Genomic DNA, 115,343 nt, shown 5'->3' on the forward strand with positions numbered 1-115,343 from the left:
TATGATAAGGAAGTCTTCACCGTTAAGCAGGTCAGCGACCTAACGACCGTTCCCTTTGAGACACTATCCGTTCAAGTTCCGCAAGACTATGCGACAATTTTAACCACCATGTACGGGGATTATCAGGCCCTACCACCGAAAACGCAACGAACGGAAAAACATCTCGAGCGCCTAATTATGGATAATCAGGTGTTCACGGAGTAAGGGAGACCGTTGCTGAATTCGGAAGCGTTCGCACCATCAAAATTGTTTTTCAGAACAATTTCTCGTTTCAACACCATTACCTTAAATTTATCAAGAAAGTAGATGAGCATATGGCTGATAATTATTTTGGCGCCATTCTGGTCAACGTGACTAGCATGGAACTTTCAATTGTCAATCTCAAAACCGGTCAACAAGCCGAACACGTTCAATCGACCGTCGCCATCGGGGAAAATATTTACAACCATGTCGATATCGACTTACAGACCGTCGTAGACGCTGCTGAAGCGCTCCGCGGATTTCTCCAAATTTTTAAAGACTACGGCGTCACCCACTATAAGGCCTGGGGCTCCCAAGCCCTTTCCAGTGCCCCTAACGCTGACTTCATTCGGGACCAACTCTACGTGCGGACCGGCCTGCGGTTACACTGGCTATCGTTGAGCGAAGAATCCTTCGTCCGCAACGAAGCCGTCGCCATTCATTTCGCCGACTACCAACGGTTGACCGAGAAGCACGCAGCCATCATCGGCCTGAATTCCGGCAGTACCACCTTCTCGTTTTTCAATCACCACGAATTACAAGCCTCACCGAACATGAAACTGGGTCCCACGCGGGCCAAGGAAGTCTTGCAAAATCTGCGAACCACCGCACCGAATCCCGTAGCCGTATTAGACGACTATATCAACAGCAAGGTCGACGACTTCTACCGGTTTATTCCGGAAGACCTGCAGCAAGCCACCAATCAGGTGATCTTGATTGGCGCTACCCCGCTGAACGGGTTCTTCATTCCTAAGGGACAAAATAGCTACACCCTCTCACTCGAACGGTTCCAACAGTTCGCCCACGAAGTCACCGCCGCCTCAGACCAATACTTAATGGAACATTTACAGGTCAGCGAAGAAGCCATCGGGTTGGTCTTACCCGAAGTTCGTCTGATTCAAAAATTATTGGCCGTGGTCCACGCTGAGCAGGTCCACCTAGTGAACTTAAACGTCTTAGACGGACTGACCACCAACCGGGCCATCGCGGAAGGCTACTACCGCAAGCAGGACTTTAACAAGCAGATCCTGGGCGCGGCTTACGCGGTCGCCCAACGATACCGGGTCGAACCACACCACATGGCGTTGGTTGAAAAGTTTGCGTTACACCTCTTCGACCAATTGAAGCCCCTCCACCACTTAAAGGCGCGGGACCGGTTACTGCTACACATCGCGGCCATCGTCCACGACAGCGGCGGCTTCATCGATACCCATCAGCACTACCTGCATTCGGACTACGTGCTGCAACAGTCCGAAATTTTGGGGTTATCCGCCGAAGAAACCCAGATTATCGCCGCGGTCTCGCGTTACCATAGCGCCCGTACGCCCGGTGGTGAACTGGACCGGTTCCGGCAGCTCGGATCGTCCAAACGTCTGGCCATCGCCAAGCTAGCGGCCATTTTACGGTTAGCCGACGCCCTAGACGACGCCCACCAACAGACCGTCGAACGAATTTCCGTTTCCGTCCGGCCGACTCAGGTCATCATCACCGCCTTTAGCGATGACGACCTAGAACTGGTTCACTGGGCTTTCACGCGCAAGGCTGAATTTTTCACGGACGTCTTCGGGTTACAGCCCGTGTTTAAACAGAGGAGGGTGCACAAATGACATCAGAATTTCAGAAAACTAAATACTACACTAACCGAGAATTAAGTTGGTTAGACTTTAACGCGCGGGTGCTTGACGAGGCGCGCGACAAGACCAACCCTTTATTGGAACGGGTTCGATTTTTAGGCATCACCCAGAGCAACGTCGATGAATTCTTCATGGTCCGCGTCGCCTCACTGGCGAAACTCGCCGCCGTCAATTATCCCAAGGCCGACGCCTCGGGGATGACCGCCGAAGACCAACTCCTCGCGGTCAACGCGAAGGCCCACGACCAAGTCATCAAACAATACTCCACCCTGACGCGGATGCTCCTGCCACTACTGGCCAACCTGAACGTCCATCTCAAGACGCCCCAGGACCTGACCACCGACCAACAACGGTTTATCGAACACTACTTTAACAACGAAATTTCGCCCGCGTTGACCCCCATGGCGGTCGACAGTTCACGGCCGTTTCCGTTTATCGGCAATAACACGTTAAACATCGCCCTGCGTCTCCATAAGGCTGGCGACAAACACGACAAGCGTTTTGCCACAGTGCAAGTGCCCGATATCTTCCCCCGGACCGTCCGGTTACCGGGTGCTCAGAATGACTTCATCCTGTTGGAAGACATCATCAAAACCTTCATCGGCGACCTCTTCTTGGGTTACAAAGTTCAAGAAGCCGCTAATTACCGGGTCATCCGCGACATGGACCTCGACGTCGCCGAAGAAGACACCTCCGACCTATTGAAGGAAGTCAAACACCAACTCAAGCAACGGGAACACGGGAGCGCCGTGCGGTTAGAAGTCGAATCTGGCATCTCCCCGGCCCTTCAGAAACGCCTAGCTAGTTCCATCAAGGTGCCAGCTTACGCCATTTACAGCATCGGCGGCCCCATCGACCTGACCTTCTTAGGCAAATGGACCAAGCAGATGACGGACCTCGACCACGAACGGTACCCGAAGTTCACCGCAGCACAGACGGCGGGGATGGGTGCCGAAGACGACCTGTTCGCCACGATTCGCGACCACGACGTCTTCGTCCAACACCCCTATGATTCCTTTGACGCCGTGACGAACCTGATCAAGCAAGCCGCTAGCGACGACGAGGTCTTGGCTATTAAGATGACCCTCTACCGGGTCTCCGCCAACTCCCCGATCATCAAATCACTAGGGACCGCCGCCCAAAACGGCAAACAGGTCACCGTCTTGGTCGAAGTCAAGGCGCGGTTCGACGAAGAAAACAACGTCCATTGGGCCCAACAACTCGAAAAGATGGGCTGTCACGTCATCTACGGGTTAATCGGGCTAAAGACGCATTGTAAATTGGCCTTGATCGTTCGGCGTGAAGAGGACGGCATTCGCCGCTACATGCACATGGGAACCGGGAACTACAACGACGTCACCGCCCACTTCTACACCGATATGGGTCTGTTCACCACCAATACGGACATGGGAATCGACGCCTCCAACATTTTCAACATGTTGTCGGGCTACTCCGAACCACCGTATTTCCACCAACTCCACATGTCACCGGACGGCATCCGCGAATTTCTGGTCAGCCGCATCAACGAAGAAATCAACAACGCCCGGCTCGGCCAACCCGCCTGGATCAAGATGAAGATGAACTCGCTGTCCGACTCGGCCATGATTGCCAAGCTCTACGAAGCCTCGCACGCCGGCGTTCACGTTCAACTGATTGTTCGGGGCATTTGCTGCTTAAACGTCGGCATCCCCGACATCAGTGATCACATCGAAGTGCACTCGATTGTGGGTCGTTTCCTGGAACACAGTCGGATCTACGCCTTCGCTAACGGCGGCGACGAACAGGTTTACCTGTCCAGTGCCGACTTAATGACCCGAAACCTGAATCGGCGGGTCGAACTGCTCTTCCCGATTCTGCACGCCAACCTTCGCCACCGGATCTTTGATATTTTCCGGACCATGTGGGATGATAACGTTAAAACGCGGGTGTTGCAGGCCGACCGTGGGTTTACCAGAGTCGACCGGCGGGGGTTGGAGCCCCTGGACGCCCAAACTGCGTTTATGCAAGCGGCTGAAGCTAAGACTAAGCAACTCCCCCAAGATACGGATCAGCCCGTGGGCGCTCCCCGGCAATTCCGGCCCATGCTTAGCCCTAAGAATCAGACGAAATCCCCTATGGATCGGAGTCCTCAACAATGAAAAACCTCGTCGTCATCGACCTGGGATCCAACTCAGTACGCATGACCATCACCGAAGTCGACGGTCATGGCAATTATCAAACGGTCAACCAAATCAAACGTTACGTGCGTCTTTCGGCTAACATGGGGCCAGAGAAGGTTCTCCAGCCCGACGCCATCGAGCGGACCCTGGCCGCTCTCAGCGACTTCAAAGACGTTTACAGTCAATTGGAGCAGCCCGACATTCACGCCGTCGCCACGGCGGCCGTGCGTCAAGCGTCTAACCAAAAGGCATTCTTGAAACAGGTCAAAGAAAAACTCGGCCTGACGCTCAAGGTCATCTCCGGCGCCACGGAAGCCCGTTACGACTACCTGGGGGTCATCAACACCCTGCCGATGGTCAACGGCTTGATCGTCGATACCGGGGGTGGCTCGTCCGAGTTGATTCTAGTACAAAATCAACAACTTAAACACGTGGTGTCGATTCCGTTGGGGTCGGTGACCCTATCGCAAAGTTACCTTGAGGCCGACGTGGTCCAAGCCGCTTCGCTGTTTAAGGCCATGACCTTCGTCAACAACGTCTTCAACGACGTTTGGTGGTTACGTGAGGCGACCAGCCTACCGATCATCGGCCTAGGGGGCGCCAACCGGACGCTGGCCAAGATCAACCGGCGCAAGAAGAACTTCTTAAACGCCGAGGACGTCCACGGTTACAAGCTGACCGACGAAGACGTCTATGAGACCCTGACCCAACTACTGGGCTTAGACCTAGAAGGCCGCAAAAAGGTTCCCGGGCTTTCCAAGGAACGGGCCGACATCATTGTGGGGGGGCTGATTCCAGTCACCCTGTTGATGCGGTTATTGGATTCACAACAGATCACCTTCTCCAACGCCGGTTTACGGGACGGTATTTTATTCGAATACCTTAACGACTTAAAGGCTTAAACGCCACCAAGTCCACCGACCGGGTCTTGCGGACCGATTAAGGGATAATGAATCACGATTCTAATCGCGATATAAAATAAAGGAACTTCACGAGTTTTTCGCGGAGTTCCTTTATTTTAGGACCCTATTTTTCAGCTAACGGCCGAATCACCTTGGCCGGCACCCCGCCAATTAAGACGTTATCCGGGACATCGTGAGTCACCACCGCCCCCGAAGCAATCACCACGTTATTCCCGATGGTGACCCCAGGGTTAATCGTCACCTTGCCCCCAATCCAGACGTCGTGGCCAATGGTCACCGGCTGAGCCTTAGCCAAATACCCCCGTCGTCCAGGCACCGTCAACGGGTGATTGACCGTGTAGATATCGACGTTAGGTCCCACCATCACGTGAGCGCCGATATTGACCGGCGCAATGTCCAGGATGGTCAGGTTATAGTTACTCAAGAAGTCCTCGCCAACGTGAATATTCTTGCCATAATCACAATTAAACGTGGCCTGGACCGAGACGCGTTGCCCGGTAGACCCGAAAATCTCCCGGATCTTAGCCGTTTGCCGGTCCGGTTCCGTTGCCGGAATCGCGTTAAATTCCTGGCAAAGTTTCGCCGCTCGGGCCTTGCGTTGCGCTACTGCGGGGTCCCTAAAATCGTACCAATCGCCCGCCGCTAGCTTTTCTAGTTCCGTCATTGTCGCTCACCTCTACCACCAGCCTACAACTTAGAGTGGCCTCGAAGTCAAGACCTTAATCGGCCGGGGTCAACACCTTAGTCAGGTAGGCGCTTAGTTGATGTTTGGCGGCCTCGACGATGGCGGGCTTGTTGCTGTTAGCCAGGTCTAACCCCTGCGCACGAATCACTTCCATGGTCGTGATACCCATCAGATTCATGATGGTCCGCAAGTAATACGGCGCGATGTCGGCGGTCACGTACCGGAAATCGTGAGCGTAGTCGCTCCCGCTAGACTGAACGTAGACCACCTTGTGTTGGTTACTCAACAGCCCCACCGAACCATCGGCCGTGTACTTAAAGGTCTCACCGGCAATAAAAACGTTATCGAGATAGTCTTTGAGCTTGCTGACCACGTTAAAGTTATGCAGCGGCATCAAAATCACCGTTAAATCGGCGGCCTTCCATTGATCAATCAGGTGGCGTTGCGCCGACGACATCTCCGTTGCCGCCAACGTTTCGGCCGTGATGCGCGGAATCTGGGTAGCCGGATCGTACAAGGTCAACGTTTCAACCTCAGCATGAGGGGCCTGTTGGACGATGGTCGCTTGAGCCGTGGCGGTTAACTGGTTAATCGTTCGTTGGGGATTTTGGTAATCGGGATGAGCATTGATTAATAAGATTTTCATGGCTAAAAAGTCCTTTCTTTGCGCTAAACTAGATTTAATGACTTTTACAAGGAGGTCTGGGCATGTTAACTCTGAACCGACAGAGTCACGAACAGCTCTATCATCAACTCTACCGCCAGCTGCGCGCCGAGATTGAGACCGGCGTCCGGCAACCGGGGCAGGTTCTTGCCAGCACCCGGTTTCTGGCCCAGCAACTACGCGTCAGCCGCAACACGGTCGACCACGCCTACCAGGATCTGGTCGCGGAAGGTTACGTCATCAGTAAACCCGGGGCCGGCTACCACGTCACCCAGCAATTGCCCTACCTCACGGACATGAATGCCCTGGCCCAACCGGCGACCACCGAAAAGTTTCGTTACGACTTCACGGAAAGCTACGACCATCTCCGCCTATTTCCCAAGCAGGCTTGGCGCAACGCCGAACAGGCCATGATGTTTACCGGTCTGCCCCACATTCAACCGGCCAACGGGGACTTACAGTACCGCCGCCAATTGGTGGCCATGTTGGCCCGGGTCAAGGGCATTCACGCCACCCCGGAGCAGTTGGTGGTTACCAGCGGTTTCAACGAGGCGGCCGGCATCATCGCCAACTTGCTCCCAGAATTGACCACGGATTGCCTCGGGGTGGCCAATCCCACGGCGCCCAACGCTCGTCACGTTTGGCCACGCTTAGACGTTCCCACGGTCCCCTTCACCCCGGAAACGGCCCCCACGACCTGGCCCGCGGCGTTGGGATACCTCCTGACGCCCACGCACAACTTTCCTACCAGTTACGGTTTCACGATTGCCGAGCGCCAACGGTTGGCCGCCTGGGCCCGTGCGCAAGAACGCTACCTTATTGAACTCGATACCGACGGCACGTTGGACTACAGTGGCACCCCCGCACCGGCACTAGCTCACGACTATCCCGAGCGCACGTTTTATTACGGCAACTACGACGACACGCTGGGTTCGGCGCTGTGTCTGGGATTTCTGGTGATTCCCGCGAACTTGGTCCCAATCTATCAGGCTAAGTATAGTAAGCTGCCCAACCGTAATTCTCAATGGCAACAACAAATCGTCAGCCATTTGATCGCTAACGACGCGTTAGAGCGCTTTATGCGCCAGCTCACGCTAGTCTACGCTAACCGCCGTCAAATCCTCCTGGGTACCCTAAAAACGGCCTTTGGGGCCGCGTTAGTGCCGCTGGGCGCCCCCGCTGGAACGGTCGTGACCTTACGCCTGACCACCGGGGAACGGGCGAGTGACGTCATCGCCACGGCGGCTCAAGCCGGGGTCGGCCTGGTCGACCCCGACCGTTGCTGGGTCGACCGTCGCGAAGACTATCAGAGTCTCATCTTAAGCTTTCGTCAGGTCGACGACGCCCAGATCATCGCGGGCATTCACGCCTGGCAAAGCGTTTGGCAGCCCCGCGCTTAACAAGGTCTAGTCTACGAGCTTATCGGGACGGTCCCAAGAGCCAATCCCGAAAAAAACAGGGGACCAGTTAACGTGAAAGGGGACCGCGAAAAATTCGCAGTCCCCTTCTTTGGGTTTAACCGATATGGTTTTCGTGTAAAATCGCGTCGATTTCCTTTTGAATCTCGGCCGGTTTAGCCCATTCCTGAAACTCGGTAAAGTCCTCGGCGGGCATCTCGTAGTTCTCGTTAACGTAGTCTTCGTAGGCCTGCACGTGGGGCGTGTGGGCAATGTTCAGCTGCAGAATGCGGACCTGCTTGATCAACCCGCGTTCGGCCGCTAATTCCGCGCGCCCGTTTTGGACCATGTCACTAATTTCCATGTATTTCGACCCGTCTAGCCGGGTGATTTCTTCGATTAAGGTAAAGGTTTCATGACTTTTCATTAAAAAACTCCCTCCTCACAATACGTCCATTATACCGGGTTTTAGGCCAAACAAAAACCACTACCAGGGAATGGTAGTGGTCGGCATAAGAGAGAAAGAGAATTGATTAGAAGGTAATTATTAATACCTTACAGTTAATAATATACTTGTTTCTGTAAGCGCTGTCAACACTTTTCCAATAAAAAGTTAAGCGGTTTCTTCTTTTCGATTAAAAAAGCCGGAAAGACAAGCTTTCCGGCCACCATTTAGTCTGCACCAAATGAGAGATAAATCCTTGATCGGATTCATTGGGCAACCCGATTAAGGGGGTAAATAAATGGTAAGTTAAAGATACCACTAAAAATGATAGAAATCTATCTATTTTTTAATGTTTTTTTAATTATTTGACGGTATTTGTGGCGTTAGCGTCGTGAAGAACCGTTTCAGGGTGCACTAGATTCGACGGATGCTGGATCACGTCGCCCACGGTGTGACCCGACACGTTAACTAAGCAGACCAGGACGAACAAGATACCGACCGCCGTGGTCAGAATCCGGTTGCCCACGCTCATTTTTTCGCTGATGACGGACCCATAAAAGTCTTTCTTGACCTCGGCCGCCACGTTAGAGTTATCCGGTTCGGTCTTTTGACGTTCATCTGTCACTTCCTTCTGGTAGGCGTCAATATCGAAGGCCTTCTGGTTAGCCTTCATCTGGCGTTGGAAGTGCTTCTTTTCCTTTTTGGTCTGAGCCTTGAACCACTTAGTAAAGCCCCGGTAATCTTTGACCACGGAAGCCGTGTCGCCAATTTCCTTTAACGTGCCGTAGTGGATCCAGGCGACCCGGTCACACAGAATTTCAATTTGCTTCAAAGAGTGACTGACGAAGATAATCGTCTTGCCTTCATCCTTGAATTCCGCAATCTTGTCCACACACTTCTGGTAGAAGGTGTCATCCCCAACGGACAATGCCTCATCGATGATCAGAATGTCGGGATTAACGTGCACGGCGATGGAAAAGCCTAACCGTGACTTCATCCCGGAAGAGTAGCTCTTGACCGGTTGGTATAAGAAATCACCAATGTCGGCAAAGGACACGATGTCGTCCATCAACGCATCGATCTCGGGATTGGTCAGGCCTTGCATCAAGGCCTTCAAGCGAATATTTTCGAGTCCGGTCAAGTTCCCCCGCAAGCCGGCCCCGATGGCGATGATCGAGGTATCCCCCCGAACGTCAACGACCCCGGTGGTTTGCGGAATGATTCCAGAAATGATGTTGGACAAGGTGGACTTTCCAGACCCGTTGACCCCAATCAATCCCAGCGTTTCCCCCGGCTTAATCTCTAAGGAGATGCCCATTAATGACCAAAAATGTGGCACCTTGCTGTTCCGTAACGAGAAAAACGACCGTAATTTTTCGGACTGACTCTTGTACAAGTCGTATTCCTTGGTCACGTTTTGGACCTTAATTTTATATGCATTATCCATGAATTAAACTTCCTAACTCAATTATTAGCGTGTGCTGCGGTGACCCACTGGCCCGCCGCTTAATCTGTAGTATTATACCAGAAAACGTCCCCCAACGGGAAGCCTCCCCGTCGAGCTTAGACATTTCTTTAGCCGCGGTAACTTAACTCCCCCATTATACTAAAAACCCACGACAAAACAACTCGTCGTGGGTTAAACCTATTGGGTTACTTTAGGGCCCGGGCGTCCACCCAGTAGTTGGTCTGACTACCACTGAACTGGATACGATACCAGGTTGTTTTATAAGCCGGTTTGGTCCCAATCTGATTAAAGGTTACCTTAGTACCGGCCTTAGCCTGGCTGGGCCACTTTAATTCCTTTTGATTAAAATGAGTCTTCTTGACGTGATTATACGCGTGATACTTGGTATAGCTCTTGCTCAGCGTCTTGGTCCCACTGGCCTTAGTGTAGGTCACGTAATCGTATTGCAGGGTTGCCGCCGTATGGTCCGCAGCCACCCAATACTTCGCTTTGTCGACCCCAATCCGGTACCAGGTACTCTTAACCCCATCTTGGGTCTTCACCGCCTGTTGGTCGGCCGCATACGTCTTGGCCGTTAATTGGCCTAACGTCCCTTGTGCCTTCGCCAGGTACGGTGAGTTAAAGACGTGATTATAGTAGTCCCCACTGGTGGTACTCAGCTTAACGTTGGCCTTTCCCTTCGTATATTTTACGGTCGGTAAAGTTAACGCTGACCCGTAAACCCAGTACTTTTTCGCCGTCTTAGCTGGGGAAAAAGTGACCCGGTACCAAGTCGTCTTCTTGCCGGTTGTGGGATCCTTCTTAACGCCGCGCATATTCAAGTAAACCAACTGACCAGTCCCCACTTTAAGCTTACTCCAGGCGGTCTTAGTGACCTTCTCCCGGGTTCCCTTGATGTGGTTGTAGGCTCGATAGCCCGTGTACTTTTCGCTGAGCCGCGCAGTTTGTGTCCCGCTGGCGCCATAATACTTGGCCGTAGCGTAGGTCACAGTTGGTTCAACGGTAGCGGCACTACTACTGCTGCTAGCCGCGCTAGACGACGAACTGGTCGTCGTGCTGGCCTTCTTATCTAAGCTTTCCAGATCGTACTGCTGAATCAGGGAAATCAACGAGGCCCCGTACTGCGGGGAGGTGGCATAGGTTCCCGTTAGGGCATTCGCCGCAGCCGCATAGGTAGCCGCATTTTCCCGCCAAGTCCCACTGTAATAGGTCGGATTAGCACTCAACCCGTTACGCAAGAGCTTGGCGTTATCGGTCATTGACGCCTTAGCACTGGGATACTTCCGAAAATTAGCCGACGTGGTGTAAAGCTTCCCGTTAGCGTCATATTCGGACGTTTCCATACTGACCGACTGACCGTTATAACTTCCTTTGATTCCAAAGTAGTTGTTCGCTTGCAACGTCAGTTGGCTGGTTCCCCAACCACTTTCGAGCGCCGCTTGCGCCATCATAACGGACGGATAAAGTTTATATTGATTGGCCACCGTTTTCACGGGGCTTTTTAATGTTGAAATAAAGGTTTGCTGGGTCGTCGCCGCATGACTCAACCCAACTGCACTACTGAGGCCCACGCCGACGATTGCGACGGCGAGCAGCCACTGTTTGCTTCCTTTCATGATGTTTCCCCCTTAAAATCGCTTCCAGAACAAGAATACCATAATTCCTGAAACTGGCGACGAAAATTTATCGGAGAAACGACGGAAATTTGCGGTTTATTTTAACTGGCTGGCGGCAGCCTCGTCCAGAATCACGTGAACGTTCGGATGTGTCTGCAAAAAGCTGGCTGGCACGTCTGGGGTAACGGGACCTTGTAACATTGCCGCCACCGCAGCAGCCTTGGCTTCCCCGTAGGCCACAATCAGAATTTCCTTGGCCTGTAAGATAGAACCGATACCCATTGAGTAAGCGTAACGGGGAACCTCATCTTCGTTGTCAAAGAAGCGAGCGTTCGCGTCAATCGTGGATTGCGTTAAGGCAACTTTATGCGTCGTGGAGTGTTCGTCGGTTCCCGGTTCGTTGAACCCAACGTGACCGTTACGCCCTAAACCTAATAATTGTAGATCAATGGGATTAGCCGCAATCAGGTCATCGTAACGTTTAGTTTCGGCTGCCGCATCCGCATTCAACCCATCGGGGACGTAAGAATGGGCAAACGGCTTAGCGTTAAACAAGTATTGTTGCATGAAGTACCGGTAGCTTTGGGGATGATCCGGTCCTAAGCCCACGTATTCGTCCAAGTTCACCGAGGTCAGTTGACTGAAGTCGAGGTCACTAGCGACCAATTGCTGATAGATTGAAATGGGCGTACTCCCGGTAGCTAGGCCCAACACCTTAGCTCCCGCCGTTAAGGCTTGCTGGAAGATCTGGAAACCAGCCTTGCCGCCAGCAGCCTGGTCCTTCACGATTTGAACGTGCATATTCTGTAATTTCATCATCATAATGCATCCAACCTTTCTCTCTTAATGGTATAGCCCAATTATAATCGCTCTAGACCAGTTTTGCAAGTAAACCACTCAATATTCGTATTAGTCACGAAACCATTCAGCCGCTATAAGGCCGTAACACCAGCTAAATCAAAACAAATAAGACGGTGATCCGTGTGAGCGGATCCCGTCTTATTTCCGACGAACGCCTCGTCGGTTAGCATTTAATTCATTTTGCTGTTTCCGGAACTTTTCGAACGTGGCGTCCCGTTGTTTTTGGTTCTTGTGTGAATTTTCGCGTTTCGTATACTTCATGGTCGTCACCCTCTTCTCGCTTGTGTTATGAAAACACTATATAACGAAAAGTTAGGGAACGCAAGATTTTATGCTTAATTGACGGGGTTTCTTACCACCAACAAAGGAACCGTCCTCGAACACGAAGACGGTCCCTAGTTTTTAACGATTTATTGCTCGGTTTCCGTTAGTTACGCTGACGCCGCCATGCCGTTAAACCAAATACTCCCAGTAACAAGCCTAACAAAGATAATCCCGTTGCTGATTGATCGTTGGTTTGGGGTAACGTCGCGTGCTTTCCAGACAGACCTGGTAATACGACCTGTTGCTTGCTCGTTGCGTTATTAGCGGTCATGTTCAAGACGGTCTTACCATGGCCTTGACCGGTGTTCGCCGTCTGAATCACGTTAGCTTGACCAGTTGTATACCGCCCCTGCGCGACCTTAGCAATTTGGTTAGTCGCGTGCTGGCCTGCGACTCGTTTGGACCCACGGGCGCCCGCCGCACCAAGTTTCTTAGACTTTGGCGTGGTCTTAGGGGTCGACTTAGTCTGCTTAGTCCGTTGCCCCGTCTTTGGTGCGGTAACGGCTGGCTCAGTCGGCACCACAGTGGTGGGTTCAACTGGCGTTGTCGGGGTCGTCACCGTGACGTTCGAGGCCGTTGGAACGGTTGGCGTCACTGGCGTCACTGGTGTCACTGGTGTTACCGGTGTTACTGGCGTTACCGGCGTTGTCGTTCCACCCTGATCCCCCGTAGCTGGTTTAGCGGCATCTAGCAAGGCTTGTAAGGCCTTAGCCCGTTCAATCGGTACCTGTGCATCGGCCTGCGTTTGTGCCGCTTGCGCCGTCTTTAAGGCCGTTTGCGCTGCTAAAACCTTTTGGGTTGCCGCGGCTAATTCGGCAGCCGTCGTCGTCGCATTGGCTTTAGCCGCCGCTAATTCGGCTTCGGCGGCCTTCAGTGCCGCTAAAGCATCCTCGTAAGCCTTGGTCGCCGCGGCTAAAGTTTGCGTCTTAGCCGCTAAATCTTGAGCGTCCTGAGCCTGAATTTTTTGATCCGCCGCGAGCTTATCTTGGGCAGTCTTCAAGTCCCGATTAGTCTTGGTTAAAGCCTGTTGCGCTGCCGCAAGGGTCTGCGCGCTAGTCTGATAATCGGCTAACGTCGTCTTCAATTCGGCAAGTTTTGCTGTATCGGCCTTCGTCGTGGCCTGATCTTGGGCTAACTTAGCGGTTAACTGGTCCACCTGATCCGTTGCTGTAGCTAAGGCTTGCGTTGCCGTATCGGCGGCCTGCTGATCGGTGGTAACCTTTGCTTGAGCATCGGTGAGTGCTTGTTGAGCAGTGGCCGCAGCAGCCTGGTCAGTGGCTAAGGCGGTCTTCAAGGCATCAACTTTGGCCTGTTGCGTTGCGATATCATTGATGGCCTTCGTCTGTTGAGCTTGGTCGGTATCGAGTTGAGCTTGTTGGGTCTTCAACTGTGTTGCGAGTTGAGTTGCTTCGGCCGTCACTTGATCGACCTTTTCTTGGGCGCCAGCCAACTTCTGCTCTAACTCGGCCCCGTCATTGATCGTACCTTGGGCCGTGGCTAAGATCCGTTGGGTATTCGCTTCAGCCACACTTAACTTCCGATAATTAGGATCCTGATAATTCTCCGTAACTCCCGGCGTTGGGGTCCCATCTAAAGACATTACATCTTTATTGAACTTAGATGCTGGCAAAATGTACGCGGGTGTATCCGTCACAATTTCAAAGTGGTCCTGCCCCAATTTGTCAAAACTCGTTCCCAAGTAACTTGCCGCCGTTGGCGCGTACTGGCCCGCTAAGGCTAGGGCGTGGCCAAACGAGGAACTTTGATCTTGAAGCATCATATCCCGAATCGTGTTGTAAACAGCTTCCTTTAATTGATCCATGTTGCCGGCGATTTTCCCGGTACTATCCGGTGTAATGGTCAAGTAGCCGTTCCCCAGGCTTTCGTAGTAATTACCGGTTGCATTGAGCCCGTACTTATCCTCACCAGCAACCTTAGTAATCGCCGCAACATCGTGCGCCTTTTCCTTGTTTAGATCCCAATTGTCCTGGCTGTATTGCTTGGCAATATCGTTAGCAAAGTCTACCGCCCCTTGCGTCACGGCCGTTGCTGTATTTCCCAGAGCCGTCCGAATCTGGTTGACCATGTCCGCCGTGAACATCGATAGTTCATTACGTTGTTGGCCGGTTAACTTCGTCAGGTCAGAAAAAGTGAGCTTCTGGTCCACACTATTACCGTGGTAAGTATTTCCGGTAACTGTCTGGGTAAGTGCCGGCGTACCGGCCGTGATGGCTGCGGTGACCGCGGCTTGGTCTGCGGCCAGCTCGGTTGCCGAAACGGTACCCGCTTGATTAGCATTCTTGGCGTTATCTAAAGCGACCTTGTTCATCGCCGTCGCAATGTTGGCCAAGGCTTCCTTATATCCCGTAGGCAAGGTAATCGTGTTCGCCACCGGCGTATTTTTCAAACTATTATACCGGTCAATCTGTGCTTCGTTCACGTCGGCTGCAATTTGCGCAATTTGTTTATCGCTTAAGGCTTGGGTAACTGCCGCCGCCGCGGTCTTAGCTTGTTCCAAAGCCGTTTGCGCGGCAACTAGGTCGGCATTTTTCGTCTTAATCGCGTCTTGGGTGGTGTTAACCGCCGCACTATCCGCGTTCACTGCCTCTCCGGCCGTTTTTTCAGTCGTTTGGGCGTCCTTTAATGCCGCCTGTTGGGTCGTTAAGTTGGTGTTATCCTGAGTGACCTGTCCGTTAGCCTGGTCGACCTTATCTTGAGCCGATTTAACGGAATTCTGATCATCCTTGACCGTTTTGTCCGCAGTTGTTACGGCAGTTTGTGCGGCCGTTTGATTGGCCTTGGCCTGGTCAATCGCTGTTTGGTCGGTCGTTTCAGCTTGCTTATCTTGATCAACCTTAGTGGTGGTTTGGTCAATTTGGTCTTTAGTGGCTTGCACGTTTGCTGGCGTCGCATTCGTTGCCGCATTCGTTGCTTGATTATAAGCATCTTGAGCGGTTTGTTGAGTCTTCGTGGCCGCATCAACGGCAGCTTGATCAGTTGTCACCACACCGTCTTGAGTGACGGCCGTTTTTTCGGCTAGATCCTTAGCCGTTTGTGCCGCTTGTTGGGCTTGACTAGTTTGGGTGACCAGTTTTTGAGCCGCATCCACCTTAGCTTGAGTGGCCGCTTGGATCTGGGCTGCGGTTTGTTGTTGGGTCGTCGCCGTAGCCTGTTGAGTTTGCGCCACCGTTGCCGTTGATTGGGCGGTAGTGGTCGTTTGCCCGGCTTTAGCCGCATTATCCTTTGCCGCAACCACGTTAGGCGCTTTTTCGACCTGTTCAGCTAACGTATCCTGCGTTGCCTTTTCCCCGGTTGGCGTGGTGCTCGTTACGGTTGAAGTGGTATCAGCATGCGCTGCCTGTCCGCTCAATGCTAGCACCCCTGCGACTGTTGCAACCCCTGCTACAATCTGTTTCACTTTTGTCATCTGTTTTTCCTCCCGCATTCTGACACCGAAATTAACCCCACTGATGCTGATAAATGGCAAAGATAACTAACCAAAATAATTAATCTCGGTATGTACTTCATTACAATCATCATTATAGTATTAATTTAGTTACATTTATAGATATTTGTTACATATTTTTTAATATCAATATTTAACGACAATCATCCATTACGCCCTATCCCTAGTATTATCGGGATTTAGTGGGTCATTATATTAATTTTAAATTTATAAACGTTTTTTGGTATAAGGGAATTAAGATTTATAACCAGTACAAAAAGTGCTATATTGACCCATCATTTACCGCTAAGAGTTGGATTAAATTAATTACTGCAGAACTTATCATCAATTCAAACTATAAACAGCTATTCAGAAAAAACAGCCATAGAAAAAGGACCATGCCGCCTCGGCATGGTCCTTCGATACAATGTTTAGTTAGAGTTATTCTACCGTGACACTCTTAGCCAGGTTCCGTGGCTTATCGACATCCAGGCCCTTGTTCAGACTGGTGTAGTAGGCCAACAGTTGGGCTGGCACGACCGTCAACAATGGCATCAACATTTCGTCAACGTCTGGTAAGACCAGCGTATCGCCGTCAATCGCCAAACCTTCACGCACGATCGTCATCGTTTTAGCGCCCCGAGCCATGGTTTCTTGCAAGTTACTGCGCGTTAAGCCCGCCGTCTTCGCTTGCGTAATGAACCCAATCACCGGCGTGTCCTTTTCGATTAAGGCAATCGTTCCGTGCTTTAATTCACCGGAAGCAAATCCTTCAGCTTGCACGTAAGAGATTTCCTTTAACTTCAACGCCGCTTCCAACGAAACCGCGTGGTCGATTCCCCGGCCAATGTAGAAGGCCCGGTTAGACTTCATCAGGTAGTTGTTGGCCAGGTCTTCAATCTTGGCCTTTTCGTCGACGATGGCTTGCATCCCCGTTGCGACCAACCCTAACTGCTGACGAATGTTGAAGTTTTGGGCCACGATTTGCCCGTTCACTTCACCCAGTGCCTTAGCTAAGATGGCTTCCAACGCGATTTGGGCGGTGTAGGCCTTAGTTGACGCCACGGCGATTTCTGGACCGGCGTGCAACAACAAGGTGTAGCTGGCTTCACGGGATAACGTGGAGTTTTGCACGTTGGTGATGGTCAGACTCGGGTAACCCGCATCGTTAACGTTAACCAAGACTTCCCGACTATCGGCCGTTTCACCGGATTGCGTCAGGAAGATAAAGAACGGCTTGTCGGCTAACATCGGTTGTTCGTAAGCAAATTCGGAGGAAACGTGAACTTCCGTTGGGATGTGCGCTAAGCGTTCGAATAATCGCTTACCAACTAACCCAGCATGGTAGCTAGTTCCGGCCCCGATGATGTATAAGCGATCAGCAGCTTGCATGGCCTTAATCAGCTTGTCATCAATTTGGGGTTCGCCGTGTTCGGACAAGTAGGTTTGGGCTAACTTCCGCATCACGTTTGGTTGTTCGTCGACTTCCTTCAACATGTAGAACGGGTAAGTCCCCTTGTCGGTTTCGTCGGCGTTCATGTCCACGTGGTAGGTCTTCCGTTCCACGGGATTACCATCGGCGTCTTGAATCTTCACGTCGTTTGGCGTTACCGTGACCACTTCGCCATCCATGATTTCCAAGAAATCATGAGTTTCCCGTAACATCGCCATGGCATCGGAGCAGACCACGTTAAAGCCGTCCGCCACACCAACCAGCAGTGGGCTCTTGTTCTTAGCAACAAATAACGTGTCGGGTTGTTCGCGGTCCATCAATAAGAAGGCGTACGACCCCTTCAACAGGCTCAAGGCCTTCAAGAAGGCGGACTTCGCGTCCAAGTTGTCTTCTACGGCGAACTTGTCGATCAATTGAACAACTACTTCGGTATCCGTTTGGCTCCGGAAAGGCACGTCACTCAAGTATTGCGCCTTAATTTCCTGGAAGTTGTCAATCACACCGTTGTGGACCAGGTAGAACCGGTCGTCGTTAGAAAAGTGTGGGTGCGCGTTATCCACGCTGACAACCCCATGAGTGGCCCAACGCGTGTGCCCGATCCCGGTTGACCCGTGAACGTCCGGCGTGATTTTTTCCCGTAATTGGGAAATCCGGCCCTTGGTCTTAACCAGATAGTCGTTGCCCTTCTGGTCGTTAACGTAAATTCCGGCTGAATCGTACCCCCGGTATTCCAACTTTTGAAGTCCTTCAACTAGGATTTTAACGGCATTATCGTTGCCCGTGACACCAACAATTCCACACATAAATAATCTTCCTTTTCTTGAGAACGTGCTGAAAATCACGTCTCGATTAATTTTAATGTTGAAAATGAATGAGTTTTCTTGAAAATTGGTATAGACTGAAACATTTTGAAAACTATTCTTGAATGACTATACTTTACTGCCTTCCTGCAGGGTTGTCAATCTAAAAATCTCAAAATGGTCTATCGCTGTTTTAATATTTGATTAAGGTCGTACAGTTCCTTTACGATTTAGTCGCTCATTCGCTGATTTACCGGGGATTTCCCGTTGAACGACCTGTCATCGCTAGGTCAGGTCAGTAAAAAAAGCCGTTGCCAGAAACAACGACTTTTCTATTTACTTTCAATTATTCTTTAACGCCCACTTCGGCCCGGACCACGTCGGCAATCCGTTCCACGTAGGTGGCCACGATTTCCTTAGTTGGAGCTTCAGCCATGACCCGCAGCAGCGGTTCCGTCCCGGAAGGCCGAACCAGCACACGACCGTCGCCGTTCATTTCCTTTTCAACGGTGGCAATCATGGCTTTCACTTGGGGGTTCTCCATCGCGGCTTGCTTATCGGCAACCCGGATGTTCACCAGTTTTTGTGGATAAGTCGTGACGTCGGCAGCTAGTTCGGACAGCTTCTTACCACTGGCTTTCAAGATGTGCAACAGTTGTAAGCTGGTCAACAAGCCATCACCGGTGGTGTTGAAGTCCAAGAAGACGATGTGACCAGACTGTTCGCCTCCCAGGTTGTACCCGGACTTGAGCATTTCTTCGACCACGTACCGGTCACCGACCTTGGTTTTTACGGACTTTAAGCCGTGCGCTTCCATGGCCTTGTACATCCCCAGGTTACTCATGACCGTGGTCACGATGGTGTCCTTCTTCAGCCGACCGTGTTCGGCCATGTACTTCCCACAGATGTACATGATCTTGTCGCCGTCCACGATATCACCGTTTTCGTCGACCGCGATACACCGGTCACCGTCACCGTCAAAGGCCAACCCAATCTGGGCGCCCTTTTCAACGACAAACTTTTGCAGGTTTTCCGGATGGGTCGACCCAACTTGGTCGTTGATGTTGACCCCGTTAGGCTTCGTCGCAATCGTGTCAAAGTCTAAGTCGAAGTCGGCGTATAACCGTGAGACCAGACCACTAGTCGAGCCATTGGCGGCATCAACGGCGATGTGCAACCCGGCTAAATCGTCAGAAATGGTTTGTTCCAAAAATTGGATGTACTTCTGGCTACCTTCGGAGTAATCTTCAACCGTGCCTAACCCATCCGTTGACGGGCGGGGTTGGTCGTCGGTTGGGGAATCCAACAGGGCTTCAATCTCTTCTTCCATGTCGTCGGACAGCTTGTAGCCGTCGTTCCCAAAGTACTTGATCCCGTTGTATTCGGCGGGGTTATGCGAGGCCGTGATCATGACCCCGGCAGCGGCCCCCTGCGTCCGAACCAAGTAGGCCACGGCCGGCGTGGTGATGACGCCTAAACGTAAGACTTCGATGCCGACGGACAGCAGCCCAGCGACCAAGGCGTTCTCCAGCAATTGACCGGAAATTCGTGTATCCCGGGCCACGAGCACTTGGGGATGCTTGTTTTCGCTATCGGCGTGTTGGGTCAACACGTACCCACCATAACGCCCCACTTTAAACGCTAACTCTGGCGTTAACTCTTGATTCGCAACGCCTCGTACACCATCAGTTCCAAAGTATTTCATGACAGAATTCCTCATTTCTCAAATTTTTAAATGACAGATTAATTAGCAGTGGCTTTAACCGTGACCCGAATGGTTGCCGGATCAAAGGCGGTGACTTGATTGTCGTTGGTGTCTAACGTCACGGTCTTAGTCGCCGTATTCTTGACGTCACTCACGTCGACATCCACCTGCGCCGTGCTCAGCGCTTTTAATTGCGCCGCACTTCCGAAGGCCTTCACCTTAGTCGTCGAACTGCTTAGTTTATACGTCGTCCCGGACGAGCCGTTCTTGGCGTTCAGCTTGACGTTGACCGTCTTACTGGCCCCCTTAGTGATGGGCAGGTTGACCGTGGTGGTCGACGGCGTCAAGATCACGTTAACCGTCTTCCCCTGCTTATCCAGGGCTTCAATCACGGCCTGACTATTCACGGTCTTCTTGGTATTTTGCGGGACGGAAAGTTGGGCAATCACCTGACTAACCCGTGAGATTTCGTTAGCCGCCCCGGTCGCCTTCACGTTGGTCACGTCGGTCGTGGGTTTCCCCGCGGTGTAGCCCGACGCAATATTTTGCTGGTTATAGCGCACCTTCACGGGGAAAGAGACCGTGCGCCGGGGCTCAATATCCACGGTGATTTTCGCCGGGGATATTGACGACTCAATTTCGTGGTTGAGCCCCTCTTGGTGTAACGACACCTTGTGCTTCCCCGTTCCCAGATCACTTAACGAGGCGTAAACCTTGAAATTCTGGGTGTTGGCCGTGGTGGTTACCAGCGCCAACGGCCCACGCAAGGTCACCTTAACCTTTTCGGGGTAGCCCGTCACAAAGTATTTATTACTATTCACGTTTAATTGAAGGGGCACCGAAACCGTCATGGTCTTGGTGGCCGTCAACGACGTCTTGCCGGAATTGGTCGTCTGTTGATTACTCGAGGACTGGGTATTGTTCACGTAAAAGAACAGCAAAATCGCTAGGATCAACGCCAAAATCCGGTAGATCCACGCCGTGTAGTGTTGATTTTTCATTAGCGGCGCCCCCTATGCAGACGTTTGTCGACCCAATCCAACGCCGTTTCTAAAATATTGTGGTTCGCAGCAGCTTCTTCGTTGACCAATTCGTGCTTCAAGAACTTCAGATAGTCCTCCTGGGTCAGCCCGCGCAACAGTTCGTTGTTCTTGGTAATGGAAACTTCCCCGGTCTCTTCCGAAATCACGATGGTTAACGCATCGGTGACCTCAGAAATCCCAACGGCCGCCCGGTGCCGGGTCCCCAGTTCCTTAGGAATCAGGTTACTTTCCGACAACGGTAGGTAGGCCGCCGCCACCGCAATCCGATTATTACGAATGATCACGGCCCCATCGTGCAAGGGGGTGTTCGGGATAAAGATGTTGATTAACAATTCACCGGTCAACTCGGCATCCAGTTTGATACCCGTTTCGATATAGTCTTCCAGCCCCGTGTCCTGTTGAATCGTCATTAACGCCCCGATTCGACGCTTGGACATGTACTGAATGGCTTTATCCAAACCCGCAATCATCCGGTTAGCCGCTTCGTTTTCGTTCCGCATGCGTACAAATAACGAACCACGTCCCAGATGTTCCAACCCCCGGCGAATTTCGGGCTGGAAGATGATGATGACCGCAATCACTCCCCAGTTGATCACCTGATCCATTAACCACGAAACCGTGTTGAGGCCAAAGTAACTACTAATTACCTTGACCACCAGAATCAAGATGACGCCCCGGAAAAGTTGAATGGCCTTCGTTCCCCGTAACATGACGATCAGTTCGTAGATCACGAACCAGACCACCAGGATATCCAAAACGTTGACCAAATTACCTAACGTTAGGAGATTTCCCCAGTTCAGGTTCATTTGACTTTCCCTCCAAATTGAATTCAGATTTTATTATATCACGCCCCTTGACCTTCCGCCGCAATTCCCCTCAATGTCCCCCAAAACTCGGTCAAATTTTAGAAATTCCAAGTGATTTCGCTTTCAAAAGTGCTTGTTCGGCCAATAAGTTTACAAAATTTATTAAGGTCGACCGCAGTCTGTCAGTCCGCTCATAATTTTTGGTAAGATAGAAAGCATATTGTACTTCGACCGGCATAATTCGCTGTAAAATAGAGGTAAAGAATGAAAGGGTTGGGTGATGGCTTATGAATCGGCGTGCCAAGTGGGAAATTCGCGGCTTCTTTATTTTATGGCTGCTATTTCTTTTTTTCCGCGCTCACGACCCCTTCTCGTTTCTGGTGCTAAACACCTTTTTGGGGTACATCCCCATCGAGATCAGTTTTCATCTCGGGCGAAAGCGCTCGGCGTGGCTATTCTGGCCGATGGTAATTGTCTGGCTACTCTTCTATCCCAACGCGCCCTACCTACTGACCGACCTCTTTCACCTGTCACTGCTTCAGCCTTACGCGGTCAGTGGTCTATTGCGGGTGACGCCCCACATCTGGATCTACTTCACTTACCTGATCACCAGCGCCCTATTCTGTGCATTTCTGGGGTTCTGGAGCCTCAACTTCGTCAGTCAAAGTATCTCGGAACGACTGGCTCGAGGCAATAACATCGTCCGATTAATTGTCGTTTTAACGTTGACCTTCCTATCGTCGGTCGGGGTTTACATCGGGCGCTTCCTCCGGATCCATACCATCTATTTATTCTTAAATCCGGAGCAATTCATCAGGCCCTTAATGAACATGTGGACTAATGATTTATGGATATTTGTGATTTTGATGACGTTTATCCAGCTCTTCTGTTACTGGATTTTGCATCTGATTATGACGGCTCAAAAACCTAGTTATTAACCAATAAATACCAAGCGGCCGTCAGTGGAAAACTCCACTGGCGGCCGCTTTTGTGCTGCTATTTTTTATGCCCACACGTGTGGGGAATACCAGGATCTCGATGCGCAGACCGTGGAAAGGGAGGAATCACCCCCACACGTGTGGGGAATACTTTTAAAAAAAGAAGAATCCCGTTAAATCAACGGAATCACCCCCACACGTGTGGGGAATACCTTATCAGTAATTGTAATGATTGTGTCCCCTTGGAATCACCCCCACACGTGTGGGGAATACCTGTCTCCACCGTTCTCAATCTTGATGTTGTTAGAATCACCCCCACACGTGTGGGGAATACTGTTCAATTTAACGCCGGGGTGATTGACGGAGAGAATCACCCCCACACGTGTGGGGAATACTGTTGACAGTAGAACGATCCATCTATGATTTTAGAATCACCCCCACACGTGTGGGGAATACCCCGTAACAAACCCCTTAAAATCACCGTTGCCAGAATCACCCCCACACGTGTGGGGAATACTGTCACCAGTTCATCCCCATCAAGGCGAGCTAGGAATCACCCCCACACGTGTGGGGAATACCGGGTTGAAATCCAGGTCGTTAGTCTCATCAAGGAATCACCCCCACACGTGTGGGGAATACTCCGGGTCAACGTCGATGACGTCGTGCCCCGTAGAATCACCCCCACACGTGTGGGGAATACGAATTCAAGCGTGAGCTGAGCTACAAGGGTAAGGAATCACCCCCACACGTGTGGGGAATACTTAAGGCAGCGGCCTTGTCCGCTTCGCTCATGAGAATCACCCCCACACGTGTGGGGAATACTGGTTACACCACTTGGCAAGTTAACCGCTGTAAGAATCACCCCCACACGTGTGGGGAATACGATAACTCCTTTAACGCCCAGTACAACACCGAGGAATCACCCCCACACGTGTGGGGAATACCCGTGGTAATTTTACCGTGCTTGTCCTCCGTGAGAATCACCCCCACACGTGTGGGGAATACCCCGGTCAGTTAGCTGCTGGCTGGGTCTAGGCGGAATCACCCCCACACGTGTGGGGAATACTTTTCTGGCAACCGCAGCCGATTAATGTATCCAGAATCACCCCCACACGTGTGGGGAATACGCCTATAGAATGTGGGTTTTAAATTTCCTTCAGGAATCACCCCCACACGTGTGGGGAATACTACCAATTAATAGTTAACTTCCCACTATCGATAGAATCACCCCCACACGTGTGGGGAATACTCGCAATGCTTACCTTGATACCCTTTGATGACGGAATCACCCCCACACGTGTGGGGAATACTTACCCGTCGTCGAAAGGCTGGTCGTCACGTAAGAATCACCCCCACACGTGTGGGGAATACGTACCCAGAATTTGAATCCTTACCAATTTAAAGGAATCACCCCCACACGTGTGGGGAATACTGATATGAGTGAATGACGAAATCGAGCAAGGCAGAATCACCCCCACACGTGTGGGGAATACACTAAACAAATCCCGGTCTAGCAGCATTTAGAATTTCATAAATTTCGTTTTTACATGAACTTGACTTAAGTCAGAGGCACTAGTATTCCTTAGTCCCCGTCATCTTCACTGCTCAACGACATGACCAACACGTTTTCCGCGTAGTTCACGTATTGCCGCAGGCGCGATGCCATGGCCCAGGAAATGTTACCCGCTTCTAACAAGTTTTGAATCCCGGCCCGTTCGGCACTTAATGCCCGAACCCGTAACTTGTTAAATTGGTGTTGGTACTCTTCTTCGTGTGACGGTGCCGCGGCCGCCTTGGCGCGCTCAATCCGGTTGCGGTAATGCACAATCAGGTGGTAAATCGCCTGGTTATCGAACTGCGTTTCGTCCACGTCCGTTCGTGACAGATACTGCGACAACGTCTTGATGGCCGCCTTAGCCGTCTGACGCTCAATCAGATTGCTTTCGGCATGAAGCCGGTCCGTATCTTCGGAGTGCAGCCAGTACGCGGCGTTTCGCCATAAGTGCTTAAAGAACAACAACCAGTAATGTAAAACGCTCGGCATGGAACGCCCACTGGCCTGTGTGACCCGGCTTTCCAGCCGTTCGATCCGCCGCAAGGCCCCCACGTAACTAGTCTGGGTAATCTTCGCGCCCTGGCGTAACTCCTTAAGCTCCGCTCGTTCACCCGCTAAGGCAACTTCCCGTAGCTTCAATTCGTCATTCAAGACCTTTTGCATGGTATCGTCCGCCCGGTAACTCATTTCTAAACGCCGGATCACGAACTGATAATCCAGAATCAAATCATAAGCGGCTCGCTGGTTATTCGGTCGCCGTAACTCCTCAATCTTGGAGATGGCTAGCCGCATGATGTAGGCCCGGGCCTCGTCCTCACTAATCTGACGGACGGGCTCTTCGGGATACTCCTCCGCATCATCGTCGTCATCCAGGTCCAAATCGTTCGCGATATCATCGCTGACACTCGCCCGGGTCTTTAACGGCTGACCATCCGTCGAAATCAACGGTAACATGATGGTCGCCGCGACCAGACTAATGATGATCACGCCGGACGCCACGAACAGCATTAGCGCCCGGGTGGGGAACCCGGCCCCACTGGCTACCGTCAACGGCACGGAGAGCACCCCGGCCATGGTGACGGCCCCCCGAACCCCGGAAAGGCCCGATAAGACGGCCATCCGGAAGCTGGGGTGTTCGGTCGTCGTCTTGCGAATTCGCTGGAACAGGATGTACCCGTAAGTCCAGACGGTTCGCAAAACCACAATGATGACCCAGGTCCCCAACGCAAACAGCATGGCTTCGCCGGTATTAAACTGACCACCCTTGATGACCTGCGAGGTCGCCACGGGGAGTTCGATTCCTAAAATCACGAACACGATCCCGTTTAACGAATAGATAATGATGTCCCACACTTTTTCGGTCACTAGCTTGAGTTCTGGCGAATCCTCCACAATCTGACTCTCACGCGCGTGGTATAAGACGCCCGCCGTTACTACGGCAATGACGCCGGACGCGTGGGCCAGCTCTTCGGTCACCAGGTAGACCACGAACGGCGTGGCAATCTGCAACACCGTGTTAAAGACCACGTCGTCGATCCCTTGCCGCCGTAAGACGTCCATCAAGAGCTGCACGCCGGTCATGATGATTAGACCGGCCAGAAAACCGACAATACTGATGTAGATGAAATCACTGGTCGCTGTTTTCAGGGAAAAGGCCCCGGTCACGGTCGCCGCAATGGCGTATTTGAAGGCAATCAGCCCACTGGCATCGTTGATCAGACTTTCACCGCTGACCAGGTGCATCAGATTCTCGGGCAGCTTGACCTGCTTGGAGATCGACTGCACGGCCACCGGGTCGGTCGGTGATAGGATGGCGGCCAAGGCAAAGGCCACGGTCAACGGCATCTTGGGAATTAGCCAGTAAATCAGAAAACCACCCAGAATCGTGGTCAGAAAAACGAGCCAAATGGCGTTGGCAAAAATCGGTCCCCGCAACCGCCAAAGTTCGCGCCGCGGGAAACGCCGCCCATCGTTATACAGTAAGGGCGCAATGAACAGGAGTAAAAACCAATCCGTCTCCAGTTCAATCTGGAACTTCCAAATTAGGGCAACAACTAACCCCAACGCGATTTGAATTAAACTGACGGGGATAAAGGTTAGGTAATGACTAATAATATTTGAGAGTAACACTAACACAATAAGCAGAATTACTGCTTCAAGTATTGGCAAAGAGGGTCCCCCTTTCTAGGCGTGTGGTTCTTCGCCGATAATTCGAACTTCGGTCTCCAGGTGGACTTGGTCGCGTTCCCAGATGACCGTTTGAATATGGTGGATTAATTCCAGGTAGTCGGTCGCCGTCGCGTGATCGATATTGACGATAAATCCCGCGTGCTTGGTCGACACCTGTGCGCCGCCCCACTTGAGGCCTTGCAGGCCCGCCTCTTGGATCAGTTGGCCCGTATAATGACCTGCTGGTCGCTTAAAGACACTCCCACAGGATGGCAGGTCTAACGGTTGCTTGGCGGCCCGCTTAGCGTTCAAGTCATCCATTTGGGCCTGAATCGCGGTTCCGTCCCCCGGTTCAAGGGTAAAGGTCGCCGTTAATACAATGTCGTGGTAGTCCTGAATCGAACTATGCCGGTACCCAAAGTCGAGTTCTTTTTGCGTCAGCGTGCGAATCTCACCCGCCTGCGTCAAAATTTCCGCCGCCGTGGCGACCGCCGCAATTTCACCGCCATATGCCCCGGCGTTCATGAAGATGGCCCCGCCGACACTGCCGGGGATCCCCGCCGCAAACTCTAAGCCACTCAGACTGTGGGCTTGGGCGACCTGGGTGGTCTTGATCAACGCGGCGCCGGCAGCGGCCGTCACCGTGTGGGCGGCTTCATCGACCGTGATCTGAGCCATCTTAGTCAGAATCATGACCAGGCCCCGAATCCCCCCGTCGCGCACGATTAAATTACTGGCGTTCCCGACGACCGTAATGGGCAACCCCAACTGGTTCGCGTAAGCCAGTAACGACTTGGTCTCCTGAACGTTGGTTGGGAACGCCAAAAAATCGGCAGGCCCCCCCGTCTTGGTGTGCGTGTAGTGGGCGAGTGGTTCGTGACGTAAAATTTCTACGGCTGGAAAGGCCGTTGCAATATCTTCCATGATTAACGATTTCCCTTCATCTTGAAAAATTTCAGACCACCTTACCAGTCTTTTCGGTAGGGTGGCAACCGCGCTTAAACGTCATCACCACCTGATGATGGGCTCAGCAACCGGTAGTACGGGTTTCACTGATCGTCGTGAGGTGGACGAACTCCCCAGAAAAACCCATTAAAGCATAGGAATAGTTTAGCATGAATTTTCACAAAACAACACGCGAAACGCCTGAAAACGGGCGAAAACTCATTTTCTGGTATACTAGACATATTCGTTGGAGGTGTTTTTCGTGAAATTTATTTCGTGGAACGTCAATGGTCTGCGGGCCATTGTGAAAAAGGACTTTATGACAACGTTTCAAGACCTCGATGCCGACTTTTTCGGCATTCAAGAAACCAAACTACAAGCCGGGCAGATTGATCTCGACATCCCCGGGTACTACCAATATTGGAACTATGCCGAACGCAAGGGTTACTCCGGCACGGCCCTGTTTACCAAGCACAAACCCTTAGCCGTGCATTACGGGATCGATGCGCCGGACTTCGACCACGAAGGCCGGGCCATCACCCTGGAATACCCGGACTTTTACGTAATGACCTGTTACGTGCCGAACTCCGGGACCAAGCTGAAGCGCCTGGACTTTCGCATGGGTTGGGAGGATGCCTTTCTGACCTACATCAACCAACTCAACGCCAAAAAACCGGTCATCTATTGCGGCGACCTCAACGTGGCCCACGAAGAGATCGACCTGAAGAACCCCAAGAGTAACCACCACAACGCCGGCTTCTCCGATGAGGAACGGGGCAAGTTCTCCACCCTGTTAGCCGCCGGTTATCTAGACACGTTTAGGTACTTCTACCCGGACGCGACCGGTCGGTATTCCTGGTGGAGCTACCGGTTCCACGCCCGCGACAACAACGCCGGCTGGCGAATCGACTACTTTGTGACCAGCCAACGCTTGCAAAATCAACTCCAAGACGCTAAAATCTTAGACCAGGTCATGGGCTCCGACCATTGTCCGGTCGAGCTCGACGTGACCGACTTAACCGTTTAATTTTGAAAGGAAGATGCCGTCGTGAACTTTGTCGCTATGGACTTTGAAACGGCTAACGGCAAGCGGTATAGCGCCTGTTCGTTAGCGTTAACCATCGTCCGCAATAGCCAAGTCGTCGATGAATTTTACTCACTGATCAAACCCGATACCGACTTCTTTTGGCGCAACGTCCAGATTCATGGGATTCACGAAGCCGACGTGGCCAACGCCCCCACCTTTCCCGAAGTCTGGGAACACGTGGCGCCGTTCTTCCAACGTGATCGGCTCGTAATCGCCCACAACGCCCCGTTTGATAACGGGGTGCTGCGTAGCAGTCTGGAACATTACCGCCTACCCGCGGCGCGATACCTGACCTTAGATACCGTCAAAACCAGCCGGAAGTTCTTTCCGGAATTTCCCAACCACAAGTTAGATACGGTTTGCGAGCAGCTCAACATCGACTTGCACCATCACCACAACGCGTTGGACGACAGTTTGGCGTGCGCCAACATTCTGTTGTACGAAGCCAACCATTTCGGCACCCAGCCGCTTAAATCATTCATCAAAGTGACTGCTTAGACGTTAAAGGGATCCTCATACCCGTCACGGGTACGAAGATCCCTTTTTAAGTTATTCATCCTCGGCGAGACCTTGGTCGTTTAACGGGTAGACCATTTCCACGGCCGTCACCCGGTTGCCCGCATCGTCCGTGACCGTTTCCGGTGGCGTCTTGGTCCGAGTAAAGCCCAACTTGGTGTAGAGCTTCACGGCCGCCACGTTGCGGGTCTGCACGATAAGGCCCACCGCAGCTAGCGAACTGGCCGTCTCGGCCCAGTACAACGCCTCGTCGACCAACGCGGTCCCAATACCCTGGTGCCAATAGGCCCGTTCCACGGCCACGCCCAACTCGCCCACGTTGCCTTCGTGAGTCGGCGAGACCGATAGGACCCCGATCAACTGATCTTTGAGGCTGGCGACCAAGAGAAGGTGGGCTGGACTGCGCTTGATCTGTTCGATCTGGTCCCCCTCTTGGTCAACACTAATGGGGTCGTCGGCGTTAGCTAACGTAAACGTATCGCTTTCCTGCTGCAAACGTGCCAATAAGGTCAACAGTTGCGCCGCGTCCCCGGCTTCCGGTAAGCGGATTGCGACGTCCTCACTCATGGCGGGTCGCCTCTAATTGATCGACTAATTGGACAAAATGGTCGCCGTGAGGTTCGAAGGTCAACGTTCGTTGGGTTTCCCCCGCATCGTCATCGCGTTTAAACACGATGCGCAGGTAGTGTTCCGGTAGTTCATCGGCAATGAATTGCGACCACTCGATCACGTTCACCCCGTCACCATTAAAGTACTCTTCTAAGCCCAGTTCGTCCCCACTGCCGTCTTCCAACCGGTAAACGTCCATGTGGTACAGGGGCAACCGCCCGCCCTGATACTCGCGGATAATGGTAAACGTGGGACTCTTCACGTTACGTTTGATGCCTAACCCGGCGGCTAAGCCCTTGGTAAACGTGGTCTTGCCGGCACCTAAATCGCCGTCGAGCAAAATCACGTCTTGGGCCTTCAATCCGGGGGCCAACTGTTTCCCGAGGGCCATCGTCATTTCCGGACTTGTGACTGTCAATTCTAACATTGCATTTACTCCTTTATACCAACAATCGTTTAATTGTAGCTGTGACTGATGATTAACGTAGTTCTATGCCTAGTATTAATTCATTTACAAAATCAGCGGGCAACCAGCTTCAACCTAACTAAGATCTATCTTTAAAACTCAAGTACTGATTTAAATCGTCGAATTCATTACAAATAATACCCGGATTGCCATTAAAGCGCAATCCGGGTATCCGGTAACTTCGTGAATCGTTAATTACTAGTTTAATGCCTGAGCGGCCGTAATGATGGCCACCTTGTAGACGTCTTCTTCGTTGCAGCCACGAGATAAGTCGGAAACCGGCTTGTTCAACCCTTGCAGAATTGGGCCAATGGCTTCAAACCCACCAAACCGTTGGGCAATCTTGTAACCGATGTTCCCGGATTGGAGTTCGGGGAAGACAAAGACGTTAGCGTGACCCGCCACGTCCGACCCCGGTGCCTTTTGGGCGGCAACCGTTGGTACGAAGGCCGCGTCAAATTGAAGTTCTCCGTCGACGGCCAAATCTGGGGCCGTTTCGTGAGCAATCTTCGTGGCTTCTTGGACTTTGGTGACCATGTCGCCCTTAGCCGAGCCCTTAGTGGAGAAGCTTAACAGCGCCACCTTAGGGTCGATGTCGAAGACCTTAGCGGTGTGGGCACTTTCCACGGCCACTTCGGCCATCCCCGCTGCATCCAATTCAATATTGATTGCACAGTCCGCAAAGACGTAACGTTGGTCGCCCTTTTGCATGATGAAGGCCCCGCTAATGCGCCGAACGCCTTCCTTGGTTTTGATAATCTGCAAAGCTGGTCGAACGGTGTCGCCGGTGGCGTGAATCGCCCCGGAAACCATCCCGTCGGCTTGGTCCATGTAAACCATCATGGTCCCGATGTAGTTCGGATCCTTCAACATCTCAGCCGCCTGTTCCGGCGTGTTCTTACCGTGCCGGCGTTCAACCAAAGCGTCTAACATGGCCTTGTGTTGGTCAGCAGGAATGTTTTCAGGATCCAGTAACGTCAACTGGCTTAGGTCAATGTTGTTTTCCTTGGCCGTTGCATCGATTTCGGCTTGTTTGCCTAAAACGATGGCTTTGATCAACCCGTCGTGGGCTAACCGACTAGCGGCGCCTAAGACCCGCTTATCGGCCCCTTCTGGGAAGACGATGGTTTTATTTTGTCCGTTAATTTTTTGCTTAAGACTATCAAAAAGTTCCATAGGTGAAGACCTCCATAAAATGTCCTACGAATCAATTCTCTTTATGCTTACGCGTGGTTAGGTTGTGAAGCGTCGTCAGCACTGGCCGTTGCCGGTAGTTGCCAATCGATGGGCGTTTCACCTAATGATGTTAGTGCGATGTTGGTTTTTGAAAAGGGACGGGACCCGAAGAATCCGCGGTTAGCCGATAACGGACTCGGATGCGCCGACTTCAAGACGATGTTCGTCTTAGTGTCGATCAGCGCAATCTTGTCTTGAGCAGCGCGGCCCCACAGGATAAAGACCACCGGTTCGGCGCGTTCGGAAAGTTTCCGAATAGCCGCATCGGTCAGCCGTTCCCACCCGTGTCCCTTATGGGAAAAGGCGGCCCCGTCACGCACGGTCAGTACCGAGTTCAGGAGTAACACACCCTGATCGGCCCACTTTTTCAAGTAACCGTGGTTGACTGGGGTACAGCCAACGTCCGTCTGGAGTTCCTTATAAATATTCAGTAACGACGGTGGAATCTTGGTCCCCGGCATCACGGAAAAACTACACCCGTGGGCTTGGCCCGGATTGTGATACGGATCCTGACCCAAGATGACGACCTTGACCTTGCTAAACGGCGTCCAATCGAACGCCGTAAAAATGTGATACATGTCCGGATCAATCCGGTAGTGCTGGTACTCTTCAACCAGAAACTTGCGCAGTTCCTGATAATAATCCTGCTCAAACTCCGGTTCCAGTACCGGCCACCAATCATTATGAATAAACGGTTTCATTCCCAACACCTCAGCTTTTATTCTATCATATTGCCTAGCGAAATGATATTCCCGAACGCCAAGTCTAAAACATGTTAAAATAAAGAAAACATCCGTGACGTTTCACGCCATAAATTCGTTGTTGGAGGTGCCCCATGCGTCAACTGTATCTCAACCAAGCCGCCCTATCGGCCCGTGCGACCACGGTCATTCGCGATGCTGATAATCAATCACGCTACCTCCTGGTCGGTAAATGGGGGCTGCGGGCCGACGTTCTAACCGTCTACTTAATCGACGGGTCACTCGAAGCCGAAGTTAAACAAGAATCGTTGGGGCTGTTGCCCCGCTTTCGGTTGCTGTACCACCGCCAACCCGTAGGTCACGTTAGTAAAACCTTCGGCGTGATCCGAGAAGTGCTCTTCGTTCGCGGTCTCAACTGGGTCATCATGGGCAACCTGAACAGTGGGCGGTTCCGCATCTTTCACGGTCGGGAACTGATTGCCAACATCGCTCCGGTATCAGCGGACGGTCAAACCATCGCATTAGAGGTCGATCAACCCGATCACGAGGCCCTGGTGGTCTGTTTAGCCGCTATCTTGGACCGTTGGGCCAAGCACCAACAACGGGGCTTAAATCCCTTGAAAAATCGCGGGTGGGCCCCCGGCTTATCGTCGGAAGTCACGCCCTTCATCACGCAAGAAAAAAACCTCGATCGTCGTTACTGACGGTCGGGGCTTTTTAATGGTTAATAGTGTTTCATGACCCGGGCAATCTGCCGGTCCTGTTCACGCCGCTTCAGGGATTCACGCTTGTCGTACTCGCGTTTCCCGTGGGCGACCCCAATTAAGACCTTCGCAAATCCGTGCTTGAGATAGACCTTGAGTGGAATCAGGGTGACCCCTTTATCCTGCGTGGCTAAGCCCAAGCGCTTGATTTCCTTCTTGTGTAACAGCAGTTTACGATTCCGCAACGGATCATGGTTAAACTGGTTTCCCTGAGCGTACTCGCTAATGTGAACGTTCATTAACCAGGCTTCCCCGCTACGAATCTGGGCGAATCCATCCTGTAAGGTGATCCGTCGTTCCCGCATCGATTTGATTTCAGTCCCCGTCAACACCAAGCCCGCTTCAATCGTTTCGGTCACGGTATAATCATGCCGGGCCTTACGGTTTTGAGCGAGTTGGTTATCCGGGGTCTTTTTCGGTTTCCGTTTAGCCAAAGGTGTTCGCCTCGCTTAGTGCCGGTTCCCGTTTTGTGAGTTCCGGTTTTGGCCACCACTATGGTTCGTGTTGCGATGGTTATTGCCGGCGTTCCCACGGTGGTCCGAGGACCGGTGAGTATTGTTCGTGTTGTTCCGGTGACCAGCGCCACCGTTCCCCCCATTACGGTGGTTCCGGTTGCCGCCATTACTTCCGTTATGACCGCCGTTACCGTGTTGGTTGTTCCGGTTGTTCCCAAAACGACCGCCGCCACGAGAGCGGTGTTCCCGGTGTGGCAAGAGGTCACTGACCGGGGCGTCTTCAGGATTCAACAGTTCAAAGTCAATTTCACTTTGTTCTTTGTCCACGTGAATAACCTTGACCCGGATGGCTTGACCAATTCGGTAAGTCCGTCGCGTATTGCGACCAACTAGGGCCAGGTACTTTTCCACGTATTCGTAGTAGTCGTCTTGCATCCGGCTGATGTGAATCAACCCTTCGATGGTGTTCGGTAATTCCACGAACATCCCGAACTTCATCACGGAACTAACGACGGCGTCAAATTCTTCGCCGACGTGGTCCGCCATGTATTCGGCCATCTTCATGTCGTTCGTATCCCGTTCAGCATCGATTGCCCGCCGTTCCATTTCGGACGTGTGGACCCCGATTTCTTCCAGAACCGGTGCAAAGACTTGCTTCGACGCATCGTTGATCCCGTGGTCTTCGTAGTAGTGAATCATCCGGTGCACCATGGTATCTGGGTACCGCCGAATTGGTGAGGTAAAGTGGGTGTAGAATTCTGCCCCCAACCCGAAGTGTCCCAGGGATTGGTCACTGTACCGCGCTTGCTTTAGGCTCCGTAACATCATGACCGAGACCATGGCTTCTTCCGGCTTCCCCGCAACCTGCTTTAAAATGCCTTGCATCATCTTAGGCCGCAAGTGGTTCGGGTCACCCTTAACGTTGATTCCAAAGGCCGTCAAGAATTCGAAGAAACTCCGAACCCGGTCGCCATCTGGCGTTTCGTGGACCCGGTATAGGAATGGAACCTTGGCTCTGAAGTAATGTTCCGCCACGGTTTCGTTAGCGGCCAGCATGAAGGATTCAATCATCCGTTCAGCCAAGCCCCGCGTCCGTAACTTCACATCAATCGCGTGGCCCTTGTCGTCCACGATGATTTCAGCTTCGCGGTCATCAAAGTCAATGGCCCCCCGGTTCTTCCGGTGCTTCAGCAAAATCCGGTGTAAGTCCCCCATGTCTTCAAACATTGGGACTAATTCCTTGTAACGATCCATGGTCACCGCATCGTGGGCTTCCAGGATTTGGTTAACGGCCGTGTAAGTCATCCGCGCCTTCGAACGCATCACGGACGGGTGAATCCGGTGCTTAACCACGTTACCTTCCTGATCGATTTCCATGTCACAGCTCATGCATAACCGCAATTCGCCCTCGTTCAACGAGCAAATTCCGTTGGACAACCGCCGAGGCAACATTGGAATCACCCGGTCGGTCAGGTAAACGGACGTGCCCCGCTTGTAGGCTTCCTTGTCGATCAAAGAACCTGGCGTCACGTAATGGGAAACGTCGGCAATGTGCACGCCTAAATGATAGTTACCGTTCGGCAACTTCCAGGCGGTCACGGCATCATCCAAGTCTTTGGAAGACTCGCCATCGATGGTGACCAGATTCTGGTTAGTGACGTCTTCACGCCCCTGCATTTCTTCCGGCAAAACGTGATCGGGAATCTCATCGGCCGCTTGCATCACGTCTTCTGGAAATTCGGCCGGAATGTTGTGTTGGTAGACGATCTGTAAGATGTCGATGCCGGGATCGTCCACACTCCCGATGACCTGCTTAGCAATCCCCACCATGGCATCGGGATGTGCATCGTTCGGGTATTCCGTAATTTCGGCCGTCACGACTTCACCGGGTGTCGGCTTCAAGCCCACAGCGGTAATGTAGAACTTGTACTTGAGCAACTTCTTGTCCGTCAAGCGAACTTGGCCCACGTAACCGGCATCGTCATCGGTCTGCATAAATTCACCGACAACTTGTTCGTAATGCCGTTCGACAATTTCGGTAACCTTACCTTCGGGGCCCTTGCCCGTTCGGGGATCGCCGGCCCGGACAATTTCAATCTTGACCGTGTCGCCGTTTAAGGCCCGCATGGTGTTGTCCGGTGCGATGTAGGCATCCGGTTCGACCTTGTTTTCGTCGTACGCCACGAACCCGAAGCCCTTGTCGTTACCGTGGAAAATCCCGGTTAAGACCTTTTGGCTTGGGTCCAGTTGAAAATGCCCGCGGTCGGTGACTTGTACTAAGCCATCCCGTTCGAGCTGCGCGAGTTCCTGGACGATCAGCTTAAACGCCGCTGATCCGTGATAATGGAGGGCATCCGAAATGTCCTCAACGGTATAGGTTTGATCCGCGTGTGCGCGGAAAAACGCTGTTAAATCTGCTTTTAAATTATCTTGCACTATAAATTCCTCATTGTTTTTCAAAGATTGGGTGTAAAAACGCTAAAATATCCGCCTCAAGCGCGTGGTGGGCCGAGTTAACGGTCAAAACGTGCCCCGCGCCGGCGTAGTTGTGATAATCAATTTGATCGGCGGGATAAGCCGCCGCCAACCATTGGCCCGAGCGCGGGTCGATCATTTGATCGGCATCGCCCTGCGCAATAAACACTGGTTGGTGAATGTCCCGTAAATGGGTGGCCGTGGTATCCGCAAAAGCCTGAATCGCCGTTAACTGGGCGGTTAGGTGCGCTTGTAGCCACGCTACCTTGTGGTCCTGTTCCGCCCCAACGATGTGCTCGGCGCGGTAAGTGGCCCGGGCCATCTCAATGAACGCGGTGGGAACGCGCGTCTGGCCCCGAAAGATCACGGGGGACGCAATCGTTCCGCCCCCCACTAGTTGGGGGTCTTCCAGTAACGCCCGGGTGGCAAACAGGCCGCCCAGGGATAAGCCAAAGATGGCAATTTGTTGATACCCACGTTCTCGTAAAAAAGCAATCGCGTCACGGGTGTCTTGCCACCACTGCTGCGGTGAACCATCCCGTAAAATATCGGCGGGATCCCCGGTCGCGTGCCCCGTGAAAATTGGTGCGAGAACCGTATACTGCTTGCTTTGCAACTTTCGTGCTAGCAAGCGCATGTCGTTAGAGCTACCCGAATAAGCGTGCAATAAAATTACTGCGTGAGGGCCCTGCTCAAAGAAGAGCGGGACTGGTTTTCGAATCATGTCAAACCACCGCTTTCCGCTATCGAAGATAGTCTGTACTGCGATTCTGTCAGGGTCGTTTTCAGGCCACGACAGTTTTAACTAAAAAGCCCCCTGCTAATAAAACGGACAGGAGGCTGCATCTCTAATGTGAAGATAGATATACTAAAGCCATTGCCAGCGCAAAGAAGATGATCCCTAAGACGACGGTCACTTTTTGCATGAAGGCTTCAAACCCTCGCGGCTTTTGCTTTGCAAAGAGGTCATCGGCACCACCGGACAGTGCTGATAACGCATCGTTCGTCTTAGCAGGCTGCATCATAACCGCAATGATGATTAAAACACTGACAATTAAAATACAGGTCATTAAAAAATTATACACAAATTTGCCTCCTACCTACCGAATAGGTCTAACTATACTCCCCTTAATCTATCATAATCGACCGCTTTTTACCAGCCCTAGGCCCAAAAAGGCCGCTCAGGTGTCCAGTCGACGCATTTGTTGACGAACATAGGCTCGATTATGCTGATAGGTTAAAATAATCAAAATGTCTCCGGCCCGTAGCAGGGTATCCCCGTGGGGAATCACCTGGCGTTCTCCGCGCCGCACGCCGACCAACAAGGCGCCTTGGGGCCATTTGATATCACGGACTTGACGCTCGACCAACGTAGAATCTTCCCCAATGGGATACTCTACCCGATCAGATAAACCGTGGGCGTCGGGGTCAGCCGGCGTCACCAGCTTTTCCAATAAAGCTTCGTAGATAGGAGCGCCGCCCAAAACGTCGACGGTGATGTAGGCCACAATGGCTACGACGGCTAACGGCAAAAGATGTTGTAAGCTCCCCACCATTTCGGTAATCAGCAAGATGGCGGTAAACGGGGCCTTCGAAATTCCGGCAAAGTAGCCCGCCATGGCGTAAATCATAAAGTTAGCGATGAAGGCCGCGGGTAACCACCCCAAAAGAACGAAGCTGCGCGCTCCCACGGCCCCCAACAACGCGCCTAACGTCAGGATCGGTAAGAAAATCCCCCCGGGGAGTCCCGAACCATAACTGATCATGGAAAAGACCAACCGTAAGACGAAGTACCCAATTAACGGCACTAACAGCGGTGTATGCTGGGCAAACGCGACAATCATCTGATTGCCCCCACCCAACGTCTCCGGCCAGAACAGGCCAACCGGAATCACCAATAGAAACGGAATAATGCCGTTGAGGTGCGCCGGTAACCAGGTTAACTTAGCGTATAGCTTCCCGCCGTTCAGGGTGCCTAGTTGATACACGACCCCTAATAGGCCCAGTCCCACTCCCAAAATCAGGAGCAGCCCATAATACTTAAGTGGCAACGCGTGCTGGTAAGCAATGTGTAAGACCGGCGTTAACCCGAACACCTCACTGGAAATAAAATCGGCCACCACCGCACTGGTAAGTGAGGTGATCCAAACCAGCGTGGAGAAACTGTGATAGACCTCTTCTAGGATAAACAACGTTGAGGCAATCGGTGCGTTGAAGGCCGCGGACAATCCAGCCGCCGCCCCGCCGGCAATCAATAACCGCCGGCGCCGCCCGTCAAAGTTAAACCGTTCGGCCATCCCCTGCGCAACGGTCCCGCCTAGTTGAATCGACGGGCCTTCCCGTCCCAGAAACAGGCCGGCTCCGATGCCCAAAATACCGCTCACAAATTTCTTCCACAGCACGGGCCACCAGGGATAATCCAGCTCCCCGGCCAATTGCCCCTCAACTTGAGGAATCCCGGACCCTTTGATCATACCGGTCTGCTTGACCAAGTGACCAATAAAAATGGCAATTAAAACCAATAAAATGGCCCAGGGCAACAACCATACTGGGTGTCCCCCGAGCCAACCATAAATGGTTTGCATGAGTTTGAGGAGTTGTTCGATACTCAATCGAAACGCGCTGACCACGACACCGGCCCCAATCCCAACTAATCCGCCGAAGCCGATAGCCTGAACCCGGGTAAAGTCGTGACGCGTCGTTTGTCGTTGTTGTTGCATGTTTCGTGTTCCTCCCCGTTTTTCTGTCTACGTTTTAGTGTAGCACAGAATTTCGGAAAGCTTAGCGTAAACGTCGATAAACCCACGAGCTAGTTAGGGTCGTACCTAAAAGTAACCACCCTAGCCAGGACCACCGATCGGCCCGTTCCGTCGTTTGGGGCAACTGTTGCCCATCCTTAGCCGTTGCTAGCGACTTAACCGCTCGCGTTTTGGATTGGGTGTGGGAACGCAGGTGGCGATGAACCTTTTGCCGGTGCCGGGTTGGGGATTGATTAATCGAATCGTCCAGAGTCGCCACGTGATCGAGGTGTGCGGGGTGGGGATTTGTCGTCGAATCAGTCTGTGGGTCCGGTTGGTCTGGGACCGCCGCTAAAGCCTCTTGGAGCGCCGAATGCGGCTGGGTCATCGGACGTCCCAGTACCACGGGGACTGTTTGCGCAGAGGTCGTTGTCGTTAACGGCTCCGTGGGCCGTGGCCGGTGTGCATCGTGAGGTTGTGGAATTGAAGGCTTCGTTACTGCCGGCCCGATTGGCTTACCTTGTGGTTGAGAAACCGTCGACGACTGATGAGCGTGCTGGTTCGCTTGTGGTAACGTTGGTTGCGCCGTCCCCGGATGCTGTGGTTGATTAGGGTTAGGCGTTACTGGTTTAGCTGGCTTCCCCAGTGAGGTGTCCGGTCGCGAGTGCCCCGTTTGAGATTCCGCTGAATGATGACTTTCAGTTTGATTCTGGGGGTGCTGGGGAGTCATGCCTGCCGTTGATGGACCCGGTTGAGGCCGTTCTGGTTTAACCTTATCTGGGGCCGGTTTCTCCACTGGTCTTGCCGGCTGGCCGTCAGAACTCGGCTTTGTCACTGGTGGCTTCTCTGGTTGCGGCGTCTGGGGATTTTTTGACTGGGGTGCTTTGTCGTGAGAACCGTTTGGTGCTGGCCTTTTTGACGGCGTTCCCGTTGACGTTTCAGAATGAGACCCTACTGATTCCGAATGGTCCGACTGGGGCGCCGTCGAGTTCGGTTCTGTTGGTGCCGGTTTTCCCGTTGGTGCCGGCCCACCTGGCTGGTCTTCGGGACCTGGTTTTGCCCCCTGCGGCTCCTGTGGCTTAGGCCCCGCTACTTGACCATGCCCTGGCTTTTCCGTCGACGTATCTGGAGGGGTTACGGTAGTTGACTGATCTGGCAGCTGGGGGACTGGATGAACGGGTAACGTTTTATCAATCCGCTTAACCCTGATACGCCATGCCCGGCTGGAATTTATCAATAACCGATGGGCGTCCTCAGGATCTACTAACTGATACCCCTTCGGTAACGGTAAATTAGGCCACCCTCCCGTCCCCTTACTTACCGATAAGTAGATAATTTCCGGTCCCACTTTTTGATTATGATCATCAACATCTATAAATATGACCTTTTCATCAACCATCCGCTGACTGGTGTAGACGACGTCCGTTACCTCGCCTTGAATCTTCTGGTGCTGATCATAACTAAAATTACCAACCGTGGCAGTCAACTCCGGTAGCTGCGGCACAATCGAGTTTTCGGGTTGGTGCGTTAAAACCGTCTTATACAATCTAGTCTGATATCGACCGCTCCCAATATCGTTCGCCGTAATCCAGTAGTTAATAATCCGTGCGTTCTCTAAATTATTCAGCTTTACTGGTCCACTGGCGGCCTGAGCCACCTGTTGCCCCCAACTACTACCAGCCACAAGGACACCGGCCAAACACAATAATCGTTTCCACGTCATTTTACTAACGCCTCCTTTGCTCTAACTTCCGCAAAGCCCGGCATTTTTTACTAAAAAAATGGCGTTCCCTCATTACAAGGAAACGCCATTTTTAAGCTTTAATTAGATTAGATTACTTGTTGATGATGGCTTCACGCGCATCTTCGTCCAAGTTGTAGAAGGAGTGAATCCCCTTGTATTCGGACGTCTTACCCAAGTTATCTTCAATCCGCATTAATTGGTTGTACTTCGCGATCCGTTCGCCACGGCTCATCGAACCAGTCTTAATCTGACCAGCGTTCAAAGCAACAACTAAGTCAGCGATCGTCGTATCTTCAGTTTCACCAGAACGGTGAGAGATAACGGCCGTGTAACCAGCTTGCTTAGCCATTTCAACGGCTTCAACGGTTTCCGTCAAAGTCCCGATTTGGTTCAGCTTGATTAAGATGGAGTTGGCAACGCCCATCTTGATCCCCTTAGCCAGGTAGTCCGTGTTGGTAACAAACAAGTCATCACCGACGATTTGGACCTTCTTGCCAAGACGCTTGGTAGCCATTTGCCAGTCTTCCCATTCGTTTTCATCCAGTGGGTCTTCGATGGAAACAACTGGGTACTTGTCAACGATGCCTTCAAGTAAAGTAACGAATTCATCAGCGGTGTAGCTCTTGCCGTCACCCTTTAATTCGTACTTCTTAGTGTCAGCATTGTAGAATTCGGAAGAAGCACAGTCAAAGGCAATGGCAACATCCTTACCAGGAACGTAGCCGGCTTGCTTGATGGCCTTAACCAGAATTTCGAATGGTTCTTCGTTGTTCTTCAAGTCAGGGGCAAACCCACCTTCGTCACCGACGGCAGTAGAGTAGCCTTCATCGTTCAAGATCGACTTCAAGTTGTGGAAAGTTTCGGAACCCATCCGGATGGCTTCCTTAACACTCTTCGCACCAACAGGCATGATCATGAATTCTTGGAAGTCAACCTTGTTGTTGGCGTGCTTCCCACCGTTGATAACGTTCATCATAGGCGTTGGTAAGACGTGACCATTAAAACCGCCTAAGTAGTTGTACAGAGGCATTTCTAATTCGTCAGCAGCGGCCCGTGCAGCAGCTAAGGAGACACCTAAAATGGCGTTGGCACCTAACTTACCCTTGTTTGGCGTACCATCTAAGTCGATCATGGCTTGGTCGATACCACGTTGGTCCGTAACGTCATAGCCGACGATTTCCTTAGCAATCAGCTTGTTAACGTTGTCAACGGCCTTGGTAACACCCTTGCCCATGAAACGGCTCTTGTCACCATCACGAAGTTCAACGGCTTCGTGTTCACCAGTGGAGGCACCAGAAGGAACGATCCCCCGGCCCATAGCACCAGCTTCGGTGTAGAGTTCAACTTCAACAGTTGGGTTACCACGAGAGTCTAAGACTTCGCGTGCGTAAATATCAGTAATCAGTGACATTGTATTCTCTCCTTATGAAAGTTTGTCTTCACGGGAACAAAACGCCCATCCCACGTTACATTCTATAAGTTTAACATTGAACTTTCAATTATATTTTGTTAGTTTTCCAAATTTTGATAATTTGCGAGCTGAATAAACGAGTCCTCTGCCAGACTGGAGCCCCCGGCTAAAACGCCATCGACGTTGCCGCGAGCCATGAGCCCCGCGATGTTATCCGGTTTCACACTCCCACCGTACAACACCCGAACACCGTTTGCTAAGTCATCCGAATAAATATCGGCCAAAGTTTGGCGAATCAAGTAACACCCTTCTTCGGCTTGGTCGGAAGACGCGGACGTGCCGCTACCAATCGCCCAACTTGGCTCGTAAGCCACGACGATCCGGGCAGCATCTTCGGCACTGACACCCTTCAGTGCGGCGCTCACCTGGTTGACCACCCAGTGAATCTTTTCACCAGACTCCCGGCGGCCCATGGTTTCGTCACAGCAGACGATGGGGGTCATCCCGTTACGAAAGACCGCTTGGACCTTCCGGTTGATCACGTCGTCCGTTTCGTTAAAGTACCGGCGCCGTTCCGAATGGCCACAGATGACGTAGGGAATCGCCATCTGGTGCAACGCCTTCGGGCTGGTTTCCCCCGTATAAGCGCCCTCGTCTTCGTAGTAGCAAGTTTCCGCCGCGACGCGTAGCACCTGATCCACGTTGGCCTCGAGCATGGTCTCCAAGAATAACGCTGGCGCCGCAATCGCCGTTTCCACCTTATCGGGTGCCGGTAACTTTCCCTGCACCGCCGTGACAAACGCGCGCGCTTCCGCAACCGACTTGTTCATCTTCCAATTCCCTGCAATCAGTGGTATCCGCAACCTAATCCGCCCCTTTAACATAAAATTACTAACGCTTCATCATCTTACCGGACTTTTCGCCAATCTACCAGTAAAAGCCCTTTCAATCCAACCTAATCAAAAAGCCGTGATGTCGCCACCACGGCTTTTTAGAACTTTAGCTTACTTGTCAGAAATAGCCGCAATCCCTGGTAACGTCTTACCTTCGAGGTATTCGAGGGAAGCCCCACCACCAGTGGAAATGTGGGATAACTTGTCAGCCACACCGAGTTGTTGAACGGCAGCGGTCGAATCCCCACCACCAACGATGGTCTTGGCGTCACTTAACGTGCCCAAGAACTTACCGATTTCCAACGTTCCTTCGGCGTAGTTACTCATTTCAAAGACACCCATTGGGCCGTTCCAAACAACGGTCTTGGCCGTCTTCAAAACGTCTTCGAATTCTTTAATGGACTTTGGTCCGATATCTAAGGCCATGTAGCCATCAGGAATATCGCCATCGACCGTCTTGTGAGCGGCGTCGTTGTCGAACTTTTCGGCAACCACGGAGTCCACGGGCAGGACCAGCTTGTCACCGGCCTTGTCCAAGATTTCCTTGGCTAAGTCGATCTTGTCCTTTTCAACTAAGGAGTTCCCAATCTTCATGCCCTTAGCGGCGTAGAAGGTGTAGGTCATTCCCCCACCGATCAAGACCTTGTCAGCCTTGGACAGTAAGTTGTCGATTACGCCAATCTTATCAGAAACCTTCGCCCCACCTAAGATGGCTACGAATGGGTGTTCTGGATTGTCAACGGCGCCACCGATGAACTTGATTTCCTTTTCCATTAAGAAACCAGCAGCGGTTTGGGCCATGTTGGACGCAATGCCGACGTTAGACGCGTGGGAACGGTGAGCCGTTCCGAAAGCATCGTTGACGAAGACGTCACCCAGTGAAGCCCAGTACTTGCCCAATTCAGGGTCGTTACCGGATTCACGCTTAACGTATTCGCCGTTCTTAACGTCTTCGTAACGGGTGTTTTCCATGACTAAAACATCGCCATCGCTTAAGCCGTCAATGGCGTCTTCCAGTTGTTGACCTTCCGTGGTTGGGACGAAAGTGACTGGCTTGTTTAACAAGTTAGACAACCGTTCTGCGACTGGACGCATGGACAGACCTGGCTTGTCGTCTTCCTTCTTAACCCGACCCAAGTGGGACAGTAAGATGGCCTTACCACCGTGTTCGATGACGTACTTGATTGTTGGCAAAGCTGCCACGATCCGGTTATCGTTACCGATCACACCGTCTTTGATGGGAACGTTAAAGTCGACACGCATGAGGACTTTTTTGCCCTTTAAGTCTAAATCAGAAACCGTTAATTTCGCCAATTTAGAAAATCCTCCTTCAATTGATGACCAAAATGATTACTTTCACAATATACAGCACTTACCGGTGAATTTCAAAGGACTTCTCTTAAATTCACCGTGGCAACCAAAAACGCGTCGAGGAAGTCCCTCCCCCGCCGCGTTTTTGCGTAACTTTTTATGACGCGCTTAATCACGCGGCAACGCTTTGATTAAAGAGTTGCGAACCGTAATAAAGTACGAACCATGTTGCAAGTGAAGCCCCATTCGTTATCGTACCAAGCAACGGTCTTAACCAATTGGGTGTCACCGGCAGTGGTAACTTCCGTTTGAGTTGGGTCAAAGACGGAACCATGGGAATCGTCGATGATATCAGTCGAAACGATTTCGTCAGCGTTGTAGCCGAAGGCATCGTTGTTTTCAGTGTGCTTCTTGATAGCGTCGTTGATTTCGTCAGCAGTGACCTTCTTGTCAAGGACAGTAACTAATTCAGTCAAGGAACCATCAACGACACCAACCCGTTGTGCATGGCCTTGTAACTTGCCTTGCAATTCAGGGATAACCAAACCGATGGCCTTAGCGGCACCAGTTGAGTGAGGAATCGTGTTGATGGAAGCCGTCCGGTTGTTCCGCATCTTCTTGCCACGAGGGCCATCCAAAATCATTTGGGTAGAAGTGAAGGCGTGGATCGTGGTCATCGTTCCGGCCTTGATACCGAATTCTTCGTTTAAGAAGTAAGCCATTGGTGCCAAGCAGTTCGTGGTGCAAGAACCGGCAGAAACAATGACATCGTCCTTGGTCAAGACGTCCAAGTTAACACCAGGAACAACGGTCGTGATAGGACCAGCTGGTGCGGAGATCAGAACCCGCTTAACACCGGCGTCGATGTGGGCGTGAGCCTTTTCTTCGGAAGTGTAGAAACCGGTACATTCGAGAACGAAGTCAACCCCGTCGTTCTTAACCCAAGGAATGTCTTGAGCCTTTGGTTCAGCGTATACAGGGTATTCCTTACCGTCAACGACGATGCCCTTGTCCGTAGCTGAAACTTCGCCAGGGAAACGGCCATGAGTTGAGTCGTACTTCAGTAAGTAAGCTAACATGGAAGGCGTCGTTAAATCGTTAATAGCGACAACTTCGATGTCATCAGAGTGAAGTTCGTGAATCCGCTTGAAAGCCAAACGACCGATACGGCCGAAACCATTAATACCAATCTTTACAGTCATACTGTGATTTCCTCCTTCAGGAAGCAAAACAAAGATATTTTTTAAAAAGCAGTACAGGTAAATTGTATCACTTTTTTAAAACAAAGTCAGCAGCTCCTTGATCCGTAATCAACCAAGTTTGAGCTGGCGCTAAATGCATGTACGCCTGAATCGCGGTCCCCTTCTCGGATCCACCCGCAACGGCGATCACCAAGGGTTTGGTGGCCAAGTCAGCGATCCCCAGACCAATTCGGGGAAGTTCGTTAACCACCCGACCTTGCGCATCGAAGAAGACCCCGAAAGCCTCCCCCACCGCATGCGCGGCGTTCAAGTTAGCAATCACGTCCGGCGCGATATTTCGGCGCCGGGCCATGGTCAGGGCCTGACCAATACCGTGGACCACCACGGTACTTTGCGCAATCAGTTGGAGCACCGCGTGAATGGCGGGCTCTGCAAATAACGACTTGTAAGTTTGGACGTTGAGTTGCTCGGGGACGTACAACGACCGGAACTGACCGTTAGTTCGTTGTGCCATTTGCGCACTGACGGCATTCGCCTGAATTTCCGGTGCTTCGCCGATGCCGCCACGGGCGGGGACGAACAATAGCTGTCGTTGATTACTCAACGACGGGGTGAGACTGGCCGCCACGGTGGCCATGGTATGGCCCCCCATGACGGCGACCGTACTGGCTCCGGTAGGCAGTTGATCGGTGAGGACCCCCTTAGCAGCCTGAGCCAGACCACTGAGTGATCCATTAGGTTGCGAACTATCTCCCGGCACAATCGTACAGTGCGCAATGCCTAGCCGTTGAGCTAATTTCCGTTCCTGTTGTTGGCGGCCGGCTAACGTCGCCATCACGGGGGTCAACCCCGTCAGGAGTCTTTGCCCATCCGGCGTCATCTGCATCCCTCGAACCGTCATTTGAATGAAACCCAGGGTCGCTAACGCGTCGGTGGTGGTTCGGACGGTCCGCTCGGTGCAGGCGAGTTGCGTGGCCAGGGTTCGCCGACCAACCGGTTGAAGTTGAGCAATCCCCTGTAACACCCGAAAGCGCGTGGTCAGCTTATTGACCATCTGGGGAACAATTGCCTCGACCCATTGCCATTCGTCTTGCATCCAACTTACCTCCTAGTGGGACACTAGTCGACCAGGGTGGCAAAAATCCGCCCACCTTAGCCAAAAAAATATCGGTCAACTCTCGCTAACCTAACTTACTGTGCTATTATAAGCCCCGGCCCAGCGAAATAGCAAGCCTTTCCCCTCGAGAAGTTTAGCGTCCTCCCAACCTGTGGACCTGCTTAAGTAAGGAAGCCCAATAAAAAAGGTCGGAACCCCTGTCCCGACCACCGAATTGATGCTGTGATGCGCCCGGAGGGAATCGAACCCCCATTTCAAGAACCGGAATCTTACGTGCGATCCATTACACTACGGGCGCATAGTTGCTGTGTTCAACAACACTTAACTACTATAACCGATTTTGCATAAAAATACAAGGCACTTTTTAAATTATCAGTTTTGACCGTGAGGCGCGTTTCCCGGTTTGCCTCCCGGTTCTACCATAAAACATGCTATAATAACCACGCGCAGGGTTAATTGAAGCGGTCCCCAACTGGGAAAACCGGGGCGGTCCAACCGCGGTCTTTCAACTAACCCTACTCGTAGCAGCAAGCATCACCATTACTTTATGTTGGGAGTCTACAGGACCATGACGCACGAAAAAACGTTTCGCTTGGTAATCGATGCGCTCCTTATTGCTATCGTGTTACTACAGAATATTCTACCATTTTTAGGCTACATTCCCTTTGGTCCGTTCAGCATGACCTTAATTGGCTTGACCGTCATCGTGGCCGGGGTCGCCTTAGGTCCCGGCGACGGCGCCCTTATCGGTGGCGCTTGGGGCCTGATCACCTTTATTCGAGCCTTTGCGTGGCCGACCAGCCCAGTGGCGCCACTGGTATTCACAAATCCGCTGGTCTCAATTCTTCCCCGTCTACTCATGGGAATCGCCGCGGGTTACCTCTACCGGTGGGCCCGCCACAAGAAATACTGGTCCATGCGCCGTTCAATGCGGCTAGCCGCCGCTTGCGCCGCACTGGTCAACAGCTTACTGGTCCTTGGCCTAGTGTACTTTTTCTACCAAACACCAGCCGTCGCCCACGCCTTCGGTGCCACGGGCAACCAGACGTTAGGGTACGTGCTGATGATCTCTTTACTGACCAACGCCGTCCCCGAACTTATCTTGGACGTCCTGGTCGCCCCCGTTATTGCGGCCCCGCTGCGTCAACATTGGGACCGTATTCGCCCTAAATCTAAAGCTTAATGTCTAGCCATCGGCGCTGCCGATGGCTTTTTTGAGTGGTCTAGGTGAGAACCTTCCTGCACATAAGGTGGGTAACTTTCTCCCTAGATGTCCATTATCCCTATCCGCATATTTAAGTCATTAAGAAAGTGACCCATGATGTCATGTACCAATGCTCAACAATTATCCGCCATCCTCTTAGCCCTGGACCACTTTCACGCGCTGTGGCACGATTCCGCCTCAGCCCGCCATCTGCGAGAGTACACCACACTTCAAGCCGTGACGCCCCGCCATCACATCACACAATGCCGGGTTTGGGCTCAAGCCCAAGGCTACCAAGCTATCGATCTCCCCGTCGTACGCTTCGATGACGGGGAAGAGGTGGTCATTCTGCACTACCCCGCCATCGCGTTAGCCCAACTAACCCCGACCATTGCAACGGCCAACGCAACTTACGTGGTCACTTTAGTTAACGAGCTCATCCGGTTAGTCGCCCTTGATACCCGCGTCTAAGCAATTTTGAAGTCAAAAAAGCCGCCACTCAATCGAGTGACGGCTTAGTGATGCGCCCGGAGGGAATCGAACCCCCATTTCAAGAACCGGAATCTTACGTGCGATCCATTACACTACGGGCGCATAGTTGCTGATGTCCTTAACAGAACATTAACCACTATACCCGACTCCCGTCTGAAATTCAAGGGGTAATTTGAGATTTAAACGTAAACCACGGTCAGCCCCGCCAACGACAGGCGACCTTGAATCACCACTGTTGGCCCAGCATCGGGAGTATGACTGCCCTTTTCTTCGACGCCTCCCAGGTTAGAATCAACCGCAATTTTTACCGGCCAGGTTCGAGGCAAGTATAGTTCCGCGCCTCCCAATGATACGTTCAGGTCAATAACGGCACCAGCCGGGTTCAATTGGACATCGTCAAAATACAATTTAGCGTCACCCATTCGAACCCATACGTCGGCACGTTGAAAATCTTGAGATTGCAGGTACCGGATGCTTGTACCCATGTTAACGCTGACCCGCGTTTGCGCCTCATCCGTCGTCATCCGTTCCGTGGCTTGCTGCCCGTGGTGCCAATTGTTAGTTTGCCGATACTGATAGTGGTAGTTAAAGTAATGGTGCGGGTTCAAAATTAGCGATAACCCAATGGTCACCAGTAATGCCACCCCTAGGATGGTCCACGGGCCGAGTGCCGTAACCCCCAAGGGTTTGGCAAATAAAATAACCAACGCCGCTAAGCCAAAAACCGTCCCGGTGATCCCCCGGTGAGCGAGGCTAAAGACCACAATCGCCACCATAAAGATCCCAAATAAAATTCGCCAAAACCCAAACTGATACGGGAGAAGACCCAACTGACTTAAGACCAGAACAACGGCCCCCACAATAAAGAAACTCCCCCAAAACCAACGTCGACCTGTATTCATCCTAATTTCCCCTTTCGTTCCAATACCCGTTTTAAGTCACCATAGTAGCGCCGGGAAACGTACAGTTGTTTATGTGACTGCTGAAATTTGACTAAGTTACCCGTCAGTGATTTGGTCAACGACGCCACTTGATTACTGTTCAAGATGGCGGACTTCGACGCCCGTACAAATTGTCCGGGCAATTGCTCGGCTAATTTGTACAACGGCTCGCGCGTCGTGTACATCTGGTCGGCCGTATGTACCGTAACCTGGTGGCCGGCCGCCTCGCAAAATAAAATCGTGGTGAGTGGTACCGACACGTGTTGCCCCCGCTGACTTAACCGCAGCTGTTGCGGGGTCACGGCCGCCTGCAAAGCCGCGACTAGTTCTGCCGTTTGCGACGTCCGGGACGGCACCCGCAGGACCACTTCCGGCGTGGTTAACTGATCATCTTGCTCGATTCGGACCCGCACGGTCATCCCCCCTTTGTGTTTCTAGTACACCATAGCCGCTAACCAAAGTAAATATCCGCCGCACAAGGGGGCCGGTTGGCGACCTAACCGGTGATTATCCGGTGATAGAATACGTGACGTTTACCCATTTTCTGTTATGATGGGGCTAGTTAAATGGTTCTGGTCCACAAGTAAGTCATTTCGTTTGACCTATTCTGACCATAGCGGTACACTGACAACATGTTAGCAAACTGCTAGCCATTCTATGTAAAATTCAAAGGAGGCTATCTTGTCATGAATTTAGTACCAACGGTTATCGAACAATCATCCCGTGGCGAACGGGCCTATGATATCTATTCACGACTTTTAAAAGACCGGATCATTATGTTATCCGGTCCTATCGAAGATGACATGGCCAACGCCATCATCGCGCAATTGCTCTTCTTGGATGCCCAAGACTCTACTAAGGACATTTCCTTGTACATCAATTCCCCTGGTGGTGTCGTTTCTTCCGGGTTAGCCATTTACGATACCATGAACTTCATCCAATCTGACGTGCAAACGATCACGTTAGGGATGGCAGCTTCCATGGCTAGTGTCTTGGCTTCCTCTGGGACCAAGGGCAAGCGGTTTGCCTTACCACACGCCCAAGTTATGATTCACCAACCTTCTGGTGGTGCCCAAGGTCAACAAACCGAAATCGAAATTGCGGCGCGTGAAATCTTGAAGACCCGGAAGTTGATCAACCAAATCTTGGCGGACAACTCTGGTCAACCAATCGAACGCATCAACCAAGACACCGAACGGGACAACTACTTAAGTGCCCAAGATGCCGTGGATTACGGTCTGATCGATCACATCATGACCAACAGTTCCGAACAAAAGAAGTAATTTTCGCAGTCTCCTTGCGACTAAAAACGTTCTCGTCAATTCGACGGGAACGTTTTTTTGCTACAGACCTTTTAATCAACCGATAGTCAGTTAGTTTAATTTTTAAACGAATGAATTGGAGCCGGAATGTGACCGCCCCGCGCGATAAAGGCTTGCGGTTGACTGGCGTTGATTGGCATGATCGGCGCCCGACCAAACAGGCCACCGAATTCAACTTCATCGCCCACCGTTTTCCCCGGGGCCGGAATCACCCGCACGGCGGTGGTCTTATTATTGATCATCCCGATGGCCGCTTCGTCGGCAATCATGCCACTAATGCTAGCCGCACTGGTATCGCCAGGAATGGCAATCATATCTAAGCCCACGGAACAAACCGCCGTCATGGCCTCGAGTTTCTCGATGCCCAGGCGACCGGCCCGCACGGCCCGAATCATTTCGGCATCTTCGGAGACCGGAATGAACGCCCCGGATAAGCCGCCGACGTGTTCACAGGCCATCACGCCACCCTTTTTAACGGCGTCGTTCAGCAGTGCCAAGGCCGCCGTGGTGCCCGGTGCCCCCACGCTTTCTAGCCCAATTTCTTCCAAAATTTCGGCCACGGAGTCTCCCTCGTTCGGGGTCGGAGCCAACGATAAGTCGACGATTCCAAACGGTACACCCAAGCGCTCGGACGCAATACTCCCCACGAACTGGCCCATCCGGGTGACCTTGAAGGCCGTCTTCTTGATCTGTTCGGAGACCACGTCGATCCGCTGACCCCGTACTTGTTCGAGGGCCCGTTTGACCACGCCAGGGCCACTAATCCCCACGTTAATAATCCGGTCGGCTTCCCCGACACCGTGGAAGGCGCCCGCCATGAAGGGGTTATCTTCCACGGCGTTGGCGAAGACCACCAGGCTCATACAGTTGACCGGATCAATCGCCGCAGTTTGCTTAATGATTCGTCCCAGTTCGCCCACCGCATCCAAATTGATACCGGCGCGCGTCGAGCCAATGTTGACCGAGCTGCAGACCCGACTGGTTTCCGCTAAGGCCTGCGGAATCGAAGCAATCAGTTTACGATCCCCGCTTTGATAGCCCTTTTGAACCAACGCAGAAAAGCCGCCAATCAAGTCGACCCCAATGGCTTGTGCCGCCTGCTCCATGGTTTGCGCGTAGGCCACGTAGTCCGCATCCCCACTAGCCGCCGCCACCAACGCGATCGGCGTCACGGCAATTCGCTTATTGATGATGGGAATTCCGTATTCCGTTTGAATTTGCCCAGCCACCTTGACCAAGTCCTTCGCGCTAGTGGTAATCTTGTCGTACATCTTCTGTCGGGCCTTGGCACCATCACTATCGATACAGTCCAACAAAGAAATTCCCATGGTAATCGTCCGAATATCGAGGTTCTCCTCGTCAATCATTTGAATCGTTTCGAGAATTGACCGACTCTCCATCTGACCGCCCCCTATAACTTCTGAATGGCGTCAAAGACCGCCTGCCGTTGCATTCGAATCGTGAGGTCGTTAGTCTGGCCTAGCTGCTCTAAAAGCTGCTTCGCCTCAACGAAACTTAAAGCCTCCTCATCCCATTCGCTCAATAACATCATGGTAAAGTTCTGATCCATGATGGTTTGCGAAATGTCCACAATGTTCATGTTGTGTTGTGCCAATTCGTTAGCGACCGCCGCCACGATTCCCACGTGGTCGTGTCCAATCACCGTAATAATTGCTCGCATTAGTTGTGCCTCCAACTCAAGATTTGTTAGCTATTATGATAGCACGACTGAATTGAAAGCGCACCCAGTCTTTGAAATCGGTCGGCGCCAAAAAGCCCGTTTCTCGTGGCGTCGCTGCCAGAGAAACGGACTTTAAATTTAGGATTGATTGAATGGAACCTGTTGCTTCAGATACTAAGTTCGCCGTCGTCAGTCCTTACAATAATCCGACTTGCGATTTACCGAAACATGCTTACCAGGGGCAACGGGTTCCGCTTAACCCCATTTCAGCAATTAGCCAAAACCGGCTAATCACCGAAATGACGTTAATGCTCGCCCGCTGACCGCCCCTGGACGCACTCTTATTGAAACGTGCTCCTGACGGGCAGCCGGTTCCGCTTAACCCCGATTGGCCAATTATCCAAACCCAGGATAATCGGCCAATCGACGTTAATGCTCACCAGCTAAACGCCCTTCGTCGCACTCTATGCCTCTCGCAACTGCTTGGCGTAGTCGTTGATCTTCCGTAGCCGGTGATTGATCCCCGACTTCGAGATTGGACCGCCCGGGACCAGGTCGCCCAGTTCCTTTAAACTGACTTCTCTGTGCGCCAGCCGCGTTTCCGCCACCTCGCGTAACTTCGTCGGTAGTTGGCCTAACCCCACCGTTGCTTCAATATATTGGATGTTATCGATTTGGCGCGTCGACGCGTTGGCCACCTTGTCCAGGTTGGCGTTTTCGCAATTGACCAACCGGTTGACTGAGTTACGCATGTCGCGCATGATCCGAACGTCCTCAAACTTCAACATCGCCGTGGTTGCCCCAATCAACGACAAGAAGTCGGCAATCTTTTCCGCCCCCTTGAGGTAGGTAATGTAGCCACTTCGCCGTTCAATCGAGCGTGCGTTGAGGTTATACTGATTCATCATCTTCGCAATCATCTGGTTATGTTCCTCATACAAAGAATAAATCTCCAAATGATAACGACTAGTTTCTGGATTATTGACCGATCCACCGGCCAAAAAAGCCCCCCGGAGGTACGACCGCATTTGCAGGTCGGACTTCAGGATGCTTTCCGGGACGGATTCGGAGAGTTGGACGCCGTCGAAGATGCCCAAATCGGACAAGACTTCGGTGACCCCCGTCTTGACCCGCACAATGTACAGGTTATTTTTCTTGAGCTTCATCTTCCGCCGCACCAGTAACTCGCTTTCCAGATCGTAGAACTGCTTGAGCAGTTGGTACATCCGGCGCGCAATGGCGGGATTTTCCGTTTGGACGTTCAGGACAAAATGGTGATTGGCCAAACCCAGGGCCCCGTTCATCCGAATCAGGGCCACCAGTTCGGCCTTGGCATTGTCCCGGTGAACCTCCAACGTGGTCAGCTCTTTTTTGACTTCGCTGGCATAAGACATGTGGTTAAGACCCCCGATCGATACGGTAACGGGGTTGCCCAATCAGGTTCAGCAGTTCGGTAACTACCTCTTGACCGTTATGGAACGCCCCGTTATCGCGCAGTTGTAAGAAGTCCGTCGAAATCACACGACAGCCTTGGTCGCGAAGACCTTGGAAATCGTGACGGACCGGTTGGGACATTTCGTCCCAGCGTTGATAGTCGATGTACTGGTCGGGTACCTTCCGGGTGTTGACCAATACCGTATCAATAAAGTTAGCGTTTAAATGTTGATTCAAGACGCGCACGTGATCGGCGTCGGTAAAGTTTTCGGTTTCACCCTTTTGCGTCATGATGTTGCAGATGTAGACCACTTCGGCTGGGCTTTCCCGGACCGCCTGACCGACACTTTCAATCATCAGGTTGGGCAGGATGCTGGTAAACAGACTTCCCGGTCCCAGGACGATTTGATCGGCGTTCATAATGGCATCAATGACGGGTTGAACCGCCTGCGGTTGCTGGTGGTGGTCACTGGTTTCGACCCACACCCGTTTGATCAACTTATGGGCGGCCGTAATTTCCGATTCACCCTTTAGGGTACTGCCATCGGCAAACTGGGCGTGCAACTCCAGTGGTTCGTTGGCCGCCGGATAGATGTGCCCGTTGACCCGCATCAGTTGCGATAACTCCTGCACCGCGTCGAAAATACCACCCTTCATCTCGGACAGCGCCGCGATGATCAGGTTTCCAATTGCGTGACCGGCAAAGAAGTCGTCGGTCGTTTCAAACCGGTACTGGAATAAGTCTTTATAAATGTTGGGCACTTCGGCCAAGGCGACCATCACGTTACGAATATCACCAGGTGGCACCACGTTGACGTAGTGGCGAATGATGCCGGAGGACCCGCCGTCATCGGCCACGGTCACGACCGCGGTGATGTCGACGTTTTGGTCCCGCAGGTTCCGCAAAATGACGGGTAACCCGGTTCCCCCACCGATCACGACAATCTTCGGTCGGTGCGTATGCATAGGATCTCTCATGAGCGGTTAGCGGACTCCTTTCTCTTCTCGATATCGCGGTGCGTCACGTGGACGGGATATTGATTCCCGAGCGCCTGACCAATTCGTTGGGCCAAGGCGACCGACCGGTGTTGGCCCCCGGTGCAGCCAATGGCGATGGTGAGGTTAGCTTTGCCTTCCTTTTTATAACCCGGCATGATGGATTGCAGTAACCCCAAGAAACGTTGATAAAAGGCCTCGGTCTGGGGTTGCTTCATCACGTAATCGTACACCGGTTGGTCCAAACCCGTCTGGTCTCGGAGTTCTGGTAAGTAGTACGGGTTCGGTAAGAACCGCACGTCCATCACGATGTCCGCGTCAATTGGTAACCCGTACTTAAAACCGAAGGACATGACCTCGATGTGGAACGTTTGCGTGGTTTCTGTTTCGTAATTGTGGAAAATCTCTTCCCGTAATTTACGGGGAGTAATCTTGGTGGTGTCGATCACCAATTGGGCAGCTTGCCGAATCGGGGCTAAGAGCCGCCGCTCGCGCTGAATCCCCTCCATGACCCGACCATTACGGGCCAGGGGGTGGGAACGCCGGGTCTCCTTGTAACGGGAGACCAGTTCTTCATCGGAGGCGTCGAGGAACAGCACCTGAGCCTGCATGGTCCCGTGGATCGCCACGTCGTTTAACATCCGCACAATCTCGTCGTAAAACGCCCGCGACCGCAAGTCGATCACCAAAGCAATCTTGTTCAGCTTGCCGGATTCGCGTACGAGATCCCAAAACTTGGGGAGTAACGACGGCGGTAAGTTATCAATACAGAAGTAGCCTAAATCCTCGAAACTCTGCATGGCCACCGTTTTACCGGCCCCACTCATTCCGGTAATGATTACCAAATGTACCTGTTCAGTCATGTGTGTCACCCTCTCTACCGAAAAATCGTCTTTCTGCAGTATAGCACACCGGGCGTGTCTTTCCTAATATTTGCCAGAATCTCCCAAATTCAGCGTGCAAACTGCAACTCACGCCAAAGAAAAAGGCCCGACCCCTCGGCCCGACCTTTCCCGATGATGCCTATTGGCGACTCCGTGCAATGGCGATCCAAATCGCATTGACCCCGAAGACCGCGAAGAAGACCGCAATCAACGTGTTGAGCGATAGGGCCGCAACCACCGGATTGACGAACAACATAATGCCGATGATCAACGTCAAAACGTCCAAGACCATCGAGACCCAGAAGAAGCCGCCCCCGAAGCTGCGCAGATGACTTCCTACCACTAGGCGTTCGATTGAATCAAAGATAAACCACAGGGCAAATAAGTAGCCTAACGTGACGATGGCACTGTTCATATCAAAGAAGAACACCACCGCAATCAAGATATCCAAGATCCCGAAAACCAACGCAAAGTTCGCGCGAATCCCCGTGACTTCGTGTAATTTACGGTAACCCGCAATCGTGGTCAAGCCACTCAAGAGCGCCATCACCGCAAAGATAATGGCTAAGCCCGTTAACCCAATTTTCGGTGAGCGGAACAGGCCATACGCGGCAACGATGAATAAAATACCGAGAATGAATTCGCCCCAATCAAAGCCCCACCGGGTCCGGTTCATATTAAACATGCTGTGACACTTCCTCTCACAAGTTCAGTCGTGTGTGACTGGTTTTATTCATTGTACTGGTTTTCCAAAATTCCTACAAGTTAAGGGGCAACGCTAAAGGCGCTCACCCCTAATTACACTAGGAATGAGCGCCTTTCTAACAATTTAATAACAGGTGACACCTAAAAAGGACTTAGCGCTTCCGGGGCAGTCAGGCATGGACTGGAACGGGGTGGGCACGGCTTCAAGCCCCACAATTCGGGTCTTGAAGACCGACCTTTGTCTGGGCCGGTAAAGATCTCACCCCTGAGCCCATGTCTGACTGTCCCTCCAGCTCACACTGATCATGACGACAACTCAAACGGGTTTTTATTAGACAATCATAAATGATCACCGTAATCCATGGTGAAGTAAGCCGCTTTAACCTTAATTAGCACGGCGCGTAATCTTTTTTACTTCTTCACCGTCGGTTGGTCCTCTTCGGTCCGTTTCCGGTCCCGGTCGAGGACGGGCTTAAGGTACCGCCCCGTATAGCTATTGGTGACCTCGGCCAGTTCTTCCGGGGTTCCCGTGGCGACCACGTTACCGCCGGCTTCCCCGCCTTCGGGACCTAAATCGATCAGATGATCGGCCGTCTTGATAACGTCCAGGTTGTGTTCGATGACCAATACCGTGTTGCCCTTATCGACCAAGCGGTGCAGGACTTCCAACAACCGTTTGATGTCATCGGTATGCAGCCCGGTCGTCGGTTCGTCCAAAATATAAAAGTTTTTCCCGTTCTGCTGCTTGTGCAGTTCGGAGGCCAACTTCATCCGTTGGGCTTCCCCCCCGGACAGCGTCGTGGCAGGTTGCCCCAACTTGACGTAACCCAGCCCAACGTCTTGAATGATCTGCAGCTTACGGGTGATCTTTGGAATCGCATCGAAGAACTTCAGGGCTTCGCTGACCGTCATATCCAAAACGTCGGCGATGTTCTTCCCCTTGTATTCAACTTCCAAGGTTTCGGAGTTATACCGCGTACCGTGGCAGACTTCACACGGCACGTAGACGTCGGGTAAGAAGTTCATTTCGATCTTCAAAATTCCGTCCCCGTGACAGGCCTCACAACGACCACCCTTAGTGTTAAAGCTAAAGCGGCCCTTCTGGTACCCCCGGAGCTTCGCATCGTTGGTCTGCGCAAACAACGTCCGAATATCGTCGAAGACCCCGGTATAGGTGGCCGGGTTACTCCGCGGCGTCCGTCCAATTGGACTCTGGTCAATGTCGACCAACCGTTCAATGTTCTTCACGCCGGCAATGCTCTTGTACTTCCCGGGTTTTTCGGAATTATGGTTCAGTTTTTGCGCCAACGCCCGTTTCAAAATCGTGTTGACCAGCGTGGATTTTCCGGAACCGGAAACGCCGGTCACCACCACGAACTCGCCTAACGGAAAGTCGACGGTGATGTCCTTTAAGTTGTTTTCCGCGGCCCCGGTCAGCCGAATGGACTTGCCGTTACCGGTTCGCCGTTCTAACGGAACCGGAATGTACTTCTTACCGGAGAGGTATTGCCCGGTCAACGATTTCCGGGACCGCATCACTTGCTTGGGCGTCCCGGCAGCCATGACCTGGCCCCCGTTCTCCCCGGCACCCGGGCCAATGTCGACGATGTAATCGGCGGCCCGCATGGTGTCCTCGTCGTGTTCGACCACGATTAAGGTGTTCCCCAAATCACGCATCTGTTTTAACGAGGCAATCAGTCGATCATTGTCCCGTTGGTGAAGCCCGATTGAGGGTTCGTCCAAGATGTAGAGCACCCCGGACAAGTTGGATCCAATCTGGGTGGCCAACCGGATTCGTTGGGCCTCCCCCCCGGATAGCGTCCGCGCCGAACGACTCAACGTCAGATAATCCAACCCCACGTTACGTAAAAAGGTCAACCGATCGCGGATTTCCTTCAGAATGGGTTGAGCGATGACGGCGTCCTGCTCACCAAAGCTCAGGTCCATGAAGAAGTGGAGTTCCTTATCAACGGGCAAATCGGAGACTTCCCCGATGTGTTGACCGTTGATTTTAACACTCAGCGCCTTTTCGTTCAGCCGGTAGCCGTGGCAGGTGTGGCAGGTCAGTTCGGTCATGTACTTACGCATCACGTCGCGGGTAAAGTCACTGTTGGTTTCGTGATAGCGGCGGTTGATGTTGGGCACGACCCCTTCAAAGGCCACGTCAACGTCACGCACGCCGCCGAAGTCGTTTTCGTAGTGGAAATGAAATTCCTTACCCTGTGAGCCGTACAGCACCAGCGCTTGGTCCGTCTTCGACAGGTCCTTAAACGGCGTATCCATGTCGACGCCAAAGGCCGCGCAGGCTTGTTCCAATAGGGCTGGGTAGTACTGCGAGCTAATTGGATTCCAGGGTTCTAGGGCCCCTTCGTTCAACGTCTTGGTCTTGTCGGGCACTACGAGGTCGAGGTCAACTTCTAATTTGACCCCCAACCCATCGCAGTCGGGGCAAGCCCCAAACGGCGCGTTAAAGGAGAACAACCGTGGTTCAAGTTCGCCGACCGTAAACCCACAGACCGGACAAGCATAGTGTTCCGAGAACACCATGGGTTCGCCGCCAATTAAATCGGCAATGGCGTAACCGCCACTCAACCGTAAGGCGGCTTCAAACGAGTCAAAGAGCCGGGAACGAATCCCCTTTTTGACCACGATTCGGTCGATGACGATGGCAATGTTGTGCCGTTGGTTCTTGGTTAGTTCCGGCACATCGTCGAGGTCTTGGGTAACGCCGTCGACCCGAACCCGCACGAAGCCTTCGCGCCGGATCTTTTCAAAAATTTGTTTGTGTTGTCCCTTTTTGTCCCGCACGATGGGCGACAAAACCTGTAACTTGGTCCGTTCGGGCAAAGCTAAGACTTGGTCGACCATTTGTTCAACACTCTGACTGGTGATCTTAGTCCCGTCGTTGGGACAAATTGGGGTCCCGACCCGCGCCCATAAGAGCCGCAGGTAGTCGTTGATTTCGGTCACGGTCCCCACAGTCGACCGCGGGTTTTTCGAAGTGGTTTTTTGGTCAATGGAAATGGCCGGACTTAACCCATCGATTGAGTCAACGTCGGGCTTATCCATCTGGCCCAGAAATTGCCGGGCGTAGGACGAGAGACTTTCAACGTAGCGGCGTTGGCCTTCCGCGTATAGCGTATCGAAGGCTAACGAACTCTTCCCGGAACCAGAGAGGCCACTAATGACCACCAACTTGTTCTTGGGAATCGTCACGTCAATATTCTTTAAGTTATGGGCGCGTGCGCCGTGAATGATAATTTTATCGTTGTTCAAATTCGCCTAACTCCTTCATCGCTAGTCGCCAATCTCCGTCTTCATGTCCATGATGGTATCCCGTAAGGACGCCGCTTGCTCGAAGTCCAATTTCTTGGCTGCCGCCCGCATTTCGTCTTCCAGGCGGGCAATCAGCTTTTCCTGATCTTCCTTATCCATATCCTCGAAGTCATTGGCCACAAAGTCGTCGCTTTCTCCACTGTCGTCGCCCTTCTTGGTAACCGCAATCAGATCACGAATTGGCTTAATGATCGTCGTCGGGGTAATCCCGTGCTTCGTATTATAGGCCATCTGAATCTTCCGCCGGCGAGCCGTTTCGTCGATGGCGGCTTGCATGGATTCGGTGACGCTATCGGCGTACATGATGACCGCCCCGTGTGAGTTCCGGGCCGCCCGACCAATCGTCTGAATCAACGACCGTTCGTTACGCAAGAACCCTTCCTTATCGGCATCCAAAATGGCCACCAACGACACTTCGGGAATGTCGATGCCTTCCCGTAACAGGTTAATCCCGACTAAGACGTCGTACTTCCCCAGTCGCAGATCGCGCATGATTTCCGTTCGTTCCAACGTCTTGATGTCGGAATGCAGATAAGCCACCTTGATGCCCAAGTCCTTGAGGTAATCGGTTAAGTCTTCGGCCATTTTCTTGGTCAGCGTGGTGATAAACGTTCGTTCGTTAGCGTCGATTCGTTTGTTGATTTCACCCACCAAATCATCCATTTGCCCCATGATGGGTCGGACTTCAATAGTTGGATCGAGCAAGCCGGTCGGCCGAATAATTTGTTGGACCACGTGGTTGGTCTGGTCCTCTTCGTAAGGCCCTGGCGTCGCCGACATGTAGATCACTTGGTTAACGTGTTGTTCAAATTCACTTAGTTTTAAGGGACGGTTATCCAAGGCACTCGGTAACCGGAACCCGTAATCGACTAATTGTTGTTTCCGGGCTTGGTCCCCGTTATACATCCCCCGAACCTGTGGCATGGTGACGTGTGATTCGTCGACCACTAACAAAAAGTCCTTGGGGAAGAAGTCCAGTAACGTGTACGGCGGTTCGCCGGCCTTGCGACCATCCATCCAGCGCGAGTAGTTTTCAATCCCGCTGGTGTAACCCATTTCACGCATCATTTCGACGTCGTAGGTGGTCCGTTGCTTCAAACGTTGGGCTTCCAGCAACTTGCCTTGGCCCTCCAACTCGGCTAACCGGTCTTTCAGTTCGCCTTCGATCCCGGCCGTGGCCGACGCCATGATGTCGTCGTTGGTCATAAAGTGGGTCGCCGGGAAGATGGCGACGTGTTCTCTGTCACCCACGATTTCCCCGGTCAGTGCGTCGACTTCGCGAATCCGGTCGATCTCGTCACCGAAAAATTCGACCCGCAGTGCCCGTTCGTCCCGGGACGCTGGGAAGATTTCGACCACGTCACCGTGGACCCGGAACCGGCCCCGTTGAAAGTCGTAATCGTTGCGTTCAAATTGAATATTCACTAGTTTACGAAGCAGTGCGTCCCGTTCGATCTCCTGACCGACCCGTAACGACACCACGTGATTCTTGTATTCCGTGGGGTCCCCTAACCCAAAGATCGAGGACACGGAGGCCACCACGATCACGTCGTTGCGTTCCAACAACGAACTCGTGGCCGAATGCCGTAGCTTATCGATCTCGTCGTTAATCGAGGAGTCCTTTTCGATGTAGGTGTCACTAGACGGCACGTAGGCTTCGGGTTGGTAATAATCGTAGTAACTCACAAAATACTCGACCGCGTTATTAGGAAAGAACTGTTTGAATTCCCCGTAAAGTTGACCCGCTAGCGTCTTGTTATGCGATAACACCAGCGTCGGCTTATTCACGTTCTTAATCACGTTCGAGATGGTGAAGGTCTTCCCCGTCCCGGTGGCCCCCAGTAGAATCTGGGCCTTCTCGTGGTCGTTTAGGCCCTGGGTCAACGCCTTAATGGCTTGGGGTTGATCCCCCGTTGGTTGATAATCCGAAACCAGATCAAACTTCCGATCAGTCTGTCGATCGATCATGGCATGGTCCCTCCTTACCCGTTAAAAATAGTTTTCAGCGAAAAAAATGGGAAACCTTCGCTTCCCATCACGTTCAAATATTCTACCACACCGAACATACTTTCGCTAGTTTGCCGCTTGGTCAAACTTATGCTGATAAATGGTCACGTTGGCCGTCCGTTCGCCCCGCACCACCGTAGTGGTCTGGACCTTCGTCAACCCCTGAGCATCCCAGAAGGCGGGCGCTTGGCGGTCCCCCATGAAGACGCTAAGCTGCAATTGAACGGCATCGGCAGCTTGTAAGGTTTGGACCAGGCTTTGATACAACTCCCCCCGCCGTTGGTCACTCAAACTTTTAGCCGGTAACCAGAGGCCCAACCACACGAGGCTGGGGAGCGGATAATCGACAATTAAATCGACGATCAGCACCAACTGGTCATTTTCAAAAACACCGAGATAGGTTTTCTGGTCGTGCGTGGCGTTTAACGGGACATCGTCCACGTCCTGCACGGCCTCTTGGCGAGTCACCGGATGATCCTGAAAGTGGCCGAAGTAGTCCGGGTGTTGCGCCTGAAATTGATAAATCAAATCGTCATCGGCGTGGGTCAATTCCCGCACTGTGGCGTCGGTCAGTCGTTGGTTCCATACCGTTGCTAATTTCATTTTGCTAATCCTCCGCTTGGTCTAATAGCGTATTGGTCAACGCCTCGAGCTTTTGCCGGTCACTAAAATCCGCTGACAATAGCTCGGGTAAAACGTCTCTTAAGAAGTACTGCACACAAGCCATTTGCTTAAACTTTAGAATCGTTGCGAGGCTTTCCCGGTAAATATCGGTGTAAACCGGTTCCGGATTGCCCTTCTGAATTTCGCCGAAGGATTCGTACAACAGGTCAACCTTGTCGGCCACGGACAGGATCTGACCTTCCAGAGTGTCGTCCTTACCTTCGCCTAAACGCCGGGCGTAGGCGGCCTGGAACTGCTCGGGAATCTCGTTATGAATAAAATTAGCAGTCAGTGATTCCTCCACGTCGGCCAACATTTTGCGTAGTTCGGGCGTCGCGTACTTGACCGGCGTCTTGATATCCCCGATAAATCGTTCGGTGTAATCGTGATTCAGCGCCTTTTCGTACAGCGATCGCCAATTAACCGTGTGTCCAGCCTGTTCCTCGACGTCCCCTAAAAATTGGGCAACTTCGGCCACCTTAAACGAATGTGCCGCCACGGAATGTTGCTCAAATTTGAAGTACCCCGGCGCGCGGTTAATGGTTTCCAGGTCACTAAGACTCTGTAAAAATTGATTCATGCCCATTGCACTCAACTCCTCTGTGGTGGGAAAGTCCCACCTAACTTATCAATTCTATCCTATGCGATGTCTGTCGAGATTGCAAAAGTTCGGTGAATTAAATTTCATGGGTTGCCCGCTTCCGGACCAGTCAGCCATGGTTGGAAAGCACTGAGCCCGTTTTAACAATGGCTACCAAAAAACGGAGGCGCCACTTTGGCCGCCTCCGTTTCGTTGTTTGCTTAAATTAATCTTGCGTTGCCGCTTGCGACTTAAGGGTTTCCAGGTAGGCGAACGCGGCTTGTCCCGCCGTGCCACCTTCCCCAACCGCCGTGGTGATCTGCCGCAAATCCTTTTGCCGCACATCCCCAATAGCGAAGATACCAGGAACGGCCGTGGTCATGTGATCATCGGTCTTAATCCAACCCGCCTCGTCGGTAATCCCTAAGCCCTTGAAGGCGTCGGTCATTGGTAAAGTTCCCACGTAAATGAAGACCCCGCTGGCGTCAATGTGACCATCTTCGCCAGTCTGGTTGTTATGCGTAGCGACCCCGGTGACCTTCATCTTATCGCCTTGGACTTCCGTCACGTTAGTGTTCCAAACGAATTCAATCTTTTCGTTAGCAAACGCCCGGTCCTGCAAAATCTTTTGGGCCCGTAATTGGTCCCGCCGAACGACAATGGTGACCTTAGACGCGATACCGGCCAAGTAAAGGCCTTCTTCAACGGCTGAGTCCCCACCACCGACAACGACGACTTCACGGTTCTTGAAGAACGCACCGTCGCAGACCGCGCAGTACGAAACACCCCGGCCACCGTATTCATCTTCACCGGGAACGCCGAGTTTCTTGTACTCGGAGCCGGTTGCGATCAACACCGCTTTAGCAGCGTAGTCACCATCATCGGTCTTCACGACCTTGTGATCACCGTGATCTTCAATACTCTCAACACTCCCGTAGGCGAATTCCGCGCCAAACTGGGTCGCGCCATCGTACATGTCCTTGGCTAAGTCGGGTCCTAAGACGGACTTAAAGCCAGGATAGTTTTCAATCGCAGCGGTGTTATTCATCTGACCACCGTAGATTCCCCGGTCGAGCATCAACACGGACAGGTTGGCCCGCGAAGCGTATAACGCCCCGGTCATCCCACCGGGTCCTGCACCGATGACAATTACATCGTAATTCTTCAAGTTAACAACTCCCCTTCATCCTGATTTGCCTGACCATTACTTTACTAGGAAAAAGTAAGTTTGTCACCTATTTTGACTTCGGTTGATCTTCGGCATCGAGTCGTTTGCCCAATTCCTTGATGTACTGCCGTAATTGCGTCTTCGTTTCCGGATGTTGCAACCCATATTCAATGTTCGTCTGTAGCCAGCCGAACTTGTTGCCAACGTCGTAACGCTTACCCGTGTACTCGTGGGCAAAGACGCGCTGGGTCTTGTTTAAGTTATCGATGGCGTCGGTCAATTGGAGTTCGTTGCCTAACCCGATAGGCGTGTTTTCCAAGGCTTCGAAGATTTCCGGCGTAAAGAGATAACGACCGATGATGGCCAAATCACTAGGGGCCTCGTCTGGTTGGGGCTTTTCGACGAAGTTCGTGACGTTGTACAGACCTGGCATGGTTTCTTCGGACGGGTTGATTACGCCGTATTTAGCGGTGTCCTTGTGCGGCACCCGCATAACGGCCAACGTTGAGGCGCCCGTTTGGTCGTACCGGTCAATCAGTTGCTTGGTCAGGGGCACCTTACTGTCCGTCATGTCGTCGCCTAACATGACCACGAACGGTTCGTCCCCGATAAAGGCCTTCGCCGTTAAGACGGCGTCACCCAATCCGCGGGGATACGGTTGCCGGATGAAGTACAGGTTCATCCCCGTAGTCTCTTGGACCTGCTTGAGCATCTTTTCCTTGTGCTTGGCTTCCAAGTTAGCTTCCAGTTCGGGATTAGAATCGAAGTGGTCTTCAATGGAACGCTTCGACTTACCGTCAACGACTACGATGTCTTCGATCCCGGAACGCCGGGCTTCTTCGACAATGAATTGGATCGTTGGTTTATCAACAATTGGTAACATTTCCTTGGCTAACGCCTTGGTTGCTGGTAAGAATCGAGTTCCGAGTCCCGCAGCTGGAATAATGGCTTTTCTGACTTTTCTCATAAGAGTTTAAACCCTCCTCAAATTTTCACACTAATTAGAATTCGGACCGACCCTCGCGTTGCATCAGGTCGGAAATGGCCGTCTTAATGTCCTTACCTTCGTAAAGGACTTGGTAAATGGCCTCTGTAATCGGCATCGACACCCCGCGCTTTTGTGACAACTCGTAGGCCGCTTTGGTCGTGGCCAACCCTTCGATCACCATCCCCATATGGCTGATTACATCGTCGAGCTTTTCACCGCGACCGAGTTCGTCACCGGCCCGCCAGTTTCGCGAATTGGTACTCGTGGCCGTGACGATCACGTCACCGACCCCGGATAACCCGATAAAGGTCATGGGGTCCGCCCCAAAGGACGTCCCTAACCGCGAAATTTCAGCCAAGCCCCGGGTCATCAACGCCGCCTTGGCGTTGTCCCCGTAGCCTAACCCGTGTAACGCGCCGGCCCCTAGAGCGATAATGTTCTTCAAGGCCGCGCCAATTTCGACGCCAATCACGTCGGAATTGGTGTAAACCCGGAAGTACGGCGTCATAAAGAGCTTCTGGGTGTACTTGGCCGCTTCCGGACTGGCACTGGCTGCCGTAATCAAGGTAATGTCGTGACGGGCCACGTCCTCGGCGTGACTCGGACCGGATAAGACCGTGACGGCCTTCCGGTTAGCCGCCGGAATCTCTTCTTCCAAAATTTGGGAGATCCGCTTGTAGGTCTTCTGCTCAATCCCTTTGCTGGCATGGATCAATTCTGGTTGTAAGTGCTTAGCGGTTAAAATACCGGCCACTTCATGGGCCACGGACCGCACGGCCTTAGTCGGGACCACGAATAAAATGGCGTCCACCCCGTCAATGGCACTGGCCATATCGGCATAGGCGACCAGGGACTTGGAGAACGTAAAGTTCTTGATGTAGTGACTGTTGGTGTGCTGGGTATTTAATTCCTCAACCTGCTTGGGGTTGTAGGACCATAATCGCACATCGTGCCCGTTTTCATCTAAAACATTGGCCAAGATGGAGCCCCAAGAACCGGCACCAAGAACGGCAATTTTCTCTGACATAGTCTGGATTCTCCTTAATTAGAAAGTTTGGTTCGTTCACGAAACGGGTTACCGGCTAAGTAATCCGTCGGTGGTGTATTTTGACGACGCCGGTAAATCCAAATGATTGCGGCGCCCACAAACAAAATCACGGATAAGAGTTGGGACACCCGAATCACGTTACCCAACATCAAACTGTCGGTCCGCATTCCCTCGATAAAGAAGCGGCCCAACGAATACCACATCACGTAACCCAAGAAGACCTCACCTTGCTTGAACAGCTGCGGGTAGTGACGCAAACTCATCAAGACCACGAAGCCCATCAGATCCCAGGTTGATTCGTACAGGAAGGTCGGCTGGCGGTAGGCACCGTTGATGAACATCTGCTCCACGATGAAGTGTGGCAGGTGCAGGCCTTGTAAGAACGACAAGCTGGTGATGCGCCCAAAGGCTTCCTGGTTCATGAAGTTCCCCCACCGACCAATGGCCTGACCTAAGATGACGGTCGGGGCGGCCACGTCGAGCATCAACCACACGGGAATAAACCGCGACCGGCAGAAGAAGTACACCACCAGCCCGGCCCCAATCAATGAGCCGTAGATGGCGATTCCCCCGTCCCAAATCGCGATGATTTCACCGGGATGCTGACTGTAATACGGCCACTGAAAGGCCACGTAATACAACCGCGCGGCAATTAACGCCGCCGGCAACGCCCATAAAATCATATCATAGATATCATCGGGGTTGATGCCCCGCCGGCGCCCTTCACGAACGGCCAATAAGACCGCTAAGATCACGCCGGAAGCAATGATCACCCCGTACCAGTGAACCTGAAGGGGCCCTAAATGCACCGCAATCGGATTCAGAGCGGCTAAAAATGGTGTAACCGTCATTGCGTCCCTCCATCCTTTTGGGAATTTTGTTTAATTAAGCGGTTCAAATTATCGTCAAAAACCTTAGTGGCGTCGTAGCCCATCGAGCGGGCCCGGAAATTCATGGCCGCCGCTTCGATGATGATGGCTAAATTCCGCCCAGTTTTAACCGGAATGGTAATCTTGGGAACTTCAACGTCAAAGAATTTCTGACTTTCGGTATTATTACCCAACCGATCGAAGTGGTTGTCATCGTGCCAGAGTTCCAGGTGGACGATCAGGTCAATATCGGTTTCGCTCCGCACGGCCCCGGCCCCAAAGAGGTTCATCACGTCGATGATCCCAATTCCCCGGATCTCCAGTAAGTGACTCAAGATGGCGGGAGCGGCGCCGACTAAAGTCTGTTCGTCTTGCTGATAAACTTCCACGCGGTCATCGGCAATCAACCGGTGCCCCCGCTTGACCAGTTCCAAAGCGGTTTCACTTTTTCCCACGCCGGAATCCCCGGTAATCATGACCCCCACCCCGTAGATGTCGACCAACACACCGTGAACGGATTGCCGTTCGGCGAGCTTGCCTTCCAAGAAGTTGGTCATGTTACTGAGAACCCGTGACGTGGTAAGTTTCGTCCCTAAAATCGGGATCTGGGCTTCCTCGGCGGCCTGTTTTAATTCTTCAGGTGGGTCGAGCTGGGTCGACACCACAAACGCGGGCGTCTCGGGCTGACACATTTTTTGCATCACGTCCAATAACTGTTCGTGACTCATTCCCTTGGCAAACGAGGTTTCCGTAATCCCCAACAGTTGGATTCGCTTGGCCGGGTAGTAATTAAAGTACCCCGTTAGTTCCAATCCGGGACGCGAAATATCGCTGGTCGTAATTTGCCGATTGAGGTCATCTTGACCGGAATAGACATCTAATCGATTAGCCTTGACCAGGTCGGCGACCGTAACGCTTTCTGGCATGCGTGTTTCCTCCTAACTACATCGTCTCATAAAACATACCCTAATTTTAGCACTTTAGCGGGGCTTCTCCTATCAAATTCAATTCGTTACCACAACCGCGTTAAGAATCGGTTACCGGGTTAAGATAGCGCTTACTTAATAGTTCAGCCCTTACCCGGGGCTAGGACACCCTACCCCCGGGCGAAGTGGTCACTGATGACGGCATTAGCTAACGACATCACGATGGCGACGATCAGCGTCACGCCAAACGACGCAAAGGCGAAGTTACTCCCCACAAACCAGGCGGTGAGTTCCAGCATAATGGCGTTAAGCACCACGCTGAACAGGCCCAGCGTCAAGATGGTAATGGGTAGCGACAACACGAACAGAATCGGTTTGACCACCGCATTTAAGATCGCCAGGACTAAGCTGGCCAGTAACGCGATGCCCACACTAGAAACGTAAAACGCGTGCTGGTAATTTCCCGCCAGCGAACTCTGGAAGAACCCCGCTAACGCCAGAAAAATCAACGCATTGACTAAAATCCGGGTCCAAAAGCGCATCTACTCACCATCCTTATGGTGGACGTCGTGTTCCGTCACGTCGTGAATCACCTTGCGATCAGCTTTCGGGTTAGTTTGTTGACCCCCCCGACCGAAGCCGAAGAGATCACTGAAGTTAGAACCAGTGGATTGTGAGTCGTCCAGCGGCATAAACGTCATTAAAATGACGTAGACCAATAGGCCCAATACCACGTGTAAGAACGGAATCGAAATGGTGATAATCACGTAGATCAATCGCAATAGGTTGGCATTCCAGCCAAAGTAGTCGGCAATTCCACCAAGGACCCCACCGACGAGACGGTTGGTCCGGGAACGCACGAGTTTTTTCTTTGCTGCCATTGTCATGGCCTCCTTTAAGTCTGATTAAACTTGTCCTATTGGGAAAAGAATAACGAAAGCGGCCACTGAAAGCAAGTTTTCAGTGACCGCTGGTTTAAATCTTCAAATTTCGGTAAGAATTACGGGGAATTACTCCCCGCTTTAAAACTATTAAGTCTAGAAAATCCAGCGCTTCCGGGCCAGTCAGAAACAGGCTGGAACGGGGTGGGCACGGCTTCAAGCCCGTAGCCCAGGTCTTGAAGACCGACCTTTGTCTAAGCCGACTAAAAGACGTCGACTAAGACAAATTTCACCCCTGAGCCCATTTCTGACTGGCCCTCCAGCTCACACTCGTTATGACAACAACTTGCCTGCATTCTTCCGAATCGGAGGACAATGAGTCGTTATTTTAATCAACAATTAAGTTTAAAAACAAGCTCTAAATATCAGTTGTCTGCCAACCAGCCTGACGCATAACTGCCTAGTCTTCCGTCCCCTCACTAGCCGAGTTCAGTTCCACAATCTTGCCGGAACGCAGGTAGATGATCCATTCACATACGTTGGTCACGTAATCGCCAATCCGGCTCAAGTCCTGCGCCACGTTTAAGTAAATCGACGCCCCCGTCTCGAAGGTCGCATCCCGGCTCATGGCGTGGTAGCTCAGGCTACGTACCCGGTGATTCAGGTGATCTAATTGTCGATCCACGTCGGCTAACGACCGGGCTTCGTGATCGTCCTTGTTGACGTAAGCGGCCAACACGTCTTGGACCATCTTGGTGGTCATCTGTCCCATTTCGGCCATCAATTGTTCCAATTCCGCCACTTTTTGCTTCTCGCCCATTTTAATCGTCGAGTGGGCAATGTTGCGGGCGTGGTCCCCGGCGCGTTCCAAATCGGAAACGGCCTTTAAAATCGTGACGATTTCTCGCAGATCCGTGGTCACGGGTTGGTACAACGCAATCATTTCGAACGTCTTTTTTTCCAACGCAATTTCTCGTTCGTTGATGTCGTGGTCGTGATCGATGATCGACTGAGCCGTGACCGCATCACGTTCGATAAACGCGTTCACCGACTTCTGGATCACCTCGCTGACCAGCATCCCCATTTCCGTAAAGTCTGCATCCAATTCTGCTAATTCGTCATCAAATAACCGGCGCATCGGTCTACCTCCTATTATCCAAACCGACCACTAATGTAGTCTTCCGTTTGTTTCTTAGCTGGGTTCATAAAAATATTCTTCGTTTGATCCACTTCCACCAGTTCCCCGTTCATGAAGAAGGCCGTCCGATCGGCAATCCGCGACGCTTGTTGGAGGTTGTGGGTTACTGTAATAATCGTATAATCGTGGCGTAAATTCAAGAGGGTCGCTTCAATTTGACTACTGGAGACCGGGTCCAACGCACTGGTCGGTTCGTCCAACAGAATAATCTCCGGTGACACGGCCAGGACCCGCGCGATGCAGACCCGTTGCTGTTGCCCCCCGGACAAGGCCAAGGCGCTTTCGTGTAAATGGTCCTTCACTTCGTCCCATACGGCGGCCTGTCGCAAGGACTTTTCAACCACGGCGTCGAGCTTTTCCTTGTCGCGTTCCCCGGCAATCCGCAACCCGTAGATCACGTTGTCGTAGATGGAGAACGGAAACGGGTTGGGCTGTTGAAACACCATGCCAATTTCCTTACGAATCTGGACCGTATCGGCACTGGGGGCGTACAGGTCCTTTCCCTTGAACTGGACGGTTCCCGTGATGGTGACCCCCGGAATCAAATCGTTCATCCGATTCAACGTCCGTAGGTAGGTCGACTTCCCACAGCCGGACGGTCCAATCAACGCCGTAATCCCCTTCTCGTCAAAATCCAAATTAATTCCCTTCAGGGCTTCCTTACTCCCGTAATACAAATGTAAGTCCTGGGTCGTTAAAATTTCCTTACTCATTCTTCCTCGCTCCTCGCTAACCAAAGTTCCCCGAAACATAGTCACTGGTAACCTGGACCTGCGGATTCGTAAAGATTTGGCTGGTCGTGTCGTACTCCAACACCCGTCCTTGATTAAAGAACGCCGTATATTCACTGATCCGCGCGGCCTGTTGCATGTTGTGCGTCACGATAATAATCGTGTAGTGCTGCTTTAGCTTCAACAACGTGTCTTCTAGTTGACTAGTCGACACGGGGTCCAGCGCACTGGCGGGTTCGTCCAACAGCAACACGTCGGGTTTCACGGCGATGGCTCGGGCAATACACAACCGCTGCGCTTGACCCCCGGACAAGGCTAAAGCACTCTTGTCCAGTTCGTCTTTGACTTGATCCCACAACGCAGCTTGGCGTAGCGAGGTTTCCACGATTTCGTCTAACTTATTTTTAGCGGTTACGCCGCGGAGACGCAAGGCAAACGCAATATTATCGTAAATCGATTTTGCAAATGGATTCGGCCGTTGAAAAACCATCCCGATGCGCCGGCGCATCTCGTAAACGTCGATGTCGGGCTGGTTAATGTCCACGCCCCGGTACATAATCCGGCCCTTGACCGTGGCGATTCGGTCGTTCATCCGGTTGAGGGACCGCAGAAAGGTCGATTTCCCGGACCCCGAGGCCCCAATCAACGCGGTAATCTGGTTACGGGCAAACTTGAGGTCACCTTCATAGATGGCTTCCTTATCACCGTAAAAGACGTGGAGCCCTTCCGTCGACAACACGGTGGGATGCTGCGCATCGGTGGGTTGCACGATGTGGCGTTCCGGTGTGGTGCCCGGCTTGGCAATATCACTACTCATAAACATAGACGTTCCTCCTTAGGCCGACGTTAGCCGTTTGTACAGTCGCTTACCCAGGTACCGAGCGGCTAAGTTGAAGAGCAGAATCGCAATCACTAAGACCGCGGACGACCCGGACGAAATCGCTTTGGCGTCGGGCATGATCCCTTCCGAGTTAATCTTCCAGATGTGGACCGCCAACGTTTCGGCGGGACGCATCGGGTTTAACGGACTGGAGATGTTGAAGGGATTCCAGTCCATAAAGTTTAACGCGGGGGCACTTTGACCGGCCGTGTAGATTAACGCGGCGGCTTCCCCGAAGACCCGACCGGCACTTAAGATCACCCCGGTCAGGATGCTGGGCACCGCGGCGGGTAAGATGACCCGCGTGACGGTCTCCCAGCGTGAAAGACCTAGAGCTAGGCCCCCCTCGCGTTGCTTGTCGTCGATGGTGTGTAAGGAATCTTCGATGCTCCGCGTCAAAAGCGGCAGGTTGAAGAAGGTCAACGCGAAAGCCCCGGATAAAATCGAGAAGCCTAAGCGCAACTTCACCACGAAGAACAGGAAGCCGAACAGTCCCACCACCACGGAAGGCAGCGAACTTAAGATTTCAATCGCCGTCCGAACGACGCTGGTCACCCAGTTGTCCTTGGCATATTCGTAGAGGTAAATCGCCGCCCCCAGGGCAATCGGAAACGAAATCAACATGGCTAAAATCAACAGGTAAAACGAGTTAAAGAGTTGGACGCCAATCCCACCACCCTTTAAGAAGGCTTTGGCGGGCGTGGTCAGGAAGTGCCAACTAACTTTCGGTAGCCCACTGACCAGGATATACCCGACTAGGGCCAGTAAGATTAGGACCACCACGCCGGCGATGCCGTAGAGCACGCCGATTGCAATTTTATTTTGAACTTTAGAATTCATATTATTGGAGACGCCCCTTTCGACCAATCAACCGAATAATCAGGTTGAAGACCAACGACATCAGCAGTAAGACCAGGGCCAGCGACCACAGGGCGTTGTTTTGTAACGACCCCATCACGGTGTTCCCAATCCCGGTCGTCAGAACCGACGTCAACGTGGCTGCCGGATCGACCAAAGAATGCGGCATCAGCGCGGCATTCCCAATGACCATCTGAACCGCCAGTGCTTCACCGAAGGCCCGGGCCATCCCGAAGACCACCGCCGTCATCAAGCCCGGCGTAGCGGCCCGGAGAACCACCTTATAGATGGTCTGCCATTGCGTGGCCCCTAACGCCAATGAAGCTTCCCGGTAGTATCGGGGCACGGCACGTAAGGCATCGGCACTCATCGACGTCACCGTGGGTAAGATCATCACGAACAGAACGCAGGTCCCGGATAAGATCCCAAACCCACTGCCGCCAAAGACCGAGCGGGTAAACGGCACGACCACGCTTAACCCGATGAACCCGTAAACCACGGAAGGAATCCCCACCAGTAATTCGGTTACGGGCTGGAGAATTTTCGCCCCCCGGTTCGGTGAGATTTCGTTCATGAAGACCGCCGTCCCAATCGCAAACGGGGTCGCTACAATAGCGGATAAAACCGTAATCAGAAACGAGCCGACGATCATCGACAGGGCTCCCACTTCGGGCTTACCGTGTGCGTCCGTCAAACTCGGGTTCCAGTTTTTGCCGCTTAAGAAGTCCCAGAGGTTCACGTGATTGGTGGTAAACGTGGCTAGTCCCTTAGAGGCCACGAAGCCAATGATGGCCACCACAACGGCCACGATTAAAATCAGGGCGGAAAAGCTTACCACTCGGCCCCAGATTTCTAGCTTAGCTGCCTTGGAGCGGCGCTTTAATTCTTGTTCTAATTGTTCAGGTGATTTGGTCATGAGTGGGTCCCTCCAATCGGCGTAACCTGACCGTTAACGTCCCGTGTCACGTGCATCTGACTGGGTGACAGGTAGCCTAATTGGCGCACCAGCGTCTTTTGAATGGTCGGGGATTGAACGTAAGCGATAAAGTCCTTGGTCAGTCCCGTGGGCTGTCCTTTGGTGTACAGATGTTCGTAGGACCAAATCTTCCAGCGGTTAGTCACCACGTTATCCTCGGTCGGCGCCACACCGTTTAAACTCACGGCCTGGACCGCCTTGGTCACGTAGGAAAAGGCCACGTAACTAATGGCCCCCGGTGTGGTTTGGACGATCTGACGCACCATCCCCGAGGAGTCTTGTTCCTGAGCAGTCTTGGCTTGGTGCCCGGCAATCCCGAATTGTTCGAAGGTTGCCCGGGTCCCACTCCCTTGCGCCCGGTTGATCAACACGATGGGTAAGTCCTTACCGCCCACCTGTTTCCAGTTGGTCACCTGGCCGGTAAAAACGGCCGTTAATTGCTTGGTGGTCAACCGCGTGATCCCGTTCTTGCGGTTCACGATTGGTGTAATGCCAACGACCGCCACCCGATGATCGACCAGACCCTTAGCCCGAATGCCCTTTTGCTCGGCCGCAAAAAGATCGGAATCCCCGATCTGCACGGCGCCTTCCTGAATCTGACTGAGTCCGGTCCCGGTCCCGCCACCTTGGACGTTGATAAACGTGCCCAGATGGTCGGCCGTATACTGCTCACCGGCCGCTTCAACTAAGGGCTGTAAGGCCGTGGAGCCCACCGCCGTGATCGACCCGCCGGCCTGGCTGGCCTGACGTGTCTGGTACGCAAAGATTCCCAGGGCTACCAAAATCATGAGGAGTAAGCCCTGTAACCATCGTCGTTTTGTCATCCCGTTGTCCCTCCTATACCGACCAGTGTGGCCACCGCCGGTTCTCTCAATTGTCAGTATAGCGGGTCTTTGTAAATGTCATGTAGACGTATTGTAAAGGTTATGTAAATGTCCCTCAAAAGGTGGGCAACGCAAAAAAGCCGACCAGAGACGTCGACTTTACGTTAATTCTTAGGCGTTGGTGTGGTCGCCGCTTTCCCCGACGTACCAAGCGTTACCGCCGTTGCGGTCCGCGGAAAAGTCAGCGTCACGGTAGTCCCGACACCCAATTCACTTTGCAAATCCAACTTACCATTTAAGGCCTTTACCAGTTCACGTACGATGGCTAAGCCCAACCCGCTCCCGCTGACTCGTTGGTTCGAATGCGAGATGTCAGCGCGGTAAAAACGCTCAAACACGCGCAGCTGATCCTGTTGCGAAATGCCAATGCCCGTATCGGCAATGGTCAGCGCCCAGGTCGTTCCCGTCGTGGTCACACTCAGCGTCACGTTGCCTTGCGGGCGGTTGTATTTGATGGCGTTACTCAAGATATTCTTGACGATTTGGTCTAATTTCCGTTGATCGGTCGCCGCCGTAAAATCGGCCGGAATCTGATTATGCAACGTCACCTGGTTCACCGCCGCTAAGGGTTCCAGCAAGTGAACCTGTGCGGCCAACTGCTGCCCGACCGGAACCTGGTTGATTTCCACGGCGTTACCCGATTCAATATGTGAAATCGCCAACACATCATTAATCAATTCCACTAGTCGATCGCTTTGCTGGTCGATGATCTTCAAAAATTCAACCAACTTTTCCGGATCATCCTTGGCCCCCGCCAACAGGGTCTTGGCAAAGCCAGCAATCGCCGTCACCGGCGTTTTTAATTCGTGTGAGGCGTTGGACACGAAGTCCAGTTGCATCTGTTCAACCGCGTAGACCTCGGTCACGTCATACAATAAGACTAAGACTTGAAAGAAGTCCTGCGAAGTCGCCGTATAAACCACCTGAACATCGACAGTTCGTTCGTTAGGCGTCCCCGGCAACTTCATCACCCGGTGTTGCGTCTGCCGTTCACTTAAGGCCTTATTAATTAGACTCGCTAGTTCAAACTGCTGCACGTCCTGGGTAAACGGGTGCCGGCGCGTCGAAATTTGCTGCTGTAAGAACTGTTCCATCGCCGGATTGGCCAGTTCGACCTTGCGGTACCGGTCGATGACCATGACCCCGATGGGGAGGTAATCGAGCAGGGTCGCAAACTCCTGGTTCTGACCGGCCATCCGCCGCCGCAACTTACGCTGGTGCGTTTGTAAATAGTTAATCTGCAGGGCCAGTTGATAAAAGGGATCATGGGGGGACAACAACACGTGCGCCGGTGCCTCGGCGTGGCGCATCTTTTCAACCTTACGGGTCAAAATGGTGATTCGTTGTTGAGCCCACCGTTGGTACCATAATAGGCCGCCCCACTCAATCAATGCGAACGACCACCCAATCATCACGGCCACCCCAAAACTATCCGGACGCAGGCACCAAACCAATAGGGTGTTGATCACCAACAGGGCCACCCCACTGATTCCCAACATTTGCCTACTCATGGGGTGCCTCGAACGTATAACCGAACCCCCGCACCGTCTTTAAGAGTTGCGGGTGTTTGGGATCCGGTTCAATCTTTTCACGCAAGTGGGAGACGTGAATGTCGACCATGCGGGTCTGCCCACTGTAGTCAAAGCCCCAGACGCCTTCCAGCAATTGTTCACGGCTCCAGACCTTGCCGGGACGCTTGGCGAAGAAGAGCAATAATTCAAATTCCTTGGGCGTGAGTTCGATGGCCTGCTGGCCGCGTTTGACCTGAAACTTGTCCTGATCGATGCTCAGACCGGCGATGTGAATCACGTGCCCGTTATCCACGGGAACTTTCGGCGCCGTATCGTCATGGTACCGCCGCATAACGGCCTTCATCCGGGCCAACACTTCGCGCGGACTGAACGGCTTAGTGATGTAATCATCGGCGCCTAGTTCCAAGCCAACCACGGTATCGAACTCACTGGTCTTAGCCGTAATCATGATAATCGGCGTTTTGATTTTCTCCTGCCGTAGCCGCTTCGTAACCTCGACTCCGTCTAACTTCGGTAACATCAAATCTAACAAAATCACATCAAACTGTTCGTGTTCCGCCAGCTTCAAGGCCTGTTCCCCATCAATGGCCGTGACCACCTGATAATCTGCTTGTTCCAAATTATACTGTAATAGCGTCACAATCGCTGGCTCGTCATCCACGACTAGCACTCTACTCATGATTTACCCCTCCTGATCTCTGAATAGAACTATTCCGATTTCGTGTGGTGCCCCGGAATAAATGGCCGTTTCCGTGACTTTTAAGTCGCCTGCCATGTTACGAACCCGTAAATGACAGTAAGTTGGATTGATTAATAACGCCTCGTAAAAGGCCGTTTCGCTGTTGACCGCCCGGTGGTTACATTCTAGGATAATGTCTCCCGCCGCTAAATCCAGCTTTGTTGCGGGCGTGCCCGGTCGAATCGCTAAGACCCGCACCCCATCGTCTACTTGAGAATACCAAAAGGACTGCCGTTGGTCATAGCGTTTTGCTCGCCATAAACAACCCCCGTAACAAACCAACAGGATCACTAAAGCGACCGGTAAGTCCTGGGGTCGCCAGAACAACCAGCCCATCACTAACAGGGCTAAGCCGGCCAGGCCCACGAGATGGTGTGCCAGCCGTTGATAAACCACCTTAGGCCGTTCCCGAAAGACCGTGAACCGAACCCCCAACAGCAAGGGTAAGATCATGACGGCAAAGGAATGGCCGTGGAGCGTCAACATCGGCCAAAAACGCCAGGTACTACTGAACCAGTCACCCGGAACCAACGTAACTAACGGAATAACCAGCAATTCGCGCCAGGGATAGCCCGCAATGCGCTTGCCCCGTTGCTTGGCATAAATGCGCGGGCTGGCAAACCGTCCCCCGTAATGGGCAATCCAGTGTCCCAAAGCCAAAAAGGCAATCACGAAAAGCCAGGCAAAACTACTAGCCGGGGCCCCACCCCAGTTAACTCCCAGGGGTTTCAGATCGACCGCTGGGACCAACTGCGGGCCTAAGTAAGCCGTGATTAAGGTGCTCACCACCAAAAGCGTGATGGGTAATAGCGTTGTCGGTAAAATGATCAGCGAGATAAACGCCAAAACTTCGTACACCAAGACCCAGACCAGCGGTAAGCTGACCCCCACGATCAGGTTTAACACCGACAAACCCACGCCGAGCACCAGGCCCTGCGTCAACATGTGCCGTAACTCGTAATGGTCACTGTAGACCGCGCTACTAAAGTCATGTCGTTCGCGTTTGATTCGCGCACGACTGGTCAACCACGAGCGCAGGATGGCTAACCACAAGAGGGGCTGTAAGAAGAAACTGCCCAGGACGAACAATGTCCGCATGAAATCGACACCTTTCCAAAAAATAGCTGATTTCAGTATAGCATTAAACAAAAACGGGTAACACGTCATTCGCGTTACCCGTTCAATCATTATATTTATAAAGCCGCGGTTAGTCGCCTTCCAGCGCTCAGGGGCTGGATCGCCTGCTCGCCTCCAGGCTGTAGTCCATCATTTTTGATTTAGTCTAGAAGTGACGTAACTCTACTTTAGCTGTTCCGTTTACTGACGATTAATTTGAAAAAAGACTCAGTCAAGTTACCATCGTAGCTAATTCCCATTAGTATCAGCTACAAAGCACCCAGTTAGTCCGGGTTCTTTTGGCTCAACTGCCATTGCAGGTAAGCATCGATAAACGGATCGAGATCCCCGTCCATCACCGCTTGGCCCTGCGAGGTTTCGTAGTTGGTCCGGTGATCCTTGACCATGGTGTAGGGGTGGAACACGTACGAGCGAATCTGTGAGCCCCAACCAATATCCAGTTGGACCCCTTCCAGCGCCGCCTTTTCCTTGGCCTTCTTCTCTTCTTCCAATTCGTATAACTTGGCCCGTAACATTGCCAGGGCCGTTTGCCGGTTTTGCAGTTGCGACCGTTGGGCCTGACTCTGCGTCACGATTCCCGTCGGTAAGTGGGTGATTCGTACGGCCGACGAGGTTTTGTTCACGTGCTGACCCCCGGCACCGGACGCCCGGTACACGTCGACCTTCAAGTCGGCCGGATTGATATCTACGTCCACCGAGTCGTCGAGTTCGGGTAAGACGTCCACGGACGCAAACGAGGTGTGCCGGCGGCCGGCCGAATCGAATGGTGAGATGCGAACCAACCGGTGAACCCCCTTTTCGGAACGGAGATACCCGTAGGCGTTATGCCCGGCAATCAGTAGCGTGGCACTACTCAGCCCCGCTACTTCGCCAGCCTGATAATCTAAGACCGTCACCTTAAACTGGTGTTGTTCACCCCAACGGGTATACATCCGCATCAGCATCGAACCCCAGTCTTGCGATTCGGTGCCCCCCGCGCCGGGATGAATTTCCAAAATGGCGTTGTTGTGATCGTACTTCTGATTCAATAATAGGTTCAACCGGTATTGCCGTAACGCATCCTGTACCCGAGCAAAGTTCTGGTCAAAATCGGCCTGCATCTCCGGGTCGGGTTCCTCGCTCAACAATTCCACGGCCACGTCTAGATCAGCGACCTGATCGGACAGATGTTGGAATTCTTCAACCTTTTTCTTCATCTCGTTAGTGGCATCAATTAATTTCTGGGCCTGCTGGGGATCATCCCAGAATCCCGGTTCGGCCATCTGGCCCTCGTTGACGCTGATGCTTTCGTTTAGGGCATCAAAGTCAAAGCGACCCCCTAAAGCCGGTCAGTTGTTCGTGCATGGTTTGAATGGCGTGTTTCGCATCCGTTAATTCCATTGTATGGGCTCCTTTTAAGTTATTTTGAATTCTCTCAACCCAGTGTACCATCAATTTCCCTGGACATAACAAAACGAGGTTGGAAATTTTCCAGCCCCGTTTACACGGTTATGATGACTTACCGCGTGATATTTTGACGAATTTCAGACTTCATGAATAACCGAGTAGCGTCGTATTCGATGTCGGAGATCATTTCTTCGAACATCCGGAACCCGTCTTGTTGGTATTCAACCAACGGGTTCAACTGACCGTAACCCCGCAACCCAATGGATTGCCGTAATTGATCCATGGTGTCGATGTGGTCCGTCCAGTGGGAGTCAACCACCCGCAGGATAACCACCTTTTCAAATTCTAGCATTTGGGCCGGATCGTAAAGTTGTTTGGACTTTTCATCGTAGACCTTGTTTGCCAGGTCCATGAAGTAGGTAACGATTTCGTCAGCGGTCTTATCCTTCAAGTCAGCCAAGCTGATTTGATCGGGTGAAACCATGGCCGAAATTCCGAAGTCCAGCAACGTATCCAAGTCCCAGTCGGCCTGGTCACCCTGCGTGTGCAGGCTAACGACTCGGCTGACCGTCCGCTTGATCATCGGCATCAAGACCCACTTCAAGGACTTGTCTTCCTGAATGATCTGATTCCGTTCACCGTAGATGACGTCCCGCTGTTGCCGCATCACGTCATCGTACTGTAAAACGTTCTTCCGGGAATCGTAGTTATTCCCTTCAACCCGCTTCTGGGCGGACTCGACCTGCTTAGTGATCATCCGACTCCGAATCACGGCGTCTTCACCATCCACGTTCATCCGTTGCAAGAAGTCCTTGACCCGGTCGGAACCAAACCGCCGCATCAAATCATCTTCCAAGGACAGGTAGAATTGGGTCATACCCGGGTCACCTTGCCGACCCGAACGGCCCCGTAGCTGATTATCAATCCGCCGCGATTCGTGACGTTCGGTCCCAATCACGGCTAAACCACCAAGTTCGACCACACCGGGGCCAAGTTTGATATCGGTCCCCCGCCCGGCCATGTTGGTGGCAATTGTGACGGCACCCCGTTGACCCGCGTTTTGAATGATGTCGGCTTCCTTCGCGTGGTTCTTGGCGTTCAAGACCACGTGCGGGATGTTTTCATTATCTAAACGTTGGGACAGGTATTCGGACGTTTCCACGGCCACGGTCCCGATTAACATCGGTTGACCCTTTTCGTGCAGGTCCTTGATTTCCCGGACAACGGCGTCAAACTTCGACTCCAACGTCGGGTACAAGACATCGGGATGGTCCATCCGGACAACCGGCTTGTTGGTTGGCACGGAAATAACTTCCATGTTGTAGATTTCCCGAAATTCTTCGGCTTCGGTCTTGGCCGTCCCCGTCATCCCGGCTAACTTGGCGTACATCCGGAACAAGTTTTGGTACGTGATGTTGGCCATGGTCTTGGTTTCTTCTTGAATCTCGACGCCTTCCTTGGCTTCGATGGCCTGGTGCAACCCGTCAGAGTAACGCCGGCCTTCCATGACCCGCCCGGTAAAGGAATCAACGATCAAGACTTCACCGTCTTGGACCACGTAGTCCTTGTCCCGCAACATGATGAAGTTCGCCCGTAAGGCTTGGTCCATATGGTGGGTTAAGGCCGTGTTGTCCGTGTCGTATAAGTTCTTCAAATTGAAGTATTTTTCGGCTTTTTCGATTCCCGTATCGGTCAACGAAACCGTCTTGGATTCCAGGTCGATCTTAAAGTCTTCTTTTTCGTGTAAGGTCTTCGCGAACCGGTCCACTCGTTTGTAGAGTTGACTGGTCCCTTCGGATTGCCCAGAAATGATCAATGGCGTCCGGGCTTCATCGATTAAGATGGAGTCCACTTCGTCGACAATGGCGAAGTTTAACGGCCGTTGAACCATGTCTTCTTTGTAAACCACCATGTTGTCCCGCAGGTAATCGAACCCGATTTCCCCGTTAGTGGAGTAGGTGATATCGGCATTGTAGGCTTCACGCTTTTCGTCTGGCGTCTTTTCGGCGGAGTTCAACCCCACTGACAGACCCATCCAGTTATACAGTTCACCCATTTCGGTCGCATCCCGGGCGGACAGGTATTCGTTAACCGTGACCACGTGGACCCCTTTACCAGCAATAGCGTTTAAGTAAACGGGCATGGTGGCGGTCAAGGTCTTCCCTTCACCGGTCTTCATTTCCGCAATGTTACCCTCGTGAAGCACGATTCCCCCCATGATTTGAACATGGAATGGGTACAAGCCTAAGACCCGGCGTGCCCCTTCACGACAAGCCGCAAAAGCTTCGGGCAATAAGTCGTCCAAGGTTTCGCCGTCTTGATAGCGCTTCTTAAATTCAGGCGTTTTAGCCTTCAGATCTTCGTCTGAGAGCTTTGAATATTCATCAGCGTAAGCGCCAACCTTATCCGCTAATTTACTGAGGCGTCGCAAAGTTCGTCGATCGCTTTCGACCCATTTCTTTAAAATGTTTGCCATGTGAGAATTCCCTTCAGTACTTCGTTTAATTAATCTATTTTAAGTTACCCATTCTTTTGCAATAAATCAACCTACATTTTAACACTAACATCGGCAAGATGAAACTCTTCTCCCCAGTTAGCGAAGGCTAAACCGTTTTCAATTGCTAATTCGCTATAAAAAACGCAATAGTGCCGAACATTGATCACCTTACTAACGTTAAACCGGCCCTTTTCCAATCCCTTAAGGACAGAAAAAAGCCCAGGACCACCGCCCCAGGCTTTCACGTGTTCAGTTAAATTAGTCTTCGTCGTTGGCTTCAATCAGCCCGTACCGACCATCGTTCCGCCGGTACACGATGCTGGTCCCATTGGTTTCAGCATCTTGGTAGATAAAGAAGTCGTGTCCGAGCATATCCATTTGTAGGATGGCTTCTTCGTTATCCATTGGCTTTAATGAAACCCGCTTAGTCCGAACGACTTGAAGGTCACTGCCTTCGGTCTTTGGTTCGTCATCCGGCGTAGCGTTCGGGGCAAAGTCTAAGTTCTTGTAGCCCTTTTCACGTGACTTACGGTTAACCTTGGTCTTGTACTTGCGGATTTGGCGTTCCAATTTATCGGTGACCAAGTCAACGCTGGCGTACAAATCTGGTGAGGTCTCCTCTGCCCGTAATGTCAAGTATGGGAGTGGGATCGTTACTTCAACCTTAGCCGTCTTGTTTTGGTAGACCTTCAGGTTGATATGCGCAATTGCCTCAACGTTGTTATCGAAATATTTCTCTAACTTGCTGATTCGCTTTTCAACGTAATCCCGTATTGCGTCAGTAACTTCGATGTTTTCACCACGAATATTAAATGTGAGCATAAAACTTCTCTCCCTTCAGCCAAGAAATCCCTTGGCTTGCTCAGCACTCGAAGGACCACTCTTCATAGGTGCTTTGCTTACTATTATTATAATAGAAAGCGCTACGATAGACAATTATTCTAACGAATTAAAATTCGGCTTAACGCGCTAAAGTCAAGCTAGTAACCGCTTTCGCGCCCCCTAAATAAATTTGAGCCGCAGCGTGGCGGAGGGTCCGACCCGTGGTGTAAACGTCATCCAGCAACAAAACGTGTTGATTTGGTAAAATTTTCTCAGCGGCGGGGGCCAACTGAAACGGTTGGGGACTACGCAACCGTTCCTGCCGGGTCTTACTCGATTGGGGCCGCGGCTTGTGGGCGTCATCGACGGTCAGAACCTGTTGAAACGGTTGATCGGTCAGCCATCCGGTCACCTGATTGAAGCCCCGGGTCAACCAGGTCCCCGCCGTTACGGGAATGGGCACCAACACATCATAAGTCTCCCGGGCTAAGGCTCGCCGAATGTACGGTTGCATCACCACCCGCAACCGGTAATCTCCCTGAAACTTGTACTGTTGCATATAGGCTTTAAGGACCGCATCGTAGGGAAAGATCGCATGGTTGACCCAGGCATCCCCCCACCGCACACAATCATGGCAAACCTGGGTCGTCGTTTGCTGCCGTGCGCACCGGGGACACTGCGGCGCGTGCAAGGGCTGCAGTCGATTCTGACACGCTGCACACACTGCCGGGGTACTTAGAGGTTGCCAGTGCCAGAGGGTCGCCAACGTGACGGTCGGGGTCACCATCCGGCCACACCACACACAGGTCGTCATGGGCAACGTCCCCCTAACCGCCGGCCCCGCCGGTTGAGGGCGTTAATCATGGCCTGGGCCCGTTGAATGGTCCGGGTCTGACTGGTGGCGTAACAGATAACGTCTCCGCCCGGATGGTCACGCTGCCGACCAACCCGCCCCGCAATTTGCACCAAAGCGGCGGTGGAAAATACTAAGTCGTCGCCCCCGAGAATCAGGACACAAACGGCGGGAAACGTCACGCCGCGCTCCAAGATCGTCGTGGTGACTAAACCGCTGACCCGCCGTTCCCGAAAGGCTTGGACCTTGGCCTGCCGCTGCGGATCGGCGGCGTGGACCGTTACCCCACCCTCTATCCCGGCACGTCGAAGCGCCTGTTGAACCCGGGCTAAGTCCTTAACGTGGGGCACAAAAAGGAGATACCGTTGTCCGGTTTGCTGATACTGGCGGACCTGACGTAACAAGTTTCCCGGCAAACGTTGTTGGTCGAGTTGGGATTGCCAATTCGCCACCAGTTTCACCCGCAACGGGGGTAATAAATACCCGTGATGCCGCAAGGGTAAATAGGTCACCGCCAGTTGATGCCGACGTATCTGCCGTTGTAGGTCTTGACCGGGGGTCGCCGTTAAATAGAGATGGCTCCCCGTCGGTTTCTGAGCGCGGCGAACGGCGAGCTGTAACAGCGGACTGGTCGCTAACGGAAAGGCGTCAACCTCGTCCACAATCACCCAATCGAAGGCGGCCTCAAACCGTAACAATTGGTGAGTCGTGCAGATGGTCAGTGGGCAATAAGTGTACGGGCGCGGTTGGTCACCGTACAACACGGCCTGGGGGACCGCGAAGGCACGGGCCAACCGGGGGGCCAGCTCCAGGCACACGTCGACCCTAGGCGAGGTCCACGCGACCCGCCATCCCCGTTGTAAGGCCCAGGCCAAGGCGGGGAACCCAATTTCCGTTTTTCCCGCCCCGGTCACGGCCCAGAGCAGTTGATTGCGTCCAGCCTGGGTCAACCGCAATACCGCCTGTGCGGCGATCCGTTGCTGCGGACTCAATTGTCCCTGCCAGGTCAACGGGGAATGCGTCAACGTCGCAAACTGATTCGGCTCCGGAATAGTGTATAATTTAGTATGAGATGTCAGGCGCCCCAGGTTTAAACAATGCCGACAGTACGGAATCCGGTGCGGCAAATAATCGTTTACCCCGATCCATTGTTGACAGCGTTGGCATTGCCAGCGACCATTAACCTGGCGCAATGCGGGGATTCCGTGCCCTTCAGGGGGGGCCTGATCTAACGGAAGACGACGACCAAATAGTTGGCTTTTGTCCATGAACTCCAGTCCCTTCGTGAGTGTCTCTAGAGAAAAGTCCGAACAATGTCGCCTAAATTTTGAAAAAGGGTGTTTTAAATGGAAACCGATTATTTAACCATTCAAGCGGCCGGTCACCACGAGCTGGAAATCAAGAAGTCGCGGTTCATCGCTGATCTCGGCCGGGCCACGACGGAAGCCGAGGCTCAGGCTTTTTTGGCCGACGTCATCGCCCGGGAACCCAAGGCGACCCACCATTGCTGGGCCTACGTCCTGGGCGATCACGATCAGATTCAACGGGAAAGTGATAACGGAGAACCCTCCGGTACTGCCGGGGTCCCCATTCTAACCGTGCTGCAACGCAACCAGCTGCACAACACGATTGCCGTCGTCACCCGGTACTTTGGGGGCATTAAATTAGGTGCCGGTGGTCTGATTCGAGCTTACAGCAACGCCACGTCAACCGGTATCGAAGCCGTGGGCGTGGTCAAGCGTGTCCGACAGCGGGCCATCCAGCTCACGGTCGACTATCCCCAATACGATCGTCTAAACCACTACCTCAAGGAAAACGACCTGACCGTGTTGCAGACTCTCTACACGTCAACCGTGCAGGTCACCATCGCCGTAGATTTAGCCGCGGTGGACGCCACGCAACAGGACATCACGAACTTTCTTAGCGACCGGTTAACCATGACGTTAGGGGCCGTAGACTACCACGAAGTCCCCGTTGAGATCCACGCTAGCAGTCGTCGTGATGATTAACCGCCATTTTTTCTTAACGAACAAAGCACCGCTACTCACACAGTAAATGTGAGCAGCGGTGCTTTTAGGTTAATCTGACGTTTTAGACGTAAATTGTTTCACGATACGCTTGATCCAATGTAACAGTGGTTGTCGGTTAGATCCGACCAACCCAATGGCTTCGACGAAGAGTTCCAAGCCAATCATGATGGCGACGGTTAACAGGACCGAGCCCCAAATCGTCGACAACGGGTACAGTAAAGCAATGAACGAGAAAATCAGGGCAATCCCGTAAATTACCAGCACCGTTTGCCGGTGAGTCAACCCTAACTGCATCAGTCGGTGGTGCAAGTGGTGCTTGTCGGCGTGGGAAATCGGTTGTCGGTTCAAAATCCGGCGAATCATGGCGTACACCGTATCCGTAATCGGGACCCCCAGGATAATCACGGGGATGATTACGGAAATGAAGGTCACGTTTTTTAACCCGTACAGCGAGAAACACGCAATCATAAACCCGATAAATTGGGCCCCGGTATCCCCCAGATAGATGCGGGCCGGAAAGAAATTATAGGGTAAGAAACCAACCATGGCCGCGACCAACGCGAAGATCATGATGGCCACCCAAGTGTTGGCCAAGTTCAAGAAGAACAGACCGGTGATCCCGGTGGTGGTCAACGCGATGATTGAAACCCCCGTCGCCAACCCATCTAACCCGTCGATCAGGTTAATGGCATTGACGATGGCCACAATCCACAGCAACGTGATGGGCAGAGCCAATAATCCTAGGTGCCAAGTCCCGATAAACGGTAGCGTAATGTAGCGCATCCGCACCTCCGCAACGAAGTACACTTCGAGGGCCGCCAACAACTGGCCAATCACCTTTTGGTGCGGTTTTAATTCATAAACGTCGTCAATCATTCCTTCGGCCACGATAATACACTCACCGCCGAACAGCCCCCAGAGTTGTTGGGTCGGCATCTGGTCCCGGAGGAGAAACATCGTCGAGAAGGTGAACGCGATGAAGATGGCCAAGCCTCCCAATGTTGGCATGGGAATCTTATTCACCCGCCGCCGATTTGGCTTATCCACCGCCCCAATCTTAAACGCGAACCGGCGAATAAACGGCGTTAGGACCGCGGAAATGATCATGGTAGCAAATAAGCTAACAATAATCTCAAATTTCATAAACTGTCCTCTTTCTATTCTGCAGGTGATGGGGACCGGCGATTGCTGAACCGTTCCCTAGTCCTCGCGTCGCCAATAGCTCCCCCGACGACGAGGACCCTTTCCCCGACAGATTCTTTACATGTCTTTCGCTAATTATACAAAGCTACGAAATCAAACACAACCGCCAGTTGAAATTGACAATGAAACTTATTAGTTGGTTCGGTTAGTTAATCGAAATTCACAATCTATTCAATTTGGTTACAAAATGAATGATTATTCAGTAATGTTACCCTTTCAATTTTTTCAACGAATAAATAGTAATGATGGTGCACAACGTTTGAGCGTAAAAGTAATTATATCAGGGCTTTAGCTTGTACTAGAAACCTAAAATTCATATAATGAATTTGCACGAGGGGGAAAGCCAAAAAGCGTCATTTTTAGAAATCTGTTCGTCAACGTTTACTTGTGAAAAAATTATATTCGTGCCGCTCAATGGTCACGGACCAGAAGGGAGATTTTTTAATTGCCTACCCAAGATAAAGTTACATCAACACCTACCACCCAAACGGAGAAGCCGTCACCCATTCTAATTCAGATGGGGATCTTCGCTGCTGTGCTGTTCGTTTCTAGTTTGATTTCACCCCTCTTTCCCGCTTCGTTTCCCGTGCCCACACCCGTTATTGGGTTAGTTTTGCTGTACGTCCTCTTGGCGACGCGCATCGTTAAGCTCCGCAACGTGGAGAAGTTCGGCGATTTCATGATTAGTCTGATTGCATTTCTCTTCGTCCCGTCAGGCATCCAGTTAGCCGCGAACCTCGATATCTTAAAGGCCGAAGGGGTTCAAATCGTGCTCGTCACCCTGATCGCCACCATTATTCTGCTCGTGGTCGTGGCCTACACCACAGCGTTGTTCATCCGCATCGCGAAAAAAGTCTTTCATATGAATACCGACGTCAACAACTGACCGCCAACGTCAAGAAAGGAAACCCATTATGATTAATTTAGCAGTAACCCCGCACATGGCGGTTTGGGGCAAGTGGCTCGGCGACGCCATGGGGACCAATGCCGCCGGTGCCTCCGCCGGGAACGCCATCTTCGGTATTTTTCTATCATTAGTTGTCTACCTCATCGGCCAGTGGCTGTTCAAGATTGGTAAGGGATTCTTTCTCTTCCAGCCCCTGTTCGTGGGGATGGTTCTAGGAATCTTCATCCTGTTCCTATTAGCCAAGGCTTTTGGGACGACCACGGCTACCTTCTATAAATCCGCTTACCTGCCGGGTGGGAACATCATCTTCTGGTTCTTAAACCCCGCGACCATCGCCTTTGCGATTCCACTGTACCGGCGTAACGATATCGTCAAGCGGTTCTGGCCGGTCATTATCCTATCGTTGATTGTGGGATTAGTCATCTCGTTATTCGCCATTTACGGCGTGGCTAAACTCTTCCATTTAAACGACGTTGGAATCGCCTCTATGTTACCACAAGCGGCAACGACGGCGATTGCGATGCCAATTGCGACCGCGATTGGCGGGAACGCCGCGATTACGGCGATGGCCTGCATCCTTAACGCGGTCATCATCTACGCGTTAGGGGATTGGCTGGTCAAGTTCTTTAAGGTCAACAGCGACCCCATCGGTGCCGGTCTGGGGTTAGGAACCGCCGGGCACACGGTGGGCTCCGCTAAGGCCCTGCAACTGGGTTCCATTCAGGGTTCTATGGCTTCCATCGCGGTAGTGGTCATCTCCATCGTGGTCGATGTCGTCGTGCCACCATTCGCTTCCTTAATGGGCTTACACTAATCATCGCACAGCAACCTTAAGTTTCAACCTCAAAACGCATCCGTGCTCAGCCAAATGGCTCAGTTCGGATGCGTTTTGTCCTTACTTGAAAAAGATATTGACCCCAAAATAGACGATGACCAGCCCCATGAGTGGGGTCAACCATTTATTGAGCTTAACCATGTTCAACCGGTGGAGAAGGAGCGGCGTCACGACCGCACCAATGACCGACCCAATCATCAAAGTGACCCCGGCACTCCAGGCGATGTTGCCGGTAAACAGGTGGCTAACCGCCCCGACCAAGGCCATCACACTCAAGACGTAGGTCGATGTCCCGGCCGCGCTCATCGCGGACAGGCCTAAAATCGATAATCCCGCCACGGTGGGTCCCCCACCGGTCAGACCACCGATCCCCACCATCATCCCGCTGAGAAAACCTAGCCCCACGGCCACCCCTAGCCGTGAACGGCCAGTTGGGACCTTCTGGCCTTGGCGTAAGCCTCGAATCACCACGATAGCACCCATCACCATCAGGATGGTGCCGACGACCCAGTCATAAATTTTAGCGGGAATAAACGGTGAAATTCCCGTCCCCAGAAAAATCCCCGGGAGTGCCGCTAAAATCATGCGGTTCCCCAGGTCGAAGTGGACGTTGTGAATCCGAATCTGAGTCACACAGCCAAACAGCAGCGCTGGAATTGCCACAATTAAGGACGTGGGCGCTGCCACGGCGGTGGAAATACCAATCTGACTGGTCAGGACCCCGAGATATAACGCGGCCCCGCCGCCCCCCATCACGCTGATAAACGCCCCGATCAACACGCCATAAACTAAAACTAACATCCCGTCCGCTTCCCTTCTCAAAAGTTTCCACCTTCTATTTAAGTGGAACTGGTTCCATTTGTCAATCCCCGTCGAATAGTGTACCTTAGAGTTAAGTGATTCAGAAAGGACGACTGATGTGTATGCGTCGCGATGCTCGTGCTAACCGAGAAAAAATTTTAACTGCCGCTACCACTTTATTTGCCCAACAAGGCGTGGCTAACGTGGGGATGAAGGACCTCGCCCGGGCCGCCCAAATCGGGGTGGGCACCCTTTACCGCAATTACCCCAACAAAGGGGCCCTTTGCATGGCGTTGATCCGCGACGAGATGGCACGGTATACCACCCGTGAGAACATCTACCTCGATACCACCACCGATGAACCCCAGACCCAGTTAGTCACGATTCTTCAGGGATATTTGGACGTGCGCATTGCTCACGAGGACTTCTTCACCATTATTGAAAGTGAGACTACCCCGCTAGAATTTACGCAACTCTTACAAACTCCCATCTACCACGACCGCATCGCGTTATTAATTCGGGTGCTCCGACGCACCCAACCGAAAAGTTCAGAAGGTTACCTGCAATTCGAGGCCGACATGGTCGCCGCCATGTTACGCAGCCGGGTATTTGCCTTTGAACGCCATCAGCGCCACCTGTCTAATCAAGACCTACTCACTTACATTTTAAAGCTCCTTAATCAGTGACCCCGGTCACTGATTTTTACGTTGGTCTCAACCTCACATCAACGCAATTTCTCCCGGTGAGGTTGCCGGGAGAGTCCATCTTGTATTCGGGCGTTAAACCCCATATAATGGACTCATACCATTGAAAAGGCTTACATTTATAAAGCACCATTCTTGCCATTATTTGAATCGTCCGCCGGTCTCGCTTTCGAAAGGAGCGTTTCTTATGCCTACTCAGCCCGCTAAGCCAGTAGCCACCCCCGCAGAAAAACCGGCCGCTCCCATTCTGATTCAGATGGGAATCTTCGCGGCAATTCTCTTCGTGTCTAGTCTTATTTCCGGCCTATTTCCACCCGAATTACCGGTACCCACACCGGTAGTCGGGCTGGTCATCTTGTACATTCTCCTGGCCACACACGCACTGAAACTCTATCAGGTCGAGAAGCTCGGCGACTTTCTCATCAGTCTAATCGCCTTTCTTTTTGTGCCTTCGGGTATCCAGGTCGCGGCTAACCTGGATATCTTGCGCACGCAAGGATTGCAGATCTTCGTGGTCATGCTCCTAGCCACCATCATTCTGTTGGTTTGTGTCGCGTACACCACCAAACTCATGATTTGGCTTCGCCAACACGTCTTTCACGGCGATATCACCGTGGACGCCGACGTTGACGGTGAAGGCTCATGATGGCCCTAACGGCAACCCCGCAGATGGCCAGTTGGGGCCGCTGGCTAGGTGACGCCCTGGGAACTAACGCCACCGGAACTAATGCCGGCAACGCCCTCTTCGGCATTTTTCTCTCCCTGGTCGTTTTCTTGATTGGCCAGTGGTTATTCAAAATCAGTAAGGGCTTCTTTCTCTTTCAGCCCCTCTTCGTCGGGATGGTCCTGGGCATCCTGGTCCTCGCCATCCTGGCCCACCTCTTCGGGACCGATACGGCCACCTTTTACCGGTCGGCCTATCTTCCGGGAGGCAACATCATTTTCTGGTTCCTGAATCCCGCCACCATCGCCTTTGCCATTCCCCTGTACCGTCGTAACGACGTGGTCAAACGATTCTGGCCGGAAATTCTCTTGTCCCTGATAATTGGGACGAGTATCGCACTGGTCTTAATCTACTACGTTGCGCGCGCCGTCGGGATGGACAACACCGGTATTGCGTCGATGCTTCCTCAAGCCGCCACCACCGCCATTGCCATGCCAATTTCCGCCGCAATCGGTGGGAATCCCGCGATTACGGCCATGGTCTGCATCTTAAATTCCGTGGTCATTTACGCGCTAGGCGACTGGCTGATCAAACTCTTTCGAATTAGTCAGGACCCCATTGGCGCCGGATTAGGTCTGGGAACCGCCGGACACACGGTCGGGTCCGCTAAGGCCTTGCAGCTTGGCTCCATTCAAGGCTCCATGGCCGCCATCGCGGTGGTGGTCATCTCCGTCGTGGTCGACGTGGTCGTGCCCATTTTCGCCATGCTGGTCGGCTTAAAGTGAAAAATGAGGTCGAAACATAATTTGGATTCTATAAAAACAAATTATGTCCCGAACCCCTTATGTCAGTCCTCATCAACACCGGTTGACCAAGACCCAACCATACTAAATTGGCTCTGTAAAACCTATCCGGTTTAACAGAGCCAATTTAATATGGTTTAATTTAAAATCTACTGTTTGAGATGATAATTATACGTTGAAACGATGATATTTTCCCGGGAGTTCAGAATCGTTCGCAACCGTAACGCCGTCTGGTTATGCAGTACGTTCTGCCACGGATGCCGCGGCACAAACTGTGGGACCAAAACCGTCGTGGTAAAGTTACGTTCCGTCGCTCGTTTTGCAATCACGTCGCAGAACCGCAACGTCGGTGTGGCAATCGAACGGTACGACGAATGAATATCAACGAAACGAATATCCGGAAATTCTTCCTTAAACTCTAAGGCCGTTTTATGTTCCTTTTTCGGATTTTCATCAAACGACACGTGCATGGCAATCACGTAATCCCCGATTGACCGGGCGTAGTTAATGGCCCCGCTGGTTACCCGGGTAATATTGCTGACTAACACGATAACGGTGGCGCCATCGTAGTGATGAATCTCAGCTTTAGCCTTGGCCGCCACGCGCAACTGCCGCGCCACGTTCATATAATGTTGGTGAATCCGGTAGAACATCATCAACAACAACGGCATGATAATCAGGTACGGCCAGACGTTGCCAAACCGGAGGAACAGTAAGATGGTCACCAGAACCACCGAGATCAAGGCACCCAAGAGGTTAATGGCGGCTTTACCCAGCCACCAGCCTTCCCGGGTCCGGAACCAGTGAATGATCATCCCAGATTGCGATAAGGTAAACGGGACGAACACCCCAATCGCATACAGCGGAATCAACAGCGTCGTTTGGCCGTGGAAGATGAAGATTAAGACGATGGCCCCAATGGCTAACGAAATAATCCCGTTAGAATACCCTAACCGGTCCCCCCGATCAAGGTAGGCGTGGGGTAAAAACTTATCCTTGGCTAAGTTGTAGGCCAGGATGGGGAAGGCCGAGAACCCGGTGTTGGCAGCCACGGCTAAAATCAAAGCCGTTGACAGTTGCAACAAGTAGTACAGCACCCCATGGCCAAAGACCCCACCGGCAATCTGCGACAAGACCGTTTGACTAGTCTGTGGTCGGATTCCCATATAGTAACTCAGGTAGGTAATCCCCGAGAAGAAGATGGCCAGCACGATGGCCATCATCGCCAACGTTGCGGCGGCGTTGTGCCGCTTAGGTTCCTTAAAGTTCGGTACCGCGTTACTGATGGCTTCGACCCCGGTCAAAGACGATGACCCGGAGGAGAAGGCTCTTAGAAACAGTAACAGCGTCATACCCTGCACCGGTGCGCCCACCGCTGCCGAGGCGTGATAGGTGACGTTACCCGATACAATATTGTAAAAACCGACGCCAATCATCACTAGCATCATCAGGATGAAGAAGTAAACCGGGACGGTTAGAAAGGCGGCCGATTCCCGCATCCCCCGCAAATTCAGTAACATAATCCCAATCACAATTAACACCGAGATCAAAACCGAATACGGATAGAGCGCCGGAATCGCCGACGTAATCGCTTCGGTCCCGGAAGTCGTCGACACGGCGACGGTTAACATGTAATCCACTAACAACGAGCCACCGGCGACCAAACCAGCCGATTGTCCCCAGTTGGTGCTGGCAACCGCGTAGGCGCCCCCACCGGACGGGTAAGCATGAATAATTTGCTGGTAAGAAAGCGTGATCGCAAATAACAGGACTAAAACCAAAGCAGCAACCCATAATTGATACATCAAGGCTGCGGCGGATAAGGTAATTAGGACTGTGGTAATTTGCTCAGTACCATAAGCCACGGAGGATAACGCATCAGACGACAACAACGCTAAGGCTTTAAACTTAGTGAGTGCCTGACCGCCCTCGTCCATGGTCTTGAGGGGTTTTCCAATCAAAACCCGCTTTAAATAATGCCACATGACTATTTACTCCTTATCTCCACGAAAATAATAATTCGAAAATCCGGTCATTGGCCGGGCAATTCAACACCACTCGCTTTTGCGAATGCAAACGTCATTCTACTACTTCTAGCTCAACATTACCACAATTCTTAGCGTAAGCAATACGCAATTTTACGGGGGCTCCGATCACTTTAGAGATTAAAGCGTTCTCACAAGATTGAATGCCGTTAAGGCCCGGTCTCGTAAGGATAATGATTACTCTCTATGGGCCAGCATCAACATTAAAGTGCTCCCATATTCTCACCCTCAAGCCACTTTAACGACCGTTTTTAGACCGAACTATCTGGTCACGGAATCGTTTAAATTGTCGGTAATTCCGGATACTTAGCCTAAACAAAAACACCCCCGTCAATCACGGAGGTGTTCGAAAATTCTTTAGTTAATAGAACGGCTTACATCATGCCGCCCATGCCGGGTTGTGCGGCTGGGGCAGCTGGTGCGGGGTTCTTTTCTGGCTTTTCAGCGACAACGGCTTCAGTGGTCAACAACAAGGCAGAAACGGAAGCCGCGTTTTGCAGAGCAGAACGGGTAACCTTGGTTGGGTCGGTAATTCCGGCAGCCACCATGTCTTCGTATTTGTCATCGGCAGCGTTGTACCCAACGCCTGGCTTTTCACCCTTTAGGTGTTCAACCACAACGGAGCCTTCGACCCCGGCGTTCGTGGCGATTTGACGAACGGGTTCTTCCAGGGCACGTAAGACGATGTTAACCCCGGTCTGTTCGTCACCTTCAGCCTTCACAGCAGCAACGTCCTTGATCACGTTGATCAAGGCAGTCCCACCACCGGCAACGAAGCCTTCTTCAACGGCCGCACGGGTCGCGTTCAAGGCATCTTCGATCCGGTACTTACGTTCCTTTAATTCGGTTTCGGTCGCAGCACCAACCCGAACCACAGCAACACCGCCGGCTAACTTAGCCAAACGTTCCTTCAGCTTGTCACGGTCGAAGTCAGAAGTCGTGTCAGCGATTTGACCCTTGATTTCTTCAACCCGGGCAGCGATTTGGTCCTTAGCACCGGAACCTTCTACCACCGTGGTGTTGTCCTTGGTGACGTTAACCTTTTGGGCTTGGCCTAATTGATCAATGGTCGTGTCCTTCAAGTTCAGACCTAAGTCATCGGTAATCACAGTCCCACCAGTCAGAACGGCGATATCTTGGAGTTGCGCCTTCCGCCGGTCACCAAAGCCTGGGGCCTTAACGGCAACCACGTTGAAGGTTCCCCGCATCTTGTTCAGAACCAAGGTTGGTAAAGCTTCACCAGTGATGTCATCAGCGATGATTAATAATGAACGACTTTGTTCAACCACGGATTGTAATAATGGTAAGATGTCTTGAATGTTGGCAATCTTCTTGTCGGTAATCAAGATGTATGGGTTGTCCAGGTTAGCTTCCATCTTGTCGTTATCGGTAACCATGTATTGAGACATGTAACCACGGTCGAATTGCATCCCTTCAACCACGTCCAAGCTGGTGTCCACTCCACGGGATTCTTCAATGGTGATGACCCCGTCGTTACCAACCTTTTCCATGGCGTCGGCAATTAATTTTCCAGTTTCCTGACTAGCAGAAGAAATGGAAGCAATTTGCGCGATATCATCCTTAGTCTTCACGTCATGGGACATCTTGTGTAAGCCTTCAACGGCAGCGGCCGTGGCCTTCTCGATCCCGCGACGGATACCAACCGGGTTAGCACCGGCCGTCACGTTCTTCATACCTTCGTTCACAATCGCTTGGGTCAGTACCGTAGCGGTAGTGGTCCCATCACCAGCAATGTCGTTGGTCTTGGAAGCAACTTCGGAAACCAGCTTAGCGCCCATGTTTTCGAAGTGGTCTTCTAATTCAATCGACTTAGCAATGGTGACCCCATCATTGGTGATGGTTGGGTTGCCGTAGCTTTGTTCCAAAACAACGTTACGTCCTTTAGGTCCCAAGGTGGTCTTAACCGTGTCGGCTAACTTGTCGACACCAGCTAACATTGCGCTCCGTGCATCTTCAGAAAACTTCAATTCTTTAGCCATTATTTTAGTTCACCTCATACGAAATTTTTTTAAAAATGAGTTTTTGGATCAATCGTGGGAAAGGGTTAGTCGATAACTGCGACTAAGTCCTTTTCGTGTAAAACAAGGTAAGTCTTGTCTTGATACTTCACTTCAGTACCGGAATACTTGTCAAACAAGACTTTGTCGCCAACCTTAACGCTTGGCGCAACCTTTTCGCCATTGTCCAACACCCGGCCGTCGCCGACTGCAACAACGTTGGCCGTTTGAGGCTTTTCTTTAGCATTACTTGCTAATACAATGCCGCCAACCGTTTCTTCTTGTTCTTCTGGTTGGTCTAAAATGACGCGGTCTCCTAATGGTTTTAACACTTGAATCCCTCCAATGAACTTACTAATCAACTTTAGTTTTAGCACTATTAGCACTTGACTAACATAAGTGCTAATCACAGTTTCTAATATATGATTTTTCGTTTTAAAAATCAAGGAATTTGGCAAACTTTCTTGGTGAGTGCTAATCTGTCCCCCATTCTACCTAAACTCCGGGAAGGAACGCACTGATTTTGTCCGGTAGGAAGAAAACTTAAGGGTTTGCTTACTATTGGATGTGTTGTCGATAGCTGTTAAAAATTTAAACTTCCTAACCCGCACCACTTTGTTGCTGAAACGGGCTTATTAGGGGCAACGGGTTTTGCTTAACCCCATTTTGGCGATTAGCCCAGCCCATCGCGATTATATGGGTGCTGGATTTGCGTTTTTATACTTTCGCCATCTGCGGCCGCCGAAACGTGCGACTGACGGGCAGCCGGCTCCGCTTAAACCCAATCGTGGCTTCATCCCCTAAGCCCAGGGATAAAGCCACGATTGGCCTTAATGCTCACCAGCTAAACGCCCTTCGTCGCACTCTGCAACCAAAAAAGCCGTAATCCTTTCAGACTACGACTCCTGCTTAATCTTTGTGATTGTAATGTTCCAAGAAGTAAATCAAAGTTTGTAATTCGTTGGTCAGATCCACGTTTTGGACCCGTACTCCCTTCGGCACCGTGATCCGTAACGGCGTGAAGTTCAAGATTCCCTTGATGCCCCCCGCTACCGCTTCGTTAGTGACCTCTTGGGCCACGTCCGATGGGATGGTCAGAATCGCCACTTGAATCTGTTGTTCTTCCAGTTGCGTCCGCAAATCCGTCATCGGATAAATCGGCACACCACTTTGAATCGTGTTGGCAATATCTTCATTAATATCGAACGCCGCACTGATGCGCACGTTACTGTCCTGGTGGAAGTTAAAGTTCAAAAGCGCATGGCCCAAGTTACCGACCCCAATCAGCGCCACACTAGTTAAACGGTCCTGATTCAAAATCTTCCGGAAAAACTTGATCAAACTTTCGACGTCGTAGCCGTAGCCCCGCTTCCCTAGGGCCCCAAAGTAGGAAAAATCCCGCCGAATGGTGGCTGAATCCACCTTCACGGCTTCGGAAAGTTCCGTCGAAGAGACCCGCGTTTTATCGGCGTCTAGTAAGATATTTAAATAGCGATAGTAAATCGGCAAGCGTTTCGCCGTCGCGCGCGGAATTTTTTGTTCTGTCAAAGCATGTTACCTCCTAATCAATTATTGCCGGTCATCGCTAAAACCACTTCAGTCCCAACGACTTACAGGCTTAACTTATTCGACAATTGTGAAATCTCATTTCCTATAGATTATAGCATATCAGTACATCTTGTGAAAGAAGTTGCAAATATTTATCGGATTTTTTCACAATCTGCACGAGTGAGCAGCGCTTTAAATTATTTCACAAAGTTCGGCAAAACGCAATTTTTTATTTAATCAATCGTTACGGGGCGCAACGACGGGAAAACCGGGTTAGTTTCACCCGACAATATTTCGGCTTAACTGCACAATATGCTAAAATATAGAGTAATAATAACCGCAAACTGCGTAAAAGGAGGTTGGTTTTGTGATTCTCTTACAAGTCCAACAAGTGACCCGGCGTTTCGGGGCCACCGTCCTCTTCCACGACGTCAATCTCGACGTTGCCGAACACGGACGGGTCGCCTTAGTCGGGCGCAACGGGGCTGGTAAATCCACCCTGATTAAAATGATTGCCGGGGAGACCACCCCCGACGAAGGTCAAATTACCCGTAAACGGGGACTGACCGTGGGCTATCAAGCCCAAAACGCGGGCCTAAATTCCGACAAATCGATCTGGGACGAAATGCTGACCGTGTTTGCCAAGCAACGCGCCATGGAACGTAAAATTCACGATTTGGAAGCCCAGATGAGTGATCCGGCCGTGATTGCCGACACCGAACAGTTCGACCAAATCACCAAAACCTACGATCAATTACAACAAGATTTTAGCGATCAAAACGGCTACGGTTACCAGGCCGAAATTCGGGGTGTGTTGCACGGTTTCGAATTCGGCGAAGAATTCTACGATAAACCCATCAGTGAACTCTCCGGGGGCCAGCGAACCCAATTGGCCTTAGCCAAACGGCTGTTGGAAAAACCCGACCTGTTAATCTTAGACGAACCCACCAACCACCTCGACGTGGAAACGTTGACCTGGTTAGAAGGGTACCTCCAAGGATACCCCGGCGCCCTACTCGTCGTGTCCCATGACCGGTACTTCCTCGATCACGTGGCCACTGAGGTCTACGACATGGCCCGCGGGAGCCTGCATCATTACCCGGGAAATTATTCACATTTCATCGACGAAAAGGCCCAACGCCTCCAACAGGAATGGAAGGAATACGATAAGCAACAGACCGAAATCTCGAAATTAGAGGATTTCGTTAACCGCAACATCGTACGGGCCTCCACCACCAAGCGAGCTCAAGCCCGGCGTAAGCAACTCGATAAGATGGACCGGCTAGCGAAACCCGAGGGCGACGAAAAGGTGGCCCGCTTCACCTTTCGCCCCCACCGGCAAAGCGGTAACGTGGTCTTGGACGTGGTCAACACCGCGGTCGGCTACGACGGGCAAACCCTGTGTTCGCCGATCAACCTCGACATCAAGAAACACCAAGCCATCGCCATTGTTGGTCCTAACGGGGTGGGTAAATCCACCCTGCTCAAAACCATTCTGGGCAAGATTCCACCCCTCAAGGGTCAGATCATCTTCGGGACCGGTGTCGACACCGGCTACTACGACCAGGACCAAGCCAACCTGCACGACAAGAAGACCGTTCTGCACGAACTTTGGGATGATCACCCCACTACGCCCGAGGGCGACATTCGCTCAATCTTAGGCAGTTTCCTGTTTACGGGCGCCGACGTCGACAAGACCGTCCACAGCCTCAGTGGGGGTGAGAAGGCCCGGCTGTTGCTGACGAAACTGGCTCTCCGCCACGATAACTTTCTGATGCTCGACGAACCGACCAACCACTTAGACATCGATAGTCGGGAAGTTTTGGAAACGGCCCTCAACGAGTTTGACGGCACCATCCTGTTCGTCTCCCATGACCGGTACTTCATCAACCAGGTGGCCAATCAAGTCATCGAATTGAGTCCGGACGGCACTACCCGCTACTTAGGAAACTACGACTACTACGTGGACAAGAAGGCTGAACAGGACGCTTATGCGGCCAAGGAAGCCGCCGAGGCCGAAGCGGCCCACCCCACGGTCGCCACGCCTAAGCAGACCCAAGTCGACTACCAGCAGCAAAAGGAGCACCAAAAGGCCAAGCGTAAGCTTTCCCGGCAGGTTGAAGCCCTGGAAGGCCAGATGACCAAGTTAGAAACCCAAAAGGCCGACATTGAAAAGACCATGAGTCAGCCCGATTACTTCAACGACGTCGCCAAACTGGGCGACCTTCAACAACAGTTGGACGCCACCACCCAGGAACTCAGCACCGTCGAAGACGACTGGACCACTAAGAGTTTGGAACTCGAAAAATTTACCGATTAACGCATAAAAGGTCAGCCACTCCCGAGAAATTCTCTCGTGGATGGCTGACCTTTTTCATGGCTAGGTGATCGTAAACTTGCCTTACTTCGCCGCGTCTTCGACCCAGTCGAATTCCAGACTTGGGTCGGCGTTTAACGTGGCGTCCGCAAAGACGCCGTGACGGTACGCGACATTGGCAAAGGCCCCAATCATCGCGGCGTTATCGCCACATAATTTCAGCGGTGCCTTGACCAGATGCGTCCCGTCGACGGTCGCGAGGTCGTGGTCCAACCGTTCCCGTAAGCCGAGGTTGGCGGCCACCCCACCGGCTAAGATCAGCTGGTGGACCGGGTACTCCCGTAAGGCCCGCAACGTCTTCTCGGCTAACACGTCGACCACGGCTTGTTGGAAACTCGCCGCTAGGTCGTGCTTATCAAGCGTTTCGCCAATCTGATCGGCGTGATGGGTGGTGTTGATGAAGGCACTCTTTAACCCGCTAAAGCTAAAGTCAAAGTTGTCATCTTTTTCCATCGCCCGGGGAAAATGAAAGGTATCGTGCCCCTGGTGAGCCCATTCGTCGACCGTCTTACCGGCCGGATAGTTGACCCCCATCACCCGACCAACCTTATCGTAGGCTTCCCCGGCGGCATCGTCGCGGGTCTCCCCAATGATCTCAAACTGGTTCTCGGCGGGCATGTAGACCAATTCCGTATGCCCCCCGGAAACCAACAGCGCCATGGCCGGAAATTCAATGGGTTCCACGTAACGGGCCGCGTAGATGTGCCCGGCCATGTGGTTGACCGGAATCAACGGTAGGTTGTGTGCAAAAGCGACCGTCTTCGCGGCCGTCACGCCAATCAGTAGCGCACCGACCAACCCGGGACCGTACGTTACCGCGACGGCATCGAGATCGTCATAAGTTACGTCCGCTTCCTGCAAGGCGTCTTTGATGCACAGGGTTACCTCTTCAATATGGTGACGGCTGGCCACTTCGGGAACCACGCCGCCGAACCGTTGGTGACTCTTGATCTGTGTCGCCACGATGTTCGACAAAATCTTGTGGCCGTCTTCGATGACGGCCACGCTGGTTTCATCACAACTTGATTCAAACGCTAGAATTAAATTTCGCTTATCCGTTGGACTCACTCCTTCTAATTTTCCCCGGAAAAAACGCGCGGACGCTGCCGCGCGTTACCTGTTAATTGTGGGCTTGAGCTTCTTGAGTTTCCTGAGCCGCCGGTGCCGCTTCCAGGTTTAACACCATATCCGCCGCATCTTCGTGATCCCCAAAGTAGTACCCGCGCTTGACCCCGGTTTGTTGAAAATCCAGGTCCTTGTACAGGTGTTGCGCTTGTTCATTGGAAACCCGCACTTCCAAGCTAACGGTCTTATAATTCAACTGTTGCGCCTTTTTGATCATGATATTGAGTAAGAACCGCCCTAAGCCCCGATCCTGATAGTCCGGTAACACGGCGATGTTGGTAATGTGCGCATCGCGGGTGCGTTCGTCAAAGGTACTGCCGATGAACGCCAGTAACCGGTCGTTCTTACGAATAACCAGGTACAGGCGATCCTTTTCTCGCCGTAATTCATTCGCGAAGGCCGTCGAATCCCACGGGGCCTTCCCCGCATAAACGGCCCGTTCAATTTCAATCATTTCTGGAATGTCGGTGAACAAAGCCTTGGCCACGAAGTACGTGACGTCATGAATGGTGACCTGGTGATTCTTGACCCCCAGGGCTTCTTCACGGACAATTTCCCGCCGGCTACCAAAAACGTTTTTATACCAAATTTTAAATTTTTTCAACATATGATTGGTTATCCTCTTTTGGGTTCTTCGCGCGCCATTCGGCTTCCGCTTGGGTCAGACGTAAATAATTCGGAACGAACCGGTCCACATCTTTAATGGGCGTCAGGTGCTGGCCTAACAACCCAATCGTCGCGACCTGCGGGAGGTTCAGCCACGCGCTGATGGCGGGCGTCGCTGCCGAAATGGTCGTGTGAATCAACTCGCTAAAGTGGCTAGCATCCCCCAGGAACCAGACCGGTTCCGCGTACTCCTTCACGGCCGTTAGGAAGGCCGTCACGTCGGTATGGGCATCCGGAATCACCGCCACCGGAACGCCGGCTTGAATCCGGTACAATCCGGCGAAAACGTTTTGGTTCCGGGCATCGAACATCGGGGCCACTAACGCCCCTTCGACGGGCACGTTGGCGGCCAACGTCGCCAGACTGGAAACGGCGACCAAATCGAGATCTAGCGTCGAGGCCAGGGCCTTCGCGGTCGTCACGGCAATTCGAATTCCCGTATAGGAACCCGGTCCCGCCGCCACCACGATCCGATCGAGATCGGTCGGTTTTAACTCAGCCATCCCCAATAACCGTTCAATCTCGGGCAAGAGGTATTCCGCGTGTTTTTGGTGGACCGTTACCGTAATCGTTGCCAAGACCGTTTCATCCTCTAAAACGGCGACACTTAACGGTCGATTAGACGTATCAATTGCTAAAACTTTCATCTTTATACTTGGTCCCCCTCAACGAATTGACGCGATCAGATGTTAAGAGCGGCGCACCAAATTCGCTACACCGCCCGTCAACTGTTCCGCGCTGATGGTCCCGCATCTTATCACGGGACCGTTCCTTGCTATTTATTCAGTTTACTATACTACCACAAAACTACGGCGGCCACACCCGTTACGGGCGCTTAACCAAATCTTAGACGCTTTGCCAGCCCACCGTCGCGATGGCCGCGATCGTGGTTCCAATCATAATCCGGTGTTGCGTGGTCGTGGCGTCGCCGTGAACCACTTGACTGGCCACCTGGTGACCGTACTGGACTTCGTTTTCGAAACGAATCTGAACGTCAACCGGCTGATGGGTCCGTAAGAAGTCGGCTGGTAAACTGTCCAGTAACCAGTCGAAGTAGTGGGCGTTATTGACGTGACCGTTATTGTCAATGTCAAAGTACCGCACCCGGTACGGCTTGGTGGTCAGCGTGGCCGTTTCGTCTAACCGCTTGGGCCGCGGTAACCGCGGTAACCGACTGACCTCTTCACTCTGATAAGGGGCCATAATCTCGGCCGGAATCGTGACAATCTTTCGGTTGGCGTAGCTCATGGTAACCCAGATACCCTCACCGTACGCCAACGTTTCGCCGTTAGCATCTAACAGCCAGTATTCCCGGTAAGCAAAGTAGCGGTTATAGGCGGTGGCTTGGGTCTTCAACGTCACCGTCTCCCCGGTCCGGGGCATCCGCGTGATCTGCACGTGGTACTGGGTAACGACCCAACCAACCCCGAAACTTTGGATAAAGTCGGTGGGTAAGCCCAAATCATTACTTTGATCGTCGGACACCAGCACAAACAAATTGATCAACATCGCGACGGTCAAGTGACCGGTATCGTCGGCTTCATAATAAGTGACGCGATGGGGTTCTGTATAGGCTTTAGCGCTCATCCGTGGGGTCCTCCTGCTCTTGGTCTAAATGGTGATAAACTCGGTAGACGTCCTGCTTCTTCAAGTGGCGTAAGTTGGCCACTTCCTTAATCGCGGCATTCGGTTTCTCCCCGGCGGCAATCAGCCGGTCCACCTGTACCGGAATTGGTTCGCTCAAATCTACAGTATCTTCTTCCGTGGTAGGATGCGGATTGCCCCCTACCAACACGACAAATTCACCACGAACGGTGTCGGTTGCCGCCCAGTCGGCCAACTCACTCAGACTCCCCCGTAAGAATTCCTCGTAGCGCTTAGTTAATTCACGACACAAAACTGCGGGTCGCTCCGCTCCTAAGCCGGCGGCCAGGTTTGCCAACGTCTTCTTCAACCGGTGAGGGGCTTCATAGAAAATCAAAGTTTCCGGTCGTTGCGCCAGTTCGCCGATTTCAGCCTTTTGGTCCTTCGGCTTACGGTCTAAAAACCCGTAAAAGTAGAACGGTTGCGGCGCCAAGCCGGAGGCAATCAACGCCGTTAGTCCCGCGTTAGCCCCCGGTAACGGGACCACTGGAATCTGCGCTTGCGCACACGCTACGACTAATTCGTGACCCGGATCGCTAATGGACGGCATTCCCGCATCGCTGACCTGGGCAATTTGTTGGCCTGCTTGGAGTTTAGCCAATAATTGGGGGATTCGTTCCTGCGTGTTGTGTTCGTGAAAACTAATTTGCTTGGTGGTGATGTCAAAGTGATTTAATAGTTTTTGCGTGTTCCGCGTATCTTCGGCGGCAATCAGGTCAACGGCCTTAAGGGTCTTAACGGCCCGAAACGTCATATCGTCTAAGTTACCAATGGGCGTGGGAACCAGGTATAAGCGCCCGACCGTCTCGGCTTGAAAGCTCCGTTGTCGTTGCATCGTCACAAAATTCCTCCTACTGATCGCGATAAATAACTTCTAAACAAAAGGCACACTCTTCGTCTTGCTTCCGCCGGGTGCCATAAAACTCCCGACAAACGTGAAACCCCTCTTCGTAGAGTTTCTCCAAGACCTGACGCGACTTAGATAACCCCTGTTGCGTGGTTTCCGGGGCTTCTGGCAAGGTCCGTTGGAGCTCACGCAGTAGATCACGCAGGTGTTGGTTTTCAATTTCGAGTTCGGCGTTTTGTTCAAAGACCTGCGTAAGTTCGGTTTGCAAGTCACTGAACTGGGTCAGTGTGGTTTCCAACTGGCCCTTTAAATCCTTGAGTTGATCGTAAACTGCTTGTTTATCCAAATTGCCACCCCTTTTTCTAAACGATTTAACGCCGTGGAATCTGCGCTAGAATTTGTAACGTCAAAGCTTCTAAAATGGCCTGAAAGTTTAGGTTGCCGGCTAACTGACCGCGCGTTGCCAAGGTCAACGTCACCACGGCCACTAACCGGTCAACCCCTAAACGCTGGGCAATCTGCTGACTGGTCTGGGCTACTTGCGGATAAGCCAATGTCTGTGCGTCAACGGCGCCCGTTTGTTGGCGCAAAGCGTCGTGCCAAATCTGCACGAGCATGTCGAGGACGATTCCCTGGCGATCCCGGTTGGTTGCTAACGGGACTAATTCCGTTTGAACGCGAACGAAGGCCCGTTCGTCGCCCTGACAGCAAGCCGTAAACCAATGTTCAATACTCTTTTGGGCCGTCGTCAACCAGTCATCAACCATCAACTCTTGGGCCGCCGTCACGCTTTCGGTCAACGTCGCCAGGAGGTTTTGTTGACTAGGCGCCACGCCCACCTCGGCCAGCGCGGCCGCCAATTCCTTGGGCGCGACCGGCAGGAGGTCCACAATTTGGGTTCGGGACAGGATGGTCGGTAAGATCAGATTCTTATTGGCCGTCAGTAGCAAGGCCACGGTGTTGCCCACCGGTTCCTCGATAAATTTCAACAGGCTATTGGCCGCCCCCGTGGTCATTCGTTCGATCTGATCGACGATGAAGATTTTCTGGTTACCTTCAACCGCACTTTTGCTGAACTCAGCCTTCAGGTAACGTACCTGATCAACCTTGATTCGCTGACCGTCCGGAACGACCCGGATCACATCGGGATGATCTCCCGCGATGATGCGTCGACACTCGGCGCACTGCCCACAGGGTAACCCGGCCGGGGTAACGTTTTGGCAGAACAACCGTAACGCAATCGTCTGGGCCAAGTCTTGCCGGCCGGTCCCATCCATGCCGTTAAACAGGTAGGCGTGAGACAATTGCTGCGTGCCAATCAGGTGCATAAAGTGGTCAACTAACTGCGGTTGCAGTCGCTGGGCGGTCGTAATCGGCGTTTCTTCGGTCATCGCGCTCCCCCTAGAACTGGTGGAACTGTTCAACGGGCAGAACGAAGACCGTGGCACCACCGACCTGAACTTCCACCGGATACGACGAGGTGTTGTCCAACTGTGCATCTAGGTTAACCGGTGGCGTCATAAATTGCTGCCGGGTATGACTGGCCGTCTTGATTAGGTCTAAAACTTCTGCGACCCGATCATCCTCCAACCCAATCATGTACGTGGTATTTCCGGATTTGAGAAAGCCCCCGGTGGTTGATAACCGGGTGGCCCGAATATCGTGATCAATAAACTGATTGCTCAGGCGGTTGGCGTCCTTATCCTGAACAATGGCAATAAGCATTTTCATTTGGGTTCCTCCCTTAAGCACCAGCGGTAAAGTAACCGCTGGCCGTTTGCTTAATCAAGGTCAACGCGGCCGCCACCACCTGATCGGGGGTTTGGGTCGCATCAATCAACTTGATTCGTTGTGGGTTGGCCGCTTGCAAGCGCAAGTACGCCGCCCGCACCCGGTCGTGAAAGGCCGTCTTCTCAACGTCTAACCGATCGACTTGCTGGGGGTCGCGGTGGGCCTGAATGCGTTGTAACCCCACCTCAGCAGGAACGTCGAAGTAGATGGTCAGATTGGGGAGTAGCCCGTCCGTCGCAAACTGATTCATCTGCGCTACGGCCTGTTCGCCAATCTGTCGACCAGCCCCCTGATAAGCCACGGAACTGTCAACGTACCGGTCACATAAGACCAATTGGTCGGCCGCTAACGCCGGTAAAATGGTTTCGGCCAAGTGTTGCCGCCGCGCCGCCGCGTAGAGCAACGCTTCGGTCCGGTAGTCCATGGCCGTATTGGCCCGGTCTAAAATAATGGCGCGGATGCTTTCGGAAATGGCATTTCCCCCGGGTTCGCGGGTCACCGCTAACCGGTCACCCAAAATGGGTTGCAACGCCGCGGTAATCGCGTGCAGGGCGCTGGTCTTCCCCGCCCCATCCGGACCTTCAAAACTAATAAACGTTCCTGACAAAATTTTTCGACCCCATTTTTGTGTATATTATAGAAACTAGCTAATTCTAGGCATTGATAAATCTATTGTACTTTAATTCAGAAATGATGTCTATTTCCGAACCACGGCAATTGCTTGCGTGAGCGCCTTCATTTTGAGATTAACCAAAAAGGCCAGAACACCTGGTGGGTCCTGACCTTTTAGCTTACCTTAAACGTCGTATTCGGTTTCCTTGATCCCGGCGTTCATTAGGTCGTACGGGGACTGCATCTTGCTGGAATCCCAGCTAGCAACCCCCACAACCAACCGCACGTCGAGATTGGACAACTCCTCATCGTTCGCCAACGCCTTCGCAAAATTGCCTTTGATCCGGTTAGCGGCGATGCTCGCGCCACTCGCATCCGTGAACAACAGCACCGCCCAGGTTGGGTTACTGCGATCCAAAAGGTACGTGATGTCGTTCGTCCGCATGGCCCCTTTGATGGTCTGCGACACCAGCTGTAACAGCGCTCGTAACTGGGCATCGCTCAACATGTTGCGCATTTCTTGAAAATAACGAATCCGCACGATCATGGTGGTTACCGGTAAATCAAAACGCCGGTTCGTTTCCGTGAACACCGCGGTATCTTCGATGTAGGAAACCGTGGTCCGCAAGTTGGTATCCTCGTCAAAGGCTCCCCGTTCCACCAAGTCACTTTGCAACTTAGCATTTTGCGTTTGCAGGCGCCGAGAATGGGCCGTCATGCCGTAAAACGTCAACGACAACAATAACGGAATAAACAACCAGTAGACCAGGGCCCAGGGGACCAGGTCCGCCTTGATCTGATTTTCGTAAATGACCGTGAGCAACTGGGCAAAAATAAACGCGAGGTTACTCAATAGTCCGGTAATCAGACCCCAGAAGTAGGTGATCAGAATCAAACAAATGGTAACGCCCAGGAAGATGGCGTTGAGGAATAAGTAATGGGGCCGCGTGGCGGCCATCCCAATGGCCAGCACACTCATCCACCCCAGAAAAGCAATCAGGTAGACGTCGGTCAGCCAACTTTCCCGCGTATTTTTATGCATGTGGCTTCCCCCTTCGTGACCGGTGCAAGACGCCGTGCTTGTTTAGTAACATCAAAATCGCAATCAGTAAGATCACGATGGTCCCTAAGGCGATGCCGAGATACACCAGCAGTTGCTGGTTACGGTGAACCCGTTGACGCAAATTGACCTGCGTGTCGATCAATTTATTTTTCTTGAACCGGTAACCGCGATGATCGTTATCGCGATCCACCACGACGGCATCCCCCGGGTACTGGGCCATATTCTTTTGGTTACTGATCTGCTCGGCGGCTCTGGCCGCGTCATCCGGTGTGGCTCCCGTGATCACTAATAATCCCTTTTTCGCGTTATACGGTGACCGCAACAATTGGGCCGTCCCCAAGGTGGCGCCGTAACGCGGTTCGATACTTAATTTCTCGTTAGAGACCAAGCGGGTGCCCGCGGCGTCAAATTGAAAATACAGCTTGTCGTTTAACGTGCGGATAAATGAATTTTGGCGCGGGGTTCCCAGGGCAATGACGTTATCGTGAGCCAAAACCCGTTGGCTGGGTTGGTCCTGATAAAACGTGATCTGCCCCTGATTACTCTGTGCGTAATTGCCAATTAGATTAAATAAGCTACTAAGCGTGCGGTAATCGGCCAACGTCAGGATCTTCGGCCGAACCACGGCTAAATGATCATAGGTCGAGTTTTGCAAAAATAAATTTGGGTAATTGCTAAATAGCAGATCGTTGCCCGGGGCCGACCGAATATTGGCGGTACTTGCGGGCTCAATGCTGGCCCAAGGTGTCTGGGTATTCGTGCTGTTGGCCGCCGTTTGAATGGGTAAGTCTAAGGCGATGCGGACGGTAAAGCTATTCCCGAGGGCCATTCCCTTGGGCAATTTGACGGCAAACGCATCGTTGTTCGCCCGACGCGCCGTTAACTTGTGGCTGCCAATGGCGGTGTCGTTGATGTAGACCGTCGCCAATGCCGAACGGAAATCCACATTTTTGGCGTAGCGTAAGGCCACCTTAATGGTTGAGCCATCCGCGTTATTGCGATCGACCGGCAAACTGACGAAGTAGCGCCGTTCTTGATGATTGGCGCCCACCAACCGATCGGAAGTGGTCGTCAGTTGGTAATGGTCATCATAGTTCAGTGAGGAGGTGAAGGTCTGACTATCGCTGCGAACGGTCTCGCTGGGATACGCGGTTTCGCGCATTAATTCCGCGTTAGCCACGTACCGGCCGGCCTTGATCAATAAAGCCCCCGTGGGTGCCGTGACGATGAGGTAGTGTTTGCCCTGGGCGTCGTAACGCTTGATGACGGCCTGGTTGGTCACCGACTGGGCGGAGACGTGGCGTTTGAACCGTGCCGGCAGGTGGTCGTAGGTCGCCACAACGACCTGATAGTCGGCCCGTTGCGCGGTCCGGTCCGCCATCGTGGTGACCGGAATCTGTTGGGCCTCGGTCGTGATGACCCGGGCCTCGCCGGCTAAGGACGCCATACTGGCCGTGAGCTCCGCGTTACTGGCCTGGGCGGGCACTTCGATGGCCGACTGCCGGTTCACGATGGTGTCCGGTCCCGAGAAGTGGTCGTAAAACGAGTTCACGTTAGCGTTGGGTTGTTTTACCGTGTACTCGCAGTTCACGTTCGAGCGTGCGTCAACGGTCAACCAGTTGGCTGGCGTTTGGGCTAACCGGTAGTCGTGTTTTCCGTCACGCGTCAGAATCTGACCACTAATCTTCAACGAGTTGCTGCCACGCAAGAGTCGCAACGGGATCGTGACCTGCTTGGTTTGTAGCCCACTTTTAGCCACTGGCCGGAACGAATAGAACTTAGTCCCGTTCACGGAAACCGTGATGTCGGACAGTTGCCGGTCTGCCAATTGTGACACCTGATAGTTCAGGTTCAGCGTCGCGTGCTTCATCTGCCAATAATCGACCTTGATGAAGTCACTACTGGTCTCAACCGCCTGACCCGACAAACTCATGGTCGTATTTTGTAACGGCTGCGTGTAAGTCTGCGTCGTGGCCTTAGCCGCGGCGCTGGGTCCAGTAAGCAGGCCCATTAACACCACGAAAAGTCCCAACAGAAGCTGCCCAACACTACTGGTAACGTTTGGTCTTATACCACTTTGCTTGTTGATGAAAAACTTGTTCACGAATATACCCCACCATTCCGTATGCTGCGACGGCTAACCACATCTGACTATAGACCACGTACATGAAAATAATAATCAGCAGATTGCTGACCGTCATCTCCCCCTTTTCCGTGGTAATCGTCACAAACGTGCTAATCACGAATAGGACGATGGCAAACAGCCACAGCGTATTGTTGAATCCCCGTAAGTTCGAGTGTGCGACGCCCGCGACCGACAAGACAAAGACCGAATCGGACAGTAGTAACGACGTCATTAATAAGAAGTAGACCGACAAAAAATAGATTAAATCGAACCGAATCGCCCGCCCCGTCTTCCGAAAAATCAACGGTAGGTTCTTTAAAATCACGTAGATGTTTCCCTTCACCCAGCGCGTCCGTTGGTGAAACCAGACGTCTAAGGTCTGTGGTTCCTGCTCCCAGGTCACGGCCTTCGGTTGAAAATTAATTCGGTAACCCAGGCGATAAATGCGGAAACTGATTTCGGTATCCTCGGCTAAGGCCTTGGTATCCCAGCCCCCGACCCGCTCTAACAGGGACCGTCGAATCACGTAGTTGGTCCCGGGAATCGTGCAGAGCTTGAAAAGCCGTAAGCGACCGGCTTGGGCCATCCATTGAAACGACAGCGTTTCAACGTTGATGAACCGGGTCAGTAATGAAGCATTCTTGTTCCGTGTTCGAAACTTACCAATCACGGCACCGTAATGGTCGTCCTGAAGTAACTCGGCAACCAGAATGCGCAATGCCGGACGTTCGGGCGTGTTATCCGCATCGTAGACCGAAATGACGCTGCCCTTAGCCCGTTTGAGGGCAATGTTTAGGGCGTTGGACTTTCCCTTGCCCCCCGTGTGTTGGTCCGTATTGATCACTTCCAGGTTACGTTGCGGATAGGTCGCCTGAATCCGGGCTAACAGCTCGGCCGAATTATCGCTGGAGTTGTCGTTGATCACAATAATCTCGTAACGGTCGTGGGGATAATCGAAGTTGAGTAGCGCCAACACCGTTTTGACAATCACGACCCCTTCATTATGGGCGGGGACCATGATGGTCACGAACGGCGGCACCGCCGGTAATTCTGGTGCGGGCGTGCGGACGTCCTTGAGGTACTGGGTATACCCAGCCATGGTCAAGATCAGGTTCACCACCAGGATGCCCCAAATAGCCAGAATGGCAATAAACACCAAGACATCTAAAACGCTCATAAAGTCCTCCTTTGCAGTTTAGCGAGACAACCCTTGCCTGGTTACTTTTACCGCATGAACTTCCGGCGGTAGATCCGCCGTCCCACCACCAAAAACGTGACCAGAACCACGGTAGTCACGGCGAAGAACCCCAGTAGGATCCAGCCTTGATACTTGAAGTAGTTCCCCAAAACGACTTTATTCTTGCGGGTAAAATGGTAGCGCGGTACCCCGGTCGCCTCCGCCCCAATCGTAACGGCCCGCCCATTTAACAGATAGGTTCCCCGCCGATAGGCGAAGGTAGCCGAGGCACTGACTAGGCTGGTTTGCAACTGTTGCTGCGGCTGATACCAGGTGACGGGTAACGCCTTAATTTGCCGCATCGTGGCCGTCAGTTGCCGCGCCGACGTGGGCATGGCCGTGGTGATGGCCGTGGGTAAGGCCAAGTGATCCGGCGTCAGTTGCCCGTCACGTTGGGTCTGTAACGACCGCAACGACAAGCCAAACCAGGTTCGATCGTAGGTCGCACCTAGATTGTCGCGTTGCGCGTAAACGGGCGTCTTCGGGTTGGGCAACAACAAAACGTCGCTGGCCCGTTGAAGACCGTGACGCCGCAATAGTTTGTCCTGGTTCCAATACGCCGGCGCACTTAGTCCAACCGGAATCACCTGACGTTGCCCTAACTGGTTTAACTGGGCCACCATCAGCTGTTCCAAGGCGTTGCCACTCTTGGCGTTAGCGGCGTGGACCGTGGGCGTTTGCAGAAAGATCACCCCGTTATCCCGCTCGATGGCTCGTAACGTCCGGGTAAAGGCGCTAAAGCCTTGTAAAGCCGTGTTATTGGCCACGGTCGTGGTGCTGACGGCAAAGGGAATGTTGGCGGCTGCCAATTGCTGACCCAATTGCCGTAAGCGCCGCAAGTCACTATACGGCGTTACCCCGGTAATGGTCAGTAAGGGCCGCTGCGTCCCGGTCTGGTGAAACAACTTGGCGACCGTGCGCATCGCCAGTACTAGGCTCAGACCGTCGTTCGCTAGGTACGGTAAGTACCCGTAACGCCCCCGCACCGTTCCGTAAGCGTAAGTCGTCCGGTCGGTTCCCTGAATCTGTAATTGACCTAGCTGTCGGTCCCCGTGACTCGGGAGCACCGTCAGATTTTCGCTAAATGGCAGGAGTTGCCAGCTTTGCCCCGACCGCAACGTGAATTGTTGGTGATAACGGGTTTGCGGCGTGGCGTGGAGGTGGCGGGCTTCCGCGTCACTGAGGTCCTGCCCAATGTGTAACTGCCGCCCCGTGAACCGCTCTCGATCCCGGGTAAAGGCCGCGTTGTGCCCGTGATCAGTTGGCCAATTGACTAGCGTCACGACCCCCTGGTATTTCTGGGTGGTCAGTTGCCCGGCATGGTAGTGCGCCAACGCCTCAGTCTGAGTCGGAACCCCCACGCTAGCCAATAACCGCTGTAATGTGGCGATCTTGGCTGGCCCGTCCGCACGGGGATTACGCGCATCGTAAACGATGAGGACCCGTTGCGTTTTAATCTGAGATTGGGCGTGCGCCACGGGCCCGTTCAAGAGGGCTAGTCCCAGACACAAACTCCCGAATAACCCGACGAGGCCTAGAATCCGTTTAGTCATCGTCAATCACCTGCCGATCATCCGCGTGCCAGAGACGGTGGTTTAAGAGATCCGCCACCAAAATGACCAACACTAAATTCAAACTGATGGCAGCTAATAACAGGTTTTGTGCCAGATTCGTCACCCCGGTGGTCAAGATAACCAGCAAGGGCACTAATAAAAGATTCAACAATAACCCCGTCACGAGAAAGAAGCGAACGACCCCGTAAGTTCGCCGTTGGTGCAGGTCGTTATAGGCCCCGACCCCAAAGACTAACAAGAGTGCCACGACCAGTAACGCATCAAACGCAAACCGCCGGGGAAAGAAGGTTCCGGCCGTGGTACTGGCTAGCGTGAAGAACTTTACCTGGGCGCCCTTCGCGTGACCACTGTGGGCGGGATAATTCCCCACCGACTTGACCTGCGTGGCCATCAGGTTGGCCGCCGCCAAGTCCAGTAATTGCCGCAATTGTGGCCAATGATGGCCATAGTAGGTCAATACCCAGCCGACCCCCACGTACCGAGTTAGGTGTTGCCGCACGTAGTGGGTATCCGGGCTCAACTCGGTAAAGTTGACCGGATAGTAGTCATTTTCGCGCATCAAAGCAAACTGTTGGCTAACGCCCTGCTGGGTCAACGCCCGACTAGGATCCTTCGTCTCGTGCAATACCCCGTGGGTGAAGGCCTGATAGCGATTAACACTGCGCTGCTGGGGCGTGAGGGCCAAGCCCATGGTCACGCCACAGTCGACCAAGACCGTCATTCCCAGCACTAGTCCCAACCGTTGAGCGGGATGTTGAAAGACAAAGAAGCCGCCCAGGGCCATGATCAAGTAGCTGACCGTCAACGGCGCATTTTGCGGTTGACTGGTAATTAACAGCGTCGCACTCAAAAAGTACAGACTCATCAACCGGCCCCGGTGCGTGGTGGTTCGGGACAAAAGCAGTAAACTGCCCACCATCATCATCGCGGTGATCAACAAAATAGGCGCCACGTAAAAGGAATTGAAAGCCAGCGTCAACGACGTATCGGCAAAAATCACCACGATCACCGCCGCCAAAACGTAACTGCGAATCCGCCGGTACGGTTGGGTCAACGCCCGCGTCAGTAAACCAACCGCCCCCACGAAGGGCAGATAGTAGACCAGACCCAAGCAACGTAAATCAAACCGTGTCGAACTAAATATTAATTTATTTAACCCAATCGCTAAACCCACAAATAAGCGTTGCGACGAAAAGCCACCCAATCCCGCCGACCGGACTTCGTCGTAATACCGCATCAAACCAAGTTGGGGGTTGAGGTACCCGACCACCTGATAACCATCTAATTGATATAACCCGTTATTGGCCAGCGTTTGGGCAAAGCTCCCGTTATCGGCTAGGCCGTGGATGGGCGGAATAAACAGGAGTCCCCCGACTACTATAGCGGCAAACAACATGGCAAAAACCGCCGGGGACAGCCACCGGGTAACGCCCCGACCGGCGCGTTGAGTCAATTGTCGTATTCGTTGCATCCCGCTTCCCTCCTCTTACCTAGTCATTGCTAATAATCGGCGGCATTTAAGGCCGTTAAATTGTTAAAGGAATAGCTTTGCCCGCTCTGTGCATTCCCGATTCCGCCCTGAATCGCCACGTGACTGGTCACCTGATCTTGCCAAACCAAAGCCATTGCTCGCCGGTAATTGGTCCGATCGTTGACCGTTGCAAAGACCATGGCGGCCAGAGCGTAGTTCGCCGCCGACTGCCCCGAATCGCTCACGCTACCGGCAGTGGTGTAGCCGTTGTACAGCTTCTTATCCTTAACCTGTTGTTGCAACCAGCTGTGGCTTGCCGTCTTCAATTTGCCAATCTCGGCCAGATGTAAAAGCACCTCTAGGGCTTCAGACGTGTTCAAAGAACGGTCACTATAGGTCAGTTGTGGCCAGTTAAAGCTCGCTGCGTACAGGGGAAAAACGTCACCCAGATAGCCACCCCGCACAACCTTCAGTTGTTCTTGGTACGCCTTACGGCCACTAGCACTTCCCTGTTCGTAAAACCGGAGCGTCTTGAAGTCAATATAGGCCAAGCTACTAGTTTTGGCCGTTTGGCGACTCTGCGGATTGTAGTAATCGTAAACCTTGCCGTCCTTTAACGCCCCCGCCTTGAGGGTCGCAAAGTGATTGGCCGCTGCTTGCCGGTAATGGGTCGTTTTGCTCAACGCATCGTACAGATTCAGGGCCTTAATGATCCGCAGATCATCCAACGTGGCATTGACCGCAAACCGTTTCTGGCTCCGCGGATCGTAGCGGTAACTGAATTGGCCATGGTCCCCGAAGGTCTTTACCGTGGCACGATAAAACGTGCGAAACGCCGCAAACTGGTGGTGTCGGGCCAAATAAATCAACCACATCCCCGCCGATTCACTCAACATTTCGTGTCCCGTGGCGCTGGCCGCTTGCCGCGTGTCCGTGTCCACGTAGTTGGTATACAGGCCTTCTTTGGTCACCAGTCGATTGGCGATAAATGCCGCTAACGAGGACTGGTGCTGGTGATCTTGAGCCGTATGTAAAATTGCTTTAGTCTTCAAAAACACCCGGGGCGACTGTTGCGGTGCCGCCATGGTCTGGGAACGACTCCGACAACCACCTAACATTAAGAGTAGCAGCAGGCCACCCAGCCCCAGCCAAATTCGTTTCCCCATTATCCTGTGACCCCTTCATTTTGTTTGGTATGAAATAACTTAGTTAACGCTTTCACTTTAGCATGCTTTACCCGCCAAAGAAATCCGTCTTGGTCAGTTTACCGAAAAAAAGACGGTTGACCAACCCTTAGGGCTGGCTAACCGTCTTTTGACGCAAAAATGACATGACGCCATTATTAATCTTGAAATACCGTCGCTGCAATGTGCTTGCTCCGCACGTTACGCCGCCGGGCTTCCCGGTACAAAAAGAGGTAGACTTGCCGGGCCAGCGCCGTGTTTGCCGTCATTTCGTTATCGGTATCGGCGATGGCCTCTTGGGTCTGCTTGGCGTGGTCCCAGTTATCCTTAGCGGCATCAATGGCCGCCAGGAGCTGATCATCGTACGTGCTGCGCAACGCCTTTAGGTGACGTTGTTGCTTACGTTTTTTTTGTCCAAACATGGTCGTTACCCTCCTCACATTTCGGTCCGGCCCTCGACGGCCTTAAACAAGGTCATCTCATCGGCGTACTCGATATCACTCCCAACGGATAGACCGTGGGCTAAGCGGGTCACCTTGATCCCCGCCGGCTTAATCAAGCGCGACAGGTACATGGCCGTGGCTTCCCCTTCCGGCGTCGCGTTGGTCGCGATAATCACTTCTTTAATGGCCGGATTTTTCTGTAGCCGGTTGATTAGACTGGTAATATTTAAATCCTCCGGTCCCTTGCCCTCAATCGGTGACATGACCCCGTGCAAAACGTGATACAGGCCGTGATATTCCTTCATACGCTCCATCACCATGATGTCCTTGGCCTGTTCGACCACCAAGACATGCGATTGATCACGCGTCTTGTCGGCACAGATGGTACAGGGATCACTTTCGGTAATATTGCCACAAATCGAACAAAAGTGCAGATCCCGCTTCGCCGAGATCAACGCCTTAGAAAACGCCGTCACGTCGTCTTGCGCCATATCAATGGTGAAAAATGCCAACCGCGTGGCCGACTTTTGCCCGATACCGGGAAGTTTCATGTAACTATCAATCAGCTGCGCAATAGGTTCTGGATACTGCATAGTCTCGTCCTTTCAAAGTTGGAACTGGTCGTCACCGGGCATCATTGGTCACGCCACTAACACCCGCCATGATCGACTCGCGCTGGTTTACATGCCGGGGATATTCATTCCCTGCGTGTACTTGCCTAAGGTTTGCTTAGTTTGCGCCTCGACTTGGCCTAAGGCGTCGTTAACGGCCGCCACGACCAAATCGGCTAGCATATCGGGATCGTCCGGATCGATAGCTTCCGGCTTGATGGTCAAATCCGTCATCTTCCGTTCGCCGGTGAAGGTTGCTTTGACCATGTCGTCTGGTGAAGCGCCGGTGAAGGTTTGCGCGTTTAAGTCAGCTTGGTCCTCCGCCATCTTCTTTTGCATCTGCCGCATTTGTTTCATCATACTACCCATGTTACCCATATTACCCATGTTCCGCATA

106 protein-coding genes, 2 tRNA genes and 1 CRISPR repeat array (1 of these 109 only partly in view) are annotated in these 115,343 nt (G+C 52.4%); of the genes, 19 read left to right on the plus strand and 89 right to left on the minus strand.

What is annotated here, in order from left to right; genetic code table 11:
* The 4 genes from FD25_RS00930 to ppx form a co-directional block, all read left to right on the plus strand.
* On the plus strand, positions 1–204 hold the 3' portion of the coding sequence (locus FD25_RS00930; protein WP_057800721.1) for a LicD family protein. Its footprint begins 618 nt before the window's first position; the window shows 204 of its 822 coding nt (coding positions 619–822); the start codon falls outside the window, past its left edge; its stop codon occupies positions 202–204.
* Positions 205–314: 110 nt separating this feature from the next.
* A complete protein-coding gene (locus tag FD25_RS00935; protein ID WP_057800722.1) occupies positions 315–1,847 on the plus strand; it encodes an acetate and sugar kinases/Hsc70/actin family protein in 1,533 nt (510 codons plus the stop codon).
* On the plus strand, positions 1,844–4,012 hold the full coding sequence (locus FD25_RS00940) for an RNA degradosome polyphosphate kinase (protein WP_057800723.1): 2,169 nt from the start codon (positions 1,844–1,846) through the stop codon (positions 4,010–4,012). The genes FD25_RS00935 and FD25_RS00940 overlap by 4 nt, the downstream gene beginning before the upstream one ends.
* On the plus strand, positions 4,009–4,935 hold the full coding sequence (gene ppx / locus FD25_RS00945) for an exopolyphosphatase (RefSeq protein ID WP_057800724.1): 927 nt from the start codon (positions 4,009–4,011) through the stop codon (positions 4,933–4,935). The genes FD25_RS00940 and ppx overlap by 4 nt, the downstream gene beginning before the upstream one ends.
* Before the next feature lie 124 nt (positions 4,936–5,059).
* On the opposite strand, the gene FD25_RS00950 is transcribed toward ppx, so the two are convergent.
* Entirely contained in the window at positions 5,060–5,620 is a 561-nt protein-coding gene (locus FD25_RS00950) for a sugar O-acetyltransferase (protein ID WP_057800725.1), read from the minus strand.
* Between the two features lie 55 nt (positions 5,621–5,675).
* Complete coding sequence (locus FD25_RS00955) at positions 5,676–6,287, minus strand: FMN-dependent NADH-azoreductase (protein ID WP_057800726.1); 612 nt, start codon at positions 6,285–6,287, stop codon at positions 5,676–5,678.
* Between the two features lie 62 nt (positions 6,288–6,349).
* On the opposite strand from FD25_RS00955, the gene FD25_RS00960 reads away from it, so the two are divergent.
* Positions 6,350–7,705, plus strand: coding sequence for an aminotransferase-like domain-containing protein (locus FD25_RS00960; protein WP_057800727.1), 1,356 nt, complete (start codon positions 6,350–6,352; stop codon positions 7,703–7,705).
* 115 nt (positions 7,706–7,820) lie between these two features.
* On the opposite strand, the gene FD25_RS00965 is transcribed toward FD25_RS00960, so the two are convergent.
* The 10 genes from FD25_RS00965 to cdaA form a co-directional block, all read right to left on the minus strand.
* Positions 7,821–8,129: a hypothetical protein gene (locus FD25_RS00965; protein ID WP_057800728.1), complete on the minus strand. Its 309-nt coding sequence runs from the start codon at positions 8,127–8,129 to the stop codon at positions 7,821–7,823.
* A gap of 379 nt (positions 8,130–8,508) precedes the next feature.
* Positions 8,509–9,594 carry an ABC transporter ATP-binding protein gene (locus FD25_RS00970; protein WP_057800729.1) on the minus strand — a complete coding sequence of 362 codons (1,086 nt, stop codon included), beginning with the start codon at positions 9,592–9,594 and terminating at the stop codon, positions 8,509–8,511.
* A gap of 206 nt (positions 9,595–9,800) precedes the next feature.
* The gene (locus FD25_RS00975; protein WP_057800730.1) at positions 9,801–11,231 is read right to left on the minus strand and encodes a glycoside hydrolase family 73 protein; all 1,431 of its coding nucleotides are present in this window, start codon (positions 11,229–11,231) and stop codon (positions 9,801–9,803) included.
* Positions 11,232–11,327: 96 nt separating this feature from the next.
* On the minus strand, positions 11,328–12,032 hold the full coding sequence (locus tag FD25_RS00980; protein ID WP_057800928.1) for a glucosamine-6-phosphate deaminase: 705 nt from the start codon (positions 12,030–12,032) through the stop codon (positions 11,328–11,330).
* A 198-nt stretch (positions 12,033–12,230) separates the two neighbouring features.
* On the minus strand, positions 12,231–12,353 hold the full coding sequence (locus FD25_RS14380; RefSeq protein ID WP_087741706.1) for a hypothetical protein: 123 nt from the start codon (positions 12,351–12,353) through the stop codon (positions 12,231–12,233).
* A gap of 166 nt (positions 12,354–12,519) precedes the next feature.
* Positions 12,520–15,843 (minus strand): SEC10/PgrA surface exclusion domain-containing protein, encoded by a 3,324-nt coding sequence (locus tag FD25_RS00985; RefSeq protein WP_162256255.1) that lies wholly within the window; start codon positions 15,841–15,843, stop codon positions 12,520–12,522.
* Positions 15,844–16,302: 459 nt separating this feature from the next.
* Entirely contained in the window at positions 16,303–18,117 is a 1,815-nt protein-coding gene (gene glmS, locus FD25_RS00990; protein ID WP_057800732.1) for a glutamine--fructose-6-phosphate transaminase (isomerizing), read from the minus strand.
* A 343-nt stretch (positions 18,118–18,460) separates the two neighbouring features.
* Positions 18,461–19,819 carry a phosphoglucosamine mutase gene (glmM, locus tag FD25_RS00995; RefSeq protein ID WP_057800733.1) on the minus strand — a complete coding sequence of 453 codons (1,359 nt, stop codon included), beginning with the start codon at positions 19,817–19,819 and terminating at the stop codon, positions 18,461–18,463.
* A gap of 38 nt (positions 19,820–19,857) precedes the next feature.
* Positions 19,858–20,820, minus strand: coding sequence for a CdaR family protein (locus tag FD25_RS01000; protein WP_057800734.1), 963 nt, complete (start codon positions 20,818–20,820; stop codon positions 19,858–19,860).
* Positions 20,820–21,668 (minus strand): diadenylate cyclase CdaA, encoded by an 849-nt coding sequence (gene cdaA / locus FD25_RS01005; protein WP_057800735.1) that lies wholly within the window; start codon positions 21,666–21,668, stop codon positions 20,820–20,822. Before cdaA ends, FD25_RS01000 begins: the two co-directional genes overlap by 1 nt.
* Positions 21,669–21,955: 287 nt before the next feature.
* Here cdaA and FD25_RS01010 point away from each other — a divergent pair, with 287 nt between their 5' ends.
* Complete coding sequence (locus tag FD25_RS01010; protein ID WP_057800736.1) at positions 21,956–22,606, plus strand: DUF1361 domain-containing protein; 651 nt, start codon at positions 21,956–21,958, stop codon at positions 22,604–22,606.
* Between the two features lie 123 nt (positions 22,607–22,729).
* Positions 22,730–24,099: direct repeats of the CRISPR family, unit length 28 nt; unit sequence GAATCACCCCCACACGTGTGGGGAATAC.
* Between the two features lie 89 nt (positions 24,100–24,188).
* Here FD25_RS01010 and FD25_RS01015 read toward each other — a convergent pair.
* Together FD25_RS01015 and murB are read right to left on the minus strand one after the other, a co-directional pair.
* Positions 24,189–26,330 (minus strand): cation:proton antiporter, encoded by a 2,142-nt coding sequence (locus FD25_RS01015; protein ID WP_057800737.1) that lies wholly within the window; start codon positions 26,328–26,330, stop codon positions 24,189–24,191.
* A 15-nt stretch (positions 26,331–26,345) separates the two neighbouring features.
* Positions 26,346–27,254, minus strand: a complete 909-nt coding sequence (murB, locus tag FD25_RS01020) for a UDP-N-acetylmuramate dehydrogenase (protein ID WP_057800738.1) — start codon at positions 27,252–27,254, stop codon at positions 26,346–26,348.
* 283 nt (positions 27,255–27,537) lie between these two features.
* Between murB and FD25_RS01025 the strand changes: the two genes are divergently transcribed.
* Positions 27,538–28,302, plus strand: coding sequence for an exodeoxyribonuclease III (locus FD25_RS01025; RefSeq protein WP_057800739.1), 765 nt, complete (start codon positions 27,538–27,540; stop codon positions 28,300–28,302).
* Positions 28,303–28,323: 21 nt separating this feature from the next.
* Positions 28,324–28,860 (plus strand): 3'-5' exonuclease, encoded by a 537-nt coding sequence (locus FD25_RS01030; RefSeq protein WP_057800740.1) that lies wholly within the window; start codon positions 28,324–28,326, stop codon positions 28,858–28,860.
* Between the two features lie 51 nt (positions 28,861–28,911).
* Here the strand turns inward: FD25_RS01030 and FD25_RS01035 are convergent, their stop codons facing one another.
* The 4 genes from FD25_RS01035 to FD25_RS01050 form a co-directional block, all read right to left on the minus strand.
* A complete protein-coding gene (locus FD25_RS01035) occupies positions 28,912–29,445 on the minus strand; it encodes a GNAT family N-acetyltransferase (protein ID WP_057800741.1) in 534 nt (177 codons plus the stop codon).
* Positions 29,438–29,914 carry a tRNA (adenosine(37)-N6)-threonylcarbamoyltransferase complex ATPase subunit type 1 TsaE gene (gene tsaE / locus FD25_RS01040; RefSeq protein ID WP_057800742.1) on the minus strand — a complete coding sequence of 159 codons (477 nt, stop codon included), beginning with the start codon at positions 29,912–29,914 and terminating at the stop codon, positions 29,438–29,440. The genes FD25_RS01035 and tsaE overlap by 8 nt, the downstream gene beginning before the upstream one ends.
* Positions 29,915–30,151: 237 nt before the next feature.
* Complete coding sequence (gene pta / locus FD25_RS01045) at positions 30,152–31,129, minus strand: phosphate acetyltransferase (protein WP_057800743.1); 978 nt, start codon at positions 31,127–31,129, stop codon at positions 30,152–30,154.
* A gap of 47 nt (positions 31,130–31,176) precedes the next feature.
* Positions 31,177–31,890, minus strand: a complete 714-nt coding sequence (locus FD25_RS01050; protein ID WP_057800744.1) for a uracil-DNA glycosylase — start codon at positions 31,888–31,890, stop codon at positions 31,177–31,179.
* A 134-nt stretch (positions 31,891–32,024) separates the two neighbouring features.
* Here FD25_RS01050 and FD25_RS01055 point away from each other — a divergent pair, with 134 nt between their 5' ends.
* Positions 32,025–32,594 carry an LURP-one-related/scramblase family protein gene (locus FD25_RS01055; protein WP_057800745.1) on the plus strand — a complete coding sequence of 190 codons (570 nt, stop codon included), beginning with the start codon at positions 32,025–32,027 and terminating at the stop codon, positions 32,592–32,594.
* Positions 32,595–32,614: 20 nt separating this feature from the next.
* On the opposite strand, the gene smpB is transcribed toward FD25_RS01055, so the two are convergent.
* The 12 genes from smpB to FD25_RS01115 all read right to left on the minus strand — a co-directional run bounded on the left by smpB (position 32,615) and on the right by FD25_RS01115 (position 46,298).
* On the minus strand, positions 32,615–33,088 hold the full coding sequence (gene smpB, locus FD25_RS01060) for an SsrA-binding protein SmpB (RefSeq protein WP_057800746.1): 474 nt from the start codon (positions 33,086–33,088) through the stop codon (positions 32,615–32,617).
* Between the two features lie 15 nt (positions 33,089–33,103).
* On the minus strand, positions 33,104–35,545 hold the full coding sequence (gene rnr, locus FD25_RS01065; RefSeq protein WP_057800747.1) for a ribonuclease R: 2,442 nt from the start codon (positions 35,543–35,545) through the stop codon (positions 33,104–33,106).
* A gap of 10 nt (positions 35,546–35,555) precedes the next feature.
* Positions 35,556–36,308, minus strand: a complete 753-nt coding sequence (locus tag FD25_RS01070) for an alpha/beta hydrolase (RefSeq protein ID WP_057800748.1) — start codon at positions 36,306–36,308, stop codon at positions 35,556–35,558.
* A 124-nt stretch (positions 36,309–36,432) separates the two neighbouring features.
* Positions 36,433–36,669, minus strand: a complete 237-nt coding sequence (gene secG / locus FD25_RS01075; RefSeq protein WP_057731090.1) for a preprotein translocase subunit SecG — start codon at positions 36,667–36,669, stop codon at positions 36,433–36,435.
* Positions 36,670–36,765: 96 nt separating this feature from the next.
* On the minus strand, positions 36,766–38,304 hold the full coding sequence (locus tag FD25_RS01080) for a ClC family H(+)/Cl(-) exchange transporter (protein WP_057800749.1): 1,539 nt from the start codon (positions 38,302–38,304) through the stop codon (positions 36,766–36,768).
* A gap of 61 nt (positions 38,305–38,365) precedes the next feature.
* Positions 38,366–40,045: a translation initiation factor IF-2 gene (locus tag FD25_RS01085; RefSeq protein ID WP_057800750.1), complete on the minus strand. Its 1,680-nt coding sequence runs from the start codon at positions 40,043–40,045 to the stop codon at positions 38,366–38,368.
* A 112-nt stretch (positions 40,046–40,157) separates the two neighbouring features.
* On the minus strand, positions 40,158–41,477 hold the full coding sequence (gene eno / locus FD25_RS01090; protein WP_057800751.1) for a phosphopyruvate hydratase: 1,320 nt from the start codon (positions 41,475–41,477) through the stop codon (positions 40,158–40,160).
* 98 nt (positions 41,478–41,575) lie between these two features.
* Positions 41,576–42,340, minus strand: a complete 765-nt coding sequence (gene tpiA / locus FD25_RS01095; protein WP_057800752.1) for a triose-phosphate isomerase — start codon at positions 42,338–42,340, stop codon at positions 41,576–41,578.
* A 141-nt stretch (positions 42,341–42,481) separates the two neighbouring features.
* Positions 42,482–43,684 (minus strand): phosphoglycerate kinase, encoded by a 1,203-nt coding sequence (locus tag FD25_RS01100; RefSeq protein ID WP_057800753.1) that lies wholly within the window; start codon positions 43,682–43,684, stop codon positions 42,482–42,484.
* Positions 43,685–43,872: 188 nt separating this feature from the next.
* A complete protein-coding gene (gene gap, locus FD25_RS01105; RefSeq protein ID WP_057800754.1) occupies positions 43,873–44,883 on the minus strand; it encodes a type I glyceraldehyde-3-phosphate dehydrogenase in 1,011 nt (336 codons plus the stop codon).
* A gap of 67 nt (positions 44,884–44,950) precedes the next feature.
* On the minus strand, positions 44,951–45,979 hold the full coding sequence (locus tag FD25_RS01110) for a sugar-binding transcriptional regulator (RefSeq protein WP_057800755.1): 1,029 nt from the start codon (positions 45,977–45,979) through the stop codon (positions 44,951–44,953).
* Between the two features lie 247 nt (positions 45,980–46,226).
* Positions 46,227–46,298 (minus strand) — tRNA-Arg (locus FD25_RS01115).
* A gap of 270 nt (positions 46,299–46,568) precedes the next feature.
* On the opposite strand from FD25_RS01115, the gene FD25_RS01120 reads away from it, so the two are divergent.
* Positions 46,569–47,183 carry an ECF transporter S component gene (locus FD25_RS01120; RefSeq protein ID WP_057800756.1) on the plus strand — a complete coding sequence of 205 codons (615 nt, stop codon included), beginning with the start codon at positions 46,569–46,571 and terminating at the stop codon, positions 47,181–47,183.
* 135 nt (positions 47,184–47,318) lie between these two features.
* Positions 47,319–47,675 (plus strand): hypothetical protein, encoded by a 357-nt coding sequence (locus tag FD25_RS01125; protein ID WP_146999905.1) that lies wholly within the window; start codon positions 47,319–47,321, stop codon positions 47,673–47,675.
* Between the two features lie 51 nt (positions 47,676–47,726).
* Here FD25_RS01125 and FD25_RS01130 read toward each other — a convergent pair.
* From FD25_RS01130 to FD25_RS01140, 3 genes are all read right to left on the minus strand, one after another.
* Positions 47,727–47,798: transfer RNA gene (locus FD25_RS01130), tRNA-Arg, on the minus strand.
* Between the two features lie 77 nt (positions 47,799–47,875).
* A complete protein-coding gene (locus FD25_RS01135; protein WP_057800758.1) occupies positions 47,876–48,598 on the minus strand; it encodes a LiaF transmembrane domain-containing protein in 723 nt (240 codons plus the stop codon).
* The gene (locus FD25_RS01140; protein WP_225428529.1) at positions 48,595–49,056 is read right to left on the minus strand and encodes a LytTR family DNA-binding domain-containing protein; all 462 of its coding nucleotides are present in this window, start codon (positions 49,054–49,056) and stop codon (positions 48,595–48,597) included. The genes FD25_RS01135 and FD25_RS01140 overlap by 4 nt, the downstream gene beginning before the upstream one ends.
* A gap of 267 nt (positions 49,057–49,323) precedes the next feature.
* On the opposite strand from FD25_RS01140, the gene clpP reads away from it, so the two are divergent.
* Entirely contained in the window at positions 49,324–49,920 is a 597-nt protein-coding gene (gene clpP / locus FD25_RS01145; protein ID WP_057800759.1) for an ATP-dependent Clp endopeptidase proteolytic subunit ClpP, read from the plus strand.
* A gap of 95 nt (positions 49,921–50,015) precedes the next feature.
* Here the strand turns inward: clpP and FD25_RS01150 are convergent, their stop codons facing one another.
* The 32 genes from FD25_RS01150 to FD25_RS01300 form a co-directional block, all read right to left on the minus strand.
* Positions 50,016–51,359 (minus strand): PFL family protein, encoded by a 1,344-nt coding sequence (locus FD25_RS01150; protein ID WP_057800760.1) that lies wholly within the window; start codon positions 51,357–51,359, stop codon positions 50,016–50,018.
* Between the two features lie 11 nt (positions 51,360–51,370).
* The gene (locus FD25_RS01155) at positions 51,371–51,640 is read right to left on the minus strand and encodes an ACT domain-containing protein (RefSeq protein WP_057800761.1); all 270 of its coding nucleotides are present in this window, start codon (positions 51,638–51,640) and stop codon (positions 51,371–51,373) included.
* Between the two features lie 464 nt (positions 51,641–52,104).
* The gene (whiA, locus tag FD25_RS01160; protein ID WP_057731112.1) at positions 52,105–53,034 is read right to left on the minus strand and encodes a DNA-binding protein WhiA; all 930 of its coding nucleotides are present in this window, start codon (positions 53,032–53,034) and stop codon (positions 52,105–52,107) included.
* Between the two features lie 4 nt (positions 53,035–53,038).
* Complete coding sequence (locus FD25_RS01165) at positions 53,039–54,052, minus strand: gluconeogenesis factor YvcK family protein (protein WP_057800762.1); 1,014 nt, start codon at positions 54,050–54,052, stop codon at positions 53,039–53,041.
* Positions 54,049–54,933, minus strand: coding sequence for an RNase adapter RapZ (gene rapZ, locus FD25_RS01170; protein ID WP_057800763.1), 885 nt, complete (start codon positions 54,931–54,933; stop codon positions 54,049–54,051). Before rapZ ends, FD25_RS01165 begins: the two co-directional genes overlap by 4 nt.
* A 160-nt stretch (positions 54,934–55,093) precedes the next feature.
* Complete coding sequence (locus FD25_RS01175; RefSeq protein ID WP_057800764.1) at positions 55,094–55,639, minus strand: HdeD family acid-resistance protein; 546 nt, start codon at positions 55,637–55,639, stop codon at positions 55,094–55,096.
* Between the two features lie 431 nt (positions 55,640–56,070).
* Positions 56,071–58,935, minus strand: a complete 2,865-nt coding sequence (gene uvrA / locus FD25_RS01180; RefSeq protein WP_057800765.1) for an excinuclease ABC subunit UvrA — start codon at positions 58,933–58,935, stop codon at positions 56,071–56,073.
* Between the two features lie 21 nt (positions 58,936–58,956).
* Positions 58,957–60,963, minus strand: a complete 2,007-nt coding sequence (gene uvrB / locus FD25_RS01185; protein WP_057800766.1) for an excinuclease ABC subunit UvrB — start codon at positions 60,961–60,963, stop codon at positions 58,957–58,959.
* Between the two features lie 105 nt (positions 60,964–61,068).
* The gene (locus tag FD25_RS01190) at positions 61,069–61,605 is read right to left on the minus strand and encodes a hypothetical protein (protein ID WP_057800767.1); all 537 of its coding nucleotides are present in this window, start codon (positions 61,603–61,605) and stop codon (positions 61,069–61,071) included.
* Between the two features lie 4 nt (positions 61,606–61,609).
* Positions 61,610–62,251 (minus strand): HD domain-containing protein, encoded by a 642-nt coding sequence (locus FD25_RS01195; RefSeq protein ID WP_057800768.1) that lies wholly within the window; start codon positions 62,249–62,251, stop codon positions 61,610–61,612.
* Positions 62,252–62,471: 220 nt separating this feature from the next.
* Positions 62,472–63,413 carry a thioredoxin-disulfide reductase gene (gene trxB, locus FD25_RS01200; RefSeq protein WP_083484039.1) on the minus strand — a complete coding sequence of 314 codons (942 nt, stop codon included), beginning with the start codon at positions 63,411–63,413 and terminating at the stop codon, positions 62,472–62,474.
* Positions 63,414–63,480: 67 nt separating this feature from the next.
* On the minus strand, positions 63,481–64,380 hold the full coding sequence (gene galU / locus FD25_RS01205; RefSeq protein WP_057800769.1) for a UTP--glucose-1-phosphate uridylyltransferase GalU: 900 nt from the start codon (positions 64,378–64,380) through the stop codon (positions 63,481–63,483).
* Positions 64,381–64,414: 34 nt separating this feature from the next.
* Positions 64,415–65,428, minus strand: a complete 1,014-nt coding sequence (locus tag FD25_RS01210; protein ID WP_057800770.1) for an NAD(P)H-dependent glycerol-3-phosphate dehydrogenase — start codon at positions 65,426–65,428, stop codon at positions 64,415–64,417.
* A 14-nt stretch (positions 65,429–65,442) separates the two neighbouring features.
* A complete protein-coding gene (lgt, locus tag FD25_RS01215) occupies positions 65,443–66,300 on the minus strand; it encodes a prolipoprotein diacylglyceryl transferase (RefSeq protein ID WP_057800771.1) in 858 nt (285 codons plus the stop codon).
* A complete protein-coding gene (gene hprK, locus FD25_RS01220; protein ID WP_057731132.1) occupies positions 66,297–67,244 on the minus strand; it encodes an HPr(Ser) kinase/phosphatase in 948 nt (315 codons plus the stop codon). The genes lgt and hprK overlap by 4 nt, the downstream gene beginning before the upstream one ends.
* Before the next feature lie 170 nt (positions 67,245–67,414).
* Complete coding sequence (locus FD25_RS01225; protein ID WP_057800772.1) at positions 67,415–67,786, minus strand: phage holin family protein; 372 nt, start codon at positions 67,784–67,786, stop codon at positions 67,415–67,417.
* Positions 67,787–68,125 (minus strand): PspC domain-containing protein, encoded by a 339-nt coding sequence (locus FD25_RS01230; protein ID WP_057800773.1) that lies wholly within the window; start codon positions 68,123–68,125, stop codon positions 67,787–67,789.
* A gap of 460 nt (positions 68,126–68,585) precedes the next feature.
* On the minus strand, positions 68,586–69,263 hold the full coding sequence (phoU, locus tag FD25_RS01235) for a phosphate signaling complex protein PhoU (protein WP_057800774.1): 678 nt from the start codon (positions 69,261–69,263) through the stop codon (positions 68,586–68,588).
* A 14-nt stretch (positions 69,264–69,277) separates the two neighbouring features.
* Positions 69,278–70,036: a phosphate ABC transporter ATP-binding protein PstB gene (gene pstB / locus FD25_RS01240; RefSeq protein WP_057800775.1), complete on the minus strand. Its 759-nt coding sequence runs from the start codon at positions 70,034–70,036 to the stop codon at positions 69,278–69,280.
* A 16-nt stretch (positions 70,037–70,052) separates the two neighbouring features.
* On the minus strand, positions 70,053–70,877 hold the full coding sequence (gene pstB, locus FD25_RS01245; RefSeq protein WP_146999904.1) for a phosphate ABC transporter ATP-binding protein PstB: 825 nt from the start codon (positions 70,875–70,877) through the stop codon (positions 70,053–70,055).
* A 12-nt stretch (positions 70,878–70,889) separates the two neighbouring features.
* Positions 70,890–71,774, minus strand: a complete 885-nt coding sequence (gene pstA, locus FD25_RS01250) for a phosphate ABC transporter permease PstA (protein WP_057800776.1) — start codon at positions 71,772–71,774, stop codon at positions 70,890–70,892.
* 1 nt (position 71,775) lies between these two features.
* On the minus strand, positions 71,776–72,708 hold the full coding sequence (gene pstC, locus FD25_RS01255) for a phosphate ABC transporter permease subunit PstC (protein WP_057800777.1): 933 nt from the start codon (positions 72,706–72,708) through the stop codon (positions 71,776–71,778).
* Positions 72,705–73,592, minus strand: coding sequence for a phosphate ABC transporter substrate-binding protein (locus FD25_RS01260; protein ID WP_057800778.1), 888 nt, complete (start codon positions 73,590–73,592; stop codon positions 72,705–72,707). Before FD25_RS01260 ends, pstC begins: the two co-directional genes overlap by 4 nt.
* A 164-nt stretch (positions 73,593–73,756) precedes the next feature.
* Positions 73,757–75,163 carry a sensor histidine kinase gene (locus tag FD25_RS01265; protein ID WP_057800779.1) on the minus strand — a complete coding sequence of 469 codons (1,407 nt, stop codon included), beginning with the start codon at positions 75,161–75,163 and terminating at the stop codon, positions 73,757–73,759.
* Complete coding sequence (locus tag FD25_RS01270) at positions 75,156–75,863, minus strand: response regulator transcription factor (protein ID WP_057800780.1); 708 nt, start codon at positions 75,861–75,863, stop codon at positions 75,156–75,158. The genes FD25_RS01265 and FD25_RS01270 overlap by 8 nt, the downstream gene beginning before the upstream one ends.
* 3 nt (positions 75,864–75,866) lie before the next feature.
* The gene (locus tag FD25_RS01275; RefSeq protein ID WP_057800781.1) at positions 75,867–77,021 is read right to left on the minus strand and encodes a PDZ domain-containing protein; all 1,155 of its coding nucleotides are present in this window, start codon (positions 77,019–77,021) and stop codon (positions 75,867–75,869) included.
* A 302-nt stretch (positions 77,022–77,323) separates the two neighbouring features.
* Positions 77,324–78,440 (minus strand): peptide chain release factor 2 gene (gene prfB / locus FD25_RS01280; RefSeq protein ID WP_146999902.1). Its coding sequence is split into 2 segments (ribosomal slippage): positions 77,324–78,367 and positions 78,369–78,440, totalling 1,116 coding nucleotides; the frame shifts between segments, so codons are not numbered across the junction.
* 118 nt (positions 78,441–78,558) lie between these two features.
* Entirely contained in the window at positions 78,559–80,922 is a 2,364-nt protein-coding gene (secA, locus tag FD25_RS01285) for a preprotein translocase subunit SecA (protein WP_057800783.1), read from the minus strand.
* Between the two features lie 71 nt (positions 80,923–80,993).
* On the minus strand, positions 80,994–81,224 hold the full coding sequence (locus FD25_RS14270; RefSeq protein ID WP_146999901.1) for a hypothetical protein: 231 nt from the start codon (positions 81,222–81,224) through the stop codon (positions 80,994–80,996).
* The gene (gene hpf / locus FD25_RS01290) at positions 81,202–81,765 is read right to left on the minus strand and encodes a ribosome hibernation-promoting factor, HPF/YfiA family (protein WP_057800784.1); all 564 of its coding nucleotides are present in this window, start codon (positions 81,763–81,765) and stop codon (positions 81,202–81,204) included. Before hpf ends, FD25_RS14270 begins: the two co-directional genes overlap by 23 nt.
* A gap of 139 nt (positions 81,766–81,904) precedes the next feature.
* Positions 81,905–82,579: a ComF family protein gene (locus FD25_RS01295; protein WP_057800785.1), complete on the minus strand. Its 675-nt coding sequence runs from the start codon at positions 82,577–82,579 to the stop codon at positions 81,905–81,907.
* Positions 82,576–83,886 (minus strand): ATP-dependent helicase ComFA, encoded by a 1,311-nt coding sequence (locus tag FD25_RS01300; RefSeq protein ID WP_057800786.1) that lies wholly within the window; start codon positions 83,884–83,886, stop codon positions 82,576–82,578. Before FD25_RS01300 ends, FD25_RS01295 begins: the two co-directional genes overlap by 4 nt.
* 78 nt (positions 83,887–83,964) lie before the next feature.
* Here FD25_RS01300 and FD25_RS01305 point away from each other — a divergent pair, with 78 nt between their 5' ends.
* Complete coding sequence (locus FD25_RS01305) at positions 83,965–84,627, plus strand: YigZ family protein (protein ID WP_057800787.1); 663 nt, start codon at positions 83,965–83,967, stop codon at positions 84,625–84,627.
* 69 nt (positions 84,628–84,696) lie between these two features.
* On the opposite strand, the gene FD25_RS01310 is transcribed toward FD25_RS01305, so the two are convergent.
* The gene (locus FD25_RS01310) at positions 84,697–85,791 is read right to left on the minus strand and encodes a glycosyltransferase family 4 protein (protein ID WP_057800788.1); all 1,095 of its coding nucleotides are present in this window, start codon (positions 85,789–85,791) and stop codon (positions 84,697–84,699) included.
* A 577-nt stretch (positions 85,792–86,368) separates the two neighbouring features.
* Here FD25_RS01310 and FD25_RS01315 point away from each other — a divergent pair.
* Positions 86,369–86,737 carry a CidA/LrgA family protein gene (locus tag FD25_RS01315; protein WP_057800932.1) on the plus strand — a complete coding sequence of 123 codons (369 nt, stop codon included), beginning with the start codon at positions 86,369–86,371 and terminating at the stop codon, positions 86,735–86,737.
* 28 nt (positions 86,738–86,765) lie between these two features.
* The gene (locus FD25_RS01320) at positions 86,766–87,572 is read left to right on the plus strand and encodes an LrgB family protein (protein ID WP_083484041.1); all 807 of its coding nucleotides are present in this window, start codon (positions 86,766–86,768) and stop codon (positions 87,570–87,572) included.
* 81 nt (positions 87,573–87,653) lie between these two features.
* Here FD25_RS01320 and FD25_RS01325 read toward each other — a convergent pair whose 3' ends face one another.
* A complete protein-coding gene (locus tag FD25_RS01325) occupies positions 87,654–88,394 on the minus strand; it encodes a sulfite exporter TauE/SafE family protein (protein ID WP_083484042.1) in 741 nt (246 codons plus the stop codon).
* 122 nt (positions 88,395–88,516) lie between these two features.
* On the opposite strand from FD25_RS01325, the gene FD25_RS01330 reads away from it, so the two are divergent.
* The 3 genes from FD25_RS01330 to lrgB all read left to right on the plus strand — a co-directional run bounded on the left by FD25_RS01330 (position 88,517) and on the right by lrgB (position 90,547).
* Positions 88,517–89,080 (plus strand): TetR/AcrR family transcriptional regulator, encoded by a 564-nt coding sequence (locus FD25_RS01330; protein WP_057800789.1) that lies wholly within the window; start codon positions 88,517–88,519, stop codon positions 89,078–89,080.
* 205 nt (positions 89,081–89,285) lie between these two features.
* The gene (locus FD25_RS01335) at positions 89,286–89,744 is read left to right on the plus strand and encodes a CidA/LrgA family protein (protein ID WP_057800790.1); all 459 of its coding nucleotides are present in this window, start codon (positions 89,286–89,288) and stop codon (positions 89,742–89,744) included.
* On the plus strand, positions 89,741–90,547 hold the full coding sequence (gene lrgB, locus FD25_RS01340; RefSeq protein ID WP_057800791.1) for an antiholin-like protein LrgB: 807 nt from the start codon (positions 89,741–89,743) through the stop codon (positions 90,545–90,547). Before FD25_RS01335 ends, lrgB begins: the two co-directional genes overlap by 4 nt.
* Positions 90,548–90,714: 167 nt before the next feature.
* On the opposite strand, the gene FD25_RS01345 is transcribed toward lrgB, so the two are convergent.
* The 4 genes from FD25_RS01345 to FD25_RS01360 form a co-directional block, all read right to left on the minus strand.
* Positions 90,715–92,550, minus strand: a complete 1,836-nt coding sequence (locus FD25_RS01345; RefSeq protein WP_057800792.1) for an APC family permease — start codon at positions 92,548–92,550, stop codon at positions 90,715–90,717.
* 434 nt (positions 92,551–92,984) lie between these two features.
* The gene (gene groL / locus FD25_RS01350) at positions 92,985–94,610 is read right to left on the minus strand and encodes a chaperonin GroEL (RefSeq protein WP_057800793.1); all 1,626 of its coding nucleotides are present in this window, start codon (positions 94,608–94,610) and stop codon (positions 92,985–92,987) included.
* Between the two features lie 65 nt (positions 94,611–94,675).
* Positions 94,676–94,960 carry a co-chaperone GroES gene (groES, locus tag FD25_RS01355; RefSeq protein WP_057800794.1) on the minus strand — a complete coding sequence of 95 codons (285 nt, stop codon included), beginning with the start codon at positions 94,958–94,960 and terminating at the stop codon, positions 94,676–94,678.
* Positions 94,961–95,537: 577 nt separating this feature from the next.
* Positions 95,538–96,176 (minus strand): redox-sensing transcriptional repressor Rex, encoded by a 639-nt coding sequence (locus tag FD25_RS01360; RefSeq protein ID WP_057800795.1) that lies wholly within the window; start codon positions 96,174–96,176, stop codon positions 95,538–95,540.
* A gap of 367 nt (positions 96,177–96,543) precedes the next feature.
* On the opposite strand from FD25_RS01360, the gene FD25_RS01365 reads away from it, so the two are divergent.
* Entirely contained in the window at positions 96,544–98,496 is a 1,953-nt protein-coding gene (locus tag FD25_RS01365; RefSeq protein WP_057800796.1) for an ABC-F family ATP-binding cassette domain-containing protein, read from the plus strand.
* Between the two features lie 81 nt (positions 98,497–98,577).
* Here FD25_RS01365 and tsaD read toward each other — a convergent pair whose 3' ends face one another.
* The 18 genes from tsaD to FD25_RS01455 form a co-directional block, all read right to left on the minus strand.
* Positions 98,578–99,621 (minus strand): tRNA (adenosine(37)-N6)-threonylcarbamoyltransferase complex transferase subunit TsaD, encoded by a 1,044-nt coding sequence (gene tsaD / locus FD25_RS01370; RefSeq protein WP_057800797.1) that lies wholly within the window; start codon positions 99,619–99,621, stop codon positions 98,578–98,580.
* Positions 99,622–99,673: 52 nt separating this feature from the next.
* Positions 99,674–100,285, minus strand: coding sequence for a ribosomal protein S18-alanine N-acetyltransferase (gene rimI, locus FD25_RS01375; protein ID WP_057800798.1), 612 nt, complete (start codon positions 100,283–100,285; stop codon positions 99,674–99,676).
* Positions 100,269–100,991 (minus strand): tRNA (adenosine(37)-N6)-threonylcarbamoyltransferase complex dimerization subunit type 1 TsaB, encoded by a 723-nt coding sequence (gene tsaB, locus FD25_RS01380; protein ID WP_057800799.1) that lies wholly within the window; start codon positions 100,989–100,991, stop codon positions 100,269–100,271. Before tsaB ends, rimI begins: the two co-directional genes overlap by 17 nt.
* A 199-nt stretch (positions 100,992–101,190) precedes the next feature.
* A complete protein-coding gene (locus FD25_RS01385; RefSeq protein ID WP_057800800.1) occupies positions 101,191–101,931 on the minus strand; it encodes an acyl-[acyl-carrier-protein] thioesterase in 741 nt (246 codons plus the stop codon).
* Entirely contained in the window at positions 101,921–102,823 is a 903-nt protein-coding gene (gene rsmI, locus FD25_RS01390; protein WP_057800801.1) for a 16S rRNA (cytidine(1402)-2'-O)-methyltransferase, read from the minus strand. Before rsmI ends, FD25_RS01385 begins: the two co-directional genes overlap by 11 nt.
* Positions 102,824–102,839: 16 nt before the next feature.
* Complete coding sequence (locus FD25_RS01395) at positions 102,840–103,181, minus strand: DNA replication initiation control protein YabA (RefSeq protein ID WP_057732321.1); 342 nt, start codon at positions 103,179–103,181, stop codon at positions 102,840–102,842.
* Positions 103,182–103,206: 25 nt separating this feature from the next.
* The gene (gene holB, locus FD25_RS01400; protein ID WP_057800802.1) at positions 103,207–104,226 is read right to left on the minus strand and encodes a DNA polymerase III subunit delta'; all 1,020 of its coding nucleotides are present in this window, start codon (positions 104,224–104,226) and stop codon (positions 103,207–103,209) included.
* Positions 104,227–104,236: 10 nt separating this feature from the next.
* Positions 104,237–104,566 (minus strand): cyclic-di-AMP receptor, encoded by a 330-nt coding sequence (locus tag FD25_RS01405; protein ID WP_057800803.1) that lies wholly within the window; start codon positions 104,564–104,566, stop codon positions 104,237–104,239.
* Positions 104,567–104,579: 13 nt separating this feature from the next.
* Positions 104,580–105,233, minus strand: a complete 654-nt coding sequence (gene tmk / locus FD25_RS01410; RefSeq protein ID WP_057800804.1) for a dTMP kinase — start codon at positions 105,231–105,233, stop codon at positions 104,580–104,582.
* 189 nt (positions 105,234–105,422) lie between these two features.
* Positions 105,423–106,280, minus strand: coding sequence for a hypothetical protein (locus FD25_RS01415; RefSeq protein ID WP_057800805.1), 858 nt, complete (start codon positions 106,278–106,280; stop codon positions 105,423–105,425).
* Positions 106,273–108,405 carry a cellulose biosynthesis cyclic di-GMP-binding regulatory protein BcsB gene (locus tag FD25_RS01420; protein WP_338033536.1) on the minus strand — a complete coding sequence of 711 codons (2,133 nt, stop codon included), beginning with the start codon at positions 108,403–108,405 and terminating at the stop codon, positions 106,273–106,275. Before FD25_RS01420 ends, FD25_RS01415 begins: the two co-directional genes overlap by 8 nt.
* Positions 108,350–109,603 carry a glycosyltransferase family 2 protein gene (locus FD25_RS01425; RefSeq protein ID WP_057800806.1) on the minus strand — a complete coding sequence of 418 codons (1,254 nt, stop codon included), beginning with the start codon at positions 109,601–109,603 and terminating at the stop codon, positions 108,350–108,352. Before FD25_RS01425 ends, FD25_RS01420 begins: the two co-directional genes overlap by 56 nt.
* Before the next feature lie 47 nt (positions 109,604–109,650).
* Entirely contained in the window at positions 109,651–111,216 is a 1,566-nt protein-coding gene (locus FD25_RS01430; RefSeq protein ID WP_057800807.1) for a hypothetical protein, read from the minus strand.
* Positions 111,209–112,708 carry a glycan biosynthesis hexose transferase WsfD gene (gene wsfD / locus FD25_RS01435; protein ID WP_057800808.1) on the minus strand — a complete coding sequence of 500 codons (1,500 nt, stop codon included), beginning with the start codon at positions 112,706–112,708 and terminating at the stop codon, positions 111,209–111,211. Before wsfD ends, FD25_RS01430 begins: the two co-directional genes overlap by 8 nt.
* Before the next feature lie 29 nt (positions 112,709–112,737).
* Positions 112,738–113,874 carry a hypothetical protein gene (locus FD25_RS01440; protein WP_057800809.1) on the minus strand — a complete coding sequence of 379 codons (1,137 nt, stop codon included), beginning with the start codon at positions 113,872–113,874 and terminating at the stop codon, positions 112,738–112,740.
* A gap of 176 nt (positions 113,875–114,050) precedes the next feature.
* Entirely contained in the window at positions 114,051–114,314 is a 264-nt protein-coding gene (locus FD25_RS01445; RefSeq protein WP_057800810.1) for a YaaL family protein, read from the minus strand.
* Positions 114,315–114,328: 14 nt separating this feature from the next.
* Positions 114,329–114,928, minus strand: a complete 600-nt coding sequence (gene recR, locus FD25_RS01450; protein WP_057800811.1) for a recombination mediator RecR — start codon at positions 114,926–114,928, stop codon at positions 114,329–114,331.
* 87 nt (positions 114,929–115,015) lie between these two features.
* A complete protein-coding gene (locus tag FD25_RS01455; RefSeq protein WP_057800936.1) occupies positions 115,016–115,333 on the minus strand; it encodes a YbaB/EbfC family nucleoid-associated protein in 318 nt (105 codons plus the stop codon).
* Between the last annotated feature and the right edge of the window lie 10 nt (positions 115,334–115,343).

Origin of the sequence: Levilactobacillus acidifarinae DSM 19394 = JCM 15949, assembly GCF_001434835.1 — a bacterium.
GTDB classification, from domain to species: domain Bacteria; phylum Bacillota; class Bacilli; order Lactobacillales; family Lactobacillaceae; genus Levilactobacillus; species Levilactobacillus acidifarinae.

Coding starts and splice junctions, on each gene's coding strand:
- FD25_RS00935 (WP_057800722.1), top strand. CDS start 315: ATGGCTGATAATTATTTTGGCGCCATTCTGGTCAACGTGACTAGCATG.
- FD25_RS00940 (WP_057800723.1), top strand. CDS start 1,844: ATGACATCAGAATTTCAGAAAACTAAATACTACACTAACCGAGAATTA.
- ppx (WP_057800724.1), top strand. CDS start 4,009: ATGAAAAACCTCGTCGTCATCGACCTGGGATCCAACTCAGTACGCATG.
- FD25_RS00950 (WP_057800725.1), bottom strand. CDS start 5,620: ATGACGGAACTAGAAAAGCTAGCGGCGGGCGATTGGTACGATTTTAGG.
- FD25_RS00955 (WP_057800726.1), bottom strand. CDS start 6,287: ATGAAAATCTTATTAATCAATGCTCATCCCGATTACCAAAATCCCCAA.
- FD25_RS00960 (WP_057800727.1), top strand. CDS start 6,350: ATGTTAACTCTGAACCGACAGAGTCACGAACAGCTCTATCATCAACTC.
- FD25_RS00965 (WP_057800728.1), bottom strand. CDS start 8,129: ATGAAAAGTCATGAAACCTTTACCTTAATCGAAGAAATCACCCGGCTA.
- FD25_RS00970 (WP_057800729.1), bottom strand. CDS start 9,594: ATGGATAATGCATATAAAATTAAGGTCCAAAACGTGACCAAGGAATAC.
- FD25_RS00975 (WP_057800730.1), bottom strand. CDS start 11,231: ATGAAAGGAAGCAAACAGTGGCTGCTCGCCGTCGCAATCGTCGGCGTG.
- FD25_RS00980 (WP_057800928.1), bottom strand. CDS start 12,032: ATGCACGTTCAAATCGTGAAGGACCAGGCTGCTGGCGGCAAGGCTGGT.
- FD25_RS14380 (WP_087741706.1), bottom strand. CDS start 12,353: ATGAAGTATACGAAACGCGAAAATTCACACAAGAACCAAAAACAACGG.
- FD25_RS00985 (WP_162256255.1), bottom strand. CDS start 15,843: ATGACAAAAGTGAAACAGATTGTAGCAGGGGTTGCAACAGTCGCAGGG.
- glmS (WP_057800732.1), bottom strand. CDS start 18,117: ATGTGTGGAATTGTTGGTGTCACGGGCAACGATAATGCCGTTAAAATC.
- glmM (WP_057800733.1), bottom strand. CDS start 19,819: ATGAAATACTTTGGAACTGATGGTGTACGAGGCGTTGCGAATCAAGAG.
- FD25_RS01000 (WP_057800734.1), bottom strand. CDS start 20,820: ATGAAAAATCAACACTACACGGCGTGGATCTACCGGATTTTGGCGTTG.
- cdaA (WP_057800735.1), bottom strand. CDS start 21,668: ATGAACCTGAACTGGGGAAATCTCCTAACGTTAGGTAATTTGGTCAAC.
- FD25_RS01010 (WP_057800736.1), top strand. CDS start 21,956: ATGAATCGGCGTGCCAAGTGGGAAATTCGCGGCTTCTTTATTTTATGG.
- murB (WP_057800738.1), bottom strand. CDS start 27,254: ATGGAAGATATTGCAACGGCCTTTCCAGCCGTAGAAATTTTACGTCAC.
- FD25_RS01035 (WP_057800741.1), bottom strand. CDS start 29,445: ATGAGTGAGGACGTCGCAATCCGCTTACCGGAAGCCGGGGACGCGGCG.
- tsaE (WP_057800742.1), bottom strand. CDS start 29,914: ATGTTAGAATTGACAGTCACAAGTCCGGAAATGACGATGGCCCTCGGG.
- pta (WP_057800743.1), bottom strand. CDS start 31,129: ATGGAACTTTTTGATAGTCTTAAGCAAAAAATTAACGGACAAAATAAA.
- FD25_RS01050 (WP_057800744.1), bottom strand. CDS start 31,890: ATGAAACCGTTTATTCATAATGATTGGTGGCCGGTACTGGAACCGGAG.
- FD25_RS01055 (WP_057800745.1), top strand. CDS start 32,025: ATGCGTCAACTGTATCTCAACCAAGCCGCCCTATCGGCCCGTGCGACC.
- FD25_RS01070 (WP_057800748.1), bottom strand. CDS start 36,308: ATGATTCGAAAACCAGTCCCGCTCTTCTTTGAGCAGGGCCCTCACGCA.
- FD25_RS01080 (WP_057800749.1), bottom strand. CDS start 38,304: ATGCAACAACAACGACAAACGACGCGTCACGACTTTACCCGGGTTCAG.
- FD25_RS01085 (WP_057800750.1), bottom strand. CDS start 40,045: ATGACGTGGAAACGATTATTGTGTTTGGCCGGTGTCCTTGTGGCTGGT.
- eno (WP_057800751.1), bottom strand. CDS start 41,477: ATGTCACTGATTACTGATATTTACGCACGCGAAGTCTTAGACTCTCGT.
- gap (WP_057800754.1), bottom strand. CDS start 44,883: ATGACTGTAAAGATTGGTATTAATGGTTTCGGCCGTATCGGTCGTTTG.
- FD25_RS01110 (WP_057800755.1), bottom strand. CDS start 45,979: ATGCAAGACGAATGGCAATGGGTCGAGGCAATTGTTCCCCAGATGGTC.
- FD25_RS01120 (WP_057800756.1), top strand. CDS start 46,569: ATGACGCACGAAAAAACGTTTCGCTTGGTAATCGATGCGCTCCTTATT.
- FD25_RS01125 (WP_146999905.1), top strand. CDS start 47,319: ATGATGTCATGTACCAATGCTCAACAATTATCCGCCATCCTCTTAGCC.
- FD25_RS01135 (WP_057800758.1), bottom strand. CDS start 48,598: ATGAATACAGGTCGACGTTGGTTTTGGGGGAGTTTCTTTATTGTGGGG.
- FD25_RS01140 (WP_225428529.1), bottom strand. CDS start 49,056: ATGACCGTGCGGGTCCGAATCGAGCAAGATGATCAGTTAACCACGCCG.
- clpP (WP_057800759.1), top strand. CDS start 49,324: ATGAATTTAGTACCAACGGTTATCGAACAATCATCCCGTGGCGAACGG.
- FD25_RS01150 (WP_057800760.1), bottom strand. CDS start 51,359: ATGGAGAGTCGGTCAATTCTCGAAACGATTCAAATGATTGACGAGGAG.
- FD25_RS01155 (WP_057800761.1), bottom strand. CDS start 51,640: ATGCGAGCAATTATTACGGTGATTGGACACGACCACGTGGGAATCGTG.
- whiA (WP_057731112.1), bottom strand. CDS start 53,034: ATGTCTTATGCCAGCGAAGTCAAAAAAGAGCTGACCACGTTGGAGGTT.
- FD25_RS01165 (WP_057800762.1), bottom strand. CDS start 54,052: ATGAGAGATCCTATGCATACGCACCGACCGAAGATTGTCGTGATCGGT.
- rapZ (WP_057800763.1), bottom strand. CDS start 54,933: ATGACTGAACAGGTACATTTGGTAATCATTACCGGAATGAGTGGGGCC.
- FD25_RS01175 (WP_057800764.1), bottom strand. CDS start 55,639: ATGTTTAATATGAACCGGACCCGGTGGGGCTTTGATTGGGGCGAATTC.
- uvrB (WP_057800766.1), bottom strand. CDS start 60,963: ATGATCGATCGACAGACTGATCGGAAGTTTGATCTGGTTTCGGATTAT.
- FD25_RS01190 (WP_057800767.1), bottom strand. CDS start 61,605: ATGAAATTAGCAACGGTATGGAACCAACGACTGACCGACGCCACAGTG.
- FD25_RS01195 (WP_057800768.1), bottom strand. CDS start 62,251: ATGGGCATGAATCAATTTTTACAGAGTCTTAGTGACCTGGAAACCATT.
- galU (WP_057800769.1), bottom strand. CDS start 64,380: ATGAGAAAAGTCAGAAAAGCCATTATTCCAGCTGCGGGACTCGGAACT.
- FD25_RS01210 (WP_057800770.1), bottom strand. CDS start 65,428: ATGTCAGAGAAAATTGCCGTTCTTGGTGCCGGTTCTTGGGGCTCCATC.
- lgt (WP_057800771.1), bottom strand. CDS start 66,300: ATGACGGTTACACCATTTTTAGCCGCTCTGAATCCGATTGCGGTGCAT.
- hprK (WP_057731132.1), bottom strand. CDS start 67,244: ATGCCAGAAAGCGTTACGGTCGCCGACCTGGTCAAGGCTAATCGATTA.
- FD25_RS01225 (WP_057800772.1), bottom strand. CDS start 67,786: ATGCGCTTTTGGACCCGGATTTTAGTCAATGCGTTGATTTTTCTGGCG.
- FD25_RS01230 (WP_057800773.1), bottom strand. CDS start 68,125: ATGGCAGCAAAGAAAAAACTCGTGCGTTCCCGGACCAACCGTCTCGTC.
- phoU (WP_057800774.1), bottom strand. CDS start 69,263: ATGCGCCGGTTATTTGATGACGAATTAGCAGAATTGGATGCAGACTTT.
- pstB (WP_057800775.1), bottom strand. CDS start 70,036: ATGAGTAAGGAAATTTTAACGACCCAGGACTTACATTTGTATTACGGG.
- pstB (WP_146999904.1), bottom strand. CDS start 70,877: ATGTTTATGAGTAGTGATATTGCCAAGCCGGGCACCACACCGGAACGC.
- pstA (WP_057800776.1), bottom strand. CDS start 71,774: ATGAATTCTAAAGTTCAAAATAAAATTGCAATCGGCGTGCTCTACGGC.
- pstC (WP_057800777.1), bottom strand. CDS start 72,708: ATGACCAAATCACCTGAACAATTAGAACAAGAATTAAAGCGCCGCTCC.
- FD25_RS01260 (WP_057800778.1), bottom strand. CDS start 73,592: ATGACAAAACGACGATGGTTACAGGGCTTACTCCTCATGATTTTGGTA.
- FD25_RS01265 (WP_057800779.1), bottom strand. CDS start 75,163: ATGAGTAGGCAAATGTTGGGAATCAGTGGGGTGGCCCTGTTGGTGATC.
- FD25_RS01270 (WP_057800780.1), bottom strand. CDS start 75,863: ATGAGTAGAGTGCTAGTCGTGGATGACGAGCCAGCGATTGTGACGCTA.
- FD25_RS01275 (WP_057800781.1), bottom strand. CDS start 77,021: ATGCGGACATTGTTCGTCCTGGGCAGTTTCTTCTTACAGCCCCTCTTG.
- secA (WP_057800783.1), bottom strand. CDS start 80,922: ATGGCAAACATTTTAAAGAAATGGGTCGAAAGCGATCGACGAACTTTG.
- hpf (WP_057800784.1), bottom strand. CDS start 81,765: ATGCTCACATTTAATATTCGTGGTGAAAACATCGAAGTTACTGACGCA.
- FD25_RS01295 (WP_057800785.1), bottom strand. CDS start 82,579: ATGACGACCTGTGTGTGGTGTGGCCGGATGGTGACCCCGACCGTCACG.
- FD25_RS01300 (WP_057800786.1), bottom strand. CDS start 83,886: ATGGACAAAAGCCAACTATTTGGTCGTCGTCTTCCGTTAGATCAGGCC.
- FD25_RS01305 (WP_057800787.1), top strand. CDS start 83,965: ATGGAAACCGATTATTTAACCATTCAAGCGGCCGGTCACCACGAGCTG.
- FD25_RS01310 (WP_057800788.1), bottom strand. CDS start 85,791: ATGAAATTTGAGATTATTGTTAGCTTATTTGCTACCATGATCATTTCC.
- FD25_RS01315 (WP_057800932.1), top strand. CDS start 86,369: ATGGGGATCTTCGCTGCTGTGCTGTTCGTTTCTAGTTTGATTTCACCC.
- FD25_RS01320 (WP_083484041.1), top strand. CDS start 86,766: ATGATTAATTTAGCAGTAACCCCGCACATGGCGGTTTGGGGCAAGTGG.
- FD25_RS01325 (WP_083484042.1), bottom strand. CDS start 88,394: ATGTTAGTTTTAGTTTATGGCGTGTTGATCGGGGCGTTTATCAGCGTG.
- FD25_RS01330 (WP_057800789.1), top strand. CDS start 88,517: ATGCGTCGCGATGCTCGTGCTAACCGAGAAAAAATTTTAACTGCCGCT.
- FD25_RS01335 (WP_057800790.1), top strand. CDS start 89,286: ATGCCTACTCAGCCCGCTAAGCCAGTAGCCACCCCCGCAGAAAAACCG.
- lrgB (WP_057800791.1), top strand. CDS start 89,741: ATGATGGCCCTAACGGCAACCCCGCAGATGGCCAGTTGGGGCCGCTGG.
- FD25_RS01345 (WP_057800792.1), bottom strand. CDS start 92,550: ATGTGGCATTATTTAAAGCGGGTTTTGATTGGAAAACCCCTCAAGACC.
- groL (WP_057800793.1), bottom strand. CDS start 94,610: ATGGCTAAAGAATTGAAGTTTTCTGAAGATGCACGGAGCGCAATGTTA.
- rimI (WP_057800798.1), bottom strand. CDS start 100,285: ATGTTGAAAAAATTTAAAATTTGGTATAAAAACGTTTTTGGTAGCCGG.
- tsaB (WP_057800799.1), bottom strand. CDS start 100,991: ATGAAAGTTTTAGCAATTGATACGTCTAATCGACCGTTAAGTGTCGCC.
- FD25_RS01385 (WP_057800800.1), bottom strand. CDS start 101,931: ATGAGCGCTAAAGCCTATACAGAACCCCATCGCGTCACTTATTATGAA.
- rsmI (WP_057800801.1), bottom strand. CDS start 102,823: ATGCAACGACAACGGAGCTTTCAAGCCGAGACGGTCGGGCGCTTATAC.
- holB (WP_057800802.1), bottom strand. CDS start 104,226: ATGACCGAAGAAACGCCGATTACGACCGCCCAGCGACTGCAACCGCAG.
- FD25_RS01405 (WP_057800803.1), bottom strand. CDS start 104,566: ATGAAAATGCTTATTGCCATTGTTCAGGATAAGGACGCCAACCGCCTG.
- FD25_RS01415 (WP_057800805.1), bottom strand. CDS start 106,280: ATGCATAAAAATACGCGGGAAAGTTGGCTGACCGACGTCTACCTGATT.
- FD25_RS01425 (WP_057800806.1), bottom strand. CDS start 109,603: ATGAGCGTTTTAGATGTCTTGGTGTTTATTGCCATTCTGGCTATTTGG.
- FD25_RS01430 (WP_057800807.1), bottom strand. CDS start 111,216: ATGACTAAACGGATTCTAGGCCTCGTCGGGTTATTCGGGAGTTTGTGT.
- wsfD (WP_057800808.1), bottom strand. CDS start 112,708: ATGCAACGAATACGACAATTGACTCAACGCGCCGGTCGGGGCGTTACC.
- FD25_RS01440 (WP_057800809.1), bottom strand. CDS start 113,874: ATGGGGAAACGAATTTGGCTGGGGCTGGGTGGCCTGCTGCTACTCTTA.
- FD25_RS01445 (WP_057800810.1), bottom strand. CDS start 114,314: ATGTTTGGACAAAAAAAACGTAAGCAACAACGTCACCTAAAGGCGTTG.
- recR (WP_057800811.1), bottom strand. CDS start 114,928: ATGCAGTATCCAGAACCTATTGCGCAGCTGATTGATAGTTACATGAAA.
- FD25_RS01455 (WP_057800936.1), bottom strand. CDS start 115,333: ATGGGTAATATGGGTAACATGGGTAGTATGATGAAACAAATGCGGCAG.